The sequence below is a fragment of the Mucilaginibacter sp. RCC_168 genome (genome assembly GCF_041355315.1).
GTDB lineage: Bacteria > Bacteroidota > Bacteroidia > Sphingobacteriales > Sphingobacteriaceae > Mucilaginibacter.
The window spans coordinates 21,054-136,396 of sequence record NZ_JBFUPN010000006.1; the positions used below are offsets into that span (position 1 = coordinate 21,054).

At 42.4% G+C, this 115,343-nt stretch carries 98 protein-coding genes and 1 tRNA gene (1 of these 99 only partly in view); 34 read left to right on the plus strand and 65 right to left on the minus strand.

Translation table 11 applies throughout. The features are described 5' to 3' along the window. Positions 1-278: 278 nt before the first annotated feature. From AB6735_RS06560 to AB6735_RS06570, 3 genes are all read right to left on the minus strand, one after another. The gene (locus AB6735_RS06560) at positions 279-1,673 is read right to left on the minus strand and encodes an arginine decarboxylase (protein WP_370995063.1); all 1,395 of its coding nucleotides are present in this window, start codon (positions 1,671-1,673) and stop codon (positions 279-281) included. Positions 1,674-2,382: 709 nt separating this feature from the next. Continuing rightward, positions 2,383-3,315, minus strand: a complete 933-nt coding sequence (ctlX, locus tag AB6735_RS06565; RefSeq protein ID WP_370995064.1) for a citrulline utilization hydrolase CtlX — start codon at positions 3,313-3,315, stop codon at positions 2,383-2,385. Between the two features lie 101 nt (positions 3,316-3,416). Then, a complete protein-coding gene (locus AB6735_RS06570) occupies positions 3,417-4,859 on the minus strand; it encodes an arginine deiminase family protein (RefSeq protein ID WP_370995065.1) in 1,443 nt (480 codons plus the stop codon). 86 nt (positions 4,860-4,945) lie between these two features. Between AB6735_RS06570 and argS the strand changes: the two genes are divergently transcribed. Further along, complete coding sequence (gene argS, locus AB6735_RS06575; RefSeq protein WP_370995066.1) at positions 4,946-6,712, plus strand: arginine--tRNA ligase; 1,767 nt, start codon at positions 4,946-4,948, stop codon at positions 6,710-6,712. Between the two features lie 145 nt (positions 6,713-6,857). Here the strand turns inward: argS and AB6735_RS06580 are convergent, their stop codons facing one another. From AB6735_RS06580 to AB6735_RS06605, 6 genes are all read right to left on the minus strand, one after another. Next, the gene (locus tag AB6735_RS06580; RefSeq protein WP_370995067.1) at positions 6,858-7,148 is read right to left on the minus strand and encodes a hypothetical protein; all 291 of its coding nucleotides are present in this window, start codon (positions 7,146-7,148) and stop codon (positions 6,858-6,860) included. Positions 7,149-7,201: 53 nt separating this feature from the next. Continuing rightward, positions 7,202-8,113, minus strand: coding sequence for a 3-hydroxyacyl-CoA dehydrogenase family protein (locus AB6735_RS06585; RefSeq protein ID WP_370995297.1), 912 nt, complete (start codon positions 8,111-8,113; stop codon positions 7,202-7,204). Between the two features lie 56 nt (positions 8,114-8,169). Continuing rightward, positions 8,170-8,787 carry a dethiobiotin synthase gene (gene bioD / locus AB6735_RS06590; RefSeq protein ID WP_370995068.1) on the minus strand — a complete coding sequence of 206 codons (618 nt, stop codon included), beginning with the start codon at positions 8,785-8,787 and terminating at the stop codon, positions 8,170-8,172. Then, positions 8,777-9,907 carry an aminotransferase class I/II-fold pyridoxal phosphate-dependent enzyme gene (locus AB6735_RS06595; protein ID WP_370995069.1) on the minus strand — a complete coding sequence of 377 codons (1,131 nt, stop codon included), beginning with the start codon at positions 9,905-9,907 and terminating at the stop codon, positions 8,777-8,779. The genes bioD and AB6735_RS06595 overlap by 11 nt, the downstream gene beginning before the upstream one ends. A 57-nt stretch (positions 9,908-9,964) precedes the next feature. After that, the gene (locus tag AB6735_RS06600) at positions 9,965-10,336 is read right to left on the minus strand and encodes a hypothetical protein (protein ID WP_370995070.1); all 372 of its coding nucleotides are present in this window, start codon (positions 10,334-10,336) and stop codon (positions 9,965-9,967) included. 74 nt (positions 10,337-10,410) lie between these two features. Beyond that, complete coding sequence (locus AB6735_RS06605; protein ID WP_370995072.1) at positions 10,411-11,187, minus strand: XRE family transcriptional regulator; 777 nt, start codon at positions 11,185-11,187, stop codon at positions 10,411-10,413. 86 nt (positions 11,188-11,273) lie between these two features. Here AB6735_RS06605 and AB6735_RS06610 point away from each other — a divergent pair, with 86 nt between their 5' ends. Next, positions 11,274-11,630: a nuclease gene (locus AB6735_RS06610; protein WP_090471830.1), complete on the plus strand. Its 357-nt coding sequence runs from the start codon at positions 11,274-11,276 to the stop codon at positions 11,628-11,630. On the opposite strand, the gene msrB is transcribed toward AB6735_RS06610, so the two are convergent. The 4 genes from msrB to AB6735_RS06630 form a co-directional block, all read right to left on the minus strand. Continuing rightward, positions 11,620-12,096: a peptide-methionine (R)-S-oxide reductase MsrB gene (gene msrB / locus AB6735_RS06615; RefSeq protein ID WP_370995074.1), complete on the minus strand. Its 477-nt coding sequence runs from the start codon at positions 12,094-12,096 to the stop codon at positions 11,620-11,622. The genes AB6735_RS06610 and msrB overlap by 11 nt on opposite strands. Before the next feature lie 151 nt (positions 12,097-12,247). Further along, positions 12,248-12,850: a fasciclin domain-containing protein gene (locus AB6735_RS06620; RefSeq protein WP_370995075.1), complete on the minus strand. Its 603-nt coding sequence runs from the start codon at positions 12,848-12,850 to the stop codon at positions 12,248-12,250. Between the two features lie 118 nt (positions 12,851-12,968). Then, complete coding sequence (locus AB6735_RS06625) at positions 12,969-16,184, minus strand: tolB protein precursor (RefSeq protein ID WP_370995076.1); 3,216 nt, start codon at positions 16,182-16,184, stop codon at positions 12,969-12,971. 151 nt (positions 16,185-16,335) lie between these two features. After that, complete coding sequence (locus AB6735_RS06630) at positions 16,336-18,672, minus strand: penicillin-binding protein 1A (RefSeq protein WP_370995077.1); 2,337 nt, start codon at positions 18,670-18,672, stop codon at positions 16,336-16,338. A gap of 281 nt (positions 18,673-18,953) precedes the next feature. Here AB6735_RS06630 and AB6735_RS06635 point away from each other — a divergent pair, with 281 nt between their 5' ends. Continuing rightward, positions 18,954-19,832, plus strand: a complete 879-nt coding sequence (locus tag AB6735_RS06635) for a polyphosphate kinase 2 family protein (protein WP_370995078.1) — start codon at positions 18,954-18,956, stop codon at positions 19,830-19,832. A 198-nt stretch (positions 19,833-20,030) separates the two neighbouring features. Here AB6735_RS06635 and AB6735_RS06640 read toward each other — a convergent pair whose 3' ends face one another. The 8 genes from AB6735_RS06640 to AB6735_RS06675 all read right to left on the minus strand — a co-directional run bounded on the left by AB6735_RS06640 (position 20,031) and on the right by AB6735_RS06675 (position 32,942). After that, positions 20,031-20,396 carry a hypothetical protein gene (locus AB6735_RS06640; protein WP_370995079.1) on the minus strand — a complete coding sequence of 122 codons (366 nt, stop codon included), beginning with the start codon at positions 20,394-20,396 and terminating at the stop codon, positions 20,031-20,033. 351 nt (positions 20,397-20,747) lie between these two features. Then, positions 20,748-23,351 (minus strand): GH92 family glycosyl hydrolase, encoded by a 2,604-nt coding sequence (locus tag AB6735_RS06645; protein ID WP_370995080.1) that lies wholly within the window; start codon positions 23,349-23,351, stop codon positions 20,748-20,750. A 652-nt stretch (positions 23,352-24,003) separates the two neighbouring features. Then, complete coding sequence (locus AB6735_RS06650) at positions 24,004-27,144, minus strand: efflux RND transporter permease subunit (RefSeq protein ID WP_370995081.1); 3,141 nt, start codon at positions 27,142-27,144, stop codon at positions 24,004-24,006. Between the two features lie 98 nt (positions 27,145-27,242). Then, positions 27,243-28,346: an efflux RND transporter periplasmic adaptor subunit gene (locus AB6735_RS06655; protein WP_370995082.1), complete on the minus strand. Its 1,104-nt coding sequence runs from the start codon at positions 28,344-28,346 to the stop codon at positions 27,243-27,245. Between the two features lie 22 nt (positions 28,347-28,368). Further along, positions 28,369-29,643 carry a TolC family protein gene (locus tag AB6735_RS06660; protein WP_370995083.1) on the minus strand — a complete coding sequence of 425 codons (1,275 nt, stop codon included), beginning with the start codon at positions 29,641-29,643 and terminating at the stop codon, positions 28,369-28,371. A 195-nt stretch (positions 29,644-29,838) separates the two neighbouring features. Further along, positions 29,839-30,624 (minus strand): amidohydrolase, encoded by a 786-nt coding sequence (locus AB6735_RS06665; protein WP_370995084.1) that lies wholly within the window; start codon positions 30,622-30,624, stop codon positions 29,839-29,841. A gap of 100 nt (positions 30,625-30,724) precedes the next feature. Next, positions 30,725-31,870, minus strand: coding sequence for a methionine aminotransferase (locus AB6735_RS06670; RefSeq protein ID WP_370995085.1), 1,146 nt, complete (start codon positions 31,868-31,870; stop codon positions 30,725-30,727). A gap of 94 nt (positions 31,871-31,964) precedes the next feature. Beyond that, positions 31,965-32,942: a YeiH family protein gene (locus tag AB6735_RS06675; RefSeq protein WP_370995086.1), complete on the minus strand. Its 978-nt coding sequence runs from the start codon at positions 32,940-32,942 to the stop codon at positions 31,965-31,967. A 252-nt stretch (positions 32,943-33,194) separates the two neighbouring features. Here AB6735_RS06675 and AB6735_RS06680 point away from each other — a divergent pair, with 252 nt between their 5' ends. From AB6735_RS06680 to AB6735_RS06690, 3 genes are all read left to right on the plus strand, one after another. Then, positions 33,195-33,602 (plus strand): DUF4199 domain-containing protein, encoded by a 408-nt coding sequence (locus tag AB6735_RS06680; RefSeq protein WP_370995088.1) that lies wholly within the window; start codon positions 33,195-33,197, stop codon positions 33,600-33,602. A 257-nt stretch (positions 33,603-33,859) separates the two neighbouring features. Continuing rightward, positions 33,860-33,933, plus strand: a tRNA-Pro gene (locus tag AB6735_RS06685). 242 nt (positions 33,934-34,175) lie between these two features. After that, entirely contained in the window at positions 34,176-34,784 is a 609-nt protein-coding gene (locus AB6735_RS06690; RefSeq protein WP_370995089.1) for a hypothetical protein, read from the plus strand. A gap of 286 nt (positions 34,785-35,070) precedes the next feature. On the opposite strand, the gene AB6735_RS06695 is transcribed toward AB6735_RS06690, so the two are convergent. The 4 genes from AB6735_RS06695 to AB6735_RS06710 all read right to left on the minus strand — a co-directional run bounded on the left by AB6735_RS06695 (position 35,071) and on the right by AB6735_RS06710 (position 44,249). Beyond that, positions 35,071-37,929: a sugar-binding domain-containing protein gene (locus AB6735_RS06695; RefSeq protein WP_370995090.1), complete on the minus strand. Its 2,859-nt coding sequence runs from the start codon at positions 37,927-37,929 to the stop codon at positions 35,071-35,073. A gap of 110 nt (positions 37,930-38,039) precedes the next feature. Further along, positions 38,040-39,557 (minus strand): RagB/SusD family nutrient uptake outer membrane protein, encoded by a 1,518-nt coding sequence (locus tag AB6735_RS06700; RefSeq protein WP_370995091.1) that lies wholly within the window; start codon positions 39,555-39,557, stop codon positions 38,040-38,042. 27 nt (positions 39,558-39,584) lie between these two features. Continuing rightward, positions 39,585-42,890 (minus strand): TonB-dependent receptor, encoded by a 3,306-nt coding sequence (locus tag AB6735_RS06705; protein ID WP_370995092.1) that lies wholly within the window; start codon positions 42,888-42,890, stop codon positions 39,585-39,587. A gap of 213 nt (positions 42,891-43,103) precedes the next feature. Next, complete coding sequence (locus AB6735_RS06710) at positions 43,104-44,249, minus strand: FecR family protein (RefSeq protein WP_370995093.1); 1,146 nt, start codon at positions 44,247-44,249, stop codon at positions 43,104-43,106. 154 nt (positions 44,250-44,403) lie between these two features. Here AB6735_RS06710 and AB6735_RS06715 point away from each other — a divergent pair, with 154 nt between their 5' ends. The 7 genes from AB6735_RS06715 (at position 44,404) to treY (ending at position 57,600) form a co-directional block, all read left to right on the plus strand. Further along, positions 44,404-44,997, plus strand: a complete 594-nt coding sequence (locus AB6735_RS06715; protein ID WP_370995094.1) for an RNA polymerase sigma factor — start codon at positions 44,404-44,406, stop codon at positions 44,995-44,997. Positions 44,998-45,088: 91 nt separating this feature from the next. Then, a complete protein-coding gene (locus tag AB6735_RS06720) occupies positions 45,089-45,292 on the plus strand; it encodes a hypothetical protein (RefSeq protein ID WP_370995095.1) in 204 nt (67 codons plus the stop codon). Between the two features lie 271 nt (positions 45,293-45,563). Then, a complete protein-coding gene (locus AB6735_RS06725; protein ID WP_370995096.1) occupies positions 45,564-47,765 on the plus strand; it encodes a hypothetical protein in 2,202 nt (733 codons plus the stop codon). 183 nt (positions 47,766-47,948) lie between these two features. After that, the gene (locus tag AB6735_RS06730; protein ID WP_370995097.1) at positions 47,949-49,022 is read left to right on the plus strand and encodes an ATP-binding protein; all 1,074 of its coding nucleotides are present in this window, start codon (positions 47,949-47,951) and stop codon (positions 49,020-49,022) included. Between the two features lie 488 nt (positions 49,023-49,510). After that, positions 49,511-51,640, plus strand: a complete 2,130-nt coding sequence (gene glgX, locus AB6735_RS06735; RefSeq protein WP_370995098.1) for a glycogen debranching protein GlgX — start codon at positions 49,511-49,513, stop codon at positions 51,638-51,640. After that, complete coding sequence (gene treZ, locus AB6735_RS06740; protein WP_370995099.1) at positions 51,618-53,462, plus strand: malto-oligosyltrehalose trehalohydrolase; 1,845 nt, start codon at positions 51,618-51,620, stop codon at positions 53,460-53,462. The genes glgX and treZ overlap by 23 nt, the downstream gene beginning before the upstream one ends. Continuing rightward, positions 53,455-57,600: a malto-oligosyltrehalose synthase gene (treY, locus tag AB6735_RS06745; RefSeq protein ID WP_370995100.1), complete on the plus strand. Its 4,146-nt coding sequence runs from the start codon at positions 53,455-53,457 to the stop codon at positions 57,598-57,600. Before treZ ends, treY begins: the two co-directional genes overlap by 8 nt. Before the next feature lie 409 nt (positions 57,601-58,009). On the opposite strand, the gene AB6735_RS06750 is transcribed toward treY, so the two are convergent. After that, positions 58,010-58,234, minus strand: coding sequence for a hypothetical protein (locus AB6735_RS06750; protein WP_370995101.1), 225 nt, complete (start codon positions 58,232-58,234; stop codon positions 58,010-58,012). 508 nt (positions 58,235-58,742) lie between these two features. Between AB6735_RS06750 and AB6735_RS06755 the strand changes: the two genes are divergently transcribed. Further along, positions 58,743-58,868: a hypothetical protein gene (locus tag AB6735_RS06755; RefSeq protein WP_370995102.1), complete on the plus strand. Its 126-nt coding sequence runs from the start codon at positions 58,743-58,745 to the stop codon at positions 58,866-58,868. Positions 58,869-59,041: 173 nt separating this feature from the next. Here AB6735_RS06755 and AB6735_RS06760 read toward each other — a convergent pair whose 3' ends face one another. Continuing rightward, positions 59,042-59,776, minus strand: coding sequence for a DNA-formamidopyrimidine glycosylase family protein (locus tag AB6735_RS06760; protein WP_370995103.1), 735 nt, complete (start codon positions 59,774-59,776; stop codon positions 59,042-59,044). Positions 59,777-59,968: 192 nt separating this feature from the next. Continuing rightward, positions 59,969-60,766 (minus strand): SDR family NAD(P)-dependent oxidoreductase, encoded by a 798-nt coding sequence (locus tag AB6735_RS06765; RefSeq protein WP_370995104.1) that lies wholly within the window; start codon positions 60,764-60,766, stop codon positions 59,969-59,971. Between the two features lie 386 nt (positions 60,767-61,152). Between AB6735_RS06765 and AB6735_RS06770 the strand changes: the two genes are divergently transcribed. The 4 genes from AB6735_RS06770 to AB6735_RS06785 all read left to right on the plus strand — a co-directional run bounded on the left by AB6735_RS06770 (position 61,153) and on the right by AB6735_RS06785 (position 63,682). Then, positions 61,153-61,803: a response regulator gene (locus AB6735_RS06770; protein ID WP_370995105.1), complete on the plus strand. Its 651-nt coding sequence runs from the start codon at positions 61,153-61,155 to the stop codon at positions 61,801-61,803. A gap of 241 nt (positions 61,804-62,044) precedes the next feature. Further along, positions 62,045-62,308, plus strand: coding sequence for a hypothetical protein (locus AB6735_RS06775; protein ID WP_370995106.1), 264 nt, complete (start codon positions 62,045-62,047; stop codon positions 62,306-62,308). Between the two features lie 261 nt (positions 62,309-62,569). Beyond that, the gene (locus AB6735_RS06780) at positions 62,570-63,088 is read left to right on the plus strand and encodes a DUF4142 domain-containing protein (RefSeq protein ID WP_370995107.1); all 519 of its coding nucleotides are present in this window, start codon (positions 62,570-62,572) and stop codon (positions 63,086-63,088) included. A 342-nt stretch (positions 63,089-63,430) separates the two neighbouring features. Next, entirely contained in the window at positions 63,431-63,682 is a 252-nt protein-coding gene (locus AB6735_RS06785; RefSeq protein ID WP_370995108.1) for a hypothetical protein, read from the plus strand. Between the two features lie 71 nt (positions 63,683-63,753). On the opposite strand, the gene AB6735_RS06790 is transcribed toward AB6735_RS06785, so the two are convergent. Together AB6735_RS06790 and AB6735_RS06795 are read right to left on the minus strand one after the other, a co-directional pair. Further along, positions 63,754-65,361, minus strand: a complete 1,608-nt coding sequence (locus AB6735_RS06790) for an alpha-amylase family glycosyl hydrolase (protein WP_370995109.1) — start codon at positions 65,359-65,361, stop codon at positions 63,754-63,756. 253 nt (positions 65,362-65,614) lie between these two features. Then, positions 65,615-65,758 carry a hypothetical protein gene (locus tag AB6735_RS06795; RefSeq protein WP_370995110.1) on the minus strand — a complete coding sequence of 48 codons (144 nt, stop codon included), beginning with the start codon at positions 65,756-65,758 and terminating at the stop codon, positions 65,615-65,617. Positions 65,759-65,971: 213 nt separating this feature from the next. On the opposite strand from AB6735_RS06795, the gene AB6735_RS06800 reads away from it, so the two are divergent. The 3 genes from AB6735_RS06800 (at position 65,972) to AB6735_RS06810 (ending at position 68,126) form a co-directional block, all read left to right on the plus strand. Beyond that, positions 65,972-66,385: a manganese catalase family protein gene (locus tag AB6735_RS06800; protein ID WP_370995111.1), complete on the plus strand. Its 414-nt coding sequence runs from the start codon at positions 65,972-65,974 to the stop codon at positions 66,383-66,385. Positions 66,386-66,507: 122 nt separating this feature from the next. Continuing rightward, complete coding sequence (locus AB6735_RS06805; protein ID WP_370995112.1) at positions 66,508-67,647, plus strand: zinc-dependent alcohol dehydrogenase; 1,140 nt, start codon at positions 66,508-66,510, stop codon at positions 67,645-67,647. Further along, positions 67,644-68,126 carry a hypothetical protein gene (locus tag AB6735_RS06810; protein WP_370995113.1) on the plus strand — a complete coding sequence of 161 codons (483 nt, stop codon included), beginning with the start codon at positions 67,644-67,646 and terminating at the stop codon, positions 68,124-68,126. Before AB6735_RS06805 ends, AB6735_RS06810 begins: the two co-directional genes overlap by 4 nt. 275 nt (positions 68,127-68,401) lie before the next feature. Here the strand turns inward: AB6735_RS06810 and AB6735_RS06815 are convergent, their stop codons facing one another. Together AB6735_RS06815 and AB6735_RS06820 are read right to left on the minus strand one after the other, a co-directional pair. Next, positions 68,402-68,845 carry a DUF892 family protein gene (locus AB6735_RS06815; protein WP_370995114.1) on the minus strand — a complete coding sequence of 148 codons (444 nt, stop codon included), beginning with the start codon at positions 68,843-68,845 and terminating at the stop codon, positions 68,402-68,404. Between the two features lie 16 nt (positions 68,846-68,861). Next, the gene (locus AB6735_RS06820) at positions 68,862-69,338 is read right to left on the minus strand and encodes a CinA family protein (protein ID WP_370995115.1); all 477 of its coding nucleotides are present in this window, start codon (positions 69,336-69,338) and stop codon (positions 68,862-68,864) included. 124 nt (positions 69,339-69,462) lie between these two features. On the opposite strand from AB6735_RS06820, the gene AB6735_RS06825 reads away from it, so the two are divergent. Then, a complete protein-coding gene (locus AB6735_RS06825; RefSeq protein ID WP_370995116.1) occupies positions 69,463-69,954 on the plus strand; it encodes a DUF421 domain-containing protein in 492 nt (163 codons plus the stop codon). Positions 69,955-70,178: 224 nt separating this feature from the next. Beyond that, positions 70,179-70,727 (plus strand): hypothetical protein, encoded by a 549-nt coding sequence (locus tag AB6735_RS06830; RefSeq protein ID WP_370995117.1) that lies wholly within the window; start codon positions 70,179-70,181, stop codon positions 70,725-70,727. Positions 70,728-70,881: 154 nt separating this feature from the next. On the opposite strand, the gene AB6735_RS06835 is transcribed toward AB6735_RS06830, so the two are convergent. From AB6735_RS06835 to ligD, 11 genes are all read right to left on the minus strand, one after another. Continuing rightward, positions 70,882-71,043, minus strand: coding sequence for a hypothetical protein (locus tag AB6735_RS06835; RefSeq protein WP_370995118.1), 162 nt, complete (start codon positions 71,041-71,043; stop codon positions 70,882-70,884). A 222-nt stretch (positions 71,044-71,265) separates the two neighbouring features. Then, positions 71,266-71,454: a hypothetical protein gene (locus AB6735_RS06840; protein WP_370995119.1), complete on the minus strand. Its 189-nt coding sequence runs from the start codon at positions 71,452-71,454 to the stop codon at positions 71,266-71,268. Positions 71,455-71,549: 95 nt separating this feature from the next. Then, a complete protein-coding gene (locus tag AB6735_RS06845) occupies positions 71,550-72,095 on the minus strand; it encodes a ferritin-like domain-containing protein (RefSeq protein ID WP_370995120.1) in 546 nt (181 codons plus the stop codon). Between the two features lie 22 nt (positions 72,096-72,117). Then, a complete protein-coding gene (locus AB6735_RS06850) occupies positions 72,118-72,633 on the minus strand; it encodes a DUF4142 domain-containing protein (RefSeq protein ID WP_370995121.1) in 516 nt (171 codons plus the stop codon). A gap of 12 nt (positions 72,634-72,645) precedes the next feature. Beyond that, entirely contained in the window at positions 72,646-73,653 is a 1,008-nt protein-coding gene (locus tag AB6735_RS06855) for an SDR family oxidoreductase (protein WP_370995123.1), read from the minus strand. A 17-nt stretch (positions 73,654-73,670) separates the two neighbouring features. Next, positions 73,671-73,850 carry a DUF6496 domain-containing protein gene (locus AB6735_RS06860; protein WP_370995124.1) on the minus strand — a complete coding sequence of 60 codons (180 nt, stop codon included), beginning with the start codon at positions 73,848-73,850 and terminating at the stop codon, positions 73,671-73,673. A gap of 6 nt (positions 73,851-73,856) precedes the next feature. Continuing rightward, positions 73,857-74,525 carry a hypothetical protein gene (locus AB6735_RS06865; protein WP_370995125.1) on the minus strand — a complete coding sequence of 223 codons (669 nt, stop codon included), beginning with the start codon at positions 74,523-74,525 and terminating at the stop codon, positions 73,857-73,859. Next, positions 74,525-75,034, minus strand: coding sequence for a hypothetical protein (locus tag AB6735_RS06870; RefSeq protein ID WP_370995126.1), 510 nt, complete (start codon positions 75,032-75,034; stop codon positions 74,525-74,527). The genes AB6735_RS06865 and AB6735_RS06870 overlap by 1 nt, the downstream gene beginning before the upstream one ends. 146 nt (positions 75,035-75,180) lie before the next feature. Then, the gene (locus tag AB6735_RS06875) at positions 75,181-76,035 is read right to left on the minus strand and encodes an SDR family oxidoreductase (RefSeq protein WP_370995127.1); all 855 of its coding nucleotides are present in this window, start codon (positions 76,033-76,035) and stop codon (positions 75,181-75,183) included. Between the two features lie 5 nt (positions 76,036-76,040). Then, positions 76,041-76,928: an oxaloacetate decarboxylase gene (locus AB6735_RS06880; protein WP_370995128.1), complete on the minus strand. Its 888-nt coding sequence runs from the start codon at positions 76,926-76,928 to the stop codon at positions 76,041-76,043. Positions 76,929-77,569: 641 nt separating this feature from the next. Beyond that, entirely contained in the window at positions 77,570-80,293 is a 2,724-nt protein-coding gene (gene ligD, locus AB6735_RS06885) for a DNA ligase D (protein ID WP_370995129.1), read from the minus strand. A gap of 263 nt (positions 80,294-80,556) precedes the next feature. Here ligD and AB6735_RS06890 point away from each other — a divergent pair, with 263 nt between their 5' ends. Beyond that, positions 80,557-80,859, plus strand: a complete 303-nt coding sequence (locus AB6735_RS06890; protein ID WP_370995130.1) for a hypothetical protein — start codon at positions 80,557-80,559, stop codon at positions 80,857-80,859. Between the two features lie 38 nt (positions 80,860-80,897). Here the strand turns inward: AB6735_RS06890 and AB6735_RS06895 are convergent, their stop codons facing one another. Both AB6735_RS06895 and AB6735_RS06900 read right to left on the minus strand, forming a co-directional pair. Next, complete coding sequence (locus AB6735_RS06895) at positions 80,898-81,185, minus strand: hypothetical protein (protein ID WP_370995131.1); 288 nt, start codon at positions 81,183-81,185, stop codon at positions 80,898-80,900. A 64-nt stretch (positions 81,186-81,249) separates the two neighbouring features. Continuing rightward, on the minus strand, positions 81,250-81,693 hold the full coding sequence (locus tag AB6735_RS06900) for an Hsp20/alpha crystallin family protein (RefSeq protein WP_370995132.1): 444 nt from the start codon (positions 81,691-81,693) through the stop codon (positions 81,250-81,252). A 462-nt stretch (positions 81,694-82,155) separates the two neighbouring features. On the opposite strand from AB6735_RS06900, the gene AB6735_RS06905 reads away from it, so the two are divergent. Genes AB6735_RS06905 through AB6735_RS06920 form a run of 4 tightly spaced genes read left to right on the plus strand, consistent with a single transcriptional unit; the run spans position 82,156 to position 86,209 of the window. After that, positions 82,156-83,703, plus strand: a complete 1,548-nt coding sequence (locus tag AB6735_RS06905; protein WP_370995133.1) for an FAD-dependent oxidoreductase — start codon at positions 82,156-82,158, stop codon at positions 83,701-83,703. After that, positions 83,693-84,157, plus strand: a complete 465-nt coding sequence (locus AB6735_RS06910) for a hypothetical protein (protein ID WP_370995134.1) — start codon at positions 83,693-83,695, stop codon at positions 84,155-84,157. The genes AB6735_RS06905 and AB6735_RS06910 overlap by 11 nt, the downstream gene beginning before the upstream one ends. Continuing rightward, positions 84,138-85,217, plus strand: a complete 1,080-nt coding sequence (locus AB6735_RS06915; RefSeq protein WP_370995135.1) for a glycoside hydrolase family 130 protein — start codon at positions 84,138-84,140, stop codon at positions 85,215-85,217. The genes AB6735_RS06910 and AB6735_RS06915 overlap by 20 nt, the downstream gene beginning before the upstream one ends. 11 nt (positions 85,218-85,228) lie before the next feature. Continuing rightward, entirely contained in the window at positions 85,229-86,209 is a 981-nt protein-coding gene (locus AB6735_RS06920) for an SDR family oxidoreductase (RefSeq protein WP_370995136.1), read from the plus strand. A 144-nt stretch (positions 86,210-86,353) separates the two neighbouring features. Here the strand turns inward: AB6735_RS06920 and AB6735_RS06925 are convergent, their stop codons facing one another. Both AB6735_RS06925 and AB6735_RS06930 read right to left on the minus strand, forming a co-directional pair. Further along, positions 86,354-86,515: a hypothetical protein gene (locus tag AB6735_RS06925; protein WP_370995137.1), complete on the minus strand. Its 162-nt coding sequence runs from the start codon at positions 86,513-86,515 to the stop codon at positions 86,354-86,356. Between the two features lie 9 nt (positions 86,516-86,524). Then, positions 86,525-87,472 carry a manganese catalase family protein gene (locus tag AB6735_RS06930; protein WP_370995138.1) on the minus strand — a complete coding sequence of 316 codons (948 nt, stop codon included), beginning with the start codon at positions 87,470-87,472 and terminating at the stop codon, positions 86,525-86,527. Between the two features lie 370 nt (positions 87,473-87,842). Between AB6735_RS06930 and AB6735_RS06935 the strand changes: the two genes are divergently transcribed. From AB6735_RS06935 to AB6735_RS06945, 3 genes are all read left to right on the plus strand, one after another. Next, positions 87,843-88,304, plus strand: a complete 462-nt coding sequence (locus tag AB6735_RS06935; RefSeq protein WP_370995139.1) for a low affinity iron permease family protein — start codon at positions 87,843-87,845, stop codon at positions 88,302-88,304. Between the two features lie 3 nt (positions 88,305-88,307). After that, entirely contained in the window at positions 88,308-88,547 is a 240-nt protein-coding gene (locus tag AB6735_RS06940; RefSeq protein ID WP_370995140.1) for a hypothetical protein, read from the plus strand. Positions 88,548-88,638: 91 nt separating this feature from the next. Then, positions 88,639-89,193 (plus strand): ferritin-like domain-containing protein, encoded by a 555-nt coding sequence (locus AB6735_RS06945; protein ID WP_370995141.1) that lies wholly within the window; start codon positions 88,639-88,641, stop codon positions 89,191-89,193. A 168-nt stretch (positions 89,194-89,361) separates the two neighbouring features. Here the strand turns inward: AB6735_RS06945 and AB6735_RS06950 are convergent, their stop codons facing one another. From AB6735_RS06950 to AB6735_RS06965, 4 genes are all read right to left on the minus strand, one after another. After that, positions 89,362-90,447 (minus strand): efflux RND transporter periplasmic adaptor subunit, encoded by a 1,086-nt coding sequence (locus AB6735_RS06950; RefSeq protein WP_370995142.1) that lies wholly within the window; start codon positions 90,445-90,447, stop codon positions 89,362-89,364. Further along, a complete protein-coding gene (locus AB6735_RS06955) occupies positions 90,444-93,608 on the minus strand; it encodes an efflux RND transporter permease subunit (protein ID WP_370995143.1) in 3,165 nt (1,054 codons plus the stop codon). The genes AB6735_RS06950 and AB6735_RS06955 overlap by 4 nt, the downstream gene beginning before the upstream one ends. Then, positions 93,605-94,999: a TolC family protein gene (locus AB6735_RS06960; RefSeq protein WP_370995144.1), complete on the minus strand. Its 1,395-nt coding sequence runs from the start codon at positions 94,997-94,999 to the stop codon at positions 93,605-93,607. The genes AB6735_RS06955 and AB6735_RS06960 overlap by 4 nt, the downstream gene beginning before the upstream one ends. A gap of 91 nt (positions 95,000-95,090) precedes the next feature. Further along, entirely contained in the window at positions 95,091-95,930 is an 840-nt protein-coding gene (locus AB6735_RS06965) for a chromate resistance protein ChrB domain-containing protein (protein WP_370995145.1), read from the minus strand. Between the two features lie 326 nt (positions 95,931-96,256). Between AB6735_RS06965 and AB6735_RS06970 the strand changes: the two genes are divergently transcribed. Then, positions 96,257-97,069, plus strand: coding sequence for an FkbM family methyltransferase (locus AB6735_RS06970; RefSeq protein ID WP_370995147.1), 813 nt, complete (start codon positions 96,257-96,259; stop codon positions 97,067-97,069). Between the two features lie 63 nt (positions 97,070-97,132). On the opposite strand, the gene AB6735_RS06975 is transcribed toward AB6735_RS06970, so the two are convergent. From AB6735_RS06975 to AB6735_RS07020, 10 genes are all read right to left on the minus strand, one after another. After that, on the minus strand, positions 97,133-97,885 hold the full coding sequence (locus tag AB6735_RS06975; protein ID WP_370995148.1) for an FkbM family methyltransferase: 753 nt from the start codon (positions 97,883-97,885) through the stop codon (positions 97,133-97,135). Then, positions 97,882-98,988: a glycosyltransferase family 4 protein gene (locus AB6735_RS06980; RefSeq protein WP_370995149.1), complete on the minus strand. Its 1,107-nt coding sequence runs from the start codon at positions 98,986-98,988 to the stop codon at positions 97,882-97,884. Before AB6735_RS06980 ends, AB6735_RS06975 begins: the two co-directional genes overlap by 4 nt. A 129-nt stretch (positions 98,989-99,117) precedes the next feature. Then, complete coding sequence (locus AB6735_RS06985; protein WP_370995150.1) at positions 99,118-100,548, minus strand: hypothetical protein; 1,431 nt, start codon at positions 100,546-100,548, stop codon at positions 99,118-99,120. A 10-nt stretch (positions 100,549-100,558) separates the two neighbouring features. Beyond that, entirely contained in the window at positions 100,559-101,467 is a 909-nt protein-coding gene (locus AB6735_RS06990) for a nucleotide-diphospho-sugar transferase (protein ID WP_370995151.1), read from the minus strand. Then, positions 101,467-102,114 carry a methyltransferase domain-containing protein gene (locus tag AB6735_RS06995; RefSeq protein WP_370995152.1) on the minus strand — a complete coding sequence of 216 codons (648 nt, stop codon included), beginning with the start codon at positions 102,112-102,114 and terminating at the stop codon, positions 101,467-101,469. The genes AB6735_RS06990 and AB6735_RS06995 overlap by 1 nt, the downstream gene beginning before the upstream one ends. A gap of 1 nt (position 102,115) precedes the next feature. Then, entirely contained in the window at positions 102,116-102,808 is a 693-nt protein-coding gene (locus AB6735_RS07000; protein ID WP_370995153.1) for an FkbM family methyltransferase, read from the minus strand. Between the two features lies 1 nt (position 102,809). After that, positions 102,810-104,150, minus strand: coding sequence for a flippase (locus AB6735_RS07005; RefSeq protein ID WP_370995154.1), 1,341 nt, complete (start codon positions 104,148-104,150; stop codon positions 102,810-102,812). Further along, positions 104,143-106,500 carry a GumC family protein gene (locus tag AB6735_RS07010; protein ID WP_370995155.1) on the minus strand — a complete coding sequence of 786 codons (2,358 nt, stop codon included), beginning with the start codon at positions 106,498-106,500 and terminating at the stop codon, positions 104,143-104,145. The genes AB6735_RS07005 and AB6735_RS07010 overlap by 8 nt, the downstream gene beginning before the upstream one ends. Positions 106,501-106,508: 8 nt before the next feature. Further along, positions 106,509-107,267: a polysaccharide biosynthesis/export family protein gene (locus tag AB6735_RS07015; protein WP_370995156.1), complete on the minus strand. Its 759-nt coding sequence runs from the start codon at positions 107,265-107,267 to the stop codon at positions 106,509-106,511. A gap of 123 nt (positions 107,268-107,390) precedes the next feature. Then, entirely contained in the window at positions 107,391-108,611 is a 1,221-nt protein-coding gene (locus AB6735_RS07020) for an acyltransferase family protein (RefSeq protein ID WP_370995157.1), read from the minus strand. A 485-nt stretch (positions 108,612-109,096) separates the two neighbouring features. On the opposite strand from AB6735_RS07020, the gene AB6735_RS07025 reads away from it, so the two are divergent. Further along, positions 109,097-109,657, plus strand: a complete 561-nt coding sequence (locus tag AB6735_RS07025; RefSeq protein WP_370995158.1) for a thioredoxin family protein — start codon at positions 109,097-109,099, stop codon at positions 109,655-109,657. A 198-nt stretch (positions 109,658-109,855) separates the two neighbouring features. Here AB6735_RS07025 and AB6735_RS07030 read toward each other — a convergent pair whose 3' ends face one another. Beyond that, the gene (locus tag AB6735_RS07030; RefSeq protein ID WP_370995159.1) at positions 109,856-110,149 is read right to left on the minus strand and encodes a hypothetical protein; all 294 of its coding nucleotides are present in this window, start codon (positions 110,147-110,149) and stop codon (positions 109,856-109,858) included. 155 nt (positions 110,150-110,304) lie between these two features. Here AB6735_RS07030 and AB6735_RS07035 point away from each other — a divergent pair, with 155 nt between their 5' ends. Further along, complete coding sequence (locus AB6735_RS07035) at positions 110,305-112,137, plus strand: beta-galactosidase family protein (RefSeq protein WP_370995160.1); 1,833 nt, start codon at positions 110,305-110,307, stop codon at positions 112,135-112,137. A 52-nt stretch (positions 112,138-112,189) separates the two neighbouring features. Here the strand turns inward: AB6735_RS07035 and araA are convergent, their stop codons facing one another. The 3 genes from araA to AB6735_RS07050 all read right to left on the minus strand — a co-directional run. Further along, positions 112,190-113,680: an L-arabinose isomerase gene (gene araA, locus AB6735_RS07040; RefSeq protein ID WP_370995161.1), complete on the minus strand. Its 1,491-nt coding sequence runs from the start codon at positions 113,678-113,680 to the stop codon at positions 112,190-112,192. A gap of 71 nt (positions 113,681-113,751) precedes the next feature. Further along, positions 113,752-115,122: a glycoside hydrolase family 27 protein gene (locus AB6735_RS07045; protein ID WP_370995162.1), complete on the minus strand. Its 1,371-nt coding sequence runs from the start codon at positions 115,120-115,122 to the stop codon at positions 113,752-113,754. Between the two features lie 8 nt (positions 115,123-115,130). Then, positions 115,131-115,343, minus strand: the final stretch of a protein-coding gene (locus tag AB6735_RS07050) for an L-ribulose-5-phosphate 4-epimerase (protein WP_370995163.1). Its footprint extends 486 nt past the window's final position; 213 of the gene's 699 nt are visible here — the last part of the coding sequence; the start codon falls outside the window, past its right edge; the stop codon is at positions 115,131-115,133.

Below are 115,343 nucleotides of genomic sequence, written 5' to 3' on the forward strand. Positions count from 1 at the left end.
AGTTTGCAGTTTGCAGTTTGCAGTTTGCAGTTTGCAGTTTGCAGTTTGCAGTTTGCAGTTTGCAGTTTGCAGTTTGCAGTTTGCAAAAGAAAATGGCAAACAAATTAGATAAAAAATCAAGAAATCCCTTAATCCTTTGAATCAGGGTTCAGAAAATCAACGGAATCAACGCCATCACCAAAATCAACGGTCAAAAAATAGCGATAAGTATAAAACTCATCGCTATAAAATAATATAATAAGAGTTGTGCCAACGGCAAACTCAAAACTGCCAACTGCTTATGTAGTGTAGCCCAGAATTTTTAGCACTTGTTTACTATTCTGCTCCTCACCAAATACCTCAAAATTGAATGTTTCATCACGATTGCGGCGAATGATCACATGCTTGGGCGAAGGAAGTAAACAATGGTGTATACCGCCGTATCCGCTCAATACTTCCTGGTAAGCTCCCGTGTTAAAGAAGCCCAGGTATTGTACCTTACGGGTTTTAGGCATAAACACACTGTTCATGTGCGCTTCCTGGTTGTAATAATCCTGTCCGTCGCAGGTAATGCCTCCCAAATTTACACGCTCATATTCCGAATCCCAGTTATTAATGGGCAGCAGGATATATTTTTGGTTCAGCGCCCAAACATCCGGCAAATTGGTAATGAATGAACCGTCGAGCATCAACCATCTTTCACGGTCGTTTTGTTGTTTACGGCCTAATACTTTATATAGAATGCCCGAAGCTTCGGCAACGGTGTATTTACCAAACTCAGTGATAATATCCGGTTCGATGGTGTCATTATCAGCACAGATCTCTTTAATACGGCTTACGATCTCGTTGATCATATACTCGTAATCAAAATCAAATACCAGCGAATCTTTGAAAGGCATACCACCACCAATATCCAGTGTATCCAGAGCCGGGTTTACTTTTTTGAATTTGCAATAAAGTGTTACGTATTTTTCCAATTCATTCCAGTAGTATGGCGTATCGGATATACCTGAGTTGATAAAAAAGTGTAATAACTTTACCTGGAAGTTAGGGTTTTCTTCAATTTTGTTATGATAAAAATCAATCACATCTTCCATACGTACACCTAAACGCGAGGTGTAGAATTGAGAGTCGGGTTGCTCTTCGGCAGCTATACGGATACCCAGGTTACAAGGGGTGTCCATCTCAATCTCATCATCGTACAGGTTAAATTCCTCCTTATTGTCCAGTACCGGTATGATGTTTTTGAATCCATCATGCAGCATGTCAATAATATAGGTTTTATACTGAAAGGTCTTAAAACCATTACATATCACGGTAATGTCTTTGTTTACCGCGCCTTTTTTCTCCAGTGCATCAATCATGGGCATGTCAAAGGCCGATGATGTTTCCAGGTGGATCTCGTTTTTCAACGCCTCTTCCACAATGTGTCTGAAATGCGAACTTTTGGTACAATAGCAGTATTTGTAGCTGCCACGGTAATTATTTTTGATGATAGCCTGCTGAAACAACAGTTTGGCCTGCTGTATTTTCTTGGTTATCATAGGCAGATAAGTAAAACGTAGTGGCGTACCATACGTTTCGATCATCTCCATTAAATTAAGGTCCTGAAAGTATAGTTCATCGTCGATGATCTCAAAACCATCCTGCGGAAAACCTACACTCAAATCAAGAAATTCCTGGTAACTCTGCATCCTTAAAAAATTTGGGGCAAAAATGTGATTTTTAAACGGAATTAACTGCTAATTGTTGGGATAATTTTTATGGTTTGAATGTAATTTATTTAACAAGGGATAAATCGCAGTGTGTATGTATTTGTTTAATTCTTATAGTCATGTAAAAAGACATAGGAAAAAGCAAAAAAGTTGTCTTGATAAAGTAATATTTTTATTCTATAGTTAAAATATTTACTATGTGGCATTCATTTTGTTCACCTGTAGTTATTTTTGCATAAAAGAATAATTTATGTCGCTACAATCAATAACAACAGATCATTCAGGTAATCTCAATAAGAAACAACTATCCTGCGCAAGATGTGGTGCAGAACGGGTTGAAAGGATTCCGAGAGGCACAATAATCAAAACTTTTTTATTTTGGTTGCCATTTAAAAGATACATTTGTTATAAGTGTTTGCACAGATTTTATTCTTTATAGTAAAATTTTGTAAATCATTTTCTTATTTTTATCTCCATAGTTAATTAATTTCTTTTAATTAAATATGGAGATAAAGGATAATAATAAAAAAAAGCGCTGCTGCTCTACCTGCAAAAAACAGTTTCATTATCAAATGCACAGAAACTGGTTTGTTAAAAATATTTTATTCTTTTTGCCTGTAAGGAAGTTTTTTTGCGCAAAGTGTCAGAAAGCTGTATATATTTTGGTGCAAAATAACAGAAGGGTAAACTAATGATTAGACACAGCTGGTAAATGCACTTCAGCCATCATACACCTGGCACTGCCGCCACCATTAGTTTCAATCGTATTGATATCAGCATAAACCAGTTTACCGTATTTTTTGAGCGTGCTTTTTTGATCTTCATAAAGGGCCTCGTACGCATTTTTAGACATCACCACCAGGGTTTCGCCGGCCTTGTTCCTTACCTCCAGCATATTGCCAGCGAATTGGTTCATTTGTTCAAATGATATTTCAATAATTTCCTTTTTAGTTAACCGTAATGATTCCAGAACTTCTACTTTTTCATGTGGGTTCGGGATACTATCAGTACAAATCACAGCAAACCCACTTCCAATACACATCAGCACGTTGGTGTGGTAAATGGCTTTCTCATGTTCGTCTACCGCGTCAAAGCTGATGGCCTGATAACCTGCCTGCTCGCAAAAGACGCTCAGTGCTTCTTTATCTGTACGGGGAGAAAGGCAGGCATAGGCTATTTTATTTTCCCGGTCAAGCACCATACTACCGGTACCTTCCAGAAATTTATTTTCAGCTTCAAAACGACTTAAATCAACTATATGATCTACCTTAAAATGATCTTCCAGTTTGCTGATGATATCTTCCCGGCGTTCTAGCCTGCGGTTTTCGGCCTGCATGGGATACAAAAATACCTGACCATCGGCATGAAATGATACCCAATTATTCGGGAAGATAGAATCAGGTGTATGCGGCTGCGGGGTATCATCAACCACGGTAACATTTACTCCGTTTTCTTTCAGCGTTTTTACAAAACCATCAAATTCGTTCAGGGCTTTATCCTGAACTGCCAGTTGATTGGCATCCCGGTTCTGAAAAGCGTTACTCTCTGCTGTTTGTTCATTAAAGCCGAAATTGACCGGCCTGATCATTAATATATTATTGGTTGATTGATTATTAGTCATTTTATTAAAAATTTTTGTCTGAATCAGAATTTACAGAATTGGGAAATTAACAGAATTATTATGGTGTTATTCTGCAAATCCTTTAATTCTGTAAATCTGATTCAGACAACTTTATCTCTTAAAAGCGGCATGCTCATGCAATGAAAACCACCACGAGCCCTGGAAAGTTCTGCTGATGGCATTAAAATTAAAGTATTGGTCAATTCTTGCGGATCAAGCTCGCCTGATTCAAATTTCTGTAACAAATCGGTCACCCTGATTACATTAAACCCATTTTGCTTAAATGCCTCCACGGTTTTATCGTTACGGTCGTATCCCAAAACCACACCTTCTTTAATAGCCAGCAGGTTGCATGAATCTGTCCATTGCTCGCGTGCATCAAATGGGAAAGTATTATTACCCGAATAAATGAACTTTGTTTTATGATCGCTTTCCAGATCATTTTCACTGATATCAGCCAGCAGATCTTCGATACAGCCGAATAATCTGGGCTTCTTGCCTTTTTCAAACTGTACAATTTCAGCTCGTTCTTTTTGTTTTTTATCGGCAAACCAGGAGATAGGTTCCTGTTCTTCAATAGGGGCTTCTGCTACTGCCAGGGAACGCAACAGTACCCAGGTATCTCGCTTAACCTGTGTAAAAACCGTATCAATATGCATGTAATCGCGCTTGTGCGGAATTTTTACAATGGTTACCTTTTTTACGACATCGTTATCAAACAAAAGCTTAATAGCCTCATTGGCACCGCTGATGGATGTGCGTTCGCTACAGCCGATAACCAAATGTTGCGGACTTACCATCATCACATCACCGCCTTCCAGCGTTGTTTTCTCAAGATTGTCTTCGCCCGGGCGTAAAAAATGCTGGGCGGTTTCGGGAATTTCGAGAATATTGTTGCGGTATTCAGCAAACAGGGGGTGATTAAAGAATATATACCGTGCCAGCAGCGTTTCGCGGAAACGTGCCTTTTTTGCGGGTTTATTCAACAACATGTGATTGTTGATGGCAATGCCAATATCTCTCGAAAATATGAGGTTGGGTATAGGGGCGAAGATCATCTCTTCGGTACTTAATGAACCCGATATGAATATTTTGGCCAGCTCAACAGGATCGGTATCTATCAGTTGCTGCTGCAAGCGATAGTTACAGCTTTCAATAGCACAAACGGATGCTACCAGTTTTTCGCGGATATCGGCCTGCTTTAAAATATCGGCCAGTAAAGTTTGTATTTCAATTACTTTACCCGAAGCGTGAAAGCCTGGGTTGTCGGGCTTAAAAAATGTACGTTGATGGTCATGATCAATTTGCTGTAACTTGCCTTTGATCTTATCCGGATCCAAAAAATAAAGCAACAATTTTACGTAATAATCATACTCGTTTTTACGCATGGTATCCAGGTGCACAATGTCTTCAAACAACCAGTCCTGGGCTTTTGATGGTACTACTTTACCCAGGCCACTATCTGGGCTGTGGATGAGTAAGGTGCGGAGCGTTCCAATTTCGGAGGTTACATCTATTCTAAAATCGTTGTTTTTAAGTGTCATAAATGGATATAAGAAGAACAAATCTATTCAGAATAATCAACATTTTATTATAACAAGGATATTGGCAATTTAATTAATTTTGCCGGATGGATTTTATTATTGAGGCAGCTGTTAAAGCAATAAAACAACTATATCAAACAGATGTAGCCCCGGCTGCTATAAGTTTACAGGAAACCCGGAAAGAATTTGAAGGGCAAATAACCATAGTCACTTTTCCTTTTACCAAATTTTCGCGCAAGGGGCCAGAGCAAACCGGCGCCGAAATAGGGGAGTATCTGAAAAATGAATTGAAAGAGGTTGCCGCCTTTAATGTGATCAAAGGCTTTTTGAATATCTCCATAAGCGACGAATACTGGATAGAACAACTATATAACCATATACTATCGGATGATTTTGCCATAGCCAAGCCTAACGGACAGAAAGTAATGGTGGAATATTCATCACCAAACACCAACAAGCCACTACACCTGGGGCATATCCGTAACAACCTGTTAGGCTACTCGGTGGCGCAGATATTGGGTGCGGCCGGGTACGAGGTTATAAAAACCAATCTGGTGAACGATCGCGGTATCCACATCTGCAAATCCATGCTGGCCTGGCAAATGTTTGGCAATGGTGAAACACCTGAATCCTCAGGCATGAAAGGCGATCATTTGGTAGGTAAATATTATGTACTGTTTGACAAGGCTTATAAAACTCAGATAGAAGAGCTGAAAGCCGAAGGTCAAAGTGAAGATGAGGCCAAAAAGAATGCGCCTGTTATCAAACAAGCCCAGCAAATGCTGCAAAAGTGGGAAGCAGGCGATGCCGAAGTGATCGATTTGTGGAAAACCATGAATGGCTGGGTATATGCAGGTTTCGCTGAAACTTATAAGCAACTGGGTGTCGGTTTCGACAAATATTACTACGAATCAAACACCTATCTTTTAGGTAAGGATATTATTGAAGAAGGCCTGGAAAAAGGGGTTTTCTTCAGAAAGCCGGATGGCTCCGTTTGGATAGATTTGACACCTGATGGCCTGGATGAGAAACTGGTGCTACGTTCCGACGGTACCTCTGTTTATATTACCCAGGATTTGGGTACCGCCCAATTAAAATATAACGACTTTCACATGGATAAATCTATCTATGTGGTTGGCAACGAACAAGATTATCACTTTAAAGTACTGTTCCTGATATTACGTAAACTGGGTAAGGCCGGAGCTGATGGATTGTTCCATTTGTCGTACGGAATGGTTGATTTACCATCGGGTAAGATGAAATCGCGCGAGGGTACTGTAGTTGATGCCGATGATCTGATGGCCGAAATGGAAGCTACTGCCAAAGAACAAACCGAAGCTATGGGTAAGGTTGATGGTTTTAGCGAGGAGGATAAGCAGCAATTATATCATACAATAGGTATGGGCGCGCTTAAATATTTTCTGCTCAAGGTTGATCCTAAAAAACGTTTATTGTTTGATCCTAATGAATCGGTTGATTTCCAGGGGCACACCGGGCCATTTATACAATATACACATGCCCGTATCAAGTCGGTACTGAGCAAAGCGAATTACCAGGTTAATACTACAGTTGGAGTCACCGAACTTGCTGATGTAGAGCGCGACCTGATCGTATTGTTAACTCAATTTCCTGATATCATCCGTACAGCAGCAAATGATTACAGTCCGGCTGTTATAGCCAATTATGCCTATGAACTGGCTAAAGTATATAACAAGTTCTATCACGAAAAATCAATCCTGCAAGCTGAGGATGAGATATCCAAACAATTTCGATTGCAGTTATCGGCATCATCGGCCAAAGTAATCAGCAAGGCTATGAACCTGTTGGGCATTGATGTGCCCGAGCGGATGTAACCCCCCAACCCCCTGAAGGGGGAGCTTTTAATGTGCAGATTACAGATGTGCAGATATAACACTAAGGCCTGGTTCTTTTTAGAACCAGGCCTTAGTGTTTGAAATTAGATTTAAAAAAAAACTCCCCCTTCAGGGGGCTGGGGGGCTACCTCCAATAGCCTCTGTGCCATGCATATCCCCGACGAACCGGGTGCCAATAGCCCCGTACGTAAGTACGACCGGGACGTGGATGCGCATAATAACCATTTATATAAACATATCTTCCGCCTCGCCATGCCCATTCACCGGGTACCCAGTAAGCGCCGGGATAGGGAGCTACCGGGCGCACATATACGGGTTCTGCAGGGCGTTCGGCAACATAATAATCAGCAGCACATGAACTGAATAAGGTGCCGGTTAAGGCCAGTAATAATCCTATTTTTGCTATCTTTTTCATCTGTAATATGTTTTAATTTAAAGCAGTTACAGATTTATAGACAGTTGGAATATTTATTGGTTTAATGAATTTTTGGTGAATTTGGTCGCCACAACCAGGTCTTTACTGCCCGGTGTATACTTATAAAAGCCGCTTCCTGTTTTTGCACCCAGGTGACCGGCTGTTACCATGTTTACCAATAAAGGGCATGGCGCATATTTTTGATTACCAAAACCATCATATAATACCTTTAAAATGGCCAGGCAAACATCAAGCCCAATAAAATCGGCCAGTTGCAAGGGGCCCATGGGATGTGCCATGCCTAATTTCATCACGGTATCAATCTCTTCAACACCGGCAACCCCTTCATATAAGGTATAAACGGCTTCGTTGATCATCGGCATCAGGATCCGGTTGGCCACAAAGCCGGGGTAGTCATTTACCTCAACCGGATCTTTACCTAAAGTTGTGGACAATTGCATCACGGTTTGCGTAACTTCATCCGTAGTAGCATAACCTCTGATCACTTCTACCAGTTTCATTACAGGTACCGGGTTCATAAAGTGCATGCCTATCACGTTGCCTGGATTTTTAGTAACAGCAGCAATCTGGGTGATGGATATGGATGATGTGTTGGAAGCGAGGATCACCTCGTTACTGCAAATATCACTTAGCTGTTTGAATAGTTTTAGTTTGATCTCCCTGTTCTCAGTTGCAGCCTCTATTACCAGGTCAGCATTTTCTGCTCCGGATGACAGATCCGTATATGTTTTGATACGGCTTAGTGTATCGATTTTTAGTTGCTCGTCGATAGATCCTTTTTTTACCTGCCGGTCAAGGTTGTTGGCAATGGTTTGTACGGCCTTGTTTAAAGCTTCGGCGTTAATGTCAATCAATGATACTATAAAGCCATGCTGCGCAAAGGTATGCGCTATGCCATTCCCCATTGTTCCTGAACCTATTACGGTAATATTTTTCATGCTGATGTGCTTGTGAAAGCTAAATTGAGGTAAATTATTTGCTTAGCAAAATGATTGCGCTACTATAAGGTAATATAGCTCCCTGCTCCGCGTATTTTTTTGGAGTTAATGGTATCTAAAGCAGGTATATGACCCAGTTCTTTTACTCCAGAGTAATTGAGGATAAATGTTTTTGAGTAGATATCCTTATCCCCGTTAAATACAATGCCGCGCACAGGTATTTCATATTGTTTAAGCATACTAAGCGACAGCAGGGTGTGGTTGATACTTCCCAAATAATTTTGCGATACCAGTATCACCTGAGCGTTTAATTGTTTGATCAGGTCAATGATCAACGCGTTATCATTAAGCGGTACCATGAGTCCACCGGCTCCTTCTATGATCAGCTGATTGTCGGTTTTGGGTGGAATAATAGTTTGAATATCGATCACTACGTTATCAATAGCGGCCGATTTATGCGGCGAAAATGGCTGGGTCAGACGATAAGCTTCGGGATAAAAGCGGGTGGTCTTGTTCGATACCAGGTCCCGCACCTTGAGCGTATCGCTATTATCGAGATCGCCGGATTGTATGGGTTTCCAATAGTCAGCCTTTAGTTTTTCTGTTACGATGGCCGAAATAATTGTTTTGCCAACCCCGGTGCCTATACCGGTAATAAATATGGGTTGTTTATCGGGCATTTATAAATTGATTAATAGTGTCAGTAAGTTTTATAATGTCATCGCTTGTGTTAAATGAGTGCAGGCAGATACGGATCCTTTCGGTGCCGGCGGCAACGGTTGGACTAAGTATGGCCCTCACATCAAGCCCCCTGTTTTGCAAAGTATTGGCCATACCTCGAGCCTTATCATTACTGCCAAGCACGATGCATTGAATAGGGCTGTCGCTATTTAATAATGGATATGTGCCTTTCGAGGTGATCTGTTCTTTAAACAGTTTGATATTGTTTTTGAGATCTATGACCTCCTGTTCCGCACTATTTAGCAATTGGTAAGCCATTTTTACAGATGCCAGTTGATGAAAGGAGGCAGCTGTAGTATAAATAAAAGGACGGGCAAAGTTGATCAGATATTGTCTTAATATCTCACTGCCCAATACAATGGCCCCGTGACCACCCAGTGCTTTACCAAAAGTAACGATTGATGCGAAAATCCGTTTTTGTAAGCCGAGTCCGGCAACTAACCCCGCTGGATATAACCCTACTGCATGAGCTTCATCAACAATTAAGTTAGCGCCGTATTTTTCTGTAATATGCAGTATATCCAATAGCGGTGGCGTATCCCCATCCATAGAATAAACGCTTTCTATCACCACGTAACAATTCCCTTTAGCCAGTTTTAATTTAGCTTCCAGGCTTTCGGTATCATTATGTTTGAAGCTGTAACGATTGGCATAGCTTAGTCGGGCGCCGTCAATTGCCGAGGCGTGGATCAGTTCATCCAGGATAATAGTATCACCACGCTGTGCTAAAGATGATAACAAACCCAGGTTAGCATCGTACCCGGAATTAAAAAGGAGACCAGCCTGGTACTGATGATAAACAGCGATGGTTTTTTCCAGGTCTTCGGCATATTGTAAATTACCAGATAACAGCCGGGATCCGGTTGAGCCATTAAAGCTATGCGGGTGATTTTGTACTTCCTGCTCAATGTTGCTCTTTAGGGTGGCAGATCGTGCAAAGCCAAGATAATCGTTAGAGCAAAAATCAATAAGATCGTTTTCGGGTTTTAATCTCCTGTACGTTCCTGATGATTGCCTTTCGTTAAGCCTGGTTTTTAAATATATTTCTGCAGCCGTCAAATGAAAATGATTTGTGCAAAAATATAAAAAGCGGCGCTAAGCCGCTTCTATTATGAATTAATTTTGTGAGCCGCCTCCGCCGCCTTGTCTCATCCTGTCCATGCGTTCTTTCATAGCGGCATCATAAGCAGTAGCTTGTTCTGGTGTTAAAACGGCTTTAATCTTATCATTAGTTGCTTTCATCATTGGCATCATAGCGCTTCTCATCGCATCCCTATCGCCATTTGCTGCTGTTCTGACGCTATCCATTTTGGTAGCCTGTTCTTTATATATGGCGGTTACTTTAGTGGTTTGATCGTCAGAAAGCTTTAGCTGTGTTTGCAGAGCTTTAGCCCTTTCTTCCGGACTTTTTCTCATACCGCCACCTTGTGCACGGCTTACCGCTGAAATCCCGATAAGGAAACAGCACATTAACAACAATTTTTTCATAGCTTTTAATTTATTTACGTTTTATAATCTTAGGATAAAGATATGCCGTAAAGGTTTAAATAAGCTGATGTAACTTAATTGTTGCTTTGTTGTAAATTGGATATGGAGCGCTGCATCTGAGCCATCATACTGGTGAGGCTTTCCATGGTAGGCTCAGGTGTGGGTTGCGGTAATTGTGTGGAGATATAGCCTTTTGCTTTCCATATTTCCAGCACATCCTCGCCGTTTATTTCATAGGGCTCATAAACGGGGTTATCCGATATTAATTTGAGCTTTTTGTTTTCTTTAAATTTATTACCGATACGTTTATATACAACCCCATCGTTTTTAGATATCACAATATAAGTTTCGCCGCTTTTTATATCGGCCCAGTTTTCCAGGTATTCACCTATAATAATATCGCCTGATATTATAGGCAGCATTGAATCGCCTTTTATTTCAAAAGCACGGTAGGTGCCTTGTTTAAACATAGGCAGATAAAATTTAGGTAATTGAGATACATATTCCGGATCGGCATAGCCATTTAGGTAGCCCGCGCTTGCTTTTAACGGTACCATTTCAATATTCTCGTTATCCTCTTTATCAACAGAGATGCTCAGTATGCGCAGGTTAGCCGGATTGCCTTTGGGTTTTGGCGCCCATTTTTCATCGATGGTTTCGTTAATAAAATCATCAATAGTAATGTCAAAAAATATTGCTAAAGTTTTTAGTAGTTCGTATTTGGGTTCGGCTCTTTCTTCTTCATATGCGCCTACTAATGAACGTTTTATACCTAACTGATCGGCAAATTGCTGTTGGGTTAAACCCTTCTTTTTGCGGAGAAACTTAATATTTTGTGAAATTATTGACATAAAATTTGCATTTGCTAAAATTATTAGTAATTTTATGCTCATAAAGTTAGTAATAAATATTGGTTCACCAAAATTTTTATCATAAAATGAAACGTTTTGTATATATCATCACCGACAGAAACAGGAAAAATCTTCACGTTGGTTTATGCTCAGATCTGGTAAAGACACTGCAATTCTACAGCGATATGCCCACTTTATTTTTCGACAGCGCACAGCAGCTTAACCGTTTGGTTTATTTTGAAGAGATCAATACTGAAGAACAGGCCATGGAACGTTTCAAAGTAGTAAGCACCTACACCCGCCCGCAAAAAGAAAAAATGATCAGACCTGTTAATCCGGACTGGATAGATCTGACCATTGGTTTAAAGTTTGAAAGTGGTTTACGGGTAAGGCCGCAATTGCGCCCATCTGTAAATGCTAATCGCCGGGCGGTTACTTTTTAATAAATTTTAATGCACCCGAGTTCATGCAGTATCTTTTGCCGCCACGGTCTGCAGGGCCGTCGTCAAAAACATGACCCAGGTGTAAACCAGTACTTTTTTCGATAACTTCGTCGCGGCTCATGCCATAGCTGTCGTCATGTACAATGGCAACTTTTTTGGAGTCAACGGGTTTTACAAAACTTGGCCAGCCTGTGCCGCTGTCAAATTTATCATCGGAGCTAAATAGTACCTCTCCGGTGGCCGCACTTACATAAACACCTTTTTGGTGATTGTTCCAGTAGTCGTTTTTATATGGCGGTTCTGTTCCGCTTTCAACCATAATATGGTATTGGTTGGGGGTTAGTGTTTTCTTCCACTCTTCTGCTGGTTTGCTCAGCTTCTTTTTGGCAATCTGGCCACTGCTGTTCTGACAACCAAATGCAGTCACAACAAATAATATCGCTATTACTAAAATTGATCTTTTCATTTTTAAGTATTTAATCAATATAAATAGAATAATGAGTTATTACACTCATTGTGCTTTTGTTTGTTTAGTCGCCAATAGCAACAAAACCTTACAAATATTATATCTTAAATACGTAATACTGTTTTAGGCAGATTGTCATTCGCCTGTATTATTATACGGCTTTGGGTTTGGGCAACAGCACTTTGTTGACGATATGTACTACGCCGTTGCTTTGTGCAATATCAAACCGGCTAATGATACTTTGACCACCGGTTTCATCCTCTAATACAATATTATTATTGCCATCAATTTTAGCGATCAGTTTGCCTCCGCTAAGCGTAGTTAAAGTAGTTGACCCTTTATGCTTATTGATCAGTTTATGCAATTCCTTGGCGCTAAATTTCCCGGCAACAGCGTGATAAGCAAGGATGTGGGTTAACTCCCAAACATGCGAGGGTTTTGAAAGCGTATCGAGCTTGCCGGGAGATAAACTTTCAAATGCATCATTAGCGGGCACGAATATGGTAATAGGTCCTTTACTTTTATAAGTCTCGGCTAAGTTGGCCGAACTAACAAAATTATAGAAGATGGACAGATCCTTGTCCGAGGCTATATTTTGTACAATATCATTAGCGGGTTGCATACTGTCGCCGGCAATAGTATGCATCGGGCCTAATGCCGGAATGTTATTAACCGGGTCGGTATCAGCTGCCTGGGCAAGTACGGCGAAGCTACACATCATCAGAGCCAGACTCAATAACAGTATTTTTTTCATATCAGGCTGCAAATATAAACAGATATTATTTCATAACTATTTTAAGCCGTTTAGGTTTTAAATAAAAAAAGCGACTTTATTGCCGCTTTTGCTTTTATTACTTTTATGTGATGTTTGGCTACCATCCGGGTGTAAACCCTAAACCAAATAGTGGCTTTTTAACATCGGTACGATTGAATGGAACAGCCAGGTAAGGCTCCAGCACAAAAGCCCCAAATACGTTAATCCTTAATGATATACCAGCGCTTAACGCCGGAACCCTGCCATACACCGCTTCGGTAACGGGTTGCCCGTTTGCTATAGTAGGCGTGCCATCGTCATTAAGTACCGGTTTTTCGCCTATTACCGGTGGGTTTTTCTGGAAATAAATATGGTCGCCGGCATTCCAGGCTAAGCCCGCATCGAAAAATAAGTTAAGATCGGTAAACAGGAACTTTGATTTGATCTGGGCCAGTTTCTCCGGTCCGGTAAGCGGTAAACGCACTTCGAAGTTGAAAACCGCTATGCGGCTGCCTGATAGCTGATCAATGGTAAAGCCATTAGTACCTGCTTTGCCGTTGTTGTAAAAAGTTTGGCCTTCATAACCGCGTATATAAAACGGATAGCCTACGTATAAGGGATAAAGCCCGGTGGCATCACCGCCAAAACGACCATAGCCATAAAACCTCGCAGCAAAAGTAACCGGTTCAACCCGTACATACTTCCGCAGATCGATAGTTGGCGCGAAGAAATGGTATGTGCCGAAATTGTACTCAGCTTCCAGGCGATACCTGAAACCGTTGAGCGGGGCAGTTACACCAAAAAAGGAATTGTCGCCCACTAAAGCGGTTGATACCTGAAAAAGCGAGTATGATTTCAGGCTGGTGCCAATCAGTTTACCTTCATCGTCATTGGAGATCTTTTTCTTATCTGATGTTAAATAATTTGTGGTAATGGTTTTGCTTTTATCGGCATTGATAGTGGTATCTAAAGCATAGTAATCGCTGTACCGATCAACCCTGTAGGTGTTGTAGGATGCACCGGCGCCAACCTCAAAACGCGTTGTTTTGGAAATAGGATAGGAGGTGAATACCCTGGCCGCATCTTCAAAATTGCGTATGATGTCAATATTATCTGAAAGGACAGTCTCGTTTTTACCGCTCACACTTTTTGTTGGGAATGTTCTTGTTTGAATACCAAATTGATAAGGAATGTGCGATATGCCAAAGCCAAGGTTCCATCTGCCGGTTTGATTTACATAGGTTATTGCCGCACCGGAATCATAGATCTGTCCGTTAACCGAGGCTGCCGCGAATATCTGGTTACGTCCCAATATATCGCTAAATACCCCTTGTATGCCGCTTGAAAGACTTGTACCGTAAAAACTACTTACGCCAATGCCAATACCACTGCCAGCCAAATAATCGAGCTTAAACTTGGGTTTGTAAGCGATGTTAACAACCGAATCGGCAGGAATCTTTTTATAAGCCAGGTAGTTATTTAAGTTGGAGTTGATCAGATCGACACCAACAGCGCGGGCCGGTGGCAGTATGCCTGCACTAAAGTTTACATCTGTAGCCTGTAAAGTAACCGGTTTAAAATCAGATGCCTTAGCATTATACAGGGAGTACTTTTGAGCACGATAATAAGAGTAAACCACATCATCGTGATTGGAGATACTTAATGCCGGCGAATACTCTGTAATACCGCAGATGCCGGTAAACAGATCGGTCATTTGCTCAATTTTACCGCTGCTGAGGGTGTAACGGTACATATTGCGGAAACCATCGCGGTTTGATAAAAAGTATACCTGCGAACCATCGGCAGAGTATTGCGGGTTGAGGTTGTTTGAACCGTTAAATATTTTGATGTCGGTTATTTTACCTGTGGCGAGGTCAAGTTCGGCCAGGTTAAATGGGATATCCTGTTCTAACGACTGGTCATAAGTGCTTCTGTCGCTGGAGAAGATGATTTTTTTACCATCCCTGGAATAACTGGGTTGATAATCGGAATATTTATCGTTGGTTAGCTGGGTAACTTTTTTGGTATCAAAATTATAAGAGTACAGATCGCCTTGCCCTTCGGATAACCCCTGGAAAACAATGTCTTTACCATTGGGCGACCATGAAAGGTTACTGAACTGTTCGGCTTTTTCCATCGAGACATCATCCAGTGTATTGCCGCTGGCTACATCCACCACGATCATCCGGTTCCGCCCCTTGCTGAATACACTGAAGGCAAAGCGTTTACCATCCGGTGACCACGTGCCTGCCGATTCTATAAAGTTAAACTCATCAATATGCGTATTGGATACTTTGCTCGTGAGCTTTCGTAGGATGCGTCCCGTATGCGCATCGGCCAGATAGAGGTCGATGGAGAACAAACTTTTAGCCGATAAAAAGGCTACATAGTTGCCATCCGGGCTTACCGCTGGTGCCACTACCAGGTCGCCGCCTGTTTTGCTGTCTATCAGCTTAAGACCTACCGGTTTTTGAACTGTATCTTTTAGAAAGGGTTTGTAAGTGTTCTCGATGGAGGTTTTCCATAAGCGCGACAAGGTCTTGTCATCGTACCCAAAGGTACGCCTGATGCCATAATTAAGGCCGTAGCGTGCCGTATTCTTAAAGAAGGGTACAATTACTGTATCCCCATAGGTTGAGCCCAGGAACGACCAGAAAGCCTCGCCATAGCGATAGGGAAAATACTTATTGCTTTCCGTAAGGTCGCGTACAGTGGGAATATCATGGTTCAGGTAAGCATCACGCATCCACATGGCCGTGTAGGAATCCTTTTTACCTAATGACAGATATTCGGCCATACCCTCAATCATCCATAGCGGGATATTATTGATCTCCTCGAAACTATCACCTTCACCAGCCTGCAGCGCCCGGTACTGAAAAGCGTGTACCAGCTCGTGCCCGATAACGTGGCGGGTGGTTTGGTTGGTTTCCATCACCGGCATTACTACCCGGTTTTTCAGGCCTTCGGTAACACCACCTGTGCCCACGCCAATTTCGCCGTCGATAGCGGTAGTTTGTTGAAAATCGGGATGGTTGGCGTATAGGATAATAGGGTTGGCTGTCTTAAATGTGTCTTTAAATACCTGCTGATGTAAAGTATACCACAATTCGCTTTCCTGGGCAAAACGCTTTACCATACTATCATTTTTTAGGTAATAGTAAATTTCAAAATGCGGGGTTTTATAAACTTTAAACTTGAGATTTTTATAACGCACTTTATTTTGCCCAAAATATTGAGCATAGGCACCGGTGCTTATCAACAAGGAACCTATAAAACAAAGGAGTATAAGGGTGAGTTTTTGGGCCCTATTTGATAAGGAGTAGTGTTTATTCATAACTTAACTAAATAGATATCGCTAATTTAATGAAAAATATGTGTGGATGTGCAGATATACGGATGTGCAAATATGCATATGATAAATAAGTGAAATGTATCATCATTTATCATTTGCACATCTAAAATCTGCATATCTGCACATCTGTCCGCTATTGTCCCGGTGGCGTGCCTTCCTGATTTTCAGGTGTAGTGGTTGGTGCTGCCGGTGTAGGTAATACGTGCGTTGTATCAATAGGGTTGCTTGTACTGTCGACTGTTGCGGTATCGGTCACTATTCTTGGCGACGGACAATTGTACTCCTTGGTGATTTTTACCCATGGTTTCGGGAACGGTCCGTAAGTATATCCCGATTTTGGATCAGCATAAACTTTTTCCATAAAGCGGCCAAAAATAGGCAGGGCCGTGTGCGAGCCTTCACCGGTTTCGGAGGTGGTGAAGTGAACACTGCGGTCATCAGCGCCAACCCATATACCGGTTACCAGGTCTTTGGTAATACCCATATACCAGCCGTCGACATAATCAGACGAAGTGCCTGTTTTACCACCAATTTGGTTATTGTCTTTTTTCCATAGCCCCGGGTATTCCCACAAGGCTTGTGAGGTACCTCCCGGTTCTTCCATACCTCCACGGAACATATACAGCATCAGCCAGGCTGTTTCAGGACTGATCACCTGTTCTTGTTTTAAAGTAAATTCCTTCAATACGCTACCGTCCTGATCCTCAATTCTGGTTACCAGTATGGGGTCTAATTTCTGGCCTTTGTTCAGGAAGGTGCTGTATGCCCTTACCATTTCAAAAACCGAAACATCATTCGAGCCTAATGATACCGATGGTACCGATTTTAGCGGACTTTCGATACCGCATTTATGCGCGTATTCTACAATCTTATCCCAGCCCACCTTTTCGGTCAGCTGCGCGGTGATGGAGTTTACCGATTTACCCATGGCCCAGCGTAATGACATTTCGCGGTACGAGAAATTAAAGTCGGCATTGTTGGGCTGCCAAACTTCATCCTTACCATTGTCTTTATATTTAATGGTTACGGGTTTGTCCGTAAATTTATCGCAAGGGGTAAAACCATTATCCAGCGCGGTTAAATAAGCAAATGGCTTAAATGTTGAACCTGCCTGGCGGCGTGCCTGGTTTACGTGGTCGTAATTAAAAAAGCGATGATCGATACCACCTATCCATACTTTTATTTTACCTGTTGATGGCTCCAGGGTCATCATACCGGTATTCAGGATCTTCGCGTAATATTTGATCGAGTCGATGGTCGAGAAGGTAGTATCTTTTTCACCGTTCCAGGTAAAAACGGTCATCCGTTTCTTCTGTTTAAAATATTGCTGAATTTGAACAGTATCGCCTTTATATTTCTTTTCCAGCAAACTGAAGATAGGCAGGCGCTGTTCGTTTTTCAGGATAAAATCCTTGATCTCCACGCCCTTGGAGTCGCGCCACGGATTTTTATTACCCCACAGGTTATTAAAACGCTTTTGCAGCATCTTCATTTTTTCGGCAACGGCTTCTTCGGCATATCGCTGCAGGCGCGAATCAATGGTGGTATATATTTTTAAGCCATCCTCATATAGGTTATAGCCATTCTCTTTACACCATTTATCCAGCCATTTTTCTACCGCGCGGCGCAGGTAGGAGTCGCCATGCGAATCTTCTTCCACATAGCTCAGATCAAGTTTTATTGGCGCTTTAAAACTGGTATCGTAACCAATTTTGGTCAGATAGCCATATTTCTGCATTTGCCCTAACACGATGTTACGACGCTCCAATGCACGCTCAGGGTTTTTAATAGGGTTGTAACTCGAGGTAGCTTTAAGCATACCGATAAGCAGCGCTGCTTCTGCCGGACTAACCTTATCCGGTGTTTTGTTAAAATATTTTAATGAAGCGGTTTTAATACCGAAGGAGTTATTGCCAAAAGGCACCGTATTTAAATACAGTGTAAGTATTTGCTCCTTGTTATAAACATGTTCAATTTTAAAGGCGGTAAGCCATTCCTTACACTTGTAAACGATGGTGCGGATCACCGGGATATGCTTAATAAAACCCTGCGATTTGCGTTTACGGGTTTCAAACAGGTTTTTGGCCAGCTGTTGCGTAATGGTACTGCCCCCGCGGCGTTCGCCTTTGGCCGTAGATAGCATACTGGTAAAAAACGAGTAGAAATCAACACCGTTATGTTTGTAAAAACGTACGTCTTCGGTTGATATAAGAGCGTTAATGAGATTGGGCGAGATGTTTTTGAGCTCCACAGGGGAGCGGTTCTCCTTATAGTATTGGCCTATCAGCTTACCATCTGCTGTGTATACCTCAGAACCAACAGACATTACAGGGTTTTTAATGTCCTGCATATCAGGTGAGTAACCTGAAAGCCAGAGGAAATTGAGTTCGATACAACAAAAAAAGATGATGACGAAGTAAATAAATATGGCGAAATATCTTAGAAATCGGTTTCGTATACGTCGGAACATTGGGTAAAGATGTAAAATAATGACACTAAATCATAGCACCAAACAAATATTAATATATACAGTTTACATAAAAGTTACAGTATACCCGTCACCAAGCCTGTTTGCACGCGTAAGGCATTAAATTTTCAGTACCTTAAAACCGTATTAATTTAGGTTCGGTCAATTTTGAATTGATCACTGTGGATGCGGATAATTATAAATTTAAACAAACAGTACCGTTATCAACGCAATTTTAACATCTAAATTTTAAGTTGACAAAACTGTAAGGCAATTTTTTTGATATGAGTAACATAATTAACAAGTTTAAGATCGATAATGGTAAGGGCTTTTCGCTTAAAGATCATGATGCCGCTTATGCAGATGGTTTTGAAAAAGATGATGCCAAAGAAGTGCTCACTGCACTGATAGAAGAAACAACCGACCTGCAAACAGAGCTTTACGCTGCTAATAAATATGCGCTGCTCATCATCTTTCAGGCGATGGATGCAGCCGGAAAGGATAGCGCCATTGAGCATACCTTTTCGGGCTTAAACCCTCAGGGCTGCCAGGTATATAGTTTTAAACAACCCAGCACTGAGGATTATGAACATGATTTTTTGTGGCGCCACTACAAAAACCTGCCCGAGCGTGGTCGAATCGGTATCCATAACCGCTCGCATTATGAAAATGTGCTCATTACCAAAGTGCACCCGGAACTCATATTAAAAGAAAATTTACCCGGTATAAATAATGTAAAAGACATTGACTCCAAATTTTGGGATAAACGTTATCAAAGTATCCGGGCCTTTGAAGAGCACCTTACCGGTAATGGAACGGTGATCATTAAGTTTTTTCTGCACGTTTCAAAAAAGGAGCAAAAGGAACGTTTTCTGGAACGAATAGACGATCCGAAGAAGAACTGGAAATTTTCGGCATCTGATGTTGAAGAACGTGGGTATTGGGATGATTACATGGATGCTTATCAAAAAGCTATCCAGGAAACCGCCACCAAAGATTGCCCCTGGTATGTAATACCGGCCGACAAAAAATGGTTTACCCGTATAGCCATTTCAACGGTTATCCTTCAAACACTAAAAGATCTGAAATTAAAATATCCGGTGCTGCCTAAAGAGGAAAAGGAGAAACTGGACGAAGCGAAAAAGATATTGGAAAAAGAGTGAGAGGAATTTTCTCTAAACGCGTCATTGCGAGGCACGAAGCAATCTCTATACTATACAGAGCGAACTTTTCTGATTGCCCTGCTCACGTAGAGATTGCTTCGTGCCTCGCAATGACGAGTTGATAGGTTTCGTGGTGTCCATCATCACAACCAACTTAAATTATTGCCAGTGAGGACACATTTAAACGAGATAAGACGATTATATATTCGAGAACATCGTTTGTGCCCTTTCGCCAATAAGCGGTATTGGTTTACTTTCGCCGTTAATGGCGCCTATAAAGCCTATCACCCATAAAATAAATAACCCAACGCGGATTATCCAAAAAAGTGAATAGCCCATAGTATATCCGCCGGAGAAAAAGATAGCCGCGAAAATAGCCGAAGCCGCCCAGTAAATAACTATGGAAACGATATGAAATAATAGCGTTTGCCTTAACTGATAGCTTGCCTGCGCGGTTTTATTATCCTTATACATAGCGAAATAAGCGATAAGCCAGCCGATGATAAAAAAATAACTTACAATTCCGGCTGTTTTGCCGTTGTCTGTTGATGGTGAGTCGTTCATGGTGATTTATGATTTAGATTTATTGATTATTAATTAAAGCTAACCATATTTTGCCATCAATGTTTTAATTTTTTGTAAATCATGCTATTAGGGATGTCGTGGAACCCGCATCCCGTTGTTCGTGTTCTCACAAACAACTATGCGATTGCTGGCGAGAACATATGCAATGGTCGAGATGGTCGGAAGATTATATTTTTTGGCTAAAGCCTCTAAATGCCTCCATTATCCGTCCCATAAATGAGACGGCAATGAATAAAAAAGTAAGTTATATATATTCTTCATTGCCGTTGGTTTTAACCAACGGATACAAGTGAAATAACTATGGGCTTTAGCACCAAATAACTATTCCACTCAATTTTCCTTCACAAAACTGGCCTCATCAATAAAACTGCTTTTACCATTTACAATAGCTACAGCCTTAACTGTTGTATTGGCAGAGATAGTAACAGGTGCATTATACAAGATTGAGCTGGCAGTAGGCGCCGATCCATCAAGCGTATAATATATTTTGGCATCGGCATCCGCGCTTTTGATCTGTATGCTGAAGGGTTGTTTAAATGTTTTGGATGGTGCTATGATATACGGATTGGTTACGATGATGTTATCGGTAATGGCAGATACAGGTTTCTCCAGGTCCTGCAAAAATAATTTGTTGGACAACCTGCCTGTAAATACCTCAAATTCGCCTCCATCGGCTATGTCGCTGTAATTTAAATACAGTTTATTATACGATTTTTTGGCGAGGCTCATGCCCTGCAAGTAGGTATTGGCCCGGCTTATGCCTGCACCCGGATTGGCAATAACGAACTTTTTGCCGTTCTCGAGGTAAACCGTGGCCTTATCAAATTGGGGGATCCCCACCAGGAACTGATTTTGCCCCGGGGCTATATTATAAATGCCCAGGGAGCTCATCACATACCAGGCCGACATCTGTCCGCAATCTTCATTGCCTGCCAGTCCATCTGGTTTTTCGCTGTATTCCTCACGCAGGATCCGGTCGATATAAAACTGGGTTTTATCGGGCGAATCGGTAAAGTTGTATAAGTAGGCCATGTGGTGGCTTGGCTCGTTGCCATGCGCATACTGACCGATTAAACCGGCCACATCGGGTGGTGCATTACCACTCAGTTTTGAATCAGTGGTAAACAACTCATCCAGTTTGGCTTCAAAAGCCTGTTTTCCGCCCATGCGCGTTATCAATCCATCAATATCCTGAGGCACCAGAAATGAGTATTGCCAGGAGTTACCTTCTGTATAATTAGGGTTGATCTCGGTAGGATTAAAAGGAGCAAACCAGCCGCCGTTAATACGGGCCTGCAAAAAGCTATTCTGATTGTTATATACGTTTTTCCAGTATTGGGCACGTTGGATGTATTCAGCATAATCCTGTGGTTTATCCAGCATTTTGGCCATCTGGGCAATGCACCAGTCGTCATAAGCATACTCCAGCGTTTTAGAAACCGATTCCTTTTGCGTATCGGCCTGTACAGCACCATTTTTACGGTAATTATCTAAGCCAAACTGGTCGCGGTTTACCGCAGCTTTCATGGCGGTAAAGGCTTCGGCAGCATCAAAATCACGGATGCCTTTGGCGTAAGCGTCCACAATAACCGGGATAGAATGATTGCCGATCATACAATAGGTTTCGGAACTGGCCAGCGGCCATATGGGTAATAAACCACCCTGCCCATACATCGCCAGGAAGGTTTTGATAAAATCACGGGTACGTTTTCTGTCGATAAGCGTTAGCAAAGGGTTTTCGGCGCGGAAGGTATCCCATAGCGAAAATACGGTATAGTAGTTAAAGCCCTGGGCAGTGTGTACCTTTTGATCAAGCCCGAGGTATTGCCCGTCTACATCATTATAAATGTTTGGCGCCAGCATGGCGTGGTATAAGGCGGTATAGAAAATGGTTTGTTTGATGTGGGAATAATCGGGCACAACAGGTCGTTTTTCTTTAGGGACGCGACCATTGCCGCCGCCATTTGCGCGGAGTTCTGTTTGGGCGGCTTGTGTGGCCTGGGCAACGGTAGGAGCTCCGCCCTCCACCTGGATCTTATTCAGTTCGGTATTCCAGGTGGCTCTTGCCGTTTTTTGTATCTTTTTAAAGTCGAAATCAGGGACTTCGGCATCCAGATTTTTTAAGGCTCCTTCGGCGCTTACCGCTGATATACCTACTTTGGAAATTACCTCACCGGGGTTATCAAACTGCAGGTACATTTTGATGTTTTTGCCTTCTACTTTTTTCTGGCCTTCCTGTAATTGATCGTTACTGGCTATGCCATAGCTTTTAAAGGGTTTGGAGAATTTGGCATAGAAATAAATACGCTGACCTTTTGCCCAGGAACTGGATTCGCGATAACCACGCACTTCATGATCATTCACTACCTCTATCCAGGAATTGATCACGATGTCGCGGTGCTGCAGATCTATGATGATGTTGGCTTTTGGGGTGCTGGGGTAATCATAACGATGTACACCAACCCGGGTAGTGGCGGTAAGCTCCACACCAATGTTGTATTTATCAAGCAGGGTTTTATAATATCCGGGAGAAGCCAGTTCATTTTTCTTTTTAAAGCCTGAGCGGTATTCAGTGTTTTTAAACTCAGGATCGCCGGTGGTGGGCATAAATAATACGTCGCAATAATCGGCAATGCCGGTACCGCTCAAATGCGTATGTGAAAAGCCATAAACTACCGTATCTGTAAAATGGTAACCTGAGCAGCCATCCCAACCGGTTAAACGCGTATCGGGACTAAGCTGTACCATGCCAAAAGGCAGCACAGCACCGGGATAAGTATGCCCATGTCCGCCGGTGCCGATAAAAGGATCAACCAACTGGGCGTAATCCTTCTCTTTTTTCTTTTCGGCCTTTTGGGCAAGGGCCATAGACGCTGTAGTCAGTAACAAAGAAAATACTAAAACATTACGGAACACAAATTTTATAGCGGGCATACAGGTAAATGCTGTTTATTATATCGCGCAAATTAAAACTTAAATATTATAATTAGTAAAAAATCAGTTGGTCCCGGTAGGGCGTAACAAAATTGTCGCAGACGACTCACCCGACCGTCGCTATGCTCAGTCTCCCTCTCTTCAGCTTCGCTGGAAAGAGGGAATTCTGAAAAGTTTGTCATCCTGGAGCGAAGGATCTTCTTCAATATGCCTGATGTACAACAGATGCTTCACTCTGTTCAGCATGACAAATGTATTTTTTAGCCTCTTTCCGCCGCAGGTGAAGAGAGGGTCGCCCAGCGAAGCGCAGGCGGGTGAGTTGTCTGCGCCAAGTTGACACTTTAGTTTGGTATCAACTGGCAAAGAACACCCCACTGATTTTTCGTGTATTTTGTATGTATTAAGAGCCCCGGTTTCCATTATTCGTGGAAACAGGGGCTCTTAAGTTATGGCCCGCAAGAGACAAAAAGTAGACCATTTTATATAGTTATTGATTGTCAGTTTATCAATACTTTTTAAACCTTTTAAAACCTCTCGAAAATTTGTTAAAAAGTGTTAAAATGGCGTTGGAACTTTCAAAAACAGGATAAAAAGCAATGCCTTTTGCCTTGTTTTATACTAAAAATTGTTAAAATTTAAGGTTTAAAAAGTTTTAAGCATTACGTACTACTCCCATTTTTTTCAAAAGCTTGCGGTTTTCGCGGCGATGAATTAAGCGGTAAACAATGGCATAAATGATCGGCAATATCAGCAGCGTCAAAATGGTTGAGGTCACCAGACCGCCAATCACCACAATGGCTAATGGCTTTTGGGTCTCGGAACCAATACCGGTTGATACGGCCGCAGGTAATAAACCAATAGCTGCCATCAGGGCGGTCATCACTACCGGCCGTACCCTTGAAATTACGCCTTCCAGTATGGCCTCGTTAAGGTGCATCCGCTCTTCAAGGTTCTTCCGGAAAACGGATACCAATATCACCCCGTTCTGGATACAAACGCCAAACAGGGCTATAAAGCCGATACCGGCAGATATACTAAAGTTAGTGTTGGTAATATGCAAGGCCAATATCCCCCCAATAAGCGCGAACGGTACATTCATGATAACCAGTACAGCATCTTTAGCATTGCCAAAAGTGATAAATAAGATTAGAAATATAACCAGTAAACATATGGGTACTACATGGGCCAATGTATTGGAAGCACGGATCTGGTTTTCAAACTCACCGTTCCAGGTAAAGGAATAGCCTTGATCGAGCTTAACAGCAGCGTTTACTTTTTGCTGTGCTTCGGCAATGGTGCTGCCCAAATCACGACCACGCACCGAGAATTTAACCGCTATATAACGCATGTTGTTGTCGCGGTAAATGAAGGCCGGCCCGGTTTGGGTAGTGATGTTAGATATTTCCTTAATGGCGATCTTTGCCCCGTTCATAGTAGGTACCATTAGGTTTTCGATCTTATCCTGGGTATCCCTGAAAGGCTTTTGATAGCGGATCCGGATATCGAATTTACGCTCTCCCTCGTAAAGGGTAGTAGCCGCTTTACCGCCTATGGCCATTTCAATAACGGCATTGGCATCGGCGGTCGATACACCATAAAGAGCCATTTTGCGTTGATCAAGCTCAATTCTGAACTCTGGTTGGCCCAGGTTGCGGAGTATACCAAGATCTTCAACGCCTTGAACATGTTTCAGGACATCCATTACAGAGTCGGCCTTGTGATCAAGTACATCAAAATCGGGCCCAAATATTTTTACGGCCATGGAAGCAGGTACACCAGCAACGGCCTCGGCCACATTATCAATGATAGGCTGCGAATAGTTGAAAATGATACCAGGGAATTGACTCAGCTTTTTATCAATATTGGCGATCAATTGTTCCTGTGTCAGACCGCTTTCCCATTGGTCTTTAGGTTTTAGGTCGACCTGTATCTGTACGTTAAAGAAACCTTTAGGGTCGGTACCGTCATTGGTACGGCCAACCTGCGATAGGGTCTGTTTTACCTCGGGGAAGGTTGCCAGTACATCGCGCATTTTGTTGGTCACATTTACCGAGCTTTCCAGTGAGGTGCTCATCGGTAGTTGTGCTGTTACCCACAAAGCTCCCTCGTTAAGCTGCGGTAAAAACTCGCTGCCCAAAAACTTAGCCGAAAAGAAGGTTACCGCCATGAAAGATACCGCTACAATTAAACTTAACTTTTGATTACGGTAAGTATAATTAAACATCCGGCGGATGCCATTCTCAAAGAATATAACGATAGGGTTATGTTTTTCCTTAACATTTTTGCTCAGCAATATGCTTGACAGGGCAGGTACCAGAGTAAGGGTGAATATCAATGCCCCAAGTAAAGCAAAACCTAAGGTGTAGGCCAATGGTGAGAACATTTTGCCTTCAACCTTTTGGAAAGCGAAAATTGGTACAAGGCAAGTTAAAATGATGAGCTTGGAAAAGAATATGGCTTTACCCATTTCGGAGCCCACATTTTTAAACAATCCCAGCTTTGCAAGTCCGTTAAATTTTTGCATTCCTACTTCTTTGGCGCGATGGTCGAGGGCCACAAATATCCCTTCTACCATCACTACGGCACCATCTATGATGATACCGAAATCGACGGCACCCATCGAGAGCAGGTTGGCGCTCATGCCTTTTAAGCGTAAACAGACAAAGGCAAATAATAGCGCAAGCGGTATAATGATGGCCACAATAAGCGTAGTACGCCAATCGGCCATGAACAGGAATACGATAACGGTAACCAGGATAATGCCCTCGCACAAGTTATGGATAACCGTTTCAGTACAAAAATCCATCAGGTTGGTACGATCGTAAAAAGTATCGATCTTAACATCTTTTGGCAGTACGTTATTGTTCAGATCAGCTACTTTATCGCGGATCCGTTTTAAAACTTCGGCTGGATTTTCGCCTTTACGCATTACTACGATGCCTTCAATAACGTCGTTATGCTTGTCGCGCCCAACCTGTCCTAAACGGGGCAGGCCGCTCTCTTTAATTTCGGCAACGTCTTTGGCCAGGATAGGTACGTTGTTTACATTTTTGATGATGATGTTCTGGATCTCATCAATATTGTTGATTAAACCAATACCCCGTACAATGTAGGCCTGGTCGTTTTTCTCAATGATATCGCCACCTACGTTGATGTTGCTGCGGTTGATGGCGTTGTATACATCAAGCGAGGTAAGGCTGTATTTCTGCAATAGGGCAGGGTTAACGCTTACTTCGTAGGTTTTTTCTTCACCGCCAAAGCTGTTTACGTCGGCAACACCCGGTACCGATTTAAACTGACGATCCAGGATCCAATCCTGAATAGCGGTAAGTTCATGAATGGTTTTGGTACGGCTTTTAAGTGTATAACGGTATATCTCGCCGGTAGGGCCGTAAGGCGGCTCTACTTCGGGTTTTACACCATCGGGCAGATCGGCATTGCCCAGGCGGCTCAAGACCTGTTGCCGGGCAAAAGCATCGTCCACATCATCGTCAAAAATGATACGTACGTAAGATAAGCCAAATGAGGAAGTAGTACGCAGGTTAGCCTTTTTTTGTACAGAGTTTAAAACGGTCTCCATGGGTATGGTGATCATTTTTTCAACCTCCTCGGCGCTGCGGCCCGGCCATTGCGCTATAATGATGATCTGCGTATTGGTAACATCTGGAAACGTTTCAATAGGGGTATTAAGGTAACTCCATATACCAAGCACTACCAGTACCAGCGTCATGAAAAACACGAAGTAGCGGTGCCTTAATGAAAAGTAGATTATATTTTTAATGAATTTATTCATTTCTTTTTAGTCTTGAGTTTTGAGTGGTCAGTTTTTAGTTTAGGAGGGGTAGGGAGCAGGGGTAAATACTCACCACTGGCTACTTACCACTCGCCATACTATTTATCACCCATTAGCGCGTCATAAAACAACAGCTGGTTTTTAGATATGATCTTATCACCGGCATTTAAGCCAGATGAGATATAGCTAACGTCGTCAACCGTTTTAATTACGCTTACTTCGCGTACTTTTAAATCGCTCTTGCTATTGTATACCACCACATAGTATTTGCTGTTATCAAAAATAACCCCCTTGGCCGGTACCGCTACAGATTGGGCCTTATCGTTATTGGAGATTACTACGTTGGTAAACATTTCAGGCTTCAGCAGCATATCCGTGTTAGGCAAAACGATCTTTATTTTCATGACTTTATTGTCGGGGTCAAGAACGGAGCTGATGGCATCAACCTTACCTGTAAATACTTTACCTGGATAAGCTACGGTGGTTACTTTTGCCATATAGCCAGGTTTAACCTTACTGATATCAGATTCAAATACGTTGGCCCATATCCATACATCTTTCATGTTGGAGATGGTGAACATATTGCCGCTATTATCCGGACGTATAAAACTTCCGGCTGTAATATTTTTTTCGACGATATAGCCGCTCTCGGGAGCTTTAATGATCAAAGAACCACTTGCAGAAGTATTGCCACCACCATTAATGGCAATTTGCTGCTGCACTTTGGTGCTGGCTGCTGCCGCTTTATTGTAGTTTTCTTTGGCTTCTGTATAGTCGCGCTCGCTTGATATACCGTTTTTGTACAGATATTCTGCCTGCTCCAGCTGACGCTTAGCAATGGCCAGGTCTGACCGGGTTGCTGTCAGATCGGTATAATTACCAGCAATGTCCGCGCTGCGCATTACAGCCAGTGTTTGACCTTTAGTAACCTTATCACCCAGGGAAACCTTAACCTCTTGTATTTGGCCACCAGCGAAAGGGAATACCTTGATCACGTTGTTATCATCATAAGATACCTCACCTGAAAGACTGAGTTCTTCTTTCATGGCAGTGGTTTTAGCCGTATCAATAGTGATCATCCGCGCCATCGAGTCGCTAACGGTAACAGGCAGGTTTTCTGCTACGGGTTGTGGCTTACCTTTGCAGGCAGCAAGTAATAGTAAAGCGGAGATGCCGGATAACAGCGTTTCTCTTTTCATCATTATTTTATATTTATAAAAATTATCAGGATTTAATTACAGGAATGCCAACAGCAAAATTAAGATCGGCAATAGATTTTTGAAGATTATACTGCTGCTGCAATATCTTAAGCTTTGTATCTTTATAAGTATCAAAAAAGTCAACAAACTCAATCAGGCTGATCTGTCGTTGCTGAAAGCTTTTGAGCATGCTGTTAAATAATTTATCGTATTGCTCATTAAATTCAACTTGCTGCGTAGTAAACAGCTGTTGGTTTAATTTATATTGATTTACAGCGGCAACCACATCATTTTTAAGTTGTAGCTCACTCTGTTTTAAAGTGCTTTCCTGGCTTTGGATGTTGTATTTGGCTGATTTGATATTGCCTTGATTACGGTTAAAAAAGGGCAGGGGTAAACCAATTTCCAGGCCGTAATAGTTAGGAGCATAGTTGCTGTTTTTATCATATGAAGCACCAATGGTAATGTCTGGAACAGCCAACGCCCGCTGATAAGCCAGGTTGTGTGTGGCTGAGTTCAACTGATACTGGTTCGACAGATAATCAGGCCTGCTCGTTTTAGCTTGCTCAATTAATGAAGGGATATCAAGCGCTACATTCTCGGTTGGTTTATCATTAATGATAGGATCAACAAAAGCAGTCTCTTTAGTTTGCAGCAGGGTTTTTAGTTCGGTTTGCAGATCGTTGATCTGGCGGCTGTTTTCCACCATGTCATTCTGCAAGCCAAAAAGCAAAGCCTTAAGTCTGATCAGGTCTTTCATAGAGGTATTACCAGCATCGTATGATTTTTGGATGGCCTTAACCAGGTTAGTGGCCGAAGTGATCTCGTTCTGATAAACTTTCTCCTGTGCATTAAGTGTAGCGAGCTGACTAAAATCAAGCCGAAGGTTATACCGCAGATTACGCATCAGGTCATTAAAAGCAGCATCCTGTACCATGGCGTCATCTTTGGCCATTTGTACCTGTTTACCGCGTTTACCGGCGGTGGTAAATACCTGGTTCAATTGCACAAACACTTGTCCCTGACCTTTACTGTGGTCAAAGAATTTATTGCTGCCGCCGGTATGAATATTTTGATCGGTACTAAGCACGGGATTGTCCCAAAGTTTGGCCTGTTGTATGAGCGCCTTCGACGCTTCTACATTATACTTTTGGGCTAAAAGGCTTAAGTTGTTTTCAAGAAATTGTTTCTCAGCATCCTGAAAGGTAAGCTTAACGGTGTCAGTTTGGGCCTGGGCCCGGGTAGTACTAAAAGTAAAAAGTACGACTGATAAAAAAAGCAGGGGTTTTATTTTATACATAGTCCTTTGTCTATTCAACACTACAAAAATTCATAATAGGTATGAATTTTATATGAAGATGAGTTAATGATAGAAATTAAAAGGACTTAAAATGCAATATCAACGATATAATATGATGTATCAGGGGGTGCTGCGAAGGTTAATTGCAGCTAAAAATAAATGGAGACAAGTATAATTTAGTTTAAATAGCAACGTTTAAATTTCTATTTCAAACGTATCAGCATCCTTTAAAAAAGGCAAAGCACGGCGGGCTTTCTTAACTTCATCAGCTATGATTGAGAAGGTGTATACATCGTCTTCGTCGCGTTTGTAATACACTACGTTACCATTTGGGTCGATACAAGTTGAATCGCCGGAGTGATAAACCTCATTGCCATCATGACCCACGCGGTTTACGCCAATTACATAGCTTTGATTCTCCACAGCGCGTGCGGGCAGCAAAGTGCGCCAGTGTAATGCTCGGCGCTCGGGCCAATTGGCTACTACAATAAGCAGGTCATAAGCGTTTTCGTTAATATTACGTAACCATACCGGAAAACGAAGATCGTAACAGATAACCGGACAAATTACCCATCCCTTAAGTTCTACAAAAAGCTTTTCGGTACCTGCGGTGTAGGTGTTATGCTCTTTACCTAATGCAAAAAGGTGCCGTTTATCATAATGTTCATAACTGCCATCTGGTCGCATCCAGATAAGGCGGTTGTAAAATTGATCGCCTTCCTTTATAATAATGCTGCCGGTTATTACGCAATCATATTGCTGAGCGGTTTTTAACATCCATTTCATGGTTTTACCGTCCATCGGTTCCGCTAATTTCTCGGCGTCCATGGTAAAGCCGGTGCTAAACATCTCGGGCAGTATGATGAGGTCTGTTTTTTCGCGTATGCCGCCTGATAGTCTCAAAGAGATGTTCTGTAGGTTTTTATCGGTATTTTCCCAGAAAAGGTAGCCTTGAAAAACAGTAATTTTAAGATTATCCATAAGCAGCATTTTAATAGTCCATGGTTATAAACGATGGGTTGTTGTCCATCTGCTGTTATTAACCAAAGCCATGATTTATAACAAATATGTTAACCATAAATTAAACCTTCAATAATCTATCAACGGCTTTATCTAAGGTTTCTTGCCTTTTGGCAAAACAAAATCGTAACACATGATGGTCAATTCCTTTGGTATAGAAGGCCGAAACAGGTATAGATGCCACACCATTTTCCTTAGCCATACGTATAGCAAAGTCCGCATCTTTTTCATCCGTTATTTTGCTGTAACGCACTGATTGAAAATACGATCCATGACAGGGCAATAATTCAAAACGGGTTTGTTCAAGCCCTTTTCTGAAGTAGTCTCTTTTTTGCTGAAAAAAGTCGCCTAAACCCAAATAGGTGTCTTCGTTTTTTAAGTATTCGGCAATAGCGTATTGGATGGGAGTATTTACCGCAAACACCAAAAACTGGTGGATCTTTCTGAACTCACTCATCAGGTATTCTGGCGCCATACAATATCCCACTTTCCAACCGGTGGCATGAAACGGTTTGCCAAATGATGCAACTATAAAACTACGTTGCTGTAATTCGGGATACCGTGCCATACTATGATGAGTTTCGCCATCATATATCAGGTGCTCATATACCTCATCACTCAGGATCAGTATATCCTGATTTTTAACGATCGCACTAAGTTCATCGATATCCTGCTTATGCAGAATAGTTGAAGTTGGGTTTTGAGGCGAGTTAAGGATGATCATTTTAGTTTTATGGTTGATCAGTCTTTTTACCATATCCCAGGCAATGCGATAGTTTGGTGGTTCAAGCGCAAGCGATTTTACAACGCCCCCCATTAGCTTAATTGCAGGGCCGTAACAATCAAAAGCTGGCTCAAAAATGATCACTTCATCATTGGGATGTATAACCGCACTAATGGCAGTAAATATAGCTTGTGTACCGCCGGCAGTTATAGTGATCTCGGTATCCGGATTATAAATCGCTCCGTATAATTTTTCTGTTTTCTCGGCAATTTTTTCGCGAAGGCCCATTACTCCGGCCATTGGGGCGTATTGATTATGGCCATTTTTCATCGCCTTATTTACCAGTTCAATAAGTTCAGGAGAGCAATCATAATCAGGAAAACCCTGCGAAAGATTTATTGCACCAACCTCGTTAGCCAGGGCCGACATGATGGTGAATATGGTTGTGCCAGTTTGGGGGAGTTTTGAAACAACAGGTATCATTGGGGCTAAAAATAAACAAAAAACGGTAACCACCCATACGTAAAAATACGTTTTTTTTGTTTGTTGAAATTATTTATTCTTATATGAAAATTAATTACGCCCAATGTGTTACTGCATATAAGGCAGTTGCAGATATAGCTATCCATAATAATATACTCTGAAACAGGGGCCTGAAACCTACTGATAATAAAACCGTACGGGACAAACCTGCTCCGATAAGGAATAAGGTAAGCGTTAACCCCGCTTTGGCAATTTTTATAATATAGGGACTAACAATGGATACGGCAGGTAGGTAAGTGTTAATAATCATGGCCAAAATAAACAGGCCTATAAAATAGGGTGCCTTAATTTTTCGTGAATCGTTTTTAAACAGAAATGAGGACACAAAAGCTATGGGTATTATCCATAAAGCCCTGGCGAGTTTAACTGTAGTAGCAACTTCCAAAGCTTGTGTTCCATATTTACCGGCCGCACCTACCACCGAACTGGTGTCATGAATAGCTATTGCGCACCATAAACCAAACTGGTTTTGCGATAGGTTTAAATGATGCCCAATCACCGGAAATATAAATAGCGCTATAGAATTGAGGATAAAAACACACCCTAATGCAACTGATATTTGTTTTTCTTCGGCTTTGATAACCGGAGAGATTGCTGCTATGGCACTTCCGCCGCATATGGCTGTACCTGACGAGATGAGGTAAGAGGTTTTCTTTTCAATCTTAAACCATTTGCCTGTCAAATACCCGAATATCAGGGTACAGGCAATGGATGCGATGGTAAACAGAATACCTTCTTTACCGGCCTGCAGCGCGCTATGAACATTCATGCCAAAGCCTAAACCTACTACAGATATTTGCAGCAACAAATGGGTAGCCTTATGATTTAAATGAAGATAGGGGTGACCGGTGAACTGAGCTATGATAAGCCCCATTAACAGCGCTATTGCAGGACTTACCAATGATGTTAAACAAAGTGCCGTACAGATGATGAATATAACTATGCGTGCATTTGTGCTTACATTGAATATTAAGTTATGGGTATTGTTAGCGAATTGATTTTGAGTGTGCATGTGATGTTTCTTTAATACATCACAAAGGTGAGGCATTAATGTACACGGTTTTTATCACAAAGGGGTATCTGTAATAACTTTTAGTTATACGTTGATCTTAAATAACGCTTTACTAAGAGTTATTAACCGTCTGAAATGTTATGGTATAAAGGAATATTGTTCTGGTAAAATATTTATATGTTTGAACAATTAGTCTTGCTTTTTCTTTTATTAATATGTAAATTTATATGTCCTGCCAAATTTTGACGACTCATGAAAAATGCATTTGTTAGTGGTTTAGTTGTAGGTGTTTTTAGCGGAACCTGGCTATTCGTAATGCACACATTTGGTTACAGCAATTCAGGTAATCATGTTTACCCTATTGAGTACTTATCTATTTTAATACCATTGATAGGAGTATATATGGGTGTGAAAAGTTATAAGGAAAACGAGAAGGACAATAAGCTTAGTTTTTTCGAGGCCCTTTTCCAAAGTTTCAGAATATTAGTAATTGGTGGTATCGTTGCTTGTTTGGCCGGGCTCGTATACCTTAATTATGTTGACCAGGGCAATAACTTCCTGGGTTTTTCTGGTCGTTTATTGGGCGGGGCGTTGATAGGGGTATTGATTTGCATAGCTGTTTCGCTTGTGCTAATGAACCGGTCGGGCAAGCTGGATTAAGTTATTATCTATTGAATCTGAAAATGTCAACTTTGGCATTTTTCTTCCAATATCATGTCGTGTATAATTTTTCGCTGCTATTTAACAGGCTCTGTTATCTTAAATTGCGGTAATTCTACTATGTAAAATATTAATGTAAATCTTTTTTTAAGTTCAAATCTGTGCTAATGAATGGGTTAGCATTTAACTTTAAAAATCTTTTAAAAAAAGTTTTGCAACTTAATTTAAAATCCTACTTTTGCAAACCCAATCGGGAACGGGATGTAGCGTAGCCCGGTATCGCGCCACATTTGGGATGTGGAGGCCGCAGGTTCGAATCCTGCCATCCCGACAAAAAGCGATACCAATAAGTATGAAAAACCTGTAAATCATTTGATTTACAGGTTTTTTTTGTTTTAGCCCCATACCAAATTATACCAATATATCTCAAGCTGTCTTTAACCAATCCGACTACCACTTTTTTAATTTTAAATTTGTGGGTTTTTAAAAGTGATGTAACTAACTGTTATCAGTTGTATCTTTTTAAATTTATATAAAATCAAATACTACATTGCACAGGTACATCATTTAAAAATGACATTTACTAAAAACAATTTCCCAGAAATAACATCCAGGCATTCCCACGCTCTCACTTCATTCATCAAGGGATTCGGGTGGCTGATGTCTGTATTTGTACCCATTGCTTTGATAGGAATGACGATCCTCGTTTTTAATTCAAGACATATTTCAATCAGTTTAAAAATAGGAATGCTTGTACTGTCCTTATTGCTGGTGTGGTTTTTCGGATGGCTGATGGTAGCGATGCGAAAAAAAACGAAAAGTAATGTTACCAAAATAACAATAGATAAAAATGGTATTAATTATTACAACGACATAGAACTGATTAAAACATTAAATTACGATGATTTGAAAATCCGTCCACAGAATGAAAAGTACGATGTGTTTTTGAGCGAGCTCGGAGAGGACGGTCCTTTCATAGTAAACTTTTATGTTTTGGATTCTGAATCTGGTAGGCTCCTGAGAAAATACCCTGTTTTTGATTCGGACGCTGTTATCACCAACAGTAACCAGCTTACCGCCCATTTTGTAACAGGTATATTATACTTTAGACCCGATTTAAAAATTGAATCTGGCGTATTAAATTTGTACCAATTGGAATGGGTTAAAAATGAAATACCGTAGTGGCAATTTTCCTTAAGAGCTTTTCGCCCTCCCGACTGCTTTAAATCTGATTATTGCAGATATGTATATAGGCGAAAATATTGGTCGTGGCTATAATAATGTTAAAGAAGTAATGGACGTCTGGGGAAAAGCGAAGAGCATTGCCGGGCAAAGATTAGGCTCTGCCAGGCATAATACTAGAATCTGGAAGATGGATTAGCCTGTAACAGCTATTAGTAAATGTTCAATAAAACTTACCTATAAAAGAAAGGGGCTGCCTCACTTTTCCGAGGCAGCCCTCATTACATTATTTATATAATGACTCAATTTTTTGAATATCAATTTTTTGTTCGGGCAAAAATTGATCGCCGGTCATATAGCTTTTAAGGCTATATAATAACTGCCGGGCTTCCGGTCGTTTATCCAGATCAGATTGGAGGTCAATACCTGAAACAATCAGCTTGCCATTTCCCGCTTTACATTCAAAAATTAAACCGAGCGGTCTTGCTGTAACCCAATCATCTACTACCCGTACAATCGGCTGTAAACCATTGGCCACCGAATCAAGTTTAATAGCGTTGGAGTGTGACATGGCATCCCACCACTGCCAGTTACTATAACTTTGAGTAGGAAATTCCTTTAAAGCAGGATGCCGGGGATCGCATAAAATACCTAACGTAACAGGAGGTTGGCTTTTGGTCCAGGCTGTATTCCAGAATATGCTTGAAAAACCGATGGCAATATCGCCGCCTTTATCTTTTTTAAGCTGACCTTTTTCAAGCGTTAGCAACACCTTTCCGCCTTTGTTTAGCAACTCAATTGCCTTGTTATCAATGGTGTTGGTAACCATAACATTCTGGCCAATTTGGGGCAAAGCAGCCGGGTAAACAAAAAAATCCCATGAATTTTCATACCCGGCAACAGCTACGGTTAAGGTAAGTTTAGCAGGCTTTGTTATCGAGTTAAAGGATTGATTAATTACACCCAGTTTTATTCCGTTGCCAAAAGGTATCGTAGTACGCTCTAATGCTCCCTTAAATAAAACATCGCCTGCATTATTCTTGATATTCCAGTTGGGTATTACGTTTGTTAATTCCTGCGGGCCAAATTGCGCTATTTCTATGGGAACCGTTAACACTTCGTTATTAAGATAAACCATTTTTGGAAAGCGGGCCAGGGGAACAACCGCATTGCAGAATTTGCTGTATTCTTTCCCGGTGATGTATCCCTTATCGCCCCAAAACGGATTAAGTACACCTACTAAAGCTGTGCCTTGTCCTGGAAAATCATTTAAACCCAATAATTGAAAGCCACCAAAGCCAGGTGTACGTAAAGCAGCCTCTATATCTGCCTTATAACATAAAGCTTGCAATTTTCCCGAGGCAAACAAAAAATCGGCAGCCAAATTGCCCATGCCATGTTTTTTAAGCACATCATCAAAAATTTCAAAATTCTTTGCTTTTAACACGCCGTCATATTGAGCTATTTCTTTAAAATCAGGGTAAACACACCATTGACCTATTTCATGGCTTACTGTTGGATGTTGCCACTTTTTAATAATATCGGTCCAGTCGTAGTCGGTTTTAGGCGTCTGGCTGTTGATGATACTTTTTAAACCCTGACCCCATCCCTGGATACGTGGATCTGGTGTACTATTATAAGCGCTGCCGGTAATAATTGGCCAGCCCGAACCGGTTGAGTATAGTCTGCGGGGATCCTTCTTTTTCCAATAATCCACAAAATCTGTCAGATATTTAACCAGGTTTTTACCGGCAGGCTCATTACCATAGGTCATCAAGCAGAAAGACGGATGGTTACCATATGCTTTTACTATTCTGTTGCTTTCATCATAAATATACTGATCCAATGGTTTCCCATCGCCAATAGTGGTGCCCTGATTAGCCCAAGAGGCGCATTCAATTTGAAAATAAAAGCCCACCTGGTCACCGGCTTCAAAAGCAGCTTCAGGAGGGCACCAGGAATGAAAACGCAAATGATTTAATCCGTATGATTTGCAAATATTTAAGATCCGCACCCATGATGCAACATCAGTTGGTGGAAAGCCTGTTTTAGGATAAGCAGCACATTCCAGCGTCCCCCTCAAAAATGTAAGCCTGTTATTAATGGTAAATTGTGTGCCCCGGGCCGAAAACTCACGCATCCCAAATGTAACTGACCGTTCATCCTTTCCGCTTTTATCAGTAGTTAGGCTGATGGTCATTTTATAGGTATCAGGGGTAAATTCGCTCCATAATAAGGGTTGTTCGCCCATCGGGTAAGTTATTTCAATAACTGTATTTTTTGCTACGGTCAACCTTTTGGTAAGTGCTTTTAACGCTTGCGGCTGTTTTGGCGTAGCCAACAGATTTACATTAACATTGGCGGCCTTACCAGTGGTATTCTTGATCTGAATGCGGGCTTTAACCTGTTTCTTCTTAATATCGGGATACAGTTGCACATCATCTATATACACAAGCGGTTTGGGCTGCAAAAACAGCTGCCCTATCATGCCATTCCAGTTGGTTTGGGTATGATCAGAAATGCTGTGCGAATTTTGCCCCACGTTAAAATCCTTTACCCGGTTATCAACCCTGATGGTTATTCGATGCTGACCTGGCGATAAGGCATTGGAAAGATCAAAAATCTGGGCGGTTGAAAGGCTGTTTTGCATCCCGATCTGTTTATTATCCACCCAAACAGTTGTTTCCCAATGGCTTCTTTCAATATATAACTCAATATGCTTTTTATACCATGACGAAGAAATATTTACCTTTTTTTGATACCAGGCTGCCCCCTTATAATATTTAACCGGCTGCAACCAGAATGGCACCTTGACATGGCCAGGCTCACGGTATTGTGCATAATCCGGACTATGGAACCAGGTGGAATCTTCGATACTTCCTGTCCAGGGGGTATGAGTTGTAATATCATTCCCTTTCCCATTAGTGGTCATTGAACCGGGAAGGGTGACTTTGTCATTCAGTGTGTTTTTATACCATTGTTGCGTTATGCCTGCATCCAGCGAATCAATTTGAAACGCCCAGCTACCGGAAAGATCTATTCTGTAATCTGTTGTTAATGAGCCATTTTTTGACTGGCCTTTAACAATGGTTATAAGCGCTAACTGCAAAAAAACAATTAACAAAAGCAAGCTTAGTTTTCTCATCTGTTTATAATTGGTATTTAAATTTAACAGAATGATCTGGTTGCTTTCATACATGAAAACAACCAGATCATAAAAGTGAAAAGGTGACTTAAGTAATAATCAATTGATTACTACCAGTTGGGGTTTTGTTTTATCAGTGGATTACTGTTGATCTCGTTTTGTGGAATCGGGAAGTAATCATATTTACCGGCAACAAAAAACTGCTTTCCAACTTTATCACTGTTGCTGATCTCCTGAGCCAGTTTACCCCAGCGTTTCAGATCGTAAAAGCGTTGATTCTCCCGGGCAAATTCAATCATACGCTGGTGCATAATTTCGGTCATCATTTGATCCTGGCTATAACCGGCTGGTAAGTTAGCAAGTTTTGCCCTATCTCTTATTTGTTTTATATAAGGGTATGCATCCTGTACCTTTCCTTGCATAGTCAATGATTCAGCCAGTAAAAGCAGCACATCAGCATAGCGCAAGGCCCGCTCATTATTACTTGATGTGTAATCAGAAGCGCCGCTTGATCCGGCAAGCTCATTAACCTGATTATAGTTCTGATACTTTTTAAACATGGAATGATATCCAAATACAAGCTTGTAACTGCTGAATGGTTTTTGGTAAAAAGTGGCCCCCGGATAATCCCATATCAGCGTAGCATACATGCGGGGATCAAAATCATTGGCCGTGGTTTTTTCCTTTTGAAACTCATTAAAAAGCTTATCAGTAGGGCTCACCTCAAACCATCCGCTTACCTCTGATGGTGCAAACTCCTGTGCAGTAGTAACGCCTAATGCTTGTTGTGCATTTTCGCCGGCCCAGGGGTTGGTACCGCCAACATCGGCCAGTTGGATCTCAAATACAGATTCCTGGTTGTTCTTTTTGGTGGCAATAAAGTTATCCCCATAATCAGGCATCAATTGATATGACATGCTGGTTACCTGTTTTAGCGTAGTTTCGGCATTAGCCCAGGCTTTAGTATACACATAAGCCTTACCCAGATAAGCCAAAGCAGCACCCTTGGTTGCCCTGCCTATCCATTGTGATGAGTATGACACAGGCAGATCGGCGCTCGCAGCGGTAAAATCTGCAATAGCCTGCTTCCAAATTTCGGCTTCCGGTGATTTAGCTGTGAAATAAGCATCTTTATTTGCCGGAACAGTCAGGATCAAAGGGGCATCACCAAAGTTTATGGCCAGGATAAAATAATTTAATCCCCGCAGAAACTTTGCCTCGGCAACATATGCCTTTTTAACATTAGCATCCAACGGAACCTTATCAATGTTTGCTAATATTTGATTAGCCCTGAAAATAGCCCTGTAGGATATGTTCCATAAATCATTGGCAGGACCATTGTCTGGCGTGTTAGTAAATGTTGATAGTTTATACAGGTCGGCCACATCATTTCTGATAAAAAAGTCATCGCCGCGGCCATTAGCAAGTTCAATACCCCTTACGCCCCAAAAACCGCCATTTACGTCCCTTAGCAACCCATAAGTGGCTGCAAAAGCACTTTGTACATCGGTTTCAGTCTTCCAGAAAGTTTCGTTAGTTATTTGATTGGGATTTTGAAGTTCTAATGTGCTTTTCTTACAGCTGCAAATTATGGCAGCTATACAAAATATGATTATTGAATTTTTCATAATTTAAATTTTAATAGCGCTTATTGATTACAATGACAATTGAAAACCCAGAGATATGGTTCTGGCCAGCGGATAAGCCACATGCCCAAAATCAACACCCCGGTCAAGAATGTTCAGTGGATCAGTCCCCGCCCTACCCAGATCAGGGTTAAAACCGGTATAGTTTGTTATTGTAAAAAGGTTATCAGCGCTTGCATAAACACGTAAAGACGTTATCCTCATTTTTTTCACCAATGCATTATTTAATGTGTATCCGATTTGCAAAGTTTTCATTCTTAAATAGGAGCCACTTTCCAGAAAACGGGTTGATGTCCGGTTATTAAAGTTAGGATCGCTGGTAATCGCTCTTGGAACGTCAGAGTGATTGGTAGGTGTCCAGGCGTTAAGCATTGATTTGGCATAATTAAAATCAAGGTTGGTGCTTTCCAGATCCTGCCTTAAGCCATTGTATATCTTATTACCCTGCGAACCCTGGAAAAACATATTGATATCAAAACCATACATGGAGGCATTGATGCCAAAACCATACTCAAAATTAGGGAATGGGCTGCCCGCGTTAACTTTATCGTTATCGTTTATCTGGCCATCACCATTAGTATCCTGAAATTTAACATCACCCGGGGCGGCGTTAGGCTGAATCGGCTTGCCATTTTTGGTATAACTATCAATTTCGGCCTGTGAATTAAATATGCCAATATCCTTTATCAGGTAAAAAGAGCCTATGGAGCCACCGGCTTCGGTTAGCGTACTGGAAGCGCCGTGGTGTGTAGGTTGCCCGCCAAAAATTTGCTGTGTGCCGGTACCCAGCGCTATTACTTTATTTTTCACCGCGCTTATTGTACCAAAAACGCCATAGTTTAATTTGCCTATATGATCATTAAAATTAACACCAACCTCTATACCTTTATTACGCAGGTCTCCGGCGTTTACAACAGGATATGATACTGATCCAACAGAGCCGGGTATAGGAACCCTTAACAAAAGATCGGTGGTTTTTTTAATAAAATAATCGGCTGTTATATTCAGTTTATCCTGTAAAAAACCTATATCTAAACCAATGTTTGAAGTTTTGGTACTTTCCCATTTAATGTCGGGATTGGCTAAAGCTGTTTGAATTGCCCCGAACCATTTTTGCTGATCTGCGCCTATAACGTAATTTATATTTGATGCAACGGCAGCAATATACTGGTAATTATCAATTTCCTGGTTTCCCAGCACACCATAACTCGTCCTTAATTTTAAAGTTGAAACTGTGTTTTTTAAAGATCCAAAAAAGCTTTCATTTGAAATATTCCATCCCAATGCAATAGAAGGATAATCGCCGTAACGGTGCGCACTTCCAAATCTCGATGAGCCATCGTGCCTGAAACTGGCGGTTAACAGATATCTGTTGTCGTAAGAATAGATAGCTCGTCCAAATATAGATACCAAATTATTTACTTTTTTGTTGCCACCACTGGTAGAGATGCCGGCGCCGGCATCTATCTGGTCAATGCCATCTGGCAAATCTGTTCTGCCTGCCGCTGTATAATTATCGGTAGTGCTTTGATAAGCATAACCGGCCAATGCCTGTATACTATGTTTGCCAATATGTTTATCATAGTTCAAGGTGTTTTCTAACAAAGTCATTACATTTTGATCTTTGCTCAAACTAATATCATTAGTTGGATGTGAGAACAGAGTGCCTACTACATACCTTTTAGAGTAATCATAGTTGCTTGTAAAACCATTGGTATAACCCAGGTTTAGTTTATAGTTTAAACCGGGTAAAAGATTTACCTGGGCATAAGCATTAGTTATGATATTGGTAAACTCGCGGTTAATATTTTCCAGATTTAACTGGGCAACCGGGTTAGCCACGTTAACCACAGGGCCATAAGCTCCGGCGAAACCACCTAAAGCTGTCGGGTCATAAATTTGAAAAACAGGGATCATTTTTGCGGCAGAGCCTACCGGGTTACCACCCTGGCCACCCCAGCCACCGGGCATAGTGATAAATTTTTCTCTTGATAATAATACTGTTTCTCCAAATTTCAGGCGACCTTTGGTGGTTTCTGTTTTAACGCGTAAATTATAACGTTTATATCCGGTTACATCTACAATACCCTGCTGATCGTTATATCCGCCCGACACACTGTATTTGGTGGATTCACTGCCACCGCTTACAAGCATATTATATTGTTGAACTGGGGCTGTTCTGTATATGGCATCCTGCCAATCGGTACCGGCACCCAACTGATCCGGGTTTTTGGCAATATCAAGTCCTGGTAAGCCGGCATTATCATGGGCTGCATTACTTACTGTAGCCCATTCCTGTGCATTCAAAACATCAATTTCATGCGCTATTTTTTGCTTACCATAATTTGCGGTAAACTGTACTACTGGAGCGCCATTCTTACCAGCTTTAGTGGTAACCAGTACCACACCATTAGCGGCCCTTGAACCATATATGGCCGCGGCTGAAGCGTCTTTTAATACATCAATTGATTCAATATCAACCTGGTTTAAGTAGTTAATACTGGCCGTTGGCACACCATCAACAATATATAATGGAGCCCCGTTTCCTAATGTACCAACACCCCTGATCATAATACGTGTTCCTGCACCCGGATCACCACCAGCTGCTTCTATGGTAACACCGGGCATTTTACCCTGTAATGATCTTGTAACGTCACTTACACCCTGAGCCTTTATATCAGAGCCTTTGACCGACGCAGTAGCGCCTGTTAAATCTGATCGTCTAACCGTTCCGTATCCAATTACTACTACTTCATTTAAAGCGGTTTGAGCCTCCTGTAGCTTTACATTTATTTCGGTGCGGCTATTGATGGCAATTTCCTGCTTCGTAAAGCCTAAAAAGGTAAATTCCAGTACACCGTTGGCGTTATCAACGGTTAAAGCATACTTACCGCTGCCATCGGTAATTACACCATTACTGGTACCTTTTATTTTTACGCTTACACCAGGCAGGGGCTGTCCCTTTTCGTCAGTTACCACACCGCTTATTTTTACGGCTTGCTTTGGGGCATTGTCTGTTACAGCCTTTTTTCGTAAAACAACCGTATGTTGATTTATTGTATAGGTTACAGGCTGATTGGCAAAACATTTTTCAAGAACCTGTAAAAAAGGCTCGTTGTTTACCGATAGGTTAACCTGCCTGGTTTCACTAAGCACTTCTGTTTTATACAGAAAGTGGTAACCCGTTTGCTGTCTTAATTCTTCAATAACCTCTTTTAACGAAGCGTTCTTGAAATTTAAGCTCACAGTTTGGGCATTAGAGGTGGCGCTCACCTGCATGATGGTGGTAATTAATAAAATTAACACAAGTTTCATCACCCTAAAAATTTTAAATGGCATACAGGAGATCCTCCTGCATGGATATGCAATATTATCTTTATACATTTGGAAAAGGTTTAATTAAAAATTGGTTGTATTAGCAATTGGTAGTTACCTTTTTAGCTGCTGAATAAGCAGAAATATTAACCGGGGGCGCTGCAATCGCTCCTGGTTTTTATGGTAACTTATTATATGGTAATATAAGTAAGCTTATGGCATTACGGTGATCCTCCTTCCTTCTATTTTAAAATGAACTGTGCCTGTTAATTCTAATGATTTTAATACATCTGCTGCGCTGTCAAAGCGCGAAACGGTACCTCCAAAATCCTTTTCGTCTATCTTTCCCTCATAAACAACCTCCACATTATACCAGCGCGAAATCTTCCGCATAATACCCTGTATGTTTTCGTTGTTAAACATAAAATATCCATTTTTCCAGGCAACGGCTTCCTCCGTATTAACACGGTGCACGTCAAATGTTTGTTGCTGTCCCAGTGAGGCCTGTTGTCCGGGTTTTAAGTATGCTTCGTGATTGGCAGTAACCAGTTTTACCGATCCTTCTAAAAGTGTGGTATTTATAGCTTCTTCATCCTTATAGGCGTTTACATTAAAATGGGTACCTAAAACTTCTATACCCATGTTATTCACGGCAATTTTAAAAGGCTTATTTTTATTTTTTGCAACTTCAAAATACGCTTCGCCTGTTAGTTCTACCTTTCTTTCGCTGCCCGTGAAAATAGCAGGAAATTTTAAGGAAGATGCTGCATTGAGCCACACTTTTGTCCCGTCAGATAAAACCACCTGGTACTGTCCGCCACGAGGTGTAGTTATAGTATTATAAAGTGTTACCGCTTTTTTTGCATTGGCATCTTTTGCATTGTAAACTAACTTCCCATCGGCTAGTTTACCAACTGATGCGCCTCCCTGTTTGGAGAGAAGCCCTTTTTTAGAGTCGTTAAGATCGATATTTGAGCCGTCAGAAAGTGTTAGTGTTGCCTTGTTAAAGCCAGGAACTATCTGGCTCTTATTGGTTAATGATGGGTTTTTAGTGATTTTGTCTGATGATGGTTGAACCTGATGGTAGATTATTAAGCTAAATGTGAAAACAACAATTGCAGCCGCTGCGGCAAACCAACGCATTTTATTCAAAGTTTTTTTTTCGGCAGACGAAATCCGGTTATTTAGTTTATTTAATATTTCATCCTCAATTTGTTGTTTATTTCCCATTTCGGTACTCCATGGTAAATCCTTTAGTTGAAAACTATCCCGATGGGTTTCCAGCAACTCAATTTCTTCCGGCGTACACTTACCCGAGGTGAATTTCTCATACAGGTTGATAAAATCTTGCGGGGTCATAGGAAAATATAATGGTTGTTTAAGAGTAGAGACTTTTTTAACGGTGCACACACATAAATAAAAATATTTTTTTATTTATGTGTAAGTGATGGATTAATTGTTAGATTAACATTTTATTATAAATAAAATTCCCTAATTTTATTTAACCAATTATATGCTTTTAAACAAATACTCCGATTCTGAATTGTGGGAGGCAATAACTCTTGGCGATTCAAAGGCATTTCAAATGCTTTTTGAACGTTATTGGGCTGTTATATACGGCACGGCTTTCTCATATTTAAAAGATAAGGAAGCTTGTTCAGAAATTGTTCAGGATATATTTTTAAATATCTGGCAGAAAAGAAATGAATTTGAAATCTCATGTTTTAAAAACTATCTCACCAGTGCGGCAAGGTATCATGTTTATAAGCAATTAAAAGCAAAAAGATCATCGGCTATTTTATATATAGAAGATTATGATCATGTTACAACCCCGCATCAGGGTATTAATCACGGTGATGAAAATATTACCTACCTGGAGCTGGAACACTCTGTTGAAACATCACTGTATAATTTACCTAAACGTTGCCGGGAAATTTTCATATTGAGCCGGATGGATAACCTGACTAATGATGAGATAGCCCAACAACTCGGGATATCAAAACGCACGGTAGAAAATCAAATAACACAGGCATTGAAATTTCTTAGATCATTCTTAAAGCATACAGCCATGATAATGCCTTTAATTACCAAATTCCTGTTTTTTTAGCTGTACGCTCTTGCTTGAACCATCACTGTCGGTATCAGATCAGCTTCACTGAAAGCACCAGTCGCAGGTAAAGTGTTTTAGCGGACCGCTGATGACTGGCAAGGCACTCACCGTAGCGATCGCCAATTCCTGTCAGGTTGTGACAAAGGCATCAGCCGATATCAAAAACCGGTCACCGGTACGAAACAGCGCTACCTGGCCTGGCGCATGGCCCGGCACAAATATCGCTTGCCATTTGGGTAAAAATGGAACACTGCCATCAGTAGACAGGGACAGCATTGTGTTTTTGGGATAACTACGTAATTTAAAGGGGAAAACCACGAAGACCGCGCGCATTATACGCATTCTGAAGATCCGACAATCTCCGGCACAAAATTGGTGTTGTGTGGTAAACAGCTTATGAAAAAATATGAAATCCAGATAGAATATAAGGATCACCAGCTGACGATCACGGTTGAGGATGCTTATGAAGCGCTAAAAACAGCTATCCTCGCTTCCAAATAACAACAGCTTTATTCCCATCGGGTATTTACAATGAATTATGGAACATTAAAAACTACTGAACTATGACTACCGGAACATCTTTATGGGCAACAAGTGCCATCAAACAATTATCAGATTCTGCTGATAAACCGTTGCACCGGCATTCGGCCGGCGGCTTGCCCTTCGAGGTAAAAGTATTGGGCGATTCCCTTTGGGTGACCAGTAGTTTTGATGGCCGCAACCATATGGCATTTAGGGCCGCTTACTCGCCGGATGGTTTCAACAAAATTGAGGTTGATAATAATGAAACTAACGCTATCTCTATTAACCTGGTGTCGGCAATTGGCGATTACAAGGTCAGCATTAACTGGCCGCAACAAGAGCAACCAATTCTGCACTTTACTACTTCTTTAAATTTAGCCTGCAACTCCTTTATTCCTTTTTGGCCAAGGGATATTATCGCTTACGGAAAAAATGAGCCTGCCGGTGAAATTCACATCGCGCAAACCGGCACACGTTCAGGGCTGCTTTATAGTTCTTTTAAAGAACCGGCAGCCGGGTGTTTCCTTTACCTGCAAAACCTGACCGCGCTGAGTGCTTACAATATGGATACGGAAACATCAGCGGGCGGCATTGTCGGGGGCCAATGGCCGGAAATGGGATTGAGTTTGCCGCCAACAAAGGATAAACCTTTGCAAAAAGGAAAGACCTATGTAGTCTCCGATGTCTTTGTCGCTTTTAGCAAGCAGAGCCCCACTGATCAGTTTGAAATAGCCAAAGGGTTCCTTGAAGCGCTGGCCAACCTCTATCTGCTGTTGCCCCGCCCTGAAACGGCTTACCAGGATTATCTGGGTGTCTTGCCTAAGGCGCTGTATGACCTGCAAACCAATAAAGGCTGTTGGTCACATCGCAGTGGCCATCCCTATCTAAATGCTTATCTGTGTGATTACCAAACTCCACCGGAAATAATGGTACAACTGGCTGTGCTGTTGCCTCTACAGGATTATATGCGCTGGAGCGGCGAAACTTGTACCATAGCGCAGGAAATCTCGGACGGTCTTTCGGCTTTTTATGATGAGCAATTGGGCACCGTCATGCGCTGGCTGCCAGCTGAAGAACATCGGCTGGATAAGTCCGAAGAACAAAAGACACCTAAGGTGATGGATGCATGGTACCTGCATCACCCTTTGCTTAATTTGGCCAGGATGGCTCAAGCCGGCGATGACCTGGCTAAGCAGCTTTTGCTGAAATCTGTAGATTATGCCATCAAGGTTGCACAGCATTTTAACTACTGCTGGCCGGTATTCTATCAAATGGATACCCTGGAAGTTTTAAAAGCTGAAACCAAGCCAGGCGAAGGGGGTGAAAAAGATGTGGCTGGTCTATATGCGCATGTTATGCTCCAGGTTTGGGAGATCACCAAAGAACAGAAGTATTTTAAGGAGGCTGAAAAAGCAGCGCAAAGCTTGCCACAGCATGGTTTTAATGTGTTTTATCAGGCCAACAACACTATGTTTTCTGCCAAGGCAATGATCTTGTTATATAAGGAAACCAAAAAGGAGCTGTACCGTGACCTCAGCTACCTGTTCCTGGCTAACATATTTAAAAACGTGGCTTTATGGGAATGTACTTATGGATTTGGGAAAAATTTCCCAACGTTTTTTGAACTTTTCCCACTGAATGATGCGCCATATACCGCCGTGTATGAAGAACAGGAAGCCTATGCCGGCGTGCATGAATTTCTGAACTACGCCCAGGGCGTTGAGCTGCTGCCTGCAGTAAATTTGTTGATCGCCGAATTTGCACGGTATGCTGTGCACCGGATGATTTATTATTATCCGCCGATGCTGCCACAGGAAATGCTTGCAAAAGAAGCTAAAACGGGCGAATTGGATCCGAAACTGTGGGTTGCCCTGGAAGATATTCATGACGGCTGGGAACAATCCGGCGGTGTAGGCCAGGAAGTATATGGTGCCGGCCTGGCTTTCGGTATTGTGCCGCGCCAATATATCCGTATACCCGGTCACGATTTTATGGTCTTTGTAGATTATCCGGTATTAAACCAGAAGATTAGTGGTAAAAGCCTGCACTTTGACATCAAAGGAGATGAGCGCCTTACCTGTAGCCTGCGGATCATAAAACAAGGAAAGAAGCAATTGCCGACTATCAAAATTAAAGCTGGTAATACCGCCGATCAGAAACACCTGAATGATATCAAGCAGTTGAAAGAAGGTATTGAATATAAGTTGCATGGGAATCAGCAGGTGTCCATCAGTTGGGAGTAAGCGGCGCGATTAATTAAAAATGGTTTATATGAATTTGTAAATCGAAAAACCCACGCTTTATTAATTTCGAATGCATTCCGGATTGATGATTTTGCTGATCCAGCGTTAGTTAAGATAATCGATAGTAAAAACATATTAAATCAATTTCATTCTGAGAATGTTATAGGGAGAGATGTTTTTATCATGCCAAACATAGACACTGACATTTTTCGGCAAATCGGCCAAATATCCGATGATGTGTATTTTATTTATGACGGAGGTCATCAACGATTTCTGTATATCAGCGTGGCATTTTCAACAATATGGGGTTTACCGTCTGAGCAGGTAATTGCAGACCCATCCTTACTTGTTGAAACCATTCATCCGGACGACAGGGCTTATGTAATCAGTCTATATGAAAGCCTCTTTAAATCAAACGGTCAGCGAAAATTCGAGTTTAGAATATTGGGCCACGATAAACAAGAGAGATCTATCTATTTAACCACATATACACTTCATCAAAAAAGCAAGAAGTTCCTTATAGCCGGAATCGCACAGGATGAAAGTACTTTGAAGAATAACATTGACTATGCCGAAAAGATAAATGCCAGAAAGAATTCTACGTTAGTGATCCTGGCTCATGATCTTAAAGGCCCAACGGGAATTATAAATATGCTGGCATCGTCTCTTAAAAAAAATGTTGATGATAAAACTGCCCAAACTCTGCAGACAATCCAGGACCTATGCGTACGAAACACAAACCTTATTAACAGCCTTCTAAACCAGGAGTTTCTTGAGTCACCAGAAGTTAAACTAAGAAAGGAACGAATTGATCTTATCTGGGCCATTAATGATATTATTGAGCTCTACAAGAAGTCGGCAGACGTATTATCGAGAAAGTTTATTCTGAAGAGTCCGCACAAAAACCTGTATCTGCAGGTGGACGGGCTAAAGCTCATGCAAGCTATTAATAACCTGATATCAAATGCTATCAAATTTACTAAGGACAATGGAACGATAGAAATCACTGTCAAATCTCGGCGTTCTTCAGTATTGATCGCTGTGAGGGACGACGGAATAGGTATTCCCAATGATCTTCATCTGTATCTGTTTGATAAATTTACAAGAGCCCGTAGAAACGGCCTGCGTGGTGAAGAAACTACCGGCCTCGGGATGGCGACTATAAAAGCCCTGGTGGAACTCCATAACGGAAAGATATGGTTTGAAAGTGAGGAGGGTAAGGGATCAATCTTTTACATGGAACTTCCACTCAATTAATAGCTCTGGTACAAATAATGTTGGGGTTCAAAAACAGGGTCAAATGGCTTAAGGTTGGAATTTCAATCGGTTTCGAGGTCAAGCGGTTTATACTGGGAACCATCATAGTCAAACGGCTCCTTTCTGGAATTTTCCGGATTGAATAACCAGAAAGATCACGACAAAGAAGTAGCGTTGCCTACTGCACCTTTCGCGGGGTAAGCGCCGTTTTCTACTTGCGGCGATATGTTTGTAATGATTACTCTTTGCTTGCCGTTTTGAACCATATAAATTTCGTTTTTAGCTGACCGCACAATAACATCAGTTAGCAGTGCTTGTCATGTAAACAACCTGATCCACAGCAAAAGTTTTTAATAGTTAATCATATAGTAATATTTTTAATTATAAATATAAAATTTAAGTTTATTAAAAACCTTTTGGAAATATTTTAATTAATATAAAGCCGGCAAGTATCCTGCCAGGCTATTAAATAGTATTAATTAATTTCCATGAGTTCAAAATTGTTACCGGGAAAGCCATATCCCTTAGGCGCAACATTTGACGGGAAAGGTGTAAACTTTGCCCTATATTCCGAAAACGCTACAGCTGTAGATCTTTGCCTTTTTGATACCGAAAAAGAAGAAATAGAATCAACGAAGATCCGTCTGACCGAAAGGACCGATTTTATCTGGCATATCTATGTCAAAGACCTTAAGCAGGGACAACTATACGGCTATAGAGTTAGCGGCCCTTATGAGCCTGGAAATGGCCATCGCTTTAACTATAATAAGCTTCTGTCTGACCCCTATGCAAAGGCGATCGCAGGTTCAATTCAATGGGATGATGCTTTGTTTGGTTATGAAGTGGGCAGCGAAGATGAAGATTTAAGTTTCAGTGAAAAAGACAGTGCACCTTTTGTTCCTAAATCCGTTGTCATTGATCCGCATTTTGATTGGGAAGGTGACGAATCACCCTCTCTGCAATATTACAATACGGTGATCTATGAAACTCATGTTAAAGGATTTACTTATTTGAATCCAGAAATTCCTGAAAATATCCGCGGAACTTATGCTGGTATTGCCCATCCAAATACGATTAAGTATTTGAAAGACCTCGGTATATCAGCTATAGAACTGATGCCGGTTCATCATTTCGTTTCAGATCGGTCGCTTAAAGAAAAAGGTTTAAGCAATTATTGGGGTTACAACACACTCTGCTTTTTTGCGCCTGACGCCCGGTATTCGTCCATGGGAGTTCGTGGGCAACAGGTGAATGAGTTCAAGGAAATGGTTAAGCAATTGCACAAGGCAGGAATCCAGGTGATTCTTGACGTTGTATACAATCATACCGCCGAAGGTAACCATCTGGGGCCAACGCTTTCATTCAAAGGGATCGACAATGCTTCTTATTACCGGCTAACCGACGATAAACGCTACTACAATGATTATACTGGAACGGGTAATACGCTTAATGCCAATTTGCCCAATGTACTTCGGCTTATGATGGATAGTTTGCGGTATTGGATCACCGAAATGCATGTTGACGGTTTTCGTTTTGATCTGGCTTCTACGCTTGCCCGCGAATTGCATGAAGTAAACCGGCTTAGCGCTTTCTTTGACATCATTCATCAAGACCCGGTTATTTCTCAGGTGAAGTTGATCGCCGAACCCTGGGATGTGGGAGAAGGCGGTTACCAGGTGGGTAAGTTTCCGCCGGGTTGGGCAGAATGGAATGGAAAATACAGGGATTGTATCCGTGATTACTGGAACGGATCTGAAAATATCATCTCAGAATTTGCTGACCGCGTTACCGGTAGTGCGGATCTTTATCAGGACTATCGCCGCCCCACCGCCAGTATTAACTTTATTACCGCCCACGATGGCTTTACGCTGCATGATCTTGTTTCGTACAATGAAAAGCATAACGAAGCCAACGGCGAGGATAACAATGATGGGGAAAGCCATAACCGCTCATGGAACTGCGGAATTGAAGGCCCAACCGATGATGAGGCCATCAATGCATTACGATCAAGGCAAAAAAGGAATTTTTTGGCAACTTTATTTTTGTCACAGGGCGTACCGATGCTGGTTTCTGGAGATGAGATCGGCCGAACACAAGGAGGTAATAATAACGCATATTGCCAGGACAATGAGATTTCGTGGCTCAATTGGGAAAATGCTGATCATGATTTGCTGGAATTCACCCGCAAGCTCATTCATTTGAGGAATGACCATTCTGTATTCTCCCGCAAAAACTGGTTTAAAGGCGTACCCGCAAAGGATACAAAAATTGAAGATATCGCCTGGTTCCTGCCAGACGGTACCCAAATGGAAGAACATCATTGGCATGACAGATCTGCAAAGTCTGTTGCCATATATCTCAGCGGTGAGGGCATCCGTAGTGTAGATTCGGAAGGTAACCCGGTTATAGACGATGATTTTTACCTCATCTTTAATGCGCATCACGAAGGCTTGGATTATAAGATTCCTAATAAGAAATACGGTTTGCTCTGGAAAGTTGTGATGGATACCAGTAAAACGGAAGATCCAGGGTTAAAGGAATTCAAGCCGGGGGATACGATTCACGTTGAAGGCAGGTCTGTTATACTTATTCAAAATGAAAATAAACGTCATGGATGAACTGATGATAGATAGACGAGGCATTGGTGTAAATTTTAACTTAAATGGAAAGACCCAAATATTGGTTTGGGCGCCCAAGGCCAAAAATGTGCTGATTCGTATAGAGGAAAACGAAAATTTAACACTGGAAAAACAAGATCATGGTTACTGGCAATTGATTACGGACTGTTTAAAGCCGGGAATGAACTATCAGATGGTGTTGGATGAAAATGTATTGCCCGATATCACGGCATTATGGCAGCCAGAGGTTCATGGAGCTTCAAAAGCTTTTGATTTGAATGAGTTTGTATGGAAGGATCAGCATTGGCAAAATATACCATTGGAAGAGTACATCATTTATGAATTGCACACCGGAACCTTTAGTGTGGAAGGTACCTTTGATGGCATTGCCGAAAAGCTGGATTATTTACAATCACTGGGCATAACCGCCATTGAATTAATGCCGGTGGCTCAATTTCCGGGAGAGCGGAACTGGGGTTATGACGGCGTTTTCCCCTTTGCCGTTCAGGAAAGTTATGGTGGCCCTTTTGATTTACAACGGCTTGTCAATTCCTGCCATGAAAAAGGATTGGCCGTAATACTGGATGTAGTCTACAACCATCTCGGACCAGAGGGGAATTACCTTGCTGAATACGCTCCTTTTTTTACCGAAAAATACAAAACACCCTGGGGGAATGCCGTGAATTTTGATGATGCGGGTTGTGATGGTGTCCGCCGGTTCTTTATAGAAAACGCTTTAATGTGGCTTCGCGATTTCCATATTGATGCACTGCGCATGGATGCAGTTCATGCTATTAGAGATTTCAGCACGAAACATATTCTGGCGGAGTTAAAAGAATACGTTGACCAATTAAGCCAGAATAGCGGCAAGAAATATTACCTGATTGTGGAGTGTGATCTCAATGATCCGCGTTTTGTTAACCCGCCAGATAAAGGAGGCTATGGCATGAATGCTCAGTGGACCGATGAGTTCCACCATGCCCTGAGAGTAACTGCCGGGGGTGAAAAAGAAGGCTATTACAGCGATTTTAATGGGATCGGCGATCTGGCCGAGGTTTTCAATCATGCGTATGTTTATCATGGTCAATATTCTGCACAGCGGGATAAATCATTTGGTGCCGACCCTACTTACAACCTTGGGGAGCAATTTGTGGTGTTTTCTCAAAACCATGATCAGGTAGGCAATCGGATGCTGGGTGAGCGTTCAAGCCAGCTGTTTAGTTTTGAAATACAAAAACTAATGGCGGCAACAGTTTTCGTCAGCCCGTTTTTACCCATGCTTTTTATGGGCGAAGAGTATAGTGAGCCCAATCCATTTCTTTATTTTGTTAGCCATACTGATCCCGAACTGATAAAACTTGTGAGACAGGGACGAAAGCAGGAATTTGCGGCTTTCCATACGAAAGGTGAAGCGCCGGATCCGCAGGCCGAGAAAACTTTCAGAGACTCAAAATTAAGCTGGCACGTGCTTTCACAGCCGCTGCATCAATGTATGCTGAACTACTATAAGGCGTTGATCACTTTGCGAAAAAGCCATCCCGCATTGCGTACCACTAACCGCGATAGATGCCGGGCTGAGGCCGATCAAGAATCGCGGGTGTTATCAGTGTCGCGTTCGCAAGCAGGCAGTTCTGTCCTCTGTTTACTTAATTTCTCAGAGGAGGCACAAGAGGCCCCTCTGCCCCAATATCGTAACAGTCAAATCATCTTTAATTCGGCTGACCGGCAATGGAACGGACCAATTGGACGAGATATCAAAATTGACCGCCCAATAATCAAATTGCCACCAGCAAGCATTTTAATATTTGAACAATATGTTTAATCCCATTTCTACTTACCGCCTGCAATTTCATAAGGGATTTACCTTTAAAGATTTTAAAAATATTTTGCCTTATCTCCATAACCTCGGGGTGAAAACAATTTATGCATCCCCTGTTTTCGAAGCAACACCGGGCAGTAATCATGGTTATGATGTGGTTAATCCACATCGAATTAATCCCGAAATTGGAACCTTAACGGAATTGGAAGAAATCAGTTCTGTTTTAAAAACGCTGGGGATAAGCTGGCTACAGGATATTGTGCCTAATCACATGGCTTTCCATTCAAATAATAGTTGGCTGATGGATGTTTTAGAAAACGGCCGGGATTCACAGTATGCGGATTTTTTTGATATCCTATGGGGTGTTGCAGAATTTAAGGGTAAGCTGATGGTGCCTTTCCTGGGCAGCCCCTTACCAGATTTGATCAAAACCGGTGATATCAGACTCACTTGGAATGAAAAGGGGTTATTTCTGCAATATGCAGAACAGTTATACCCGGTCAACCGACATACCTATCTCCGTTTAATTCAATTAAACGGGAATGCAATACCGACGGAAATTAAACGTATTGCCGCAAAAAAGACCACCTCCGGCTCTATTAAAAACAACCTGCTTGCGGCAAAGGGTAGGGAAGCCGTCAAGCTATATTTGAACTCGGCGCTTGAATTAATTAACAAAGATCCGGACTTACTGCAAAAGGTTACAGATGAACAATACTACCGGCTTTGTTTTTGGCAAGAAAGTGATAAAGCCATTAATTACCGGCGTTTTTTTACGGTAAACAGCCTCATCTGCCTGAACATACAAAAGGAAGAGGTATTTCATGAATATCATAAATTCATAAAGCAACTCCTGGATAAAGGGATATTCCAGGGGCTAAGGGTAGATCATATTGACGGCCTATATGATCCTGCCGGTTACCTTTTTCGCCTACGTGAGATGGTTGGCACAGAGACATACATTGTTGTAGAAAAGATACTGGAAAGCGGAGAGCAATTTCCGCAGGAATGGCCGGTACAAGGTAACACAGGTTATGATTTCCTGGCTATCGTCAATAATCTGTTAACATCGGCGGATAGCAAAAAGCAGTTCACAGATTTTTACCGGCAGATTGTTGGGAACGCGCGACCGGTTGCAAAGTCCATCCTTGAAAAAAAGGCTGCAATTCTTTATCAACATATGGGTGGTGAGCTCGAAAATCTATATCAGCTTTTTATTGATCTGGATCTTGCCAAACAAAACAAACTTCGAAAGATTCCGGCGGCTCATATGAAATCGGCGATTGCAGAATTTTTAATCAGATGCCCGATTTATCGATTTTATGGCAACCGGATGCCCTTGAGTAAACAGGAGTCGGCTAATGTTGTCGGCTTACTTGATGCGGTTAAAATGGCAAAGCCTGAACTGGAAGAGGCCACTTCGTTACTAAGGAAAGTGTTAACCCGCCCTCACGCCAATGAACAAAAACGCGCCGCTGCCTTAAGGTTTTATCAACGTTGTATGCAGTTTACCGGGCCGCTTATGGCAAAAGGGGTAGAAGACACATTAATGTATACCCATGAAAGGTTTATTGCTCACAATGAGGTGGGCGATTCGCCAGGAGAGTTTGGTTTAAGTATCAATAACTTTCATCAACTGATGATCGAACGCCAGGCAAAGTGGCCACTTTCATTAAACGCAACCTCCACCCATGACACTAAACGAGGAGAGGATGTGAGGGCTAAACTGAATGTACTGACCGATATGGCCGAAAAATGGTTTCAAACCGTAACAGAATGGCAGCGCGAGCATAAAAAGTTTAAACGAAACAACGCACCAGATGCTAATGATACTTATCTGATTTACCAAACGCTGGCAGGAGCTTTCGCCTTACCCGGACAGCCACAGGATAACTTTACGGAACGACTTGCAGATTACATAGCTAAGGCCTTGCGTGAAGGTAAAGTTAACAGCCAGTGGGCAGAACCCAATGAGAACTATGAACAGGCAACCCTCGCCTTTACCGAGGGCATACTTAATGCAGGCGGGCGCATTCAGAAAAGCCTCGACGCTTTGCAGGCTAAATTGGCCGACCATTTTGTTATAAACTCATTAGTGCAACTATTACTTAAAGTCACTTGTCCTGGCACTCCGGATATATATCAGGGATGCGAACTTTGGGACTTCAGCCTGGTTGACCCGGATAATCGCCGTCCGGTTGACTTTGGGATAAGGAAGCAGCAGTTGAATGCGGCACGCAATTATGACCTTAAAACCTTGTGGGCAAATCGTTACACCGGATCAATAAAAATATGGCTCACCGATAAATTATTGCACGAACGCGCTCAATATGCAGATTTGTTTTCGGCCGGAATATATATTCCCTTACAAGTTAGCGGAAAATACAAAGACAATGTCATCGCTTTCGGCAGGCGCCATCTGCGCAATTGGATGGTCGTGATAGCGCCATTACATTTAGCTAAGCTAACAGACCAGCCTTTTGGTTTTAATTGGGAAGACACCCAGGTTGTATTGCCTGATGACATTCCGGTGCAATGGACCGCAGTATTGACGAACGAAAAAAGCATTTTCAATGGTCATATTTCGGTAAGTGAAGCCTTACAATTATTTCCCGTATGTGTTTTAAGAGCTCAAGTACAACAAAAAAGAAGCGCGGGCATCATTATGCATATCACCTCGTTGCCCTCGCGTTACGGTATAGGCGATATGGGGCCGTTTGCGCGGCAATTCGCAGATTTCCTGGCCGATGCGCAACAAAGTTACTGGCAAGTATTACCGGTTAATCCAACGGTAGAAGCGGCCGGTTACTCACCTTATAGTGCATCTTCAAGTATGGCTGGGAACACCTTATTAATAAGCCCGGATGATCTGGTTGATGATGGTTTGCTTGATGCGGATGAAGTGTTCCGGTATTATTTGCCCGAAACAAACACAGTCAATTTTGAAGGTGCGCAAGCTGTTAAAACAAAGTTATTTGATATTGCATATCATCATTTTACTAAAAGTGCGTCGGCAGATGACCTGTTAGGTTTTGACCGTTTTAAAGCGAAAGAAAGTTTTTGGCTGGATGACTTCGCTTTATATGAAACATTGAAATTGCATTATAAAGGTAAGCCATGGTACACTTGGGATGAAGCTTTCAAAAGGAGGGATAAACAGGCATTGGCCTCTTTCGGGAAAGCTAATCAGATTGAGATCGATTTTATAAAGTGGCTCCAATTCAAATTCTTTAGCCAATGGACAAAGCTCAAAATATATAGTAATCAACGGGGCGTTCGTTTTTTGGGTGATATGCCGTTCTATGTCAGTTATGATTCAGTTGATGTGTGGACGCATCCTGAAATTTTTAGCCTCGACAAAAATAAAAATATGGCCGGAATTGCTGGCGTACCTCCGGACTATTTTAATGCCAATGGCCAGCTGTGGGATATGCCTGTTTACCGTTGGGATAAACTGGAAAGCACTGGCTACAGTTGGTGGATAGACAGGATGAAAAAGAACCGTGAGTTTTTTGACCTGATCCGACTGGATCATTTTCGCGCATTTTATGATTACTGGGAAGTGCCCGTGGGTGAAAGCGTAGCCATAAATGGTAGTTGGAAACCTGGACCAGGTAGCGCCATTTTTGATGCCTTTAAGCAAAGTTTAGGTGGATTACCCTTTATTGCAGAAGATCTGGGTGATGTTAGTCAGGGGGTATACGAATTGCGTGACAAGATTGGCCTTGCCGGCATGAATTTGTTACATTATGCGTTTGGAGATGATATGCCCGTTTCTGTTCATATACCGCATAACCATGTAGTCAACAGCGTTACTTATACCGGAACCCACGACAATAATACCACCCTGGGCTGGTACAAGGAAAATACAACTCCAAATGAGCGAAAGCGATTGGCAAGCTATCTTCGTACCCGCATTAATAAAGGGAATGTTAGCCGTTTACTTATGGAGCTGTGTTATTCTTCCGTTTCGGCTATCGCCATTATACCATTGCAGGATGTTTTAGGATTGGATGCAGAAGCACGTATGAACATGCCCTCAACTAAACGTAACAACTGGGGCTGGCGATTGCTAAGCAGACAACTTAAGCCAGAAATAGCGGCAAGAATTAGGCGGTTGGTTAAATTGTATAATAGATAGGGTATGAAAATACATTGAATCAAGCATTCGGGGCTGATCCCAAAAAGGCGAAAGTCTGGCGACCAGCTGCGAGCCATTGCAGCTGGTCGTAAAATTTAATACCTGATCTTCGTTGCGCAATGTTACGATTATTACCGCCTATGATTAGCCACCAGATTATTCCGGGCGCCGTATAAGGCTATTGGACCTGTGATATAACTATGCAGCAGACGGAAAAGTGTGAGCGATTGTCGCAATTTGTAAAGATTTATATTGAAAGGATAATAATGAAGTAATTGGCATTATTCGGAGAAGCAGTGGCAGAGCAAGGGGAGGACACCTGATGAGTTCCTGCAATATCGGCCTGTGCTCGGAATGAACACAGGCCAATTATTATTACTGTAACATTGAAGTTTTCCGACCGCCTGATCTATGGTACAATTCCTTTATCTTTTTTTGCGCTGTCTTGCCTACCAGTGTCCGTAGACATGTTTGACGACGTGGAATCCGGTACGCCAGAAGCACCACCCCCGTTCTTTGCTCCCATACTCGTAGAAGTACTATCTTTTTCTGTTGATGAATTATGACCTTTACATGCTGCTAACGATAAAGTGAGCAATATAGCCACTGGTAATAAACGAATTGATTTTTTCATGATGTTTTATGTTTGAATTTGTCAGATATTATTTGAATAGAAGTGATTTCTTTAATGGCTTGGGTGGTCGACATTAGCCGTTATTTTACCTAAACCGGACTTTGCTACCGCATGGCTACAAAGTGCAGTCTGTGATACATCCGATTAATCTTGATGATAATTTAATCTCATATTTCAATTATTTGATATTATCAAGACAAATTAAAAGGATAGTTGTTTAATTTATAATTAATAAATTAAATTTAATGTTATTTAAGAAAATATGATTCTGGAGATTTTTACGGAGAACCGAGTCCAACAGAAGTCGAGATAAAATTTCAATTTTTCAAAAACCAACGCCAATACGAAGCTGTTAATCCCCATATAAGTTCCGTTACTCCTTTATTCTTTCTGATAGCTACAGTAGCCGACAGTTGTTAACTAATAACCACAAAACACCCATAAATCTGGCTTAGATGATCTCAGTTGGTCCTAATAAAATAAATGTTTACCCGTAATTGCAAATGAAATGAATAATGAGAAAAGAAAAAGAGACTGGACAAGCTATGATATTGAACGTCCTGAAAAAACGTTAGCGATAGTTTGGGCAATGATTATTATACTGCTGCTGGTTTATGCATTTGTTTTAAAATAACAAAATAAACATAAATCAATTGCTGATTCCTCTGCTTTTAAGGAGATTATTGCTGATAAACTCCAAAGATAATACAAAAATGTTTGCCCCGAAACTTGATTGTTTAAAGCTGCTGGGCTATAGAAAGATCACTTCAATGTCAAAGTTCCTTAGTCTAATGAGAGTACAGTTAATTATCCATATTTTTTTTGACAAAGAGTGCAGTAGTAGCAATGGCGGTTTGTTTTCCCCAGATCAGCTTTAATTAATGGTACGTTATTACGAGGACACATTTGTTTTTCATGAGCCTGCAGGTGTTTTCGCAGCGTTCCTGCCTTACGCCATTCATAAAAGTCATTACAAAAATTAATAACTTCGTTAATTAGCTCACGCTGCTTTCGTGCTGGTATAAGACCAATTTTGCTTTCCGGATGTACCCTTGTTCTGAACAAAACTTCGTTCTTTACAATATTACCCGATCCGGCAAATATATGCTGATCCAGCAAGACATCACAGATCATTTTTTCTGGTTTCAGCAACAGTTTTTTGCGTGCATCCCTTACGTTGAAATCAGGGCTCATAACATCGGCCGTCCAATCGAATAACTGTTCGGGAGACTGCTCGATTAATTTTACGTTACTGATATAAAAATTTACCTCATCCTGTTCACCGCGAATGTGTAATGATGCCTCTTTTTTGCCCCGTTCGTTTATCTTATAACTGCCAAACAGGCCCAGATGTATCTTGATAGAAAAATCCTGGAAGCTAATAATCAAGTATTTGCCCCATGATCTGATGTCTGTTATTACCCGGTTTATCAAAATCTCCGGATTAAAGCCCTTTGCGTATCCATTGGCCATTATTATTCTCTGACCAATAAATAGCTGCAACTTTTCTTTTAATATCACTAAGCTTGGGCCTTCGGGCATAGTTGTGTTTTATTAATAAGCATTTGATCGAATAAAGGTTTTAATTGATTTAATTCATGAGTGACAAAACGTAGCTTTTGAAGGCCTGTCTTTTTTTGATCGATACTAAAAATTGACACTAAATAGCGGTTGTTGACATAAAAAAGTGGCGACGGATTCTCGCCGCCGCCATATAAGCTATCAGAGATAATTTTACCTCTTTTCAGCCGGCTCCTGCATTCCGGCCATCATTCCTGCAATGGTACTTTCTGGGGTAATGCTTGTCATTAGCATCATCATTTTATTTTTAAAACCGGATACCACGTGATCGTCGCCTGTCATTAACGCCTCATAACTATCTTTGGCAACCCTGGCAGGATCAGAAAGTGAAGATTTGTCCTGAACGATCTTGCTATCCTGCATTTCTGCTTTATTGAAGAAATCGGTATCGGTTGGGCCCGGCAACAGGGCAGTCACTGTGATATTATAGTCCTTCAGTTCTTCACGAATAGCCTCACTGAACGATAGCACAAAGGCCTTAGTGCCATGATAAACCGACTGCCATGGCCCCGGCGTGCGGCTGGCGATAGAAGCAAGGTTCAGAATTCGGCCTTCGTTTCTTTCTACCATCTTTTTTACGAAATGCTTGGTAAGGATGATTGTTGCGCAGATATTAAGGTGAACAATATCCAGCTCCCGGGCCAGTTCAGTATCCTTAAACAGGCCATACAACCCTTGCCCCGCATCATTAACAAGCACATGAACTGGTAAGCCTCGTTGTTCAATGTCAGTGCAGAGGCTTTCAACTTCATCCATTTTGGAAAGGTCGCAGGCAATGGGAATCACATCGACGCCCGTTTCACTTAGTTCCTGTGCAGTTTGATCAAGTCCCTGCTGGTTGCGGGCAACAATAATAAGGTTGAACTGATCTTTAGCAAAAAGCCTGGCCAGTTCAAGACCGATACCGCTGGTTGCGCCCGTTATCAGGGCGTATTTCTGATTGTTTTCCATAACTGTTGTTTTTATAGGTTACTAATAAGATCAACACAGCAACGTGGCGCCTGTTTTATGGGAAATTACCTGATAAATCGTGATTTTTACGTGCCGCGGTATTAAGCATTTCAATCATTGAGTGATAGTTGTTTATACGAGGGGGACAACATTGTTGTCAACCTTGACAAAGGTTTAACCAAAACGTTTACTTCCGGAGAACTGGAAGGTGATAGCGATGCGACTGTTATTAAAAAGTACCTAATATGTTGGCATGAATTGTCACGGATATAGGTCCACTGGTAAGAAATGTTAAAATTGGTGATTAAAAATTTAAATTGATATATAATTAATTATTAATTAAAACTATTTAATATGAATCTCAGTTTAATTAAATAAAAATCAAAATGATAAGGGTTCTAATTGTTGATGACCACGATGTTGTTCGGCAAGGGATTAAGCAATTGCTGCTGCATGAATCGGGCTTTGACGTCAGTGGTGAGGCAGCCAACGGAAAGCAGGCACTTGAACTATTAACAAGCGGCGTGAAAACTGATGTTTTACTGGCTGATGTAAATATGCCAGGAATGGATGGCTTGGAACTGGCCAAAGCAGCTCGCGAAAATTTCGATGGATTGGCGATTGTGCTGCTTTCTATGCATGAAGATGAAAATATTATTCAGCAAGCTTTTAAAAATGGCGTTACCAATTACGTAAGTAAAACGGCAGATACCGAAGAATTGGTTTTTGCCTTAAAACAAGCATCAGCGGGTAAACCGTTTGTATCATCGTCATTAACACACCGGTTAATTAAGCGCTCTGTGATTAAGCCTTATGCCTTTGCAGAAGATGATAACGTGAAAGTCGAATTTTCAGATCGTGAAATGGATGTGCTGAAGCTCATTGCTGACGGTTTTACGAATGTTGAAGCGGCTAATAAACTGTTTACCAGCCGAAGAACTGTAGAAGGCCACCGGCAATCAATGATGGATAAAACCCAAAGCCGTAATTCTTTAGCCTTGGTCCGATTTGCGATGCGACACGGTTTACTTGACTGATAGAAACGCTCTATATCATATCAAAGGTGATTGTTATCGGCGCTGGTTATATTGGTTTAGTCAATTACAATAATCCAGGTACGCGGGGCAGATGGCAAGATAAAGTTAAGGCTTTTACAAGCACGTGCGGCGCGGATACTGTCTTTAAATGCGCAGGTAGTGCAAGTTACTCTTAGTGGAATCCAGAACGCAATGAGCTATATAACTTAATTAAGAAGTTAACCCCATAAATTGAATCTATATGATGAAGTTGGGAAAAGAGATATTTAAAGTACTGGAAAAAGCATACGAGCCGGATACTATTATTGAGCGCAAAATGGGCCGTTATAATCTGGCCTTTAAAACGAATGATTTTGGCCGGCCGGTATTATTATTTGTTGGCAAAGCAGATGAAAGCGGTAAGATCAAAGGCGAACGTTTTGTGCGCAGGTTTGTAGTAGATACATCCGGTAAGATAATTAAAGATCATTGGGACAATAAGGGGAAAACCAATAATAACCGTTAGTTACATCATGGCTTACCGCCAGCCTACTTGTGTCTGGTAACCCTCTTCCAGATCAACGCATTGACATCGAGTGTTTCAGTATTTATACGTTGACCTATTGTCATTAATCACTTGGATGGAGATAAAATACTTGATTTTGTACTTTTCGAAACCTCTCATATTAACCGGCGTTACTAATAAGCAGGCACATGGTATGATCTGCATTTAAGACGCCGTTACATGGTATCGGTAGTACTGGTTTAAAAAGATATTAAATACATTATGAAGGGATTGTCTTTGATTATAGCAATAATTATATATAGCCATTTTTCAGATGCACAGGCACTCAACGCAAAGCAGGATGTTGATGATAAGACATTTATTTCTCAGGCAATAGTTGGTGGATTTAAAGAAATCAATGCCAGTGAAATGGCTATGCATGTAGCTATTACCCCTGATGTCAAAGATTTTGCAAAAAAAATGATTGCTGATCATGGCAAGGCGAATAGAGAGCTGAAATCGATAATTAAGTCAAAAGGCTACCATATTAAAGTGCCATCTGTTGATGATGTTACGCGTGATCCATTGCTTGGCGGCACTACGGGTACAGCTTTTGAAAATAATTATATTTTACTAATGATAAAGGATCATAAAAAAATGTTAACGCTTTTTAAAAACGCCGCGGGTCAAATTCAAGATCCGGAGATACGCGCGTTTGCCAAGCGTACATTACCAATTTTACAGCAGCATTGTGCTTCAATTAAAGCGCTTGCAGAAAAAATAAGGCTAAATATTCGCTAATTGGATCCATACAGACTTGAGAATAGGATAATGATGCAAGTATGGTTTAGGGCCATTTACTTTCATCTTCATACACACATTATTATTTGCAGCTATTGTTGATTATCCGCAGAACTAAACGAAAAATTAATAAAAAACAATACCTGGCGTCGACTGTGAATATTGATTTGCTTGCAAAAAGTAACTATAGGTAGTAAAGGAAATTGTGGGTGATATTGCATGTCTCTTCATCCTTCTATATCTGTAAATGATGCCAGGCAGATGATAAAATAGGTTTTATTATTAAAAGAATAAAACCTATTTTAAAGTATTTGTGTTTACAAATCAGATAAACAATATATAATGGAAACTGGTAAAGATGTAAGCAGTCATTTATTTACGCTTAACTATGCAGAGCGGGAATTGTCATGTTTGGTAGAGCGCAGCGGCGATCGACTGGATGTTTTAATCGATAACAATATAGCAGCGGTACTTCAAATAACAGACCAAGGTTCAGTTGAGCAAGTATCAGGAGATGAGCTTAGTGAATCTGTTATAAATTTTATAAAGAAGGAAGTTATCGAGAAAGTAAATGGTACAGAAAATTCCTGGTAAGCCAATGGTTGATATGTGATAAAGACAGGCGGGGCCTAATGAAAACTAAACCAATAGATAACTTAAAGGATTTACTGATCCAGCCGCATAACAACTCCTTGATCGCCATCCAGCTCTATAGTGCCTTGGGTGATCATTCCCTCCATTTCAGGCAAAGTTGAAATCTCAATTCGCCCACTAAGCGTTTTTTGTGTGGTCTTGAAGTAATAAGGCCGGTGAGATAAATTAAGAACGACTAAAAAACGCGACGAGCCTTCGATTTCGCGAATGTAGGAGATGGCCTGGTCATCGGCACACACCTGAATATAACGACCTATGTTTAATGCCGGCTCCTCTGTTCGTAATCTGATAAGCTTGCGATAAAGGTTTAATAGGGAATAATGATCTGCTTTTTGGCGGTCAACGTTATTTAACGTATAATTCTTATCTATACGAAGCCAAGGTTTGCTTTCACTAAAGCCTGCGTTCATTTCGGCGTTCCATTGCATAGGCGTACGGCATGGATCCCTGCTAAGGTTCTTATCCGGCATATTTAACCCCTGCGGATCCTGCACTTCGTCAAACGGGATCGGTACGTCTCGCATGCCGATTTCGTCACCGTAATATAACGTCGGGATACCTCTAAGCGTTAAAAGCAGCATTGCGGCAACTTTAGTCTGGCCGCTGCCAATTCGGCTGCTTATACGCGGGCGATCATGATTACCCATCACCCAGTTAGGCGAGCCTCCGGGTGGCAAAGCTCCTTCATATTCTGCTATAGCCGCTGCGATCTTTATGGGTTCCCAGGGCACAGAGAGCAGCAGGAAATTGAATGGAAGATGGGCTCCGTTGTTTTTATCGCCATAGTAAATCATGAGCCGTTGTATAGGAAGATAGATCTCACCTATCATGACGCGTTCGGGATACTCATCCAGCACACGGCGCATTTTAAAAACAATATCCAATACTTCGGGCTGGTCGGTAGAGTAAACGGGGAGCAGCCGATCATAGGTTGGCATTTCAGCCCGGTATCCGGGATTTATCGGGTTATCGCGGAACTGCGCGTCTTTGATCATGTGCCACATCACATCAACCCTGAATCCGTCAACACCTTTATCAAGCCAGAAACGCAGGATATTGAACATATTTTCCTGCACTTCCGGGTTGCGCCAGTTGAGGTCGGGCTGTTCCTTTAAAAAGCCATGATAATAGTATTGGCCGGTATGTTCATCCCATTCCCAGCCGCTGCCACCGAATACGCTTAGCCAGTTGTTTGGCGGCCCACCTTCAGGCGCTGGGTCGTGCCAGATATACCATTCGCGTTTAGGGCTTTCTTTTGATGACTTTGACGCTAAAAACCAGGGGTGTTGATCCGAAGTATGATTGGGCACAAAGTCGAGGATTAATTTCATGCCCATCCGGTGCACCGCGGAAAGCAGCAGATCAAAGTCGGCCATGGTGCCAAATACAGGATCAATATCCGTATAGTTGGAAATATCATAGCCGAAATCTTTCATTGGTGAAGGATATATTGGCGACAGCCATATGGCATTAATACCCAACCAGTGGAGGTATTCGAGCCGGCTTATAATGCCCTGCAGATCGCCCAGGCCATCGTTGTTACTATCCTGATAAGATCTTGGATATATCTGATAGATTATACCGTTTTGCCACCAAAGGGGATTGATGTTTTTCGACATGCCTTTAATATTAGGTTAGTTTTTCATGTTATATTGAAGATGTTCCATCGGAAGTTGAATAATTGAGCTATCCTTCTACACCTTTCAATTCTTGTTAACTTTCATCCTCATTTTTTAAAGAACAAAACGTGCGTGTTCAGGTTTGCTTGTTGGATCATTGTTAGTTGTTGTCATAAACAGCTCTATTTATAATTTACTTGTTTCTGCTTGAGTAGTTGTACATGCTCAATTGGCGCATTATATCCACTTTATTTCAAAAGCTTGGTGTGGGCGAACAACCGCCAAAGTAGAGTAACAGCATCACCCATAGTATAGTGATCGCTGTGATCTTTTTACACGACGGCATAACCAACGTAGTTCCCAGAATTATCACTAACAGCAAGTTTAATTTTTTCATAGGTGTTGTTTTCATTGGAATATCTCTTTATTACTAAGAATAACAGCGCTTATTGTACTGCAGTTTCCCGGTTTTGCAGATCGGGTAATTTTCACCTAACAGGTATTTTTTTACGGTTGGTAACAGGTAATATGGCCACGCTTTCACGTAGTTATCCACCAAACCGGCATCGGTCCCGGCTGTTATTTAAGAACATCTTTAAAAAGCTACATTATGTTTCACCATGTAAAAGACCTACAATTCAACGCCAGGGTTTCGCGCCCTGATCCGCGTTTTGCCAACCTGCTGCTCGAACAGTTCGGCGGCGAGAATGGGAAGTTGGCTGCTGTCATGCAATATTTCACTCAGGCTTTCGGCGCCAAAATGCCGTACCCGGACAAGTATGATATGCTGAAAGAAACACTGGGAGTGACCCAAACCGACCAGGCTTTGGAGCAGGAGTTGGAAACGACCCAAAAGCTGGATAAGCAAATGAGCATAGAGCGAAGTACGGAAGTAAAAACAGTGAACCGGCAGGTGTTGCCCACTGGAGCACCTATGCCTCCGAAAAGCAATAATAGTTTACTGGTCATGGATGAATATATCTTACTAAGGCCAGCGTGTGATCTCCCGGGAGGGCGAGGGTGAAGTGCTCAATGCCTCCGGCGATCAGATCAAATTGAAACTGGACAGCGGTGAAGCTAAACCGTTTCCATATGACCAATTGACTGATAACAATAATACAGGTTGATTAAATAAAAGAAAAAAATATGTTAGCAATGAATTACCGCGGGCCTTACCGGGTCCGTCTGGTTGAAAAACCGATGCCGAAGATCCTGCATCCCGAGGATGCAATTGTACGCGTGACCCGCAGTTGTATCTGTGGTTCAGATCTGCATCTATATCATGGGATGGTACCGGATACCCGAGTTGGCTCGACCTTTGGCCATGAATTTACCGGGATTGTCGAAGCGGTTGGCCCATTGGTGCAAAAACTGAAGGTGGGCGACCAGGTACTGGTACCTTTTAATGTGGCCTGCGGCAAATGTAGCTTCTGCAAGCAGGGTCTTTATGGCAATTGTCATGAATCCAACTCCATGGCTACGGCCGTCGGCGGCATATTTGGATATTCTCACACGGCTGGGGGCTATGATGGTGGCCAGGCGGAATATGTACGGGTACCCTATGCTGACGTTGGCCCGACACTCATTCCTCCGGAAATGGACCCAGATGATGCGGTTTTGTTAACGGATGTAGTTCCGACAGGCTATCAAGCCGCGGAGATGGGCGGCATTAAAGAAGGCGACACGGTGGTGGTATTTGGCGCGGGGCCTATCGGCATTATGGCCGCACGCTGTGCCTGGTTCTTCGGGGCGGCAAGGGTGATTATTATTGATCATATTGATTACCGGTTGGAGTTTGCCAAAAACTATGCGAAGTGCGAAGCCTATAATTTTAAGGAGATGGCTGACCCGGTTATTTTCCTGAAAAAAGCTACCGATTGGTATGGCGCGGATGTTTGTATCGATTGTGTGGGCTGCGAAGCCGAAGGCAATACCCTGCAAACCTTCAGCGGCCGGATAGCTTTAATGCAGGCCGGCGCAGCCACAGCACTGCAGTGGGCCATTAATTCAGTGAAGAAAGGAGGCATTGTTTCCATTGTGGGTGTTTATGGACCGCCGTTCAATCTGCTGGCCATTGGAAATGTGGTCAATAAGGGTATTACCATCAGGGCCAATCAATCGGCCCCAAAACGATTAATGCCAAAACTGTTCGATCACGTACTGTCCGGCAGACTGGATCCCAAAGGGCTGATCACACACCGGGTGCCATTAAAAGACGTTTCTGACGCCTACCGGTTGTTCTCCTCCAAATTAGATAACTGCATCAAAACCGTTCTGATCCCATGAAATCAATCAACAAAAACTATAAAAATATTCCCGGCTGGGGTTTGGATATCGACCCGGAGAACGAGCCGACATATCCCATTAAAAACTACACAGGCGATGATCATAACCGGATCAATTATGAGCGCTCACCGCAGCAACCGCTGACAGTCGAGATCTTATTGTCTACCGAACGGCCCGGGCCGACCGCCGTTTTTGGCACCTCAGTGCCGCCCTCTGGTCTGAGCGGCGCTATCCGGCGCTATGCCTTTAAACACAGCGAAGACCGTTATCGGCATTGGATACCACTCATTCTGGCGGACCGCATCAATGTATTTGAAGGTTTGATCGATGATATCAAAAACGGTCATTTACCAAATCTGATCAAAGAACGCGGGCTTGCTGTTGAATGGAAGCATAACCGCGCCGCAGTTTTAAAGAAAGCGGTGTTCGCAGCGCTTGTAGGCGCTGCACTATGGGCCTCATGTAAAAAAAGAAAATAATTTAATGTTATGGAACAGGTACTTCAGCATTGATAAAAGATTACTCAATGCTGAAGTAGAAGCGTTTATCTTTTGGGTTTACTGATGGAAATAATCAATATAACAACAACTTATGACCGTTTAGTTAGTATCTGATAGCCAATGCCGATAAAATATGGCGAATACAAAGGTGGTCCGCACCAGAGATAAAAACGTTTTTAGTTTTCAGCACTATAGTTTTAGCGCGGTTTTAAATAATGGTGCTTTTTTACGGGAGATCATTACTTGTTTTGATTTCACCGGGTTAATAAATAGGTTTCTGTAATCTGGCGAAATAGTAAATTGTCTTCCTGCGCTTCATTATAACATTCCTGAAGTAACTGTACAATTGTGGGCTGTTCCAGTCGGTTTGCTACAAGCAACATTGTTTTAAAGGAAGCGGCCTCAATACTTTCGATATTTTGCATATAAAACAACACCGACAGATCGCGCAAAGCGGCGTTTTCATCAGGCAGGCCTACAGATTGAAAGGCTTCGTCCAGAATACCAGTCAAACCAACGCAGCTTTCCAGCTGGTAAAAACTATCCAGCAGAACGTACATTTGCTTTATGCGTTCAATTTGAAGACGTATCATGCTAACAGTTTCATCGATAGCCCGTTGCAGATACAAAAATTCCGACCGCTGCGTTAACAGCGGGAGCTTATTAGCAAGTTGGGCTTTAGCACAGCAAATATACATTGATTAACAATCGGGTTCAGGATAATTCATCGATCAATAATTTCGCCAAACGATCAACTGTCTGTAATACAATTTCTTCCGGGGTTCCTTTATGAACTTCACTGGAAGCCAGGTGATTGCCGTTGATCAACGCGTGAATAAACATGGTACCGACCGGCTTTTCCGGGGTTTCACTGCCACCAGGCATGGTAAGTCCTGTGATCGCGACCTGTATATCCGCTTTCATGAAATTCCCCAATCGTATGGCAAGCTCTCTGGTTATTTCGGCAGATTCCGGTGTGTATTTTTCTACCAGTTCCTGTGGAACTCCTAAAACCTCCTGCTTGATACAAGCATCATAACAGACAATACCGCCTTTTAATATATCACCACATTCCGGGATCAGAGAAAACTCAGCAGAAACCCGGCCCGCGGTAGCGCTTTCTGCAAAGGCAATGGTAAGATGCTTTTCTTTAAGCAAACGATGACAGGAAATAAGCAGGTTTGATGGCATATGCTAAAGATTATGATCTTATAACAGTTATCTGATACCAAAGTTTGAGGTGTAAACAATAGGATGAAACCGTTAGAAGAAATGGTTGTTAAACTATTATAAATAAAGTATTAACAAAAATTACATGGAATTAATCACCACCATTTTTGGGGAAGGAAAGGACTTGAATACTCTGCAAATGAGTAGCCGCGGCATTGTTGTTTTTTTTATCGCACTGGTACTCATCCGTATTTCAGGACGCAGATCATTTGGCGTAAGGACACCTTTAGATAATATCGTTACGATCTCATTAGGGGCTGTATTAAGCCGCGCCATAGTTGGGGCATCCGCTTTCGTTCCCGTGATTATTACCTGCTTTGTTATTGTATTACTGCATCGTATTTTTGGTTGGCTTATTGTACATCATCGAAAATTTGGACGTTTTATAGAAGGGGATAAGATCCCGCTATTTCAGGAAGGGAAGTTCATGAAAGATAACCTGGATAAAGCATTGGTATGCGAAGAGGATATCATGCAGGGCGTAAGGAAATCCGCGCTTACAGAAGATCTGGGCCAGATAGAAAAAGTTTACATGGAGCGTAATGGCGATATCAGTCCTACTAAGAAGAAAGTGTAAGAAATTTTTCCGCGCCATTATAGTCCCTGGACGTCAAGAAATCGGGCGGGGAGCTGTTCACCCTCGTCATCTTTATTGTCATTCATGTCGCATTAGGGAAATGCAATAACACCAGCCTGGCTGCACTGGTCCGTTAGTAAATCAATTGATCTACAATTAAAAAAAACATAAAACAATTGGCAAAAACTGGTATTGTAATTAGTATATATTAAATATATAAGCTTATGATACATCAAGATAAACGGTTGCCGGATAACGATAAACCCAACGGCAACAAAGCAAACGCTTATCGCGTTGATGAAAATAATTTAACCGAAGATGATTTGCAACGAGGCTTTCTTACATCAAAAGAGGACATGAAAAAACAGGATGCTCCAGGTATGGAAAGCAGAGGCATGGGAGGTCAGAATTTCGGAGAAAATAATGTTACTCCATCTGGTGATGACGAAGCTAATCCTTCTCAAAATGCGGGTTACACGAATGAGTATTTCAGACGGACACAACCTGCAGAAGAACATCCGGAAAATAGTAATTTGACGGATCCTGACCAAGTTGGGCAGCCAAATTATAGCAAGGCGATAAACGCCGCAGAAACGGATCAATCTGATAAGCGACAGGCAAACAATACCGATAAGCAAACCCAATCTCCAAGCCCGCATCCACAACAACCTTATCAGGAAGGCACCGCTGATAACGATGGCAATAACGATAAAAAACAAGAGAATATCCCTGGACCCAATGAAACGCCAGACCAACAAAAGGTGGGCGAATAACTTAGGATTCCATGTAATAGGCAACGAAATTGTCGTCGATATTATACCTATTAATTGAATCGAGCTACGGCTTTATAGCTCTTAAAAAGAAGATCTCCAGACACTTGCTGGCTGGAGATCTACACACAAACGATATAATAAAGAAAAACAGTTTTCAATCTATTTCATCAAACGGTGAGACAGTACCGTTTAGAATTTGAAGCATTACATATTCGGCTTGACTTGCCAGATGATCGAAGTTTTTTACAGTCGCCATATATAAGTCAATTTCATAGGGATCCAGGTAGCCCTTGTCGCCTTTTAAATTTTCAAACATCGATCTGGTGTTTGCTTTCGTCTGCCTCACTTCGTGGACGAGTTGATTGCAGTATTGTAAGTACGTCATAACCATTAAATATATTATAAATAACAGCTATGCTCTTTAAAAAGTTGAGGTAATTAATACGTGTTTTTGCGGGAAAAATACTTGTTTTAGTACTTTTACTATCCGGATCTTCAGATAATAATTAGTTAGAAAAAAATAACAGATTTACATAATTCAGCTATCACTATTTTTCTTTTTTTCATTTGCAAAAAAAGCACGAGCCTGCTTTAAGCCTGTCGCTATCGCTTCACCTTCATTGCCGGTTGTTCGCAACACTTCGTTGGCGATCTCCGTTGCCTTTTCCCTGATTTTCTTCGGTTGGTTCTTATAAGATGGCGGATAATTTCCGTTATACCATGGCATAAGCTAATTCTAAATGTTTTCTAAATAGTCTAATGATTTTGCTATCTGGGTATATATATATCAGCGCCTGTCATTAGACAGGCGCTGGAAACAGATCAGGAGAAAAGTCCTTTGTCTTCTTTAGGCTCGGTGCTCGCCTGGTAGTTGATATTATTTTCAGCAATCTGGGTCAACAGGTTATCTGCTTCCTTTTCTTCCTCCAGGGTTTGGCTCAGCAAATCAGCGGCATCGTTATATCCTAAGGTCTTAGCCAGTGTAACCATGCCACCGTAGGTTGCGATCTCATAATGCTCTGCTTTTTGTCCGGCGAAGATCAAACCCACATCCCGCTGCGCGGTGCCTTCTTCGGTTTCGTCTATGATATCCTCACCTTCGTCAACAATACCGGCCATTGCTGCGCATTTAGTCGTGTCCACATCTTCGCCAATTATACCGAATACTTGTTCTAATCTGGTAACATGATTTTGGGTTTGGGTGAGATGATTGCCAAATGCCTCTTTTAGTTCAGCAGACGTAGCGGCCTCCTGCAATTTCGGCAGGGTTTTAACCAGTTTTTTTTCTGCCCAAAGCAGATCTTCTAATTGATCTGTAAAAAACTCCTTGAGTTTTGAATCGGTAGTCTGTGCGGTTTGTGTTTCCATGATATTTGTTTTTGATTAATGATTATTTTGAAATTCTTTTAAGCCGGCTGTCGATAGCCTGGATAGCAGCTAAATGAGCCTTCAGCGTAGGTAGCGTTTGCTGTGCAAATGCCTTAACGTCTGGATCTTTTCCTGTCGTGGCGTAGGTTTCAAACGTCTGTACCGTGTTGTTGTGTCCCGCCATCATGGCGCGTACATACATACCATCGAAATTATCACGCGTGTTTTTCAAATTAGGATCAGGTTGTATACCGCTTGTGGCCGCTGGCGGGATATTGTAACCTTTACGTTTTGCCAGCTGCATCAGTTTTTGTTGTGTTTGACCATGATCTTTGACCATCATCTGACCAAAAGATCTGACATCTTTGTCTTTTGCTTTTTGTGAGGCTAATTGTCCAGCGCTTATTTCTTGTAAATTACCAATACTGGCTACGATGATAAAATGTTTGGCTGTGGTATCGGGATCAGGTTGAGGAATTTGTGCTTTTGCCGCAAATGTACCTAACGCTGATAATATGATTATAATTGCTTTTTTCATGACGCTATTGGATTAAGGTTGCCCGACACCGCCGGATGATCCATAAATCTGCCCGCTGGCAAAACTGGCATCAGCTGCCGCCAACTGCACATAAATGGAAGCAAGTTCAGCCGGTTGCCCCGGCCTGCCTAACATCGTCCAGCTGCCGAACATTTGTTGTTTTTCCGGTTGAGCTCCGCCACTGATCTGCAAAGCTGTCCAAATGGGGCCTGGTGCAACACCGTTTACGCGGATACCTTTTGGGCCGAGTTGCTTAGCCAGTGATTTTACGTAATTCATGGTAGCAGCCTTAGTTTGCGCATAGGCATATAGATCCGGCGAAGGGTCATAAGCTTGTTCAGAAGTTGTACCAATAATAGCCGAACCGGGCGGCAAATGCGGTAACGCTTCCCGGATGATCCAAAATGGTGCGTAAATATTTGTTTTCATCGTGGAGTCAAACTCTTCGCTGGTGACATCCAGAATAGAATTCAATGATTGCTGACGCCCCGCGTTATTCACAATAATATCGAGACCGCCCAATCCGCTGATCGCTTTTTGCACCAATTGCTTGCAGAAATCTTCACTACGCAGGTCACCGGGAATCGCAATAGCTTTACGACCTTCTTTTTTGATAAGCGCTATAACTTCCTGGGCATCTTGTTCTTCCGTAGGATAATAGTTGATGGCAACGTCCGCACCTTCACGGGCGTATGCAATAGCTGCCGCCCGGCCCATACCCGAGTCGCCTCCGGTAATCAAAGCCTTCCGTCCCGTTAAACGTCCTGAACCCTTATAGCTGGTTTCACCACAATCCGGTATCGGATCCATTTTACTTTGCAGGCCCGGCCAAGGCTGCGGCTGGCTTTTAAATGGAGGTTTGGGATAGAGTTTGGTTGGGTCACTGATCTTAGCGGCACTATCGGTGGGCCTGCTCGTTATACGTGTTGTTCCAAATGCGGGTGCTATTGCAGCTGTAGCCAGTGTAGCACCCAAACCGGCAACGACCTGTCGCCGGCTCATTTTATTTTCATCTTTCATAGGTAGTAGGGTTGATGTTACGATTTTTTCTTGGGCACTTTGGCGCCTTCTTTACGGGCTTCCGACAATCCGATAGCAACCGCTTGTTTTTTGGAGGTTACTTTTTTACCGCTTTTGCCGCTTTTTAGCGTACCTTCTTTTTCTTCGTGTAAAGCCTTGTGAACTTTGTCCTGTGCTTTTTCTGAATATTTTGCCATTTTATTTTAATTATTATCATAGTATAAAAAGATTTCGTTACCTATGGCATCTACCAGGTCCTGGTCTACCCGGTCCATTTTCCATCCGCTTTTAGCGCAACGGATAATTCCTAAATTTTCATCGTTTAATGACACGTCCGCTTCATAGCATATATCACCGGTACAGGTTTCAGCAATCGGCACCGCTTCACCCTGATACACTTTTCCTTCGTATTCAAACTCAAGGTGAATGGGCTCTTTTTCCAGTTGGTCCGCTATATCTCTCAGGAACTGAATAAGGTGTTTACGTTGAGTGGGAGCTTTAGCGCTCCATGTTTCTTTATCGGCACGTTTATGTGCCAGTTTAAATTTGAGGCCGCTCATCTCGGTGGAATAATCATTCGCGTTGAGCTTTTTTGCATGCTGATGCGACAGGATATACCATTGGTATTCTGTGCCGACGGGCACACCGGAGTTTTCGGGTGCGTGACCGACGCGCCTTTTAGTTACCGCATAGGAGATTTCCCAAAGGTCAGGTGTGATTTTTGTTTCTTTCCAGTCTCCTGCATCATAATGCCAATGATGGCCACGACCGATCTGCATGCCGGTATATTGTTTTTCACCGAATTTTTTATAACGGTTATAACTTTTGGACAAGTCCTTCTTCGTGCTTGTTTTTTTTGCCTTTGTTTCCATTATTTCCAAAATTTGGTTAAGCCGTCCGGTAGTCCAATCGGATCAGTTGCCGGTAAAGGAACTTTGCTGATGTTTTTATCCGTACCTGGCCGTTCACTGGCCTTGCCGTAGTTCATATCGTAATTCCTTCCATACGGGTAGGCTCCGATCACACCTACAGAATTCTCGGCCCCTAAGTTCTTATGGGCCACTCCGGCGGGAATAATAAGAACATCGCCTTTTTCGACGAAGATCTGCGGACCTTTTGAACCGCCTAACTGCAACTTGGTTCGCCCCTTATAAATGCCGAGTACTTCATGGGTAATGCTATGGTAATGATGGTACTCAAATACACCGGCATCCCAACTGTTTGACCAGCTATTCTTTTCAAAAAGGTGCTTAACATATATGGCTGGAAATAGCATGGGAATATCCAACACCCCCTTATACAACAGCACCGGATAATGGCTGTTTGGAAAGGTACCATCGTCCTGCAATACAATCTTTTCTATTTCTATACTTTGTTCCATTTTTACTCTGAAAAGACGCCGCATTATTTGTGTTGAACGCTCATTAAGGGAATGCACAACTACTATCTGGCATCAGGTTAGCTGCGCGCACCTGTACTTTATTCTTAAAGCTCGCAATTACGCAGTCTTCATCCGCGATAAGCATTTTACCCGTTGACTACTTCACCGCCGTTCACGTGGATGACCTGGCCTGTTATAAAAGAAGCATCATCGGAAGCAAGGAATACATAAGCCGGCCCGAGCTCCGAAGGTTGACCGGCACGTTTCATGGCTGTTTCACTCCCAAAACTTTTAATTTTCTCCTCATCAAACGTAGAAACGATCAGAGGCGTCCAAACAGGTCCGGGTGCTACGGCATTTACACGTATCTTTTTCTCAACGAGATTTGTTGCCAGTGAGCGCGTAAACGTGGTAATAGCTCCTTTAGTCGATGAATAATCAATCAGCGAGGGTGACGAACGGTAAGCAGTCACCGAGGTGGTATTAATAATGCAATCACCTTCATGCATATGTGCGGTAGCCGCTTCTGCAAAATAGAAGTAAGCGAAAATGTTGGTTCGAAAAGTAGTGTCCAGTTGTTCAGGGTCAATAGCCTTGACATCTTTCTGCGGAAATTGCATCCCCGCGTTATTGACCAGTATGTTTAGCTTTCCATATTTACTGACTGTCTTTTCGATCGCGTTTTTGCAAAAGGACGCATCCTTCACATCTCCTTTTATAAGCAGGCAATTTTTGCCTGCGGCTTCCACTAAATTTTTGGTGGTTTCGGCATCGTTATCTTCATCAAGATAAACAATGGCCACGTCTGCACCTTCTTCGGCAAAATGAACGCTGACAGCACGGCCAATACCGCTATCACCCCCAGTAATCAGGGCTACTTTGCCCTGAAGTTTGCCAGCAGCTTTGTAACTATCTTTAATATACTCCGGTTTAGGATCCATCTCCGCTTCGAGACCCGGTTGACGATCCTGTTTTTGTGGCTTTTTTGTTTTCGTTTCCATATCGGTCAATTGTTTTTTCCTTCAAATTGCTTTTCAATTTTTGTCCAGAAAGGCAGGTCGATTATCTGCATAAACTCATCCATAGTTACTGCGTTGTGTTTAGGGAGTGGTTCGCCCTGTTTTAAATGTTCCAATGCTTTTTGGATGGTATGAACCACCTGGAATATCAGGGTGGTGGGATATAGGATCATGGAATAACCCATGTTGCCCAAGTCTTTAGGTGATGCCCAAGGTGTTTTGCCTCCGTTTTCCAATACGCTGGTGGCTAAGGGTACATCTTTCAATTCTTTGCCTATCTTTTCCAGGTCGTCTATAGTTTTTGGTCCTTCGAGGTAAACGCCATCAGCACCTGCATCCAGGTAACTTTTTGCACGGTCGATAGCATTATCGATCCCTTCAGGATCAATGGCATCTGTACGGGCGAGGATAAAGAAATCATTACCATCGCGCGCAGCAACAGCGGCCCTGATCTTTTGAATCATGAGTTCGGTATCAATTACTTTTTTATCATCCATATGCCCACACTTTTTTGGAGGTTTTTGATCCTCCATAAACATGGCAGATGCACCCAGGCGGATATATTCCTGAACGGTGCGCGTCACATTCTTTACATCGCCATAACCATCATCGATGTCCAACAATACCGGTAGTGGAGAGGCCTGCATGATCCAGTCTGCTGAAAATTTCTTTTCGCCAAATTTTTCAAGGTCAACATCTGGTATTGCATGCGTAGCACCAGAAAGCGCATAGCCTCCGATCTGATAAGCATCAAAACCGGCAAGCTCGATCAGGCGAGCTGTCAGCGCGTTGTGCGCGACGGGCAGTTGTACCGGTTTTTCTGCGGCGGCCAGCATGGCTTTCCAACTCTTCCTTTTGGTAATCGTGTGTTTCATTATGCACCGGGTTTTAATAATAAGCTGAATAGGTAACCTCCAATATTATTCCAATAATTGAGTTAGGGGCAATAATTTTTTATATTTTAGCTATTTAGACTTAAAATTATTTCGTACTAATTTAATTATTGTACTAAAACCTATTTTTTGTGTCATTAATTTAGAACAGCGACAAAATCAATCATCTGCTACTATAGTAATTGCTTATGGAGAATAGCAGCAAGAAAGCCTGTTTTACTTTTTATTATTATCAGGTTTTCCTGATTGAAAAATTTCCATGATCCTTAAATGGCTTTGTCTAACCTTACTGCTTTATATTATCGTTCCTTTTATGGTTGGACGGGACTGATTTCTGGTAGCAGGGCATACTTTCATTATGCATATAGGCGATAATAAGAAGGTCATGAAAGACATACCAATTCTAAATTATCAATATATGGGGTGGTATTACGGTGGTGTTGCTGGCTACCACGGCAATAAGGTTGATGTGATTCTCTTTTTTTGTCTGATACGATATGAGGCAGAATGAATAAGTTGGTTTCCCAAATGGCAGAGGTAATGTGTTTTCTGATGTGGATTATCGACATTCTGGACTGCTGCCTATCGAATCTTTCGCTGAAGCGATGGACTGAACGTGTATGCTATCCAAACAGGCTTTTTGCTTTTTGAAGGACTTTTTCCATGTCAATCCCTTTACTTAACACACCTTTAAATAGATCCCCTTCGGTTTTAAGACGAGTAATACTGTTTTGAATTGTAAAATCACGCATTGTAAGTCCAGGTTTTACTTCATCCCAATGCAGAGGCATCGATACTGTTGCTCCCGGTTTAGGACGTAACGAATATGGCCCGGCAATCGTAGCTCCAGGACGGTTTTGCAGAAAATCAAGATACATCTTGCCTTGCCTGTTTTTGATTATCCGTTCCAGGCTGGTATACTCCGGAATTTGATGATGTACCAGATTGACGATCATCCGTGCAAATAGCTGTGATTGATCATAAGTATATTTTGTACCCAATGGGATGTAAATATGCATCCCGGTTGAACCAGATGTTTTGGGGTATGAGGGTACCCCAATGGCGTCGAGCACTTTTTTTACTTCTAATGCGGCAGTGATGACCTGTTCGAAAGTATTCTTATCAGGATCAAGATCGATCACGCAATAATCCGGGTTGTCCGGTGCCTGTATGCGGCTAAACCAGGGATTCATTTCTATACAACCCAATGATGCCATCCAAAGCAATGTAGCTTCATCATTACCCACTAAATATGCTTTGGATTCTCCCTCGCTGGTTGTATAAGGAAAAGTTTTACTCACCCACTCCGGTGCTTTACCCTTAATGTCTTTCTGATAAAAGCTTGGCCCATGTATACCATTGGGAAAGCGATTAAGCGACATTGGCCTATCCTTTAGGTAGGGTAAAATATATTCAGCGACCTGATAATAATAATTAAACATGTCACGCTTGGTAAAGCCATCTTCTGGCCAGTAAATTTTACTAAGATGCGTAAAGGTCAATTCATGCCCATTGATCTTACGCATCTGAGTTTCATCGGTCGGGTTAAGTAACGTTTTACGGCTTTTATCAGCCGGCGAGTGTAATGCCAGATCCGTTTTAAACTTTTTATCTTCCACGGCCATTATCGTTTTTGCTGTATCTTCAGGTATTTCCAAAACCACATCTTTCGCATTCTTGTCAGAGCGCATACCCTTAAAGGACGCTTGCCGGAAGATACCTTCGCTTGTCACTTCGGCATAGTTTACCTCGCAAAGCAATACCGGCTTTAGCCAGGTAGGTTTAGCACCTAACCTTTGCGGCCGGAAACGGGAAGGTTTGTCTACGTCCGGTTCCACCTCAAATGGACTTTTATCTGTGATCAGCGGCTTAAATGCTTTCATCATTTCCTTTTGGGTTTTTTCTGAGAAGCCGGTGCCAACCTTACCTGCGTAGCGGAGCTGCTTGCCGTCGTAAACACCCAATACCAATGCACTAAAAGCTTTAGCTGTCCCCTCGTTCCTGGTAAAACCGGCAATCACAACTTCCTGGCGCCTTTGGACTTTTATTTTAAGCCATTCCTTAGAACGCAGACCGGAGGTGTACACGCTGTCTGCTTTCTTCGCCATAATGCCCTCCAGGCCTATTTTCTCGGCAGCATCAAAGAAATCCACACCTCTTGCTTCAAATACCTGGCTTAACCGGATACGATCATCGTCAACTGGCAATATATTCTGCAATACAGCTTGCCGATGGATCAATGGTAGATCCATCAAGTTTTTACCTTCATACCACAGGATATCGAAAACATAATACACAAGGCTGCCATCGGCTTCGCTTCGCCAGTTTTGTAAAGCGCCGAAATCAGATATACCCTTTTCATTGATGACCAATATTTCACCGTCAATTAGGGTATTCATATTCCAGCTTTTCAGCAAGTTAAGGATTGGATAATATTTATCAAACGCAATATTGTTGCGGGAGATCAGTTCGGCGTTGCCGGGACTAACTGAGCCGATAGCACGATATCCGTCCCATTTAACTTCGTATACCCAATCCGGGTCATTAAATGGTTCATCTACCAAGGTAGCTTTCATAGGTTTGATATTGACAGGTGCTGTTGATTCGGGCGCTTTCCTTAAAATAGCAGCAACATCGATTTTTTTGGTATCAACGGGATCAACGGCTTTCTCTAAAGCTTTGTCGGTGCCCGGTTGTGCTTTTTTGGGACTGCTTTTTTTTACCTTAACCAAGTTTTCTTCGCGCCCGTTCTGCCAGACTTTCCCGCTACTTTTTTTCATTTGGTCAATGGTCTTATCAGAAAGCACGGATTTATCTTCTTTCGTAATATCGGCTGTACTGGCAAACTCATCATTATGTTTGATCAGCAGCCAGCCATTTTCGCCCATACCATGTGTTTTGACAAGTGCATATTCGCCCTGAAGTTTTTTGCCGTGCAATCTTATCTTTACAGAGCCGGATTTCAGCTGTTTCAGCAGATGTATTTCCTGCGCCTTCTTGCCTTTAATATCGTCTCCGATAGGCTCATATGTGCCTTCATCCCAAACAATTACGGTGCCTCCGCCATATTCGCCTTGCGGTATAATACCTTCAAAATGACGGTAATCAAACGGGTGGTCTTCGACCATCATCGCGAGCCTTTTAACTTTCGGGTCGGTTGAGGGGCCTTTGGGTACCGCCCAGCTTTTTAAAACACCTTCCATTTCAAGGCGGAAATCATAGTGGAGGTGTGATGCGTCGTGTTTTTGTACAACAAACATCAGCTGTCCTTTATGTGTGCTTTTACCCCCGAAAGGTTCGGGCGTCTTTGCCGCATCACGCTTCTGCTTGTATTTTTCAAGTGCCATATGCCAAAAAGCCCTATAGAGCTATCTTTTGTATTGGTTTTTAAATAGGCGGTTGGTTTTTTGCGATCGGTTATTTTTAGAACATCCCGCATGTTTGGGCGGCATGCCAACTGATCTTTGAAATACGGGATTTCATAAGCTTCGCTACCACGCACCAGGCTTTAGTCATGGTCATGTTTTTTGTTTTATCATCAGACATGGCTATTGGTTAGTAGAATAACAACTTTAAGGTATTCCTGTTTAAATAATAGTTATAAAAATTTATGCATAGTACTTCTGAGACCAATACCCGTTATTCGACCATCCAATTCAGGCTTTGGAAGCTGACAGACGTTCTTTTGAGTCAGTTCAACGATCTGTACTCATTTGGGGTATACCCAGCGTCCTTTTTAAACACGATTATTTTAAGTAACGGCATAACTGTCGATACTGCTGAAGAACAATTGAATAAGGGTTTTGCTGACCTGGTTGCTTTGGGAAGAAGTTTTTATCAACACCTGATTTTTATGCTTAATTGTTGTAAAAAGCCGTCCAATCATCGTCGTGGTTTCGATGAGATAAGATAAAAGCAAATCATAACAAAAATGCGGTTAATAAAAGATCTTCATGTTATTTCCTCCAGATTCTTTAAGCGAAAAAGTTCGCGGGTGATCAGTTTGCAATTCGCACCGACATCTTCCAGTGAACAGTAAATAGTTTTAATCTGCACCGGCAATTCATTCACGGTTTCCATAAGGTCGATATGCAGTGGTAAATTAAAGTCCTTTCCGCTTTTCAGCTGGCTAAACAATTCATCGGCGATTTGTCGGTCGTCGCCTAAAAAGTATTGACCATAGTTCACAAAGCCGTGTGCTGTTTTTAGACTCAGTAAAATATAAAACTGCGTTTTCATAGCCGTAACAAATAAAGAGCCCCCGCAAGCGGGAGCCCTTTGTGTAAAAAATGATTTAAGCCTTTTATTTAATCTCGATTTGGCGACGCACCGCTTTGGCCTCCTCGCGTTTGGCAATGTCGATCTTTAATACACCGTCTGTATAGGCTGCCTCGATCAGTTCTGGGTTGGCGCTTTCAGGTAAGGTAAACGACCGCACCCAGGATGTATAGCTGTATTCGCGTTTGCTGTAGTTTTTTTGAACATCTGGTTGGTTATTTTGCATTTCCACAGATATGTTCAATACATTCCGGTCAAGGTTCAGTTTAAAATCTTCTTTTCTCAGCCCTGGCGCAGCCAGTTCGATATGAAAATGATCTTCGCTTTCGCTGATGTTGGCAGCCGGCACACGGCTGGTCAGGCGATCGCTGAAAAAGGTGTCGTTAAAGATGGAATCAAAAACGTCATTAAAACCTGGTAGTAATGAACTGTTGTTACGTTTGTCGGAATTAAATTTAACCAATGTCATAGGTCTTTCCTCCTTTAAATGTTGTTAAAAAATGAATGAACAATTAATTAATTAAACTAAAAAAAGGCAAACAAGTGCTGTGCCAGCGTTTTAGTGCTGAAAAAATTTCAGACAAAACTGAAAATTTATCAGCGCGGATGTCATTATTTCAGTATGGTTCACGTTACTAAGCCTATAGATGCGGCACATATGGAAACAGCAGAACAAATTAGATCAATACTTATATAGGTACAATTTATACTTGTCGGATTTCATAATTTATCCAAAAGTTGTTAAACCCTTATATAAAAAGCCTCTAAATCAACTTATGTCTGCCTTTGAATATGACCTCCTTTAAATTGTTTCTGAATAAGCTTTGGTATCAATTGTTGCCGGGTTATAAAAAGATTTGAGTATATGAGGAATTTGTTAAATAGGTAAGATATTGCCAAACAGAGTAATGCTGATTTTTGTAGTAGAATTATGGGAAAGATAACGAATGCCATATTAGCCCGCGACGGAGCACAGCAAGCGCCTTGGCAATATGGGGCAGCGACTATAATTTCGAAAGCTTTATTTGATACTACCACCGTTTATGATGCGCTGATTGTAGGTGGTGGCATTACCGGTATCACAACAGCACTGTTCCTTCAGAAAGCTGGTAAAAAAGTAGTAATTGCTGAAGCGCATAATCCGGGATTTGGAACTACCGGTGGGACAAGCGCCCACATCAATACCTTCGCGGATACTACTTATGCGGAAGCAGCGAGTGCTTTCGGCGCAGAAGGGGCGCAACTTTTCGCGGATGCGATCAATGAAGGTTTAATGATCATTAAATCCAATATTGATACTTATCAGATTGGTTGTGATTACGAAGTCAAACCTGGCTACCTGTATGCAGAAACCGAAGATGAGGCCAAACAATTGGACGAAATCTATAACGGCGCGATAAAAGTAGGGATAGCGGTAGATTATGCAGAAGAAGTGCCTGCACAGGTAGCGTATTTAAAAGGCCTGGTTTTCGATCAGCAAGCGCAGTTTCATCCTTTGAAATATTTGCAGGGTTTGCTGAAAGAGTATCTGGAGGCCGGAGGTGTTCTTTTAGAAAATACGCGGATAACCGGTATTCAAACAACAGATGGTATACACGCCGCTGAGTCGCCTGCAGGTACTATTCGCGCTAAGGCGGTAGCCTATGCCACCCATATGCCGCCTCATATCAACCTGTTCAATTTCGAATGCGCACCTTACCGCAGTTACATACTGGGCGTGAAGTTAAAAACGGATACTTATCCGGATGCGCTGGTTTACGATATGCAGGAACCTTATCATTATTTCCGGACGCATGTAATTGACGGCGAAAAACTTTTGTTCGCCGGCGGCAATGATCATAAGACGGGTCACGACAACCCGGAAAAAGCCTTTGCTGATCTCGAAAAATACATCCGGAAATATTACAACGTATCCTCGATTAAATACCGCTGGTCATCACAATATTATGTACCGGTGGATGGTCTGCCATATATCGGGCAGATGCCACTTATGGCTGAGGGTATTTACTGCGGGACTGGTTATAATGGGAACGGGATGATGCTGGGCAGTATCGCGGGTAAAATACTTAGCGATCTGATTAGAAAACGACCTAATAAATATCAGAGTTTGTTCAGCCCTTCGCGCGTCAAACCGATAGATGGCTTCAGCGAATTTGTCAAAGAGAACGCGGATGTAGCTTATCGTTTTGTGGCTGATCGTTTTCATATCCTCGAAACCGGTTCTTTGAAACAATTAGTACCAGGTACCGGCAAAGTGGTTGAGGTGCATGGTGAAAAAATCGCGGCCTACAGGGATAAACAGGGAATTATTCATGCGCTTAGCCCGGTCTGTACCCATGCCGCCTGTATCGTAAACTGGAATGGCGAAGAAAAAAGCTGGGACTGTCCCTGCCATGGCGCTCGTTATGATATTGATGGAAATGTATTGACAGGACCGGCAACTAAAAACCTACTTAAGATCAGCAGCGATGAAAACTAAGGAAATATTTGCAAGCGGCATCACCGGTACTACCTTTATGACCCTGTTCAGCTATCTTGTTTCCCTGGCTGATGGCGAAAACTTCAGTGAGCCTGAGCGCCTTGGACAACTAACCGGTCGCCTTGTCCCGAAACTGGACAAGCGCCAGAGTCAGGCTTTAGGTTGGACCGGTCATTATGGTGTAGGTCTGCTTTTTGCATTAGTTTATGTGGAGCTCTGGCGGCGCGGGAAATTAAAACCTGATCTGAAAACGAACCTTTGGTTGGGTGGCTTAAGTGGCTTGCTGGCGGTCGCAGTTTGGAAAAGCACTTTTAAAATGCACCCGCTGCCACCTGCGTTAAGTTTTAATAAATATTACCTGCAACTCGTCCCGGCTCACGTCGTCTTTGCAGTCTTCGCCGGGATTGGTTATCAAATCTTGAAAAGAACGAATCATGCTACAGATCATCAATGAGTCGAAAAAAGGCAGGACGGATCTGGCCCAGCGTTTCCCTGAAAATCCTTTGTTGTTACCTAAAGACCTTGCGCCCAGCGCCAGTGGTTTACAAATCATTAGTCTGCTGAATCCGGGCGTATTCCGTTACGGGGGGGAAACCTGGCTTCTGGTGAGGGTAGCAGAAGGTGCTGTGCAAAAGGAAGGTGTGCTTTTTTTTCCTGTCCTGAACGCAACGGGGAATACCGAGATCATCGAAGTGCCGTTAAACGATCCCGACCTGATCGCCACGGATGCACGAGTAATCAATTATAAAGGCCTGGATTACCTGACCACAATATCGCATTTACGCTTATTATCCAGCGATGATGGTGTGCATTTCACCGAGCCGGAAGGCTATCCTTCCTTATTTGGGCATGGCTACCTGGAACGGTTCGGCATTGAAGATTGTAGGGTGAGCCAGATAGGTGATACTTACTATTTAACCTATACCGCAGTATCTAATAACGGTGTTGGTGTGGGAATGCAAACCACTAAGGACTGGCAGCATTTTGAATCCGGTGGAATGATCCTGCCGCCGCACAATAAAGACTGCGCGATGTTTGAAGAAAAGATCGGTGGGAAATATTACTGTCTGCATCGTCCCAGTAGTAAAGAGATCGGCGGCAATTATATCTGGCTCGCCGAATCTCCTGATGGTCTGCATTGGGGCAATCACCAGTGCCTGATCAAAACCCGGCCGGGCTTATGGGATAGCGCACGTGTGGGTGCCGGCGCCACGCCGATCCGTACGGAGTATGGCTGGCTGGAGATTTACCATGGTGCAAATGCAGAGCATCAATATTGTTTGGGCGCTTTCCTAATGGACATAGATGATCCATCCAAAATAATTTCCCGGACAACCGAACCGATCATGGTACCCACTGGAGTTTATGAATTAAGTGGTTTTTTCGGCTATGTGGTCTTTACCAATGGCCATATAGTAGATGGAGATCGGCTAACAATGTATTATGGAGCGGCGGACGAGTTTGTCTGCGGCGCGCATTTTTCGATCAGTGAAATTTTAAGTAAACTCAGCTAAATAGGCTACTCATGGCAAAATCAAGTGTATTGAAAGGAAAAACTATCGTGATTACCGGCGCATCGAGCGGTGCCGGTCGTGCAGCAGCGATTGAATTTGCCCAGCAACAACTTTACCTGGTGCTTGCAGCAAGGAACGAAGCCGCATTAAAAGAAGTAGCCGACGAATGCCGCCAAATAGGCGCGGAAGTACTGGTCATTTCAACCGATGCCAGTGATAGCAAAGCCATGATCAGGCTGGCTAATGCGGCGAACGACTGGCAGGGCCGTATCGATGTCTGGATCAATAATGCCGGCGTACTGGCCGCGGGTGATTTTGATACTACCCCAATGGCGGTGCATGAGCAGGTGATCAAAACCAATTTGCTCGGTTACATGAATGCGGCACACGCTGTGCTGCCCTTTTTCAAGGCACAGCAACAAGGTATTCTGATCAATAATATCTCCATTGGCGGGTTTCTGCCAGTGCCTTACGGGGCTGGTTATACTGCGAGTAAATTTGGCCTGCGAGGCTGGTCGGAGGCGCTCAAAGGTGAATTAACGAAATGGCCGGAGATTTATGTTTGTGACCTTTTCCCTGCGTTCTTAGATACGCCTGGTATTCAGCATGCTGGTAACCATACGGGAAAAGTACTAAGACCTGCACCGCCTGTTTATGACCCAATACGCTTGGCCAGGACCATGGTAAAAGTTGCAGCTCGTCCCAGATCAAACACCTATGTAGGCAGTGTTTCGTTGTTACTTAAATTATCTCATGCGATCTTCCCGGAACTCACGACTAAAATGACAGATTCGGTGGTGCGTCGTTATTTTAAAGTAGCTGATCCAATAGCGCTGAGTGATGGCAATGTTTTTAACACGGTTGATTATGGAATGAGCATACACGGTGGCTTCGGATTGCCTGGCAAGCCAAAAGCTCATCGAAAATATATAGCTGGGGTTTTAATTACCGGTCTGGCTTTGGGTTATTACTTGATGACTAAGAAGAGATAATCATTAATTTATGAGACGGTATGGATGTTTCCATAGCTGGAGTATGACTTACCGGATAGTGCGGATTACTCGTAAAAATTAGCGCAATAATTAACTGTTATTTAAATAAAAAAGGCCGTTTGAATATAAGCGGCCTTTAATTGATCACCCGGCGTTGCTATTATCCTGTAAGTCATCTGACGGAAATGTTTGCGTTTCTCCTTTATCCAGCTTCACAACGACCTTATCGCCGATAGCATCGATAACCTCACCTTCGCCTTCCGACGTAATTACACGCTGGCCTTTAAGAAATTGGTGCTCATCCATTTTATATTGTTAATTATTATCTTCAACTTGATAGGTGCTCCACTGAGCTACACCTTGCGGTTCGCTGTTCTTGACCTCAGTACTTTTGTTAGCACTCATTTCCTTATCTAATTTTTTGGTTTGTTTCAATTCTTTATCCAATTCTTTATCTGTTTGGGTACAGCCTTGTGTTTCCTGGACATAAACTATCGGATCAGCCACATAATTCCATTCTCTATCCATACCAGGCATTTCGCCCTCGTTCCATGGGCCGCGGACTGAGGTGCCGTTGGATAGATTGAATGCCTGTTGCGTAAATCTCGGATCGGCGGCCAGTACGCCTGGTGGAAAATTAGGTTGAATATCATTCAATGCAGCTTCGAACATCTTATAGTGAGTAACCTCCCGTGTCATCAAAAAAGATAAACTTTCATGTACATAGGGATCATCAGTGAATTTCATCAGATGTTCGTAAACAAGTTTTGCCCGTGATTCTGAAGCCAGGTTGCTCCGCAGGTCAACGGTGAGGTCACCATTGGAATGAATATAGGATGCACACCAGGGGATACCTTGACTGTTTCGCGGAGTTACTCCACCTCCGGTAATGATGCCGAATTGCGGATTGGCGAATACGGCCTCATGGATAATATCTTCCTTAGCGGCTTTGCCGTTTAATACCTGCATGATTTCCGAACTGTCAGCAGCATTTTTCAGTTCGCCGTTCACGCCTTTCAGCAACATCTGGATGGTAGCACCTACAATTTCAAGATGACTGAATTCTTCGGTGGCGATATCCATCAGCATATCGTATTTATCCGGATGCGGGAATTTAGCGCCGAAAGCTTGCGTAAAATATTGCATGGCTGCCGCCAGCTCACCGTTTTCTCCTCCGAATTGCTCCAATAACAGGTTGGCAAAACGCGGGTCGGGACGAGATACCCGGGCGTTGAATTGTAGATCTTTAACATGATGAAACATAAAACTGTTGTTTTTAGGTAAATGGATACTTCTATAACTACGGAGATGGATATTATGTTTTTAATTAATTTAATAATTTTATAAGAAATATTAAAACAATATTTAACTAAAGATAGTTGTTGTACTACTTTTTAGGCGCTTCCACAAGTGTTCACAGAGTAATTAAGACCATTGAATAATTATTTTTTACCATGAATGCAATCTCAGCCGGGCTATTGACTGCTAATTCCAAATTGAATAGTCCCACCTGGTCACTGTTTATAAACAGCAGTCAGCGGGTTATACCTTTAAAGGTTATCTGGTTGATGACGCTTGCTGGATGGTTGTAGCCTGGCGATGACAGTGAGGTTTATATTAAGTTGAAAAATATATGAAAAAAAAGAGGAATTTCTTCGAGCGTTTCAGCAATTGGGCCACAGCGGCCACCGGTAGTTCCGCTGCATTTATTCTCGCATCTTCAACAGTTCTCATTTGGTTGGTGTCCGGACCGATATTTCATTACTCGGAAACCTGGCAACTCGTTATTAACACCGGCACAACGATCATTACTTTCTTAATGGTGTTTTTAATTCAAAAATCCCAAAATAAAGATTCCAAAGCGATTCACCTGAAGCTAAATGAGCTATTGGCATCGCATGAGGGCACCAGTAACCGTATGGTCAATATCGAGGATCTGACCGAGGAGGAACTGGACCATCTTTATAAATTTTATATCCGCTTATCCGACCTGGCAGAAAAGGAAAATGATCTGACCCGCACGCATTCAATAGATGCTGCCACGGAAAACCAAAAAAGGAAATCAGGAATTCGTAAGCCCGTTAAAAAGATCTGAAATATGAACAAATTAACTACTGTCACTGCAATGATTGAATCACTAAATGGATCGAGCCAGAAGTTTAACTTTTATTCAGCGGAAAATCGTTTTAAACTAAATAATATCCTGCCGATGGAAAAAGGATTGGTCTGTGAAGAGGAATCATATAATATCCGGAAGTCAGCGCTAATCGACTATATGGAGGAGATTGAAAAATTATATGGAAAGAAACGGCGAGATAAGTGCTATCCAAAAAAATGAAAATTATTGCCTTTTTTATAGGTGTTTTGGAACACTTCTTGTTTTATTGAAACTCTGTTATATAATATTAACCATAATAAAATCTATAATCATGCCTACAAAAAACAACAAAAAGTCTGCAGCAGCAGCCAGCCGCACACCAGAAGCTGAAAGTGCGCTGAAAGAGTTATTTATCGATGAGATCAAGGACATCTACTGGGCCGAAAAGCATTTGGTCTCAGCTTTGCCGAAGCTGATCAAGGGAGCAACTTCGGAAGACCTTAAACAAACCATTACTAACCATTTGGAAGAAACCAAAAATCATGTAACGCGTTTAGAAAGTGTATTTGCCTCGATCAGTGAAAAAGCAGTGACTAAGAAATGTCTGGCAATGGAAGGCCTGTTAAACGAAGCTACTGAACTGCTGTCTGATACGGACAAAGGCACAGAAGTAAGAGACGTAGCCATTATTTCTGCTGCCCAAAAGGTAGAACATTATGAGATCGCCTCCTATGGCACACTGCGCACTTTAGCCAAAACCCTGGGTTACAGCGAAGCGGAAGGTCTATTTGACGAAACTTTAGCTGAAGAAAAAAATGCGGATACTCTATTAACCCAAGTGGCCGAAAATTATGTAAACGAAGCCGCTGCTACCGAAGTAGAATAAAAAAAGTAATTATGATTTTTCAGGGGATACCGGAAGGTATCCCTTTCTTGTTTAGGCTTTACTTAACTCTGCGATCAAAAGTTTGACGGCGACCGCATTCCATCACGATTATGACCTGCGTACATGAGCACATTACCGACCCAAGAATACGCAAGCTGCTATTCTGAGCTACTGTTTTATTTGAACCATTATTCCTTCTTTCAGTTCTTCGTTGGCTTGTGCTACTATTTGGTTACCTGGTTTCAGGTCACCTGCGATCTCGATTTTTTCCTTGCCTGTAAATCCCGTCTTCACATCCACCCATTTCGTCTTTCCATTTTCTACCCTGATCACAAACTTACGCTCCTGCGTAGTGACAACTGCTTTAAAAGGAACCAGAAATCCCTCTTTTGGGCGGCTGACCGGCAATACAATTTGCGCGAACATACCGGGCTTGAGCAAACCGTTCATGTTTGGAAAAGTAAGTTCCCATGTTTCGCTGCGGGTCTGCGGATCAATGGCATCTGATTTCCGGGCCAGTTTTGCTTTAAAGACCTGTCCCGGATTGGCCGATACTGTAAACGAAGCAACATTATCCTTTAATATAGTCGAATTATAGGCCTCCGGAACCGCCACATCAACTCTTAATGAGGAATTGTCCTCCACACGGAATAAGAGCGTTTTGCCTGTATTATCCACAAAATCTCCTTTAAAAATATTTCTTGCCGTTACTACGCCATTAAATGGCGAACGGATGACCAGGTAATCTTCCAGCGCCTTATTCGCTTGAGTAGCTGAACGGGAGGCCTGATAAACCGAGCTGTCCGTCCGCATCTGGTTGCGTGCTATTTCCAATTCATTATCCGCCACCGCGCCGGGTGTTTGTGCCGCCTTTAATAATCTTAAATAAGTGGATCTGCTGGATTCATATTTAGACTTTGTACCCATGCTGTTGCTTTGACTTTGTGCCTGCGCTGCTTTTAATTCTGGTGCATCCAGGATACACAGCACCTGTCCCTTCGTAACTTTAGAACCAATATCTACTTTCACTTCTTTGACATAACCAGGTGTGCGCGCATAAATACTAGCACGGTCAAATGGAATAATTTCTCCAGTCAGGTTCAGTTTATTGGAAACGGGCTCCAGTTTCAGGGTGATCAATTTAACTACGGGTTTATCCGGCAATCCCTGTGGCGCGGCTTTTTCAGTTTGATTCCCGCCACATGCTGCCAGCAGGCAAACTGGGATGTAATATAGATATTTTATAGCTTTCATGATTGATTTTCGGTTAAAAGGTGATACTTGCTTGCAGGGTCATCCGGGTCCAAGGAAATAACAGGGACAGGGCGATTGCCGATGGACGACTGGTAAATTAACGGCAATACGATCAGGCTGGAGAACATGGAGAAGATCAGCCCGCCAATTACTGCTGTTCCTAACGGGGACGTCTGATCCCCGCCTTCTCCTAAGCCAAAAGCCATGGGAATCATCCCAGCGATCATCGCCAGGCTGGTCATCAGGATCGGCCTGATCCGGTCTTTGATCCCTTGTAAATAAGGTTCGCTTAGTTTTTCACGACGATGGTTTTCTGCTTGAGTGACAAACAGAATGGCATTGGCTACCGCCACGCCGACCGCCATAATGCAGCCCATGTAAGATTGTATGTTCAACGTTTTACCGCAGATCCAAAGCAACAAAAGACTGCCCGCTAAAATACCAGGAATAACCGCGATGATCACGAGTGATAACCTGAACGACTGGAAGTTTACCGCCAGCAGCAGAAAAATCACCACGATAGCCAGTAAGATGCCGTTTTGAAGTTCAGAGAAAGTTTGTAAAAACACCTCCGCTTGCCCCGGCTGCTGTATCTTCATCCCCTCGGGCAACTTGCCTGTATTGGAAATAATTTTGTCAATATCGTTAATGGCCGAACCCAATGCCTTGCCCTGCAAGTTAGCTGTAATCGTGATGAAGCGCTTTTGATTCAGGCGGTCAAATTCACCCTCTGTATTGCCCATTTTCCAAGTTGCCACATCCCGCATATATACCTGTTTACCATTGTTGGAGTTCAACAAAATGTTATCCACTTGTCCCGGATCATTCATGGTTAATTCCGGTATCTGCACCTGTACCTGGTAAGCCGTGCCGGCTGCTTTATCTACCCAATAATTAGGCTGTGTAAAACGGCTGGATGAGGTGGCAGCAGCCAGCGATTTACCGGCATCTTCCACCGTTAAGCCTAACTGCCCCAGTTTCACACGGTCAAATTCGATCTTCATAGCCGGATAACCCTGCGGTGCACTGTAAGCTACATCCCGCAGGTAAGGCAGTTTTTTCAACTGTTCAACGATCTTCTTTCCAAACTCACGATCCTGTGCTAAACTTTTACCCAGGACCTGTACCTGTATCGGTGTACCTGTTCCCTGGCTCATGACCTGTTCTACCAGGTCTGCCGGTTCAAAAGAAATATGTGATCCGGGCATTTTTGCACTTACTAATTGGCGTACCTTTTCCTTAAAATCATCCAGATGAATGCCCGCACCTGAAATGAATTTAACTTTTAACAAAGCTTCTTCAGGCCCGCTGGTCCATAAATGGATCACGCTCACCGGGTAGCTTGAACCCACAAGGCCAACATAGGCAGAAGAAATGGCGATTTTATTTCCACCTGAAATACTGTCGATCAGGTGCAGCAACTGTTTTGTGCTTTGCTCTGTTCGCTCTATACGCGTGCCTTCCTTTAACCTTAATCTCACCTGAAACTGACCCGCATCCACTTTGGGGAACAGTTCTTTGCCAACGGTAAAGAAAAGCAGTGCTGCTAAAGCGACGGAAAGTATCAGGTAAATTAGGATCAGGAAGTTTCTGCCCGGCGACAAGCGACGGATCAGCCTTTCATGTCTTTCTTTAAAACGGGTTATCCATTTGCCCTCTTTGGCTGCATCAGACAATTTATCCTTAAACAGCCAGTTGGCAATCACCGGGACAAAAGACTGTGACAAAAGAAAAGAGGCGATCATAGCAAAACCAACCGAAAGAGAAAGCGGCAGGAACATCGCTTTAGGAATGCCCGACATAAAGAAAGCCGGGAAGAACACAGCCAGGATACAAAGCAGGATCAGCAGCTTGGGTAACGCGATCTCCTTACATGCCTCTAAAATGGCCCGGCCTTTCGGCTCGCCTTTTTCCTGGTGGTGGTGTATATTTTCGACGGTTACTGTGGCCTCATCCACCAATATGCCGATAGCTAAAGCTAAACCACCAAGCGTCATGATATTGATACTTTGACCGAACAGCTTCAGGAAGATCACCGCTGAAAGCAAGGCCAGCGGAATGGTTAAAACAACAATGAGTGAACCGCGCCAGTCGCGCAGGAACAGCAGCACCATCAAACCGGTTAATAATGCTCCTAAAATACCTTCTGTCATCAGACTCTTTATGGAATTGATCACATAACCCGATTGGTCAAATTCATAACTGACTTTAATATCCGCAGGTATGGCAGCCTGCATATCCGGTAAAGCTGCTTTTACTTTCTGTACCACATCCCAGGTAGAAGCATCGGCGCGTTTGGTTACCGGGATATAAACCGAACGCTTGCCATTAATGAGCGCGTAACCTGCGGTAATATCAGCGCCATTGTCCACCTGCGCCAGGTCATGCACGTAAACAGCAGGTCCGCTGCCGGTTTTTACAGGAATATTGCCCAGGTCCTGGATATTATCCACAACCGTATTTTGAGGCGCTACGAGCATCTGATCGCCCACTCGTAGGTTACCCGCCGGAAGGATGGTGTTTCCTTTGGCGATAGCCGTAACCAGTTCTTCAGGACTGATACCATAACTGCGCAATTTATTGGGATCGGCTTTGATTAACACGGAGCGCTGGTTACCGCCAAACGGCGGCGGTGCAGAAACGCCTGGCAGTGTAGAGAACATGGGCCGAACCTTAAACAGGGCCAGATCCGATACTTCTGCTAATGACCGGCTTGGACTGCTGAATACCAGCTGGCCTACGGCAACACTGCCGCCATCGAAACGGGTAACAAAGGGCGATACGGTTCCCGGCGGCATAAAGGCCCGTGCCCGGTTCACCATCGAAACGACCTCGCCGGTGGCTTGCCCCATATCGGTACCCTCGTAAAAATTTAGCTTTAATAAGGTAACGCCCTGAATGGTCTTACTTTCCACCGATTTAATCCCGGTGACATACAGAAAATGGTATTCATAGTAAGAGGTCACAAAACCTTCGATCTGTTCGGCAGAAAGACCGCCATAGGTTTGGGCCACATAGATTGTCGGTGTCCCCAGCTTTGGGAAAATGTCAATCGGCATTGTCTTAATGGATACCACCGAAAAGAAAACAATGGCGATGATAGCCACGATGATCGTGACTGGTTTTCTTAGTGAGCTATATAAAAATTGAATAATGTTCATTTGCCGTATTGGTTTAAAAACAGGTTGAGGCTGCCACTATAGGCCGCCTCGCTTAATAAAGCCCGCCAGGCACCATAATAAGCGATCTTTACGGTAGCCGCAGACTGAAATAAAAGCTGCTGTGCCTGGATTACGTCGTAATAATTGATCAATCCCGATTTATACCTGGATTGGATGGCTTTATACGAATATTCAGCTGAATGGAATTGCTGCGGTGCCAGCCTGGCAGACTGCAATGCCTTTTGAAAGTTGGATGCTGCGATCTCCTTTTGTGTGTTCAAATGCAGTTCGGTTTGCGCCAGTTGTTCCCGGCTGGATGCGGTAATAAGCTCTTGCTGTTTCCATAAAGGTTTCTGCCGGAAAGCTTCCAGTATAGGAAAAGCGATCTGCGCGCCTACGCCATAATTATACCGCTGAAAGCGCCAGCCCTCACTGGAATTGACTGAACCATCAGTACTTATGCCTGAACCCCGGCCATAACCCGTGCTCCAAAGAGTCAAACGAGGCAGAATGCTTTTCTTTAAGGATTTTAATGCCAGCTCATTTGCGCTGACATTCGCCTTTCCCAATTGTACTTCCGGGTGATCGGTTGTTGAAGTATCCGCCAAGGAAATAGTGGGAAGATTGATGAAGAGCAAAGAATCTACGGGCAAGCCAGCAGGTAATTTGCCGCCGACCAGTTCTTTAAGTGCGATCAGCGTGGAATCCCTTTGCCTTTCAAAAGCAATCAGCTGCATTTGGGCCCTGGTATATTCGGAATGAAAAGAAGAAGAATCTGTACCCGGCCTTAAACCGCTGACAACTAAGGTTTGTGCCTGCTTTAAGTTAAAAGCTGATTTATCAATATTGGATTGATAAACCTTGATCAGGTCGCTGACCAGTAAATAATTCAACCAGGCACCAATCACATAAACCTGGTGCTGAAATAAGGTAAGGTTCTCATCCGCCTGGCCATATTGTAGTCGGCCTTTTGCCAAATCAATTTCAGCGCTACGCTGGCCAAAGGTGATGGGTTCCCATTGCAGGTTGAGCGCCGCGGCGCTGCCTGGAACTCCACTGTAATCATTGCCTTTGCTTGGCGGGCCGCTGATCGGGGTGATATACTGCGGATAGATCATACCGGTAATGTTATTCGCAGTTGCGTAATCTACCTGATAGGAGGCATTGAGTGATGGGATTAAGCCGTTCTGCTTATACTTTACCGTATATTGCAGGGCTTGGGTTTGTAGTTTTTTGGCCTTGATCAGAGGATAGTTGGCCGCAGCCGTCCGAAGCAGGGAGTCGAGATAAGACTTCCCTTGCTGTGCGGAGGTTCGTTCTGGCAGTAAAAAACAAAGGAACATTCCTGTAAGTAGGCTGATCTTTGAAATAGTTAATACGAAATCTTTCATAGCTGGGAATCCAGTGCTGTATTTGTAAACACAATGCTATGGGAATTTCAAACTCCAAAATAGAACGGATTTTACCTGAATAGAACCCGCTTTACTTTTTAGCCAGATTTTTTTTGTAGTCGGACGCTTTCATGCTCATTTGTTTCTTGAAAATTCGGTTAAAATGGCTTTGGTCAGAAAAACCAGTCAGGTAGGCGATTTCTGATAAAGAATAATCGGTAGTTTCCATCAGGGCCATGGCTTTCTCGATCCGCATCTTTCTAATGTAGTCCCCGAAGGAAAGATTTTCAAAATATTTGGAAAACTCCCTTGAAAGGTAAGCTGGGTTAATCTCCAGTTCTTCGGATACCTGCTGTAAACTTAAGCTCATATTAGTGTCGATCTGATCCTGGATCATTTCCCTGATCTCCTTTGCCCATTTCGGTGTCTTTTTAGAGCCTTTTTGCTCAAGGAACTTATTGAATAGTTCCAGCCAGAGCTGTCCCACGGGTTCCTGTGTATGCTTTTGTTGATATAGATACTTTGCCCAGGTATATAAGCCATCATATATTTTCATACCAAGTTCCAGCAATTCATAATCGTCCTGAATGTTTTGTGCCAACCCTAAAAATATGGCGGATAAACCAGCAGCCTGGGGGGCAAAATCAAAGCGATCGGTATCCGCTCCCCGCACGATGGCTGCTATCCGGAATAACGCATCATCTTTTAAGCGATGCTTTTTCAGAAAGTAGTCAAATGAACACTGATCTTCATAATGGCTATACTCCACACCTGGTATATCAAAGGGAATTGCATCCAATTCTGTCGCTTTGATCAGTACTTGGTTTAATGGCACATAAATGATTTCTCCTTCCGGATCAATAAACCGTTTGATCAGCCATGGACAGGCAATACGGTCGATCTTAGGGCGTTCTCGGGTGATCCATTTCATATCATCAAAGTTAAAAATCTAAAACTGTATTATGAGATCTACTGATATTCAAGTTCTGTGAGGCGTGAACTGGGCATAAATACATACAAAATCTGTAGGAAAATGGAAATTATGGTCTCCGAAATATTAAAATAGATTAAATTTTTTAAGTTATACGATACCATTGTGCCGGATTCTAAACTTTAAATTTGTGGTTAAGCATAAGATCCTAAAATTCACAAATAAGAAATGAATAAGGTGGATACGTTTACCAGGTAAAATATCATTAAATTACAACAGTACAGTATTGCACCAGTAGCCTGATTATAACCAATATTTAATAAAATATGAATACCCTCGGAAAGTCTGTTAAAAGAGTGTATGTATTCCTGTTTGTGCGGCGGATTTTTTATCCTGTGAACCTTTTGTTGTATAAGCTGAGTTTGTTTGGGTTGGGAATGAAAAATTATGAGAACGATACTGTATCTGGAGAAAAGGCGTTCATTAAGTTTTTGAAGGCCGGGAGGAAGCTTGATTCCGGCGTGATTATGGATGTTGGTGCCAATATAGGAAACTACTCGGTGATGCTGAGAAAGAATGGGCTTACTCTACCTATCTTTGCGTTTGAGCCGCATCCGGTAGCTTTCCGTAAATTAAGCGAGGCAGCAGCGGCATACAATTTCATAGCAGTGCCAGAGGGAGCGGGGGAAGAGAGTAGTGTGGCTGCGATTTACGACTATCAGGGTGATGGCGGATCAGAACATGCCAGTATGTATAAAGGTGTAATAGAGCATCTTCATAAGGGGAAAGCCGAGGAAGTGGCTATTGCCCTTACCACTATTGATGAATTTGTAGTGGAACATGGTATTTCAAAGATAGCATTATTAAAGATCGATACCGAAGGTCATGAACTAAGTGTGCTCAAAGGGGCCAGGCAAACTATCGCCGACGGAATAGCAGAAGTAATACAGGTGGAGTTCAATGAAATGAATATCATCTCCAGAACCTTTTTCAAGGATATTGTTGACATATTACCTGGTTACGATTTTTACCGACTGTTGCCAGACGGATTAAAGGCGCTGGGGCCGTACAAAAGCACCACTTATGAAATATTTTCTTTCCAGAATATTGTGGCGTTGAAACAGCCCCGTCGGTCCTAAGCATTTTTATTTCTCTTGACCACCATATTCATCAGTGGCCAGGAAGTGCTGTCGGAGTGATCATTAACTACAATTTTCATTCTTTTTTCTTTTATATAAAAGATCCATTTGCAGGAATTGTAATCCTTCCGATTGAAGGAGACCTACCGGAGCAATGAATTCAAATCCCAGTTTTTTCACGAAATGGTGCATTTCATCAAAAAGAGGTTCACCCTCATACATCTGAACAAAAGAGGTTTCAAATAACAGGTAATCAATTTGCTGCAAACTATCTACCGCGCCTTTCAATACTTCCTTCTCAAATCCCTGTACGTCAAGTTTCAACAATACTGGTGAAATAAAGGACAGCTCGTTGCGCAGATCATCCAATCGCTGTACGGGTATTTCTATCCGGTGTGATGTGATTGTTTTCGGGAGGATGTCTTTTTGCAGGGCAGATACATGTAGGGCCGAGCTGGCATGGGAGTAAGCATTGCTGTAAAATTCAAGCGTTCCGGTGGAGTTGCCCAGGGCCATATTGTAAGTGCTGATACTGCTTAGCCTGCATGTATTGCGTTGTAAAATGGGAAACACTTCAGGAAGGGGCTCAAAGGAATGGATAAGCGCACCAGGATAGAAGTGACTGGCGGCCACTGCAAACTGGCCCTGGTTGGCACCTGCATCTATAATAGTGCCTAATGCCGGGATGTAATGCCTGCAATTATGCAATATCCGGGTAGAAGCTACGGAAGCCCCTTTTTCCAGCAGCGATTTGAGGCCTCTGCCTGAGACCAGGAATACTTTTACAGCGTCCGCTATTTTGAAAATAATACTCATGTCGTAAATTTGAAATTCCAGCAATCTTTATAAAAATCAATTGTTTCGAGCACACTTTTATCCCATGTAAATTGTTGGACCTGTTTCAGGCCACGGGCAATCAACTGTTGTTTGAATGTTTCATTTTCCAGGGAACTGATCTTCTCAGCAAATAGCAATGGATCTGGCTTTTCGGCCATCAGCCCGGCGTTGCCTACTACTTCAGGTATGGATGTCATGCCGGTAGTAACCACCGGGCATCCGGCTTTCATTGCTTCTCCCGGAGGCAGTCCAAAACCCTCATAAGCAGAAGTATAGAGAAGGCAGAAAGCATAATTATATAATATATTGAGATCTGCCTGATTTATTGTTGGGAAAATATGATAGCGTCCCGCTATTTTTTCTTTCATCATACTTATTTCTTCTTTATTCCAGGGCTCTCCACCTATCACTACCAAGTGGAAGGAAGGAGGAAGCAACTCCATCGTTTTTACCGCCATGGAAAAATTCTTATAGTTCCTGCGTGCGCCTACATACAGGATGAATTTTTCTCCAAGGTCAATATCCAGCGAACAACTGACCGGTTGCTGTTTGTTGATCTGGTAGAAATTGCCAATGCCATGATAAATCACTTTTACTTTTGCGGGGTTAATGGTTGGAAAAAAGTGAAGTAGCTCTTTCCGGGTGCTGTCTGAGATACATATAATGCCGTCGGCCCGCTGTATACCATATGCTTTTTGCATGGTATTAGCCAGTCCCCGCGGAAACTTTGAGGCTAACTTCCGCTCGTGCGCAAAGTCATGCACTGTAAGAATGTTCAGGATATTTTTTTGAGGAGACACGCGCAGGTATCCTCCGTGAAAAACTGCACCGGCGGGAAGGGGATAGCGCAGCGGCAGGTACCGGAGATATTTACAAGGAATCCAACTCTCCCGGATACAATTGAAATCGTTATAATCTATTTTCTTTTCGAAGATATTGTCTGATTGCGGCCGTGCGTTTAAAATGCCAACTGACAGGTCGCTGTTGCACATACCAGACAACAGCTCGTACCAGTAAGCAGATACACCGCCGGCTTTCTGAATAGAGAATACAATATTATCTAAAAATACCTGCATCATCATATTGTCATTAGATCCACATGTGACATTACTGGGTTGCCGGACATATAATAGATTCGTACCACGTTTTTTATCAATGCGATTAGTTCTTCATAATCCCAAGACATCCGGAATTGAATCAACCAGCGAATATTACTTACTTTGTTCATGTCCCTCTTCGTTTATTGGTCCGTTATTATATGCACAGAGTAATGCCACTATTATCAAAAAAAGATCTATCTGGCTAAAAAAGAAACAAACAGCCACATACCCCAGGTAGCTACGCTGAAATGGCGAAGTTCCCTTACCCGTTCTGGTAAGTATCAGGAAAAAGAAAACCAGGGAAACAGCCCCGAATTCTGCCAGGATAAAGAACCAGCGCATGTTGAGATTATGGCCGCCAACACCGGCCACCAGGTTTTGATAAGTAGCTTGCCCGAAAAAATAACCCGCGGGAATGAATGTGCTGTTTCCAGCTCCATAACCAGATATAAGAAGATAGGGTTCATCCCGCAGGAAATCTACCACCGGCAGTTCCATATCCCTCTGCAGCGGAATTCCGAGAATGATATTACTCTTACCCCATACTTCACCGTAATCATAGCGGTAAGCTGATCTTTCAAGCAGAAGCCGATATATGGGCTGATTGCGGTTAGCCATATATTGTTTCAGGATGTACTCTTTGGATGCTGTGATCATAAGGAAAATACCAACGATCATGGCCAGGGTGCCGATTATTTTCAATCTTACCGGCATCAATTTTGGAAAACACAGGAACAGAAGGCCACCAGCCAGAATATTGATCCAGAAGGTTTGTGACGATGTAAGGACACCCATAATAAACATTAATGTCGCCGCCTTATAGTTCCGGTCTTTTATAAACAAGGGAATGGTTAAGGAAAGAAAGGCGCTGAAAACTTTAGGCTCCCCAAACAACGCTTGCACCCGCAGTCCCAGTGGGCCATTGATCTCCTGTAGCAGGTAACGGCTTTGCAGCCCCAGAAATTCACTAAGTTGCACGTTATGGAAAATGAGCTGTACGGCAATCTGGATAAAGGCAATACCACAGGATATAAACGCAATTTTTTTCATGCTGCCCGCGAATTTTTCAAATGAAAGTTCTTCTCGTTCTTGCACTATCCTGGCGCCAATAGCAAAAAAAGGCAGGTAAGTTTTCAGATAAAAATAGATGGGCTTTGTATAAAAAGCGTATAGCCTGCCACCGGGATAACTGAAAGGATCTTTGTAGAATTGTGTGATCAGGAATACTACAATATTCGAGAGCAGGGGTAATATCAGCAGAAAAAAATATTCCTTCCTGATGTATTGCTTGCCGGTAAAGAACCGATGCGCCTGTTCAACGAGGATGAAAATGCCAACAAAAAAAGTAGCAGTAAAAGTTGGCCCGATGACAAGTATGGTATAGGCTTCTGATGCAAAGGCGTAAAGCAGTGTATCTATAATAGAGATCCGCTTGTTATAGTAAAGATACAGCAGTATCGCGGCAATAACCAGGGGCATGCTTTCCCTGAAACATTCCACGAATAGATTACTGCTTTGAAGATCACTGTATCCTACTTCCATATTAATTTACTTATCTGGAGATGCGTTTGTACATATTGTACAGCAGCGTATTGTTTTTCACTATTTTTTTAAGCCCAATGGACAAGCTGCCAGGGTTAAACACTGTGTTAATGGTATATCTGTCTGCTTCTTCATCAATGTTGATTTCGTCAGGGTGCCTGATCTCTGTTATTTTGCCGTATTGTATTTTGTTGAACCACCGGGGAACGGAACGGGTATGGGTAGCCTTTTTGCCATAACCAATGTTTTTAACAAGACTAACATTGGGGGTAATTACCCATCCTTTATTGAACCACACAGTCATAAACCACTGGATGTCCCAGGTATCTACCTGGGCGTTGTATATGGATTGTAGCTCTGATTGCAAGAAAGTGTTGAGGCCTTGCCTGGAAACATGCCGGTACCTGTCAAGAGTGAAATCGTAATACTGCCAGGCGCGTCGCCAGGTTGCCCATCCCCATACATGTGCGTAACGGGAAAAATAATAGGAGGCATTCCCTCGCTGAGTGCCAAACTGGTAATTGCCCCCGTTAATATGCATAATGTTTTGGTTTAGCCGGTATTGCGTCAGCATGGCTGTACAGAAGGAGAAGAAAGTGAGATCCGGTACGCAATCATCTTCCAGTATAATACCTTCTTCTACCTGGCTAAAGAACCAATCGATCGCAGTGCTTACTGCTTTGCCGCAGCCCAGGTTATGGGACCGAAATAGTGTTTCTATTTTACAAGGCCAGTCAATGCCATTTAACACCGCTGCTCTGGTAGCGTCACACATCGCCTCTTCTCCAGGCTGGTCGAACCGGGGGCCATCAGCGGCAATAAACAGCTGTTCCGGCTGTTGCAGTCTGATCTGCTCAAATACCAGTAATGCCTGTTCAGGACGGTTAAATACCAGTAATAAGATCGGCGTGTGTAACATTATTTGGTTGCCTCCAATGCAACGGCGTTATTAAATCTGATTTCTTCTTCTACCAGTTTAAACATGGTATCAGGGCTGTCATTAAATGCACAATTCCTTATATCTTTAAATCCCGCGGCTTCCAGCTGATGGGTTAAAGAAAGTTGATCCCACATGTACAGATGCTCCCGGTTACCCAGGGTCATGGCTATCATTTGTTTAAATCCCCTGATCCTTTCTTCTTTTCCCAGCAGTGTTTCTTCCATAAAAGCGGTATTAGCCTTCGGGTCATTGTTTGAGAGTTGCGCGATATATCTTTTGGCTGCGCTGGCCAAGTCGGGCACCACACACCGGAAATAACCTCCGGGCTTCAGGATGTGAAAGGTATTCCTGAGCGCCAGGAGGCAGTCGTTATAAGCCAGGTGTTCCAGCACATGCGAACAGTAGATGCCATCGCAGGAATTTTCCTTTATACCGGGAAGGCCTTTCAGTATATCACCCAACATTACATCAGGGTGAAAGGACACATGCATAACCGGTTTCAGCAATTTCCCGATCAGAGGAATCTTTTGAATCCTGAGGGTTGGCGACGAGTCGTAGTTTTTCCAGCCAGCGGGCGCTGAAAAAGGGCCACTGCCATATTGTACATATAACTTGTTTCCAGACATTTTATGTGTTCATGTTTTTAAAGAAATAAGTGTAATAAGTTTTGGCAAACATGCCATATCCTACCAGTTTCATAAATTGGTATAATTCACTGCTGTCTGCCTGGAATACCTCTGACGGGGGCGATTCCACCAGTACATATGTTGGTCTGTATTTATCCCAATTGTTGGATCGCAGTACTTCCAGATCAAGCCCTTCGGCGTCGATAGTGAGAAAGTCAATTACCACATCTTTTGCAAGGTATTTATCCAGAATATCTGCCAGCGGCCAGGTGTCGATCTTCTTTTCCGCGATCACCCTGTATTTGGTGTCCTGCGTATATTCTTTTACTTTTTCAGGAGAGAAAGTATTTAAAGCTGTTTCATTAAATATGGAATAGGTGAGTTGCTGTTTTGCTACAGATACGCCTATTTCCAGGTTAGTATCTTTGGGTCGGTGTTTATCAAATAACGCCTTTGAGCCCGGCATAGGATCAATGTTGATGCCGGTCCAGTTCTGCTTGTAAAGGAGGTAAGTGTTGGATACCCGGAAGGGGTGATGAGCACCTACATCTATATAAACGCCATTCTGTTTTTTATCAAAAATCCTTTTTAGGATGAGATCTTCCCCCTCTGAGCTGTAAGCACGCACCCCGTAACTAAGTCGGGGAAATAAAGAAGTGACTAATTTTAATGCTCTATTTTTAATGCCGCTCATTTCATGTAATGTTTTGGTTGATACTAAACAGGTTGCTGGTAAAATCCCTCAGGCTGTTATGTGCCTGTTTTATATCTGCAAGTGCCAGCGCTGGGTGGAACATTTTTTTTGTGAGCAGGTATCCCTGGCCGCTTTTGTCAAGCAGGAGCAGCATACCATATACAGTAGCATAAGCAGCCACCGTGGCAATGGCCGCGCCAATACCACCATATGCTGGTATCAGGAAGAAATTAATACACACATTAGCCATCAGGCCAGCCAGGTTGCCATACAGGTAGATTTTATATTCTCCTTCCACGAAAAGATATTGCACTATAACGATGCTCAGGAAAACGGGAATTCCTGCCCATATATGTATCATCAGCATCCAGGAAGCAGTCGTGTATCCTTTGCCATAAAGGAACGGAATAATGAGGTGTGCAGTGGATGTAACCAGCATAGCAATAGCAGCGCTTAGCCAAAACGACAACCGGAGCCATTTTTCCAGTGTTAATAGATAAGCGTTGCGGCTGATCTTTTTCTTTTGAATGAGGCTCGGGAGTATTGCTACAGATATCACCGTAGGGATGGCGTACCATAATTCAGAAATGCGTGCGGCGCCAACATACTTGCCCAGTTCGGCGGCGCTGGAAAGTGCATCCAATAATACCAGGTCTATCTTCATAAACAGTACTACCACCAGGTTTGAGAGCATCAGTGGCCAGCTTTGCGCCAGCAGTGTTTTGGCCAACGACCAATCAATGCGCAAAGTGAAATCCACGGCATTATGATAACCGAATACTGCCATTATTATCACGTAAGTCACGAGCAATTCTATAGTGGATACCCATAGAAAGGCCATCAGTGTGCCCTTAAAAAATATAATGACAAGCTTTACAATGCAGAAAGTAATGAAAACAGCCACTTTTGGAATGATCACTCTTTTTACATCGTTTTTTGCCTGGTAGAAATAATCCAGTACATCAAAGGATTGCAGGATAATGATCAGCGCTGAAAAAATGGTACAATATAAATAGATCTGCTGATGTTGCCTGGATAACAACACAATGCTTACGCTGATGGCCATACAGATTATGCCAGCACCAATTCTCATTAAAATAACAGTTGTCACAATAGTTCCCTGTCTTTGCTCATTATTGATGATTTCTTTTACAGCAAGCTTGTCCATCCCCAGTATGGCCACACTCCCTATAATAGTGGTGAGTGCCAGCGCATAATTCCAGATCCCGAATTCTTCCGGACCCAGGTGACGGCCAATAAGAGCCATGATGATAATGCCAGGGAAAAGTTTACTGAGCTTATCAATCAAGAGCCAACCGCTATTTTCAAATAGTTTATACAATGCGCTGTTTTATTTTTTTAACCAATGATGACCATGTATGCTTATGTTGCTTATCTTCTGTGTATGAGTAGTGATCGTAATAGTAATACGGGTAGAAGGTATCCTGCTCTATACCGTTGAAAACGATCCCCATTTTTTTAAAGAACCCTTTTCTCAGGTTTTCTGCTACAGGCTGTAGTTTAGACTTGAGGGTGAAATTGTACCGTACCACGAACAGGGCGCAGTCCACGTAATTTGAAATACTTTGAGCATCTGATACGATACCAATAGGTGACATATCAATGATAACGTAGTCGAACTGGTTTTTCAAATGGTTCAGCAGATCTGCCATGCGTTCTCCCTCAATCAGTTCTATGGGGTTTGGAGGAATAGCTCCGGAAGAAACGAGGTAAAGTCCTTCTGTACCCGGTACTTTTTTAATGATCTCTTCTACGGTTTTATTGCCCATGATATAATTGGTGACGCCAATGTTATGATCCAGCCCAAAGAAGTGTGAAAGTTTTGGTTTCCGGAGGTCCAACTCAAGCAATACCACTTTTTTATCGCCCATTGTTAAGGAATTCCCAAGATGGACCGATAAGAATGTTTTCCCTTCTCCCGAAATACTGGAAGTGAACAGGATGGTGGGTGTACCTGAAATTCCTGTGAGCAGGAATTTAAGATTTGTACGCATGTTGAATACCTGTTCCACCAATACCGATCTATTCTGGAGCGACAGATTATTTGCTCCTTCATCCTGCTGATAGATTTCAGCGATTACAGGGAGATCGAATACTTGCTCGATCTCTTTTTTACTGAGTACGCTGGCATTTAAGAAATATTTAAAATAGATATAGGCACTGGTGAGTATGAGGCCGAGAGCTATAAAGCCTATGAATACAATAGGTTTTTTCGGAGAGATAGGTTTGTCAGGTACAAAGGCCGGAGCAATCACTTTATTGTCTACTACATTGCTGGCATAGGCAACCGATGCTTCTTCCTTCTTTTTTAACAGGTATAGATACAGGTCTTCTTTTACGCCCTGCTGTCTTTTAATATTGATATATTCTTTTGCATAGGTAGGTATATTGGCTATTTTACCTTGTATCTGGTTTACTTTACGTTGTGTTTCTTTTTGTACCACACCTGCGTTCCGTCTGTACCCGGCGATATAGTCGCTGATGGTTTTCCGGGTATCATTAATCTGCGACTCCACATTTTTCAAGATCTCGCTGGTAGGCTTGAGAGAGAGGGACAATCGTCTCTTTTCCTTGAGTGCTTCCTCATATCGGTTGATCATAGAAGTCAGTGTCTGATCAATATTGCCAATTACAGGAGCAAAGGGATAATCGTTAGACGGATTACTGATATATTTTTCTACCTGGTCAAGAGCTGAAAGTTGCATATTGGCTTCACTAAGCCTGGCATCTGCTTCCTTTACCTGGTCCAGCGCCAATTTGGAGCTGGCATCAATATCTGTGATACCTCTCTGGATTTTAAAATTTTCTTCCTGTTTTTCCAGCAGCCCAAGTTCTTCTTTTAATGAATCGATCCGGACGGTCAGAAAATTAATTGTTTTGAAGGCAGTTTTGTTCTTGTCGTCCAGGGAATATTCGTTATAAGCGTCCAGCAATGCGTTGAGGAAATTGGCGGACCTCTCAGGCACTGGGTCCTGGTAGCTAACGAGTATTATTGTAGCATCGCGATTAACAAGGGAGGCGCCTATTTCTTCTATTTTTTCATTAGCATACTCCGCCACTGAATCCACCTGGATCCTGAATGTATTTGCCGGATCGGCAGTAGTTAGTGAGCTGATCACGAATTTATCTTTTGCTACAGTGAATGGCTGGCCCGGCTTTACGGTCAATTGCTGGCTGATATCGGTGGTAGCGTTTACCTGTCTTATCTTCAGCAAATCTTTTTCCCTGGTTATATCAAAAATGTAGTTACCTGCTTTGGTGCTGTCGCTTAGCACGCGGATGGTAAGCGGCGGACGGTTATAGATTTCTTCATTTTTTACAGTTCCTTTTATATAATACCGGATGTTAAAACTATTGGCCGCGATTACTTTTTCTACCAGTATAGGCGATTTCAGTATCTCTATTTCATTTTCAATATTTTTACCACTATTGAAAAGCGAGAGTGATTTGAGTGCATCCATTTCATCCCCGCCGCCTTTTTTTTCGTCTTTAAGGTATAATTTAGCGCTCGACAGATACATCGGTTTCTTATATTTCAGGTAAAGCATGGCGCCGGATACCATTACAATCAGTACCAAAAAGTATAAGGGCCAATGAAATATTATCTTCTGGAAAAGGTCATTCAGATCTATTAGTGAGTTCTTATTGTCTGTTGTTTTTTGCTGATTCATAACGCTGATTATCTATTTAAAATCACAATTGTGGTAATAAGTGATATCACGCCTATGATAGCCGGCATGAGCTGTATTATTTTGGAGGTGGCGAACTTACTGCCCGGACCGGGTTTTACATATATTACATCATTATTGCTGAGATAATAATAAGGAGAGGAAAGTGTTTTGCTGTCGTTCAGGTTTACAAATCCATACGTTTTAATGCCATTGATTTCCCGGATGATCATGATATCGTTCCGTTTGGCGGTGAGATTGAGATCGCCTGCCATGCTCAGCGCATCCAGTATAGAGGCCCTTTCTGCTCCTATACGGAAGGAACCCGGGTGGGCCACATCACCCAGAACCGATATCCTGAAATTTACCAGCCGTGTAGATACGTAAGTGTTACGGGCTGTTTTGTCCAGTTCTTGTGATACCAGATCATTAATGGCCGTGGTAGTTTTACCCTTTACATTTATTTTCCCGATCACCGGTAATGCTACATAGCCGGCACTGTCTACCAGATATCCCTGTTCGATGCCGCTACCGGAAGCGGAGTTGGAAACAACGTTGGAGTTATAGATCTGTGATACATCTTTGTCAGGCGTGGTGATAATGATTTGCAGGATATCGCCAGGCTGTATTTTCAGCTGCTGCATGCGGTGAAGGGAATCGGCCCCGGTAGCCGCTGCAATGTCATTAAAATAAGTGAGTTTACGGGTGCTTGAGCATCCCATAACTATTATCAACACCAGGATCAGTGGTAAGCTAAATTTCAATCCCATATTAAGTGATTAATTTTTCATGTTGTATTATGTGAAAATGCTGTGTGAATGCAGGAACCCCGCCGGTAGCTATTCGCTATATTCTTTAACACGGGCGGGAAAAGGCTCCTCGTCACAGATCTGTTATGTTGGTACTTTAACCTCGGCTATGCCAGCATCGGAACTCTTGGTTTTGCCGAATCTGTCCCTGAGTTTTTGTTGGGCAGGTAACTCGAAATAGTTGTAAGCACCTATACTCAGGGGTAACAGAATCAGAAAAAAAATAAGTAAAGAAATTGGTGAGTGAAATGCCAGGCGGTTGATATGAAAAGCATCAGCTATAAGTACAAATGTGATCTGTAATGAAAAATGAATTAAGTACATGGCGTAACTGCAATTACCAAGCAGTGCCCATTTCTTATTAAGCATGCCCTTGTTGGTTTCCCATAAGGCCAGGGAGAGAATGGTAGAGGGGGATACGAAGGTTCGGAAAACGAAGTTCTTACCGAGGTCAAAAACTTTTAATGCTGATTCGGGGTGGCTGTTGTGGAATATATGTGGATACTGCTTCATCCATATATCCCGGATATAGGATAATTGATATTCTGCAAACATTAAGACCCAAAGTAAAACGGTGAAAGTAATAAGAGCCGGCAGGTATTTTTTGACCCTGTTTTCTTTAAGCATCCAAACATAGAGATAGTAAACAAGTGCGCCTAAAAAGAAGGAGTACATTCCTTTCCCGATGAGGGTATAATAATATTGCAAAAATACACCCACAGGGATGAGGAGGAACAGCAACCATTTTTTGTTCTGCAATTTCAGGTAGCAGATAATAAAGAATATAAAATAAAGAAATACTTCCACAGAAGCCGACCATGATGGCCCGTTAAAAGACGCGCCTTTCTCAAATCCCCAATTTTGCATAAAAAGGAGATTCAATATAAAATGGTAACTGTCATTATACAGGATAATAAAGTAATGACCGGTATTTTTGAACATGAGCCATTGAAGCCCCGCCACTGATAATAAAGTAACCAGGTGGATAGGGTAGAGCCTGCTGATCCGGAAAACTATGAACTTACGGAAATTTATTTTTCGCTTGGCAATCCGCTCGGCATACAGCCAGAAGAAAATGAATCCGGAAAGGAGAAAGAACATATCAACCGCTGCCACACCATTATTATAAATGGCCGAAAGGTAAGGATAGAACGGAAGCGCCGTTTTATCAAAACCATTGTGTACCCAGGTATCATTAGCATAGTAAAAGAACTCCCAATGATTTAGAATAACTATTATAGCTGCAATGCCCCTGATAGAATCAAGGGTGTAAAAGTGTGAAGGGGGACTTTGGTTTGAAGTCATTAGGATAATTGGATGGTAGGGAGATTAGGTTATGCAATCCTAATTTAAGTCATAATGCTGATAGTTGTAAGATTGAATAGTTTAATGAATAGAATGAACGTGAATATTGAAAATGAAAAAAGTGAATACGTGTTATGTTTTATAGGAATGTTTTGGAGAGGCCCGATTAAATAATCCGTTCGAATGGATTGATTTTGATCGCTTTTCCGTTGGATAGCTATGCCGGCCATTACCGGCAGTTTGAATAGAGGGATTAGGAACACGCATCCATGGCTACTGCCCTTGCCAAGCGGGATCTTGGTTTAAGGGGGCTAAGGGTGAACTGATTGCTAAGATGTAGATAGGTAATAAGTACCGAATTCAACTATGACATTAATGGTGAAAATCAGACTTGTTTTAAATTAATCATTTGTAAATTACCAATTCTGTTAAAGCCGGTTGAAAAACAGACTTTACTTCATTTTTAACAATAAACAGCGTGATCGATGGACTTTTTAGCTTATCAGCAGATCTTTCAAAGTATTTTAGACGATCCTAATCCCCCGTCTCTTTATCAGGATCCTGCATACCTCAATTACACAAGGTTAAATTGGTCGCGGCAGCAAAGATGGTTAAAGGTTGGTATATTGAATGATAAGTTAGCAGCCGTAATACAAAGCATAAAAAAAGCACAATTTTGGACGATCATAACCGAACCTTGGTGTGGTGACGCCGCTCATTCTTTACCGTTTATACATAGATTATCTGAATTGAATCCTTTGATAAGGATAGATTATCAATTAAGAGATGCCGCGCCGTTCTTGATCGATCTTTACCTTACCAATGGCAAAAAAACTATTCCCAAATTGATCATTGCTGATCATGAAAATAATGACCTTGCTGTTTGGGGATCACGACCTGCGGAGTGCCAACTACTATACAACCGCTTACTTGAAGAACATGTTGAAATGGAGCAAAAAAAGATTGCATTACAAAAATGGTATAATGAAGACAGGGGCGTAAGTTTACAAAATGAGCTTCTCTTAATTTTTTCGGCTATAGTGTAATGGTACAGGCCCTGTCCACTGATGATTACGATTTTTTTTCAAGCACTAAAACAACTTTGTTAAAATCCGAAGATGCGTTAATGATTTTCCTGAAATTGGCAAACTGGGTAAGCGGGTAGCTAGTTTGCCTTTACTCCTCCACAATGTGAACAACCAGCATGTTTCTTTTTACTTCATAATCTAATACAAACCCCATTGCTAATTCACCGTTGTCCTTATAAGTCTGGTTAATTTTAAGTCGTTCAGATTACTCACTTTATATCCTTCGGGAATCATAACCTCAAGTTTTCTTTCTTCCACGTGCCCGAAATCCATATCAACGGGTTCTTGCCTTGATTTTCCCTGATACATTTCAACTTGTGGGCCTATAGCAAGGCCTTCCTCGCAGTGTTTTATGGCTTGGGTAAACTGGCAGTCCGCTTCGCAACTAATTGATTTTTCATAAACAGCCCGCACGTAATTCGTATCGCTGCGATTTACTTTATTAAGCAATTTAAGCGCAGTTTTGTACTGGCAACTTGTGTGAATGCCTGATTGTTTATAAGAAAATATCCCCTGCAATTGGCGATTTTACCCCCTTTATGTTATTTAAAAAAACCTGTATTTAGCAAATACAACCTAATAAAATAACACGACCAATTAATTTTATGCTTTTAAGAAACAAATTACGAGCTCTGTGTTTGGGTATTTTAATTTTAGCAGCCTTATATACCCAGGCACAAACCAAACATTCTTTTGCTTTATCTGATACTGCTTTTGTATTGGATGGTAAGCCTTTCCAGATGATCAGCGGCGAAATGCATTATCCTCGGGTACCTCGTGAGGCTTGGCGTGCCCGCATGAAAATGGCGAAAGCCATGGGACTAAATACTATCGGCACCTATGTTTTTTGGAACTTGCATGAACCTCGGAAAGGTTTATTTGATTTCAGCGGAAATAATGATGTGGCTGAGTTTGTAAAGATTGCCCAGCAGGAGGGATTGTGGGTGATCCTTCGACCCAGTCCTTATGTTTGTGCCGAGTGGGAGTTTGGTGGCTATCCGTACTGGCTGCAAAACGAAAAAGGCCTTGTGGTTCGTAGTAAAGAAGAACGGTATCTGAAAGAGTATGAAAAATATATCAAGGAAGTAGGAAAACAGCTGGCACCTTTACAGATCAATCATGGAGGCAATATCCTCATGGTACAGATTGAAAATGAATATGGATCATACGGCAACGATAAAGAATACCTGGAAATCAATCAGAAGTTATTTAAAGAAGCGGGTTTTGACGGCTTACTTTATACCTGCGATCCGGCACCCGACCTGGTAAAAGGGCATTTGCCTGGATTGTTGCCTGCGGTAAATGGGCTGGATAACCCTGCTAAAGTAAAAAAGATCATCAATGAAAATCATAATGGGAAAGGGCCTTATTATATTGCTGAATGGTACCCGGCCTGGTTTGATTGGTGGGGCACAAAGCATCATACTGTTCCGGCGGAACAGTATAGCAGCAGGCTTGATTCTGTTTTGGCAGCGGGGATCTCCATCAATATGTATATGTTTCATGGTGGTACCACCCGCGGATTTATGAATGGGGCCAATTTTAAAGATGAAACTCCTTATGAACCGCAGATAAGTAGTTATGATTATGATGCCCCATTGGATGAGGCCGGTAATGCCACACCTAAGTTTATGACGTTCAGGAGTGTAATTGAAAAATATTTACCTGCTGGTGAGCAATTACCACCAGTTCCCGCTGCTAAGCCTGCTGTTAAGTTCCCTGCTGTAAAGCTTACCCAGGCAGGGGGGGTATTACAGAATCTGCCGGTACCTAAGAGCAGTCTTAAACCGCTTACGTTTGAAGATCTGAACCAGGATTATGGTTTTGTGTTATATCGCACTATTATAAAAGGAGGAATCAGCGGCGTATTGAAATTAGAGGAGTTAAGGGATTATGCAGTTATTATGGTCAATGGAAAAACCGTCGGTACACTTGATCGTCGTTTAAAGCAAGATAGTTTACCAGTTACCTTACCTGTAGGTAAGGTAACGCTGGATATATTGGTTGAAAATCTGGGTCGGATTAATTTTGGCAAGTATCTTTTACAAAATAAAAAAGGCATTACCGAAAAAGTACGGTTTAACCATGCCGAATTGAACAACTGGAAAATGTATAGTCTGCCATTCAAAAATCTGGATGGTTTAAAGTACCAGTCGATAGCTTATAAAAGTAAAGCACCAGTGATTAAGAAAGGTTTATTTAATTTAGATAAGATTGCCGACACCTACCTGGATATGCGCAAATGGGGTAAAGGTGTAGTATGGGTAAATGGGCACAATTTGGGTAAATACTGGAGCATTGGCCCGCAACAAACCATATACCTACCGGCCGAGTGGCTTAAAAAAGGCAGAAATGAAGTGGTTGTATTAGAATTACTTAAACCAGAACAAATCCTTTTACAAACATCTGAAAGATCGATTTTGGATCAGCTGCAATAAATTGAATAACATGAGGCCCGATGTAGTCTATACATCGGGCCTTATAATGCAATTATCTATAAGCTACTTCATTCCACCTGATCTCATTACGGAACTGGTCAATACGGGTATCTTTTCCAATGCGTAAAAACTCAATTCCTGCCATATCGGCAAAGTCCTGCAGATGTTCTGCGGTTAAATTCTGGCTGTAGGCAGTATGGTGTGCCCCGCCAGCGTATATCCATGCGGCACAGCCGGTTTTCATATCGGGATATGGTTTCCACAGCACCCGGGCAACGGGTAGCTTAGGCAAGTCATTCACCGGTTCAACAGCCTCCACCTCATTGATCAGCAAGCGGAAACGGTTTCCCATATCTACCAATGCCGCGTTTAGCGCCGGGCCGCCTGCTACGTTAAATACCAGCCTTGCCGGATCTGCCTTGCCTCCTATACCCAAAGGATGAACTTCCAACGCTGCTTTATCATTGGCCAAAGAGGCATCAACCTCCAGCATATGCGATCCCAGCACCAGTGCATTATTAGGATCGAAATGATAAGTATAATCTTCCATAAAGGCATTACCGCCTTTTAGTCCGGCTCCCATTACCTTAAAAGCACGTACCAGGGCCGAGGTTTTCCAATCTCCTTCGCCTGCAAAACCGTAACCATCTGCCATTAGGCGCTGGGCAGCAATACCTGGTAATTGTACCATGCCATGCAGATCTTCAAATGTGTCCGAAAAACCTTTAAAGCCGCCGTTGACTAAGAACTTGCGCAAGCCTAACTCTATCCTTGCCGCTTCATAAACGGATGAATGTTTTTCGCCACCTTTTTTAAGCGAAGCATCCATAGTGTAGGTAGCTTCATACTCATCTATCAGCGTATTAATATCGGCGTCAGATACCTCGTTGATCACCGCTACCAGATCGCCAATGCCATAGGTATTTACCGAGAAGCCAAATTTTAGTTCGGCTTCCACCTTATCGCCATCGGTAACGGCAACGAAACGCATATTGTCGCCGAAGCGTACAAACTTAGCGCCTTGCCAGTCGTGCCAGCCGGCCGCTGCGCGTGTCCAGGTTTCTATCTGGTTTAAAACTTCGGGATCCTGCCAGTGCCCAACTACTACCTTGCGGTTAATGCGCATACGCGATACCATAAAACCAAATTCCCGGTCGCCATGGGCGCTTTGGTTCAGGTTCATAAAATCCATATCGATAGAGCTCCATGGAATATCGCGGTTGTATTGCGTGTGCAGGTGTAGCAGCGGCTTTTTCAGGATGCTTAAACCCCTGATCCACATTTTGGCAGGGGAGAAGGTGTGCATCCAGGCGATAACACCAATGCAGTTTTCGGCCAAGTTTGCCTGTTGTAATGTTGTGTATATTTCATCAGTGCTTTTTACAACGGGTTTGTAAACCACACGGACAGGGATTTTGCCGGAACTATCCAGCCCTGCTGTAATTTGTTGCGAATGCTCGGCTACCAGCCTTAATGTTTCTTCTCCGTATAGATCCTGGCTCCCGGTAATGAACCAAACTTCAAATGTTTTTAGGTCGATCATTTTATATTATTGAATTATTGATTTAGTGAATTAGTGATCCACCTACTCAGTTACTGAATTATTGATTGATATTAATTGTTACCCGGCGATAGCCTAAACAGGGCGGCACCATGTGGATTGATATTTTGTTGATACCTTTTTTTTAACTGGCCGATATTTTGTTTTTTCCAGAGGTTGCGGACCTTTACTTTACCTTTGAGGCCGAGAGATGCAAAGTCTACAGCCACCGGTTTTGGATTATCACCAATGTTAAATAAGGCGACATACAGATCTTTGCTGTTTTGTACATGCGAATACCAAACCATGGCACCATCCTTTTTATACAGTTGGCGCGGGTTTTCTCCGTTTTGGTTGGCAGCAAGTACCTCATTGTTGGTAAACAGCTTTAGTTCCAGATCTCGGTTTTCTGGCAGGTTACCACCCAGCATCAGGGGCGAGCGATATATGCTCCAGAAGGTCATATGGGTATAAAGCTCATCTTCAGTAAAACGGCTATACCGTTCAACACCAACCGGGCCGCGTTTGGATAGCTTACCGATCTGTATCATATCACAATCAGGCCAGTGACCGGGGCCGCCTACGCCTTCCCAGCTTTTGGCATAATCAAACATGTGCAGTACCTCTTTCCAGTTATCCCAAAAGTCGTCGGCCATGCGCCACATATTGGCGTATTGGGTGGCATGAGCAGCCTGATTAAGTGGGGTTTCGCCAGGTGAAAGACTTAAAACAATGGGTCGGCCACATTGATCGATCGCTTTTTTATAACCTTCCACTTCAGCCGCGCTATAGGGGCGCGATAGGTCATCAACTTTGATGAAATCTACTCCCCATGATGCGTATAGTTCTAATAAGGAATTCAGATATTCCTGCGCGCCAGGCTTTTTCATGTCGAGCCCGTACATGTGGTTCATCCAGGGGCATTTGGAATTGGTGTCAGCAACCATATCTGCAGTGATACTATTAGTGCCCTTTATCGGCGATTTTGCCCAAACAGCCTGCCTTGGGATGCCGCGCATTACGTGGATGCCGAATTTTAAGCCCTGCGCATGCACATAATCAGCAAGCGGTTTAAAGCCGTTACCGCCAAATGCTGACGGAAATTTATTGGGCTGCGGTGTTAATCGTCCCCATTTGTCCATGGTTAGCCAGGGGATATAGGATCCGTCATCTAACCGTTTTTGGAAAGGGTTGCCGATATTACTGCCGGGAGGATTATCATACGACCATAAAAAATCGACTACAATATATTGCCAGCCATATGGCTTTAAATATTTGGCCATGTAATCGGTATTAGCTTTAACCTCATCTTCATGAACAGCTGAGCCAAAACAGTTATAACTATTCCAGCCCATTGGCGGCGTAGCGGCTATTTTGTTTTGGGCAGATATTTGTGTGTTGAGCAGAATACATGCCACAAATATTATTAAACAATGTAGTTTCATAGAATGGGTTATTGGCCGTAATAAGAATCGGGTCCGTGTTTGCGTTCGTAATGTTTTTTGATTAGCGAATCTTTTAAACGGGGAGCATTATTATCTATTTGTTCTGTTAAGTAGGCCATATGCGCAACAGCTTCTAAAACGGCGCTGTTGTAAACTGCTTTATCGGCAGTTTTGCCCCAGGTAAAAGGGGCATGGTTGCCCACCAGTATCATTTCAATCTC

Bases quoted from the DNA above. Each gene is read 5' to 3' on its own strand.
- AB6735_RS06600 (WP_370995070.1), bottom strand. From the start codon at position 10,336: ATGAAAAAATTGTTGTTAATGTGCTGTTTCCTTATCGGGATTTCAGCG.
- AB6735_RS06750 (WP_370995101.1), bottom strand. From the start codon at position 58,234: ATGAAAAAATCAATTCGTTTATTACCAGTGGCTATATTGCTCACTTTA.
- AB6735_RS06920 (WP_370995136.1), top strand. From the start codon at position 85,229: ATGGCAAAATCAAGTGTATTGAAAGGAAAAACTATCGTGATTACCGGC.
- AB6735_RS06970 (WP_370995147.1), top strand. From the start codon at position 96,257: ATGAATACCCTCGGAAAGTCTGTTAAAAGAGTGTATGTATTCCTGTTT.
- msrB (WP_370995074.1), bottom strand. From the start codon at position 12,096: ATGAAAAGATCAATTTTAGTAATAGCGATATTATTTGTTGTGACTGCA.
- AB6735_RS06810 (WP_370995113.1), top strand. From the start codon at position 67,644: ATGAAATCAATCAACAAAAACTATAAAAATATTCCCGGCTGGGGTTTG.
- AB6735_RS06950 (WP_370995142.1), bottom strand. From the start codon at position 90,447: ATGAAAGCTATAAAATATCTATATTACATCCCAGTTTGCCTGCTGGCA.
- AB6735_RS06785 (WP_370995108.1), top strand. From the start codon at position 63,431: ATGGAAACTGGTAAAGATGTAAGCAGTCATTTATTTACGCTTAACTAT.
- AB6735_RS06775 (WP_370995106.1), top strand. From the start codon at position 62,045: ATGATGAAGTTGGGAAAAGAGATATTTAAAGTACTGGAAAAAGCATAC.
- AB6735_RS06760 (WP_370995103.1), bottom strand. From the start codon at position 59,776: ATGCCCGAAGGCCCAAGCTTAGTGATATTAAAAGAAAAGTTGCAGCTA.
- bioD (WP_370995068.1), bottom strand. From the start codon at position 8,787: ATGCCCGATAAACAACCCATATTTATTACCGGTATAGGCACCGGGGTT.
- AB6735_RS06560 (WP_370995063.1), bottom strand. From the start codon at position 1,673: ATGCAGAGTTACCAGGAATTTCTTGATTTGAGTGTAGGTTTTCCGCAG.
- AB6735_RS06895 (WP_370995131.1), bottom strand. From the start codon at position 81,185: ATGAAAACGCAGTTTTATATTTTACTGAGTCTAAAAACAGCACACGGC.
- AB6735_RS06800 (WP_370995111.1), top strand. From the start codon at position 65,972: ATGTTTCACCATGTAAAAGACCTACAATTCAACGCCAGGGTTTCGCGC.
- treZ (WP_370995099.1), top strand. From the start codon at position 51,618: ATGAAAATAAACGTCATGGATGAACTGATGATAGATAGACGAGGCATT.
- AB6735_RS06625 (WP_370995076.1), bottom strand. From the start codon at position 16,184: ATGAATAAACACTACTCCTTATCAAATAGGGCCCAAAAACTCACCCTT.
- AB6735_RS06635 (WP_370995078.1), top strand. From the start codon at position 18,954: ATGAGTAACATAATTAACAAGTTTAAGATCGATAATGGTAAGGGCTTT.
- AB6735_RS06910 (WP_370995134.1), top strand. From the start codon at position 83,693: ATGAAAACTAAGGAAATATTTGCAAGCGGCATCACCGGTACTACCTTT.
- AB6735_RS06675 (WP_370995086.1), bottom strand. From the start codon at position 32,942: ATGCACACTCAAAATCAATTCGCTAACAATACCCATAACTTAATATTC.
- AB6735_RS06945 (WP_370995141.1), top strand. From the start codon at position 88,639: ATGCCTACAAAAAACAACAAAAAGTCTGCAGCAGCAGCCAGCCGCACA.
- AB6735_RS06580 (WP_370995067.1), bottom strand. From the start codon at position 7,148: ATGAAAAAGATAGCAAAAATAGGATTATTACTGGCCTTAACCGGCACC.
- AB6735_RS06865 (WP_370995125.1), bottom strand. From the start codon at position 74,525: ATGGAAACAAAGGCAAAAAAAACAAGCACGAAGAAGGACTTGTCCAAA.
- AB6735_RS06605 (WP_370995072.1), bottom strand. From the start codon at position 11,187: ATGTCAATAATTTCACAAAATATTAAGTTTCTCCGCAAAAAGAAGGGT.
- AB6735_RS06975 (WP_370995148.1), bottom strand. From the start codon at position 97,885: ATGAGTATTATTTTCAAAATAGCGGACGCTGTAAAAGTATTCCTGGTC.
- AB6735_RS06990 (WP_370995151.1), bottom strand. From the start codon at position 101,467: ATGTTACACACGCCGATCTTATTACTGGTATTTAACCGTCCTGAACAG.
- AB6735_RS06680 (WP_370995088.1), top strand. From the start codon at position 33,195: ATGAAAAATGCATTTGTTAGTGGTTTAGTTGTAGGTGTTTTTAGCGGA.
- AB6735_RS06935 (WP_370995139.1), top strand. From the start codon at position 87,843: ATGAAAAAAAAGAGGAATTTCTTCGAGCGTTTCAGCAATTGGGCCACA.
- AB6735_RS06925 (WP_370995137.1), bottom strand. From the start codon at position 86,515: ATGGATGAGCACCAATTTCTTAAAGGCCAGCGTGTAATTACGTCGGAA.
- AB6735_RS06890 (WP_370995130.1), top strand. From the start codon at position 80,557: ATGCATAGTACTTCTGAGACCAATACCCGTTATTCGACCATCCAATTC.
- AB6735_RS06960 (WP_370995144.1), bottom strand. From the start codon at position 94,999: ATGAAAGATTTCGTATTAACTATTTCAAAGATCAGCCTACTTACAGGA.
- glgX (WP_370995098.1), top strand. From the start codon at position 49,511: ATGAGTTCAAAATTGTTACCGGGAAAGCCATATCCCTTAGGCGCAACA.
- AB6735_RS06860 (WP_370995124.1), bottom strand. From the start codon at position 73,850: ATGGCAAAATATTCAGAAAAAGCACAGGACAAAGTTCACAAGGCTTTA.
- AB6735_RS06955 (WP_370995143.1), bottom strand. From the start codon at position 93,608: ATGAACATTATTCAATTTTTATATAGCTCACTAAGAAAACCAGTCACG.
- AB6735_RS07025 (WP_370995158.1), top strand. From the start codon at position 109,097: ATGGACTTTTTAGCTTATCAGCAGATCTTTCAAAGTATTTTAGACGAT.
- AB6735_RS07020 (WP_370995157.1), bottom strand. From the start codon at position 108,611: ATGACTTCAAACCAAAGTCCCCCTTCACACTTTTACACCCTTGATTCT.
- argS (WP_370995066.1), top strand. From the start codon at position 4,946: ATGGATTTTATTATTGAGGCAGCTGTTAAAGCAATAAAACAACTATAT.
- AB6735_RS06660 (WP_370995083.1), bottom strand. From the start codon at position 29,643: ATGTATAAAATAAAACCCCTGCTTTTTTTATCAGTCGTACTTTTTACT.
- AB6735_RS06695 (WP_370995090.1), bottom strand. From the start codon at position 37,929: ATGAGAAAACTAAGCTTGCTTTTGTTAATTGTTTTTTTGCAGTTAGCG.
- ctlX (WP_370995064.1), bottom strand. From the start codon at position 3,315: ATGACTAATAATCAATCAACCAATAATATATTAATGATCAGGCCGGTC.
- AB6735_RS06980 (WP_370995149.1), bottom strand. From the start codon at position 98,988: ATGATGATGCAGGTATTTTTAGATAATATTGTATTCTCTATTCAGAAA.
- AB6735_RS06880 (WP_370995128.1), bottom strand. From the start codon at position 76,928: ATGAAACACACGATTACCAAAAGGAAGAGTTGGAAAGCCATGCTGGCC.
- AB6735_RS06940 (WP_370995140.1), top strand. From the start codon at position 88,308: ATGAACAAATTAACTACTGTCACTGCAATGATTGAATCACTAAATGGA.
- AB6735_RS07000 (WP_370995153.1), bottom strand. From the start codon at position 102,808: ATGAGCGGCATTAAAAATAGAGCATTAAAATTAGTCACTTCTTTATTT.
- AB6735_RS06710 (WP_370995093.1), bottom strand. From the start codon at position 44,249: ATGACCCCGCAAGATTTTATCAACCTGTATGAGAAATTCACCTCGGGT.
- AB6735_RS06875 (WP_370995127.1), bottom strand. From the start codon at position 76,035: ATGGAAACGAAAACAAAAAAGCCACAAAAACAGGATCGTCAACCGGGT.
- AB6735_RS06715 (WP_370995094.1), top strand. From the start codon at position 44,404: ATGCTTTTAAACAAATACTCCGATTCTGAATTGTGGGAGGCAATAACT.
- AB6735_RS06620 (WP_370995075.1), bottom strand. From the start codon at position 12,850: ATGAAAAAAATACTGTTATTGAGTCTGGCTCTGATGATGTGTAGCTTC.
- araA (WP_370995161.1), bottom strand. From the start codon at position 113,680: ATGATCGACCTAAAAACATTTGAAGTTTGGTTCATTACCGGGAGCCAG.
- treY (WP_370995100.1), top strand. From the start codon at position 53,455: ATGTTTAATCCCATTTCTACTTACCGCCTGCAATTTCATAAGGGATTT.
- AB6735_RS07045 (WP_370995162.1), bottom strand. From the start codon at position 115,122: ATGAAACTACATTGTTTAATAATATTTGTGGCATGTATTCTGCTCAAC.
- AB6735_RS06805 (WP_370995112.1), top strand. From the start codon at position 66,508: ATGTTAGCAATGAATTACCGCGGGCCTTACCGGGTCCGTCTGGTTGAA.
- AB6735_RS06640 (WP_370995079.1), bottom strand. From the start codon at position 20,396: ATGAACGACTCACCATCAACAGACAACGGCAAAACAGCCGGAATTGTA.
- AB6735_RS06790 (WP_370995109.1), bottom strand. From the start codon at position 65,361: ATGTCGAAAAACATCAATCCCCTTTGGTGGCAAAACGGTATAATCTAT.
- AB6735_RS06840 (WP_370995119.1), bottom strand. From the start codon at position 71,454: ATGCCATGGTATAACGGAAATTATCCGCCATCTTATAAGAACCAACCG.
- AB6735_RS06855 (WP_370995123.1), bottom strand. From the start codon at position 73,653: ATGAAAGATGAAAATAAAATGAGCCGGCGACAGGTCGTTGCCGGTTTG.
- AB6735_RS06650 (WP_370995081.1), bottom strand. From the start codon at position 27,144: ATGAATAAATTCATTAAAAATATAATCTACTTTTCATTAAGGCACCGC.
- AB6735_RS06770 (WP_370995105.1), top strand. From the start codon at position 61,153: ATGATAAGGGTTCTAATTGTTGATGACCACGATGTTGTTCGGCAAGGG.
- AB6735_RS06630 (WP_370995077.1), bottom strand. From the start codon at position 18,672: ATGTTCCGACGTATACGAAACCGATTTCTAAGATATTTCGCCATATTT.
- AB6735_RS06690 (WP_370995089.1), top strand. From the start codon at position 34,176: ATGACATTTACTAAAAACAATTTCCCAGAAATAACATCCAGGCATTCC.
- AB6735_RS06705 (WP_370995092.1), bottom strand. From the start codon at position 42,890: ATGAAACTTGTGTTAATTTTATTAATTACCACCATCATGCAGGTGAGC.
- AB6735_RS06845 (WP_370995120.1), bottom strand. From the start codon at position 72,095: ATGGAAACACAAACCGCACAGACTACCGATTCAAAACTCAAGGAGTTT.
- AB6735_RS06870 (WP_370995126.1), bottom strand. From the start codon at position 75,034: ATGGAACAAAGTATAGAAATAGAAAAGATTGTATTGCAGGACGATGGT.
- AB6735_RS06985 (WP_370995150.1), bottom strand. From the start codon at position 100,548: ATGGAAGTAGGATACAGTGATCTTCAAAGCAGTAATCTATTCGTGGAA.
- AB6735_RS06995 (WP_370995152.1), bottom strand. From the start codon at position 102,114: ATGTCTGGAAACAAGTTATATGTACAATATGGCAGTGGCCCTTTTTCA.
- AB6735_RS06765 (WP_370995104.1), bottom strand. From the start codon at position 60,766: ATGGAAAACAATCAGAAATACGCCCTGATAACGGGCGCAACCAGCGGT.
- AB6735_RS06850 (WP_370995121.1), bottom strand. From the start codon at position 72,633: ATGAAAAAAGCAATTATAATCATATTATCAGCGTTAGGTACATTTGCG.
- AB6735_RS06780 (WP_370995107.1), top strand. From the start codon at position 62,570: ATGAAGGGATTGTCTTTGATTATAGCAATAATTATATATAGCCATTTT.
- AB6735_RS06815 (WP_370995114.1), bottom strand. From the start codon at position 68,845: ATGTATATTTGCTGTGCTAAAGCCCAACTTGCTAATAAGCTCCCGCTG.
- AB6735_RS06915 (WP_370995135.1), top strand. From the start codon at position 84,138: ATGCTACAGATCATCAATGAGTCGAAAAAAGGCAGGACGGATCTGGCC.
- AB6735_RS06755 (WP_370995102.1), top strand. From the start codon at position 58,743: ATGAATAATGAGAAAAGAAAAAGAGACTGGACAAGCTATGATATTGAA.
- AB6735_RS06670 (WP_370995085.1), bottom strand. From the start codon at position 31,870: ATGATACCTGTTGTTTCAAAACTCCCCCAAACTGGCACAACCATATTC.
- AB6735_RS06665 (WP_370995084.1), bottom strand. From the start codon at position 30,624: ATGGATAATCTTAAAATTACTGTTTTTCAAGGCTACCTTTTCTGGGAA.
- AB6735_RS06655 (WP_370995082.1), bottom strand. From the start codon at position 28,346: ATGATGAAAAGAGAAACGCTGTTATCCGGCATCTCCGCTTTACTATTA.
- AB6735_RS07010 (WP_370995155.1), bottom strand. From the start codon at position 106,500: ATGAATCAGCAAAAAACAACAGACAATAAGAACTCACTAATAGATCTG.
- AB6735_RS06610 (WP_090471830.1), top strand. From the start codon at position 11,274: ATGAAACGTTTTGTATATATCATCACCGACAGAAACAGGAAAAATCTT.
- AB6735_RS06820 (WP_370995115.1), bottom strand. From the start codon at position 69,338: ATGCCATCAAACCTGCTTATTTCCTGTCATCGTTTGCTTAAAGAAAAG.
- ligD (WP_370995129.1), bottom strand. From the start codon at position 80,293: ATGGCACTTGAAAAATACAAGCAGAAGCGTGATGCGGCAAAGACGCCC.
- AB6735_RS06725 (WP_370995096.1), top strand. From the start codon at position 45,564: ATGACTACCGGAACATCTTTATGGGCAACAAGTGCCATCAAACAATTA.
- AB6735_RS06645 (WP_370995080.1), bottom strand. From the start codon at position 23,351: ATGCCCGCTATAAAATTTGTGTTCCGTAATGTTTTAGTATTTTCTTTG.
- AB6735_RS06570 (WP_370995065.1), bottom strand. From the start codon at position 4,859: ATGACACTTAAAAACAACGATTTTAGAATAGATGTAACCTCCGAAATT.
- AB6735_RS07035 (WP_370995160.1), top strand. From the start codon at position 110,305: ATGCTTTTAAGAAACAAATTACGAGCTCTGTGTTTGGGTATTTTAATT.
- AB6735_RS07015 (WP_370995156.1), bottom strand. From the start codon at position 107,267: ATGGGATTGAAATTTAGCTTACCACTGATCCTGGTGTTGATAATAGTT.
- AB6735_RS06905 (WP_370995133.1), top strand. From the start codon at position 82,156: ATGGGAAAGATAACGAATGCCATATTAGCCCGCGACGGAGCACAGCAA.
- AB6735_RS06825 (WP_370995116.1), top strand. From the start codon at position 69,463: ATGGAATTAATCACCACCATTTTTGGGGAAGGAAAGGACTTGAATACT.
- AB6735_RS06795 (WP_370995110.1), bottom strand. From the start codon at position 65,758: ATGAAAAAATTAAACTTGCTGTTAGTGATAATTCTGGGAACTACGTTG.
- AB6735_RS06700 (WP_370995091.1), bottom strand. From the start codon at position 39,557: ATGAAAAATTCAATAATCATATTTTGTATAGCTGCCATAATTTGCAGC.
- AB6735_RS06720 (WP_370995095.1), top strand. From the start codon at position 45,089: ATGACTGGCAAGGCACTCACCGTAGCGATCGCCAATTCCTGTCAGGTT.
- AB6735_RS06830 (WP_370995117.1), top strand. From the start codon at position 70,179: ATGATACATCAAGATAAACGGTTGCCGGATAACGATAAACCCAACGGC.
- AB6735_RS06930 (WP_370995138.1), bottom strand. From the start codon at position 87,472: ATGTTTCATCATGTTAAAGATCTACAATTCAACGCCCGGGTATCTCGT.
- AB6735_RS06900 (WP_370995132.1), bottom strand. From the start codon at position 81,693: ATGACATTGGTTAAATTTAATTCCGACAAACGTAACAACAGTTCATTA.
- AB6735_RS06835 (WP_370995118.1), bottom strand. From the start codon at position 71,043: ATGTTTGAAAATTTAAAAGGCGACAAGGGCTACCTGGATCCCTATGAA.
- AB6735_RS06730 (WP_370995097.1), top strand. From the start codon at position 47,949: ATGCCAAACATAGACACTGACATTTTTCGGCAAATCGGCCAAATATCC.
- AB6735_RS06965 (WP_370995145.1), bottom strand. From the start codon at position 95,930: ATGAAATGGATCACCCGAGAACGCCCTAAGATCGACCGTATTGCCTGT.